Below are 114,256 nucleotides of genomic sequence, written 5' to 3' on the forward strand. Positions count from 1 at the left end.
CTCGCGCGAGCGCATGCCCTCGGGGTCCTTATGGACCACCTTGCGCCAGTCATCCACCCAGCCGATGGCGCCAAAGCCCAGCGTGACGATCAACACGATCCACACAAAGCGGTTGGACAGGTCGAACCACAGCAATGTGGAAATGGCGATCGACAACAGGATCAACACACCGCCCATGGTGGGCGTGCCACTCTTGGACAGGTGCGACTGCATCGCATAGCCCCGGATGGGCTGGCCGATCTTGAGCGAGGTGAGCACGCGGATCACCTTGGGGCCGGCCACCAGTCCGATGAGCAGCGCCGTCATGGCGGCCATCACCGCGCGGAACGTGAGGTACTGGAACACCCGAAAGAAGCCGAACTCGGGCGACAGGCCCTGCAGCCATTGCGACAGCATCAGCAGCATGTGGCACCTCCGGCGTGGGCAGGCACCGCGCGGTCGATTTCAATGCGTTGCGCCATGGTGTCCCTCCCGTGGATTGATCGGCTTTTGTTGTTGTTCTGGGGGCAGTGCGGCGGCCGCAATGGCCTCGACCACCTGTTCCGTCTTCATGAATCGCGATCCCTTGACCAGCACGCTGCCCACCGTGGGCAATGCGCTGCGCACAGCATCCAGCAGCGCTGCCATCTCGTTGAAATGCAGGGCCCCTTCGCCATAGGCCGACGCGGCGTGCACCGACTGCGCTCCGAGCGCAAACAGCCTGGGGATACCGGCAGCACGCGCCAGCGCACCGGCTTCAGCGTGGAACTGAGGCCCTTGATCACCGACCTCGCCCATATCGCCCATGACCAGCAACTGCGGCCCCGGCAACTCGGCCAGAACCTGGATGGCGGCATGCATGGAGTCAGGGTTGGCGTTGTACGTATCGTCCACCACCGTGACCTCGCGGCCTGCCACCGACACGCTGAACGCACGCGAGCGCCCCTTGACCGGCATGAAATCGCGCAGGCCCTGGGCAATGGCGGCCAGAGGCGCACCCGCTGCCAGCGTGCAGGCCGTGGCCGCCAGTGCGTTGGTGACGTTGTGGCGGCCTGCGATGTGCAGGCGGGTCGTGATCTCGCCGCGTGGTGTGGCCAGGGTGACCGCCCAGGCGCCGCGCTCCCACGTGGCCTGCGCACAGCGAACATCGCCGCCATCACCAAAGGTCACCGTGCGGCGGTCGGGCCGCTCCATGGCCCGCGACTGCCACAGGCCCGTATAGGTATCCCCTGCCGGGAACACGGCCACGCCATCGGCGGGCAGGCTGTCAAACACCGAACCGTTTTCGCGGGCAACAGCCTCGACGGTGTGCATGAACTCCAGATGCTCGCGCTGCGCGTTGTTGACCAAGGCCACCGTGGGCTGGGCCATGGCAGCCAGCGTGGCGATCTCGCCGGGGTGATTCATGCCCATCTCGATCACGGCGGCGCGGTGGCTGGCGCGCAGGCGCATCAGCATCAGCGGCACACCGATGTCGTTGTTGAAATTGCCCTGCGTGGCAAACGCAGCCTCGCCCTGCCAGGCACGCAGGATGGACGCGATCATCTGCGTCACCGTGGTCTTGCCATTACTACCCGTCACGCCGATCAGCGGCAGGTGGAACTGCGCGCGCCAGCCGGTGGCCAGTGCGCCCAGCGCAGCCAGACTGTCAGGCACTTCGATGCCGGGCGAACCGGCTGCCTCCAGGCCTCCGTGTGCAATGGCCGCCGCAGCTCCGCCTGCGCGGGCGTCCGCAAGGAAGGCATTGGCGTCAAAACGCTCGCCTTTGAGCGCCACAAACAGATCGCCCGGCTGCAGGGTGCGCGTGTCGGTGTGCACACGCGCCAGCGGGGTGGCGCCATCACCCACCAGGCGGGCGGCGGGAATACGCGGCTGCAGAAGCGCCCAGGCTTGCTGCAGCGTCATGACGGGTGCAATGGTGTTCATGCCCATGTGTGGGCTCCTCGTGCCTGCAGCGCAGCTTGCGCGTGGGCCATGTCGGAGAACGGCACGCGCACGCCTGCCGTCTCCTGGGTGTCTTCGTGGCCCTTGCCCGCAATCAGCACCACGTCGGCGGGCGCTGCTTCGGCAATGGCCTGGGCGATGGCGGCCGCACGGTCGGGCTCGGCGCGCACCGTGCCGCCGGCAATCGTGCCCTGCAGGATCTGGTGCAGGATGGCTGCGGGGTCTTCGCTGCGGGGGTTGTCGCTGGTCACCAGCACTTGGTCGGCCTGCTGCTGGGCCACCGCGCCCATCAGCGGGCGCTTGCCCGCGTCGCGGTCGCCGCCGCAGCCAAACACGCACCACAGCCGCCCGCCGCGCTCGGCAGCCAGGGGGCGCAGGGCTTGCAAGGCCTTGTCCAAAGCGTCGGGGGTGTGGGCGTAGTCCACGGCCACCAGGGGTTGACCCGCCGACACCAACCGCTGCATGCGGCCCGGCACGGGCTGCAGGCTGGCGCAAGCGCGCACGGCGCGGTCCAGCGGCACGCCCAGGCTGCGCAGCGTGGCCAGCACCCCCAGCAGGTTCAGCACGTTGTACTGGCCGATCACGCGGGTTTGCAGCAGATGGCGATCAGCGCCCTCGACCACAGTGAAACGCAGGCCCTGGTCACCCAGGGCGATGTCCTGTGCAGCCAGGCGCGCAGGCCCCCGGGCCGAGACGCTCCACAGATCCAGCGCACCGCCCTTCAGCTCGCCATGCAATTGGGCGCCTGCAGGGTCGTCCACATTGATGATGGCAGCCTGCAGGCCCGGCCAGTCGAACAGCGCCCGCTTGGCTAGCCAGTAATCGGCCATGCTGCCGTGGTAGTCCAGGTGGTCCTGCGTGAAGTTGGTGAAGATGGCCGCGTGGATGTGCGTGCCGTCGAGCCGGGCCTCGGCCAATCCAATCGACGAGGCCTCGATGGCGCAGGCACCGAGGCCCTGCGCCGCAAACTGGGCAAACGCACGCTGCAGGCGCACCGGGTCGGGCGTGGTCATGCCGGTGGAGGCCAGCGCCGGAGGCACTCCCATACCCAAAGTGCCCACCAGCGCACATTGATCTTGCCCTGATGGCTCCTCATTCGATAGCAAATTCAGAGCGCCTGCGAGCCACCATGCCGTGCTGGTCTTGCCGTTGGTTCCCGTCACCGCCAGCACCTTCAGCTGCTGCGTGGGCTGCGCAAACCATTCCGCCGCGATGGGCCCGGTGGCTGCCTTGAGGCCCTGCAGCGCGGCCATGTGGTCGCCCGCAAAAGCGAAGGCCTCGACCCCCGCCTGCTCCACAAGGCAGGCCGTGGCGCCGCGCACCATGGCGTCGGCCACATGTGCGCGGCCGTCAGTGGCAGCACCGGGCCAGGCGATGAAGCCATCGCCGGGCGTGATCTGGCGGCTGTCGGTGTGCAGGGTGCCGGTCACACGCGAGCGCAGCCATTGCACCGCGTCGCTGGCGGACTGCAGGGTGTGGAGGGGCGAATGCGTCACAGCGACTCCTCCACCGCATTGGCCACGATTTGCGGCTTGACGGCCATGTCGGGCTGCACGCCCATCATGCGCAGCGTCTGCTGCACCACCTCGCTGAACACGGGTGCGGCCACGGCACCGCCGTAGAACACGCCGTTGCTGGGCTCGTCGATCATCACGGCCACGATGATGCGGGGCTTGTCGATGGGCGCCATGCCAGTGAACCACGCGCGGTACTTGCCCGAAGCGTAGTTCTTTCCCACCTGCTTGCGCGCCGTGCCCGACTTGCCACCCACCGAGTAACCCACGGTCTGCGCCTTCTGGCCCGTGCCGCCAGGGCCTGCAGCCATCTGCAGCATCTTGCGCACCTGGTCGGCCGTGCGCTCCGAAAACACGGGCACGCCCACGGCGGGCTCGGCCGTCTTGAGCATGGTGGCGGGAATCACCCGGCCGCCATTTGCAAACACCGTGTACGAGCGCGCCATCTGGAACAGGCTGGCCGACAGGCCGTAGCCATACGACATGGTGGCCTGCTCCACCGGGCGCCAGCTCTTGTAGGGGCGCAGGCGGCCCGTCACCACGCCCGGGAAGTGCAATTGGGGCTTCTGACCAAAACCGGCGGCCGAGAAGGTCTCCCACATCTCGCGCGCGGGCATCTGCATGGCCAGCTTGGTGGTGCCCACGTTGCTGGACTTCTGGATCACGCCTTCGACCGTGAGCACGCCGTAGTTGTGCGTGTCCGAGATCGTGGAGCCGGTGATGGTGATGCGTCCGGGGTTGGTATCCACCACGGTCTCGGGGCGCACACGGCCCGTCTCCAGCGCCAGGCCAATGGTGAACGGCTTCATGGTCGAGCCGGGCTCGAAAACGTCGGTGAGCGCGCGGTTGCGCAGTTGCTCGCCAGTCAGGTTCTGGCGCTTGTCGGGCACGTAGCTCGGGTAGTTGGCCAGCGCCAGCAGTTCACCCGTGTGGGCATCGAGCACCACCACGCTGCCTGCCTTGGCCTTGTGCGCGGCGACCTGGTCGCGCAGCTTCTGGTAGGCAAAAAACTGCACCTTGCTGTCGATGGACAACTGCATGTCCTTGCCATCGACCGGGGGCACGGTTTCGCCCACGCTTTCCACCACGCGGCCCAGCCGGTCCTTGATCACGCGGCGCGATCCAGGTTTGCCCGCCAGCTCCTTGTCGAACGCCAGCTCCATGCCTTCCTGGCCATGGTCTTCCACATTGGTAAAGCCCACCACGTGTGCTGCGGCCTCGCCCTCGGGGTACTGGCGCTTGTATTCCTTGCGCTGGTAGATGCCCTTGATGTCCAGGGCCGCAATCTGCTGGCCCACATCCCAGTCCAGCTGGCGCTTGATCCAGACAAAGGTCTTGTCCTCATCCGCCAGCTTCTTCAGCAGGTCGGCCTGCGGCATGTCCAGCAGTTTGGCCAGTTGCTTGAGCTTGGCACGCACTTCGGGCTTGTCCTGGTCCACGTCCTCAGGGATGGCCCAGATGCTCGCAGCCGGCACGCTGGACGCGAGGATCAGTCCGTTGCGGTCCACGATCTTGCCGCGGTTGGCGGGCAGCTCCAGCGTGCGCGCAAACCGCACCTCGCCCTGACGCTGGAAGAACGCATTGCCAAACACCTGCACATAGGCAGCACGCCCGGCCAGCCCCAGGAAGCCCAGCCCAATCACCGCCACGATGAACTTGCTGCGCCAGACCGGCGTCTTGCTGGCCAGCAGAGGGCTGGAGGTGTAGAGCACGCTGCGGCTCATGGCTGCTCCCCTGCCGGTTGAGACGCAGTCGCAGCCGCGGTCGCCGCAGCAGCGACGCCCCGTGGGTCGGACACATACTGCGTGATGGCTGGCGTGGCAGTGCGCATGTTCAGCTGCGCCCGCGCAATCTTCTCCACACGCAGCGGCGTGGCCTGGGCGCGCTTTTCTACCTGCAGTCGCTGGTGCTCCGTTTCCAGGCGGCGGGCCTCGGCTACGGCGCGGTCCAGCTCGGTGAACAGGCGGCGCGATTCGTACTGGGTGTGCACCAGATAGATCGCGCTGGCCAGCACTGCCAGCAACAGGACCACGTTGAGCCGAGTCATGTCAGACGACCGCCGTGCGCTCGGCCACGCGCATGATGGCGCTGCGCGAGCGCGGGTTGGCCTCGACCTCGGCCGCACTGGGCTTGATGCGGTCGAGCGCAACGAGTCTCATGGCCTGCGGCGCGGCAAACGGTGCGCGGCGGTCGTACACCTCCTTGGAGTGTTTGGCGATGAACTGCTTGACGATGCGGTCTTCGAGCGAATGGAAGCTGATGACCACCAGCCGCCCACCGGGCTGCAGCACCGAGAGGCTGGCCTCTAGCGCCTGTTGCAGCTCTTCAAGCTCGGCGTTGATGAAAATCCGAAGAGCTTGAAATGTGCGCGTTGCAGGGTTCTGGCCCGGCTCGCGGGTTTTGACCGCGCCAGCCACGAGGTCGGCCAATTCTGCGGTGGTTGCAAGAGGACCCCGTTCTTCGCGCCGAGCAACAATCGCCTTTGCAATGGGGCCAGCAAACCGTTCTTCACCGTAGTCACGTATCACCTCCGCAATCTGACCGACTTCGGCCGTGGCCAACCAATCGGCCACGCTTTCGCCGCGCGTGGTATCCATGCGCATGTCCAGCGGACCGTCAAAACGGAAACTGAAGCCCCGCTCGGGGCTGTCGATCTGGGGCGAGCTCACGCCCAGGTCCATCAACACGCCCGCAGCGCTGGCGGGCGGCAGCTCGGCCAGATGGCGAAAACCTTCGTGCCGAATGGAAAAACGCGCATCGGTGATGCGCGTTGCTTCGGCGATGGCTTCGGGGTCCTTGTCAAAGGCCACCAGGCGCCCCTGGGGGCCCAGCCGGAGCAGGATGAGGCGGGAGTGCCCACCGCGCCCGAAGGTCGCATCGATCCAGGTGCCGGAAGGCTCCGGGCCTGCGCCGCCGAGGAGAGAGTCCACGGCCTCGTTCAGCAGGACGGTGGTGTGTTGCAAGGGGGATGTCACAGCGCGCCTTAAAAGGAGAAGTCCTTGAAGACATCCGGCATCTCGCCCTGCATGGCCTTGGCTTCCTGCTCGTCGTAGGTGGCCTTGTCCCAGAGTTCGAAATGGTTGCCCATGCCCAGCAGCATGGTGTCTTTGGAAATACCGGCGGCTTCGCGCAGCTCGGGGGAGATCAGCACACGGCCGGTGGCGTCCATGTCCACATCCATGGCATTGCCCAGGAAGATGCGCTTCCACCACTGGGCGGACATGGGCAGCTGGGCAATGCGCTCGCGGAACTTCTCCCATTCAGGACGGGGAAAGACCATGAGGCAGCCGTGCGGGTGCTTGGTGATAGTGAGCTGACCGGATGCCGTGGCCGCGAGGACGTCACGATGCCGGGTCGGCACGGACAGCCGACCCTTCGCATCGAGACTCAGCGACGAGGCACCTTGAAACACGGACAGATTCCCAGTTCGGTTTTGCGCCTCGCAAGCCCAGAAACGGACTTTGAGGGCACTTTTCACCACTTAATTGCACTTTTTTGCACTGTAGCAGGAAAAGCACACCGAACAAGGGGGTTGTCCCACAAACTTTTCAATGAAATCAACGACTTAGATGCGTTTTTTCAGACGCCAGAATGCCAAAAGTCGTTGAAAAAGAAGCACTTAGAGATGCCTATGAAAGTGACCTCTCAAGGCCTGACCGAGTGGTCACAGGATGTAGCGCGACAGGTCCTCGTCCTGGCTCAGGGTCTGCAGGCGGGTATCGACGTAGGCGGCGTCGATGGTGATGGTCTGGCCGGCCAGGCGGGTGGCGTCAAAGCTCACCTCGTCCAGCAGGCGCTCCATCACCGTGGACAGGCGGCGCGCGCCGATGTTCTCGGTGCGTTCGTTCACCTCGAAGGCGATGTGCGCGAGGCGTGTGATGCCGTCAGGCGCGAATTCCAGCGTGACACCCTCAGTCGCCAGTAGCGCCTGGTACTGCTTGACCAGCGACGCATGGGTCTGCGTGAGGATGGCTTCAAAGTCCTTGACCGACAGCGAATCCAGCTCCACCCGGATGGGGAAACGCCCCTGCAGCTCCGGGATCAGGTCGCTGGGCTTGGACAGGTGGAACGCCCCCGAGGCGATGAACAGGATGTGGTCCGTCTTGATCATGCCGTACTTGGTGGACACGGTGGTGCCCTCCACCAGCGGCAGCAGGTCGCGCTGCACGCCTTGGCGCGACACGTCGGCGCCACTGCTTTCCTGCCGCGCGGCCACCTTGTCGATCTCGTCGATGAAGACGATGCCGTTCTGCTCGGCGTTGGCCACTGCGCGGGTCTTGATTTCCTCTTCGTTGACCAGCTTGGCCGCCTCTTCATCGGCGATGAGCTTCAGGGCCTCGGCGATCTTGAGCTTGCGGGTCTTGCGCTTGTCCTGCCCCAGCTGGCTGAACATGCCGCGCAACTGCTCGGTCATTTCCTCCATTCCCTGGGGGCCCATGATTTCGAGCTGAGGGCGGCCTTCAGCCACGTCGATCTCGATCTCCTTGTCATCCAGTGCACCTTCGCGCAGCTTCTTGCGAAAGACCTGGCGGGCCGTGTTGTCAGCGGCGGGTTCGCTGCCTGCCGCTGCGCGGGCCGGGGGGATCAGCACGTCCAGGATGCGTTCCTCGGCGGCATCTTCGGCGCGGGTGCGCACCTTCTTCATCTCGGCCTCGCGCGTCTGCTTCACAGCCATCTCGGCCAGGTCGCGGATGATGGAATCCACGTCCTTGCCCACGTAGCCCACTTCGGTGAACTTGGTGGCCTCGACCTTGATGAAGGGTGCATCGGCCAGCTTGGCCAGACGGCGTGCAATCTCGGTCTTGCCCACGCCGGTGGGGCCGATCATGAGGATGTTCTTGGGCGTGATCTCCTGGCGCAGGCTGCCTTCCACCTGCTGGCGGCGCCAGCGGTTGCGCAGAGCGATGGCCACGGCACGCTTGGCGCTGGCCTGGCCCACGATGTGGTGGTCCAGCTCGGAGACGATTTCCTGGGGGGTCATGGACGACATACAGGTCTTCCTGGTATCAAATGGGGCTGAAGCGCCAGTGCATCATGCACTAGCAGCTATAAAAATCAGAGCATTCAACCCTCCATGCGCTGACCGTGAGGCCAGCGCGGGGCCTGCTCCACCGTCGTACGCTCAGAGCGTCTCGATGGTGTGGTTCATGTTGGTGTAGATGCAGAGTTCGCCCGCAATTTCGAGCGACTTTTTCACGATCTCTTGGGCAGACAACTCGGTGTTCACCAGCAGCGCCTTGGCCGCCGAGTGCGCATAGGCGCCCCCCGAGCCAATCGCCACGATGCCTTGCTCGGGCTCCAGCACGTCACCATTGCCGGTGATGATGAGCGACGCGCTGGCGTCGGCCACGGCCAGCATGGCTTCGAGGCGGCGCAGCACCCGGTCGGTGCGCCAGTCCTTGGTGAGTTCGATGGCGGCGCGGGTCAGGTGGCCCTGGTGCTTTTCCAGCTTGGCCTCGAAGCGCTCGAACAGCGTGAAAGCGTCGGCCGTGGCCCCGGCAAAGCCTGCCAGCACCTTGCCATGGTAGAGCTTGCGCACCTTGCGCGCCGTGCCCTTGACCACGATGTTGCCCAGCGTGACCTGCCCGTCGCCGCCGATGGCGACCTGGATGCCGGAAGGCGTCTGGCGACGCACGCTAAGGATGGTGGTGCCGTGGAACACCGGATGGTTGTCTTGTGATGAGTCCATAGCTGCGGCAGATGGGGATCGTCACCCATTTTGCAAGCCAGCCCTCATGAAGGACAGCACTCGCCCCAAGGTCGCTCTGGGCAATAGAGAGGAGCGGCAGCTTGGCTGGAAAGCCCAGAGGGACCAAGAGAGAGGGCCATACAGCAGCCCATGACGAGGGAAGCCCGCGCTAGTTCTTCCGGGGCACCACCCAGGCGTGCTCGTTGATGCCGATCACGTTGAAGAAGATCGCCACCAGCCGCTGCAGGTTATGGAACTGGATCACATGGCCATGACCCTGCTGCTCGGCCGCCCAGTTCAGCACGGAGCCTGCGGCTGCAAAGTCCACCCGGATCAGCTTGTCGCAGGCAATGGTCAGTGGCACGCCGGGCTTGAAGTGCGCCTGGAACGGCTGCAGCAGGGGCGTGGCATCGCCATCGATATAACCACTCAGTTCTGCCACCGGCCCCATCTCCAAGGGCGCTGGAGCCGACAGCTCACCAAGATCGGAGGCCGCAAAGTCATTGTCAGCCGCCAGAGGCGCAGAGCCTGAAGACACACCCTCGTTGTCCGAGTATCCGCAACGTGGCGACACCCACGAGGGCGGAGAGACTTCGTAGGTCACGCAGTAGTCCAGCGCCACCAGCTCAAACTCGTCAGGCTTGCCCATGAGGCGCATGGCGGCCATGCGCAAACGCCACCACTCGGGGCTGTTCGAGCGGTCGCCCGACTGGGTCTTGGCGTCGAGCAAGGCATGGAGCTTTTCCACGCCCGAAAACACGATCTGGACATCGCGGTCGGCCCACAGGCTGAATTGGTCGGCCAACAGGGGCACTGCAGCCTCATCCATGGAGACAAGGCGCGACCAGGACAGTGTCCAAGGCGATGCAGCACGGGCCAGCGAGGCCTGCAGGGCCGCCACCGAAGAAACGGCCACGGCGGGCGGGGCGTTCCAGCTGAAATCGCGGCGCATGACAGCGGCCGGCTCAGCAGAAGGCGCCACCTCCACAGCCAGGCCCAATTGCGCCGGGATGGAAAACCACAGCGGCGCCGAGCGGCCATATTGCGCGGCAAAGTCGATGGCCAGGGTGTCAAAACGGTCGTGCTGCCCGGTGGCACGGTACAGGTCGAACAGCGTCATCCAGATTTCCAGCTGCTGCGCTGGATCGTCCTGCTGGTGCTGGGCCAGCACCTCCAGCAGGCCGGACTCAGCACCTGCATGGTCACCATTGGCAAACCGGATAGCGGCTTCTTCAAGATCGGGTTCGTGCACGAATTCCTCCGGTTCGAATGCGGGCGCGGGCGCAGCCGTGGGAGCCGCAGGGCTGAAGGATGCTTCGACGGGTGGGGGACTGCCTGGCAGCATGGTGGCATCTGTGCCACCAAAGCGGCCAATGGCCATGCTGTCATCAGCGAACAGGGGCTGAACGGCGGGTTTGGTGTCCAGCGGGGCAGACAGGCTCCCGGGCACCGTGGGCGCATAGGCACGGGCTTGTTCTTCCGCAGACGCCTCCGTGCTGGAGTCAGGCATGACCCCCGGCTGGGTGGGGGCGTCGGCGCCCTGCTTACTCTTCCACCACTGCTGGGACATCTGCGCTTCGATCTCGTCGATCTTCTTGAGCGTGACGGCCCGCTCGTCGGGCGATGCCATGCTGCTCTGGAAGAACGAAGGGCGCCCTGCGGCGTCTTCCACCCGCTGCCCGTGCAAGACCTCGCGCTGGCGCAGCTTGCGCAGCTGATCGAACTCGCGGCGGCGCACAAAATCGTTGCGGCGCTTGCGCTCGATCATCTCCTTGAGCATCTGCTTGCTGTACTGGCTCTCCCGGTCGTCCTGGAGGGAGTCCAGCTCCGTCCAGTTGACGGTCGGATTCTTCACGAACCGCACCACCTTCGATAGCAGGCCGCCGGGGGTGGATTCTTCCTTGCTCATGGCTCAGGGTGCAGAGTGCGCGCGTTGATCAACAGGCCGCTGCCTGCTCAATCCCCAAACATCTTCTGCTTGAGTTCGCGGCGCTGCTGTGCTTCGAGCGACAGCGTGGCGGTGGGACGTGCGATCAGGCGGCCCACGCCAATGGGTTCACCGGTTTCGTCGCAGTAGCCGTAGTCGCCAGCATCGATGCGGGCAATGGATTGTTCGATCTTCTTGAGCAGCTTGCGCTCGCGGTCGCGGGTGCGCAGCTCCAGTGCGTGCTCTTCTTCAATGGTGGCGCGGTCTGCCGGGTCAGGCACCACCACGGTGTCCTCACGCAGGTGTTCGGTGGTTTCGCCGGCACTGTTGTGGATGTCCTGTTTGAGCTGAACGAGCTTGAGGCGGAAGAACGCCATCTGCTTTTCGTTCATGTACTCGCTGTCGGGCATTGCCATGACTTCAGCATCGGTCAGCTCAGCGGCGGACTTGGCTTTCCAGTTGTTCGCCAGCTTGGGGTCTTTTTTGGCAGCCATGTAAGTGGGCTGCGCTTGCGCGGTCGTGGGCATGGTGTGTTGATAACTGGCTTTGGCAGCTGTTGAAGCTACCGTCTGTGCCATGGATGGTACGGTCAATTGAGCCAATCGGGAAGAAGGCCGGGTTGTTCGCACGGGTACCTGCGAGCCCGCTTGCAGTGCGGGCGCCGGAGCGGGTGCCGCCACGGCAGGGGGCGGGGCCACCTTGGGTGCCGCAGCAGCCTTGGCAGTGGCCTTCGCAGCAACTTTGGGTGCCGCTGGGGCGGCGGCGCTTTTCGCCGCGGCAGGGGTTGCCTTGATGGCCCCCTTGGATTTGCTGGTGTCGGCTTTCACTTCCTGGTCTCCTCGCAGTACGGGCGGGCCCTAGCTGCATTCGCAGCCAAGGGCGTGTGGCAAGCCTTCCGGGGTCTAGAACCTGTTCACAGGTTCTTGCCGGGGCGCGATTGTATCGACCTGGGCTGACGCAAACGGAAACGTTGCGGATACAACACAAATCGGGCTCCATCGCCCCTACGGAACCGGCAAACAGGTCAGACCAGGCTCTGCTCCAGCCCCTGCAGGAAGATGTCCTTGGGCAGGTCAATGCCGATAAAGACCATCTTGCTCGTGCGCGGCTCGCCCTCGGCCCACTGGGGGCCCAGGTCGCTGCCCATGAGCTGGTGCACGCCCTGGAATATGACCTTGCGCTCAGTCCCTTTCATATTCAGCACCCCTTTGTAACGCAGCATGCGCGGGCCGTAAATATTGACGATGGCGCCGAGGAAGTCTTCGAGCTTGGCCGGGTCGAACGGGAGGTCCGAGCGGTACACAAAACTCTTTACATCGTCATCGTGGTGATGGTGATGACCATGGCCGTGCTCATGCTGGTGCGAGGGGTGGCTGCAGTGCTCGCCGTGTTCGTGGTCATGATCATGGTGGTCATGCCCATCCCCTTCTTCCTTGAGGAAGTCCGGGTCGATGTCCAGCTTGGCATTGAGGTTGAAGCCCCGCAGGTCCAGCACCTCCTTGAGGGGTACCTCGCCAAAATGCACGGCCTTGATGGGCGCGCGCGGGTTCATGTGCTTCAGGCGATGGATCAGCGCCTCGGTCTCTTCCTCGGATACCAGATCGGTCTTGGACAGGAAGATCTGGTCTGCAAAGCCTACCTGGCGACGCGCCTCCTGGCGGTCATTGAGCTGCTGCGGCGCATGTTTGGCGTCCACCAGCGTGATGATCGAGTCGATGAGGTAGGTCTCGGCAATCTCTTCGTCCATGAAGAAGGTCTGCGCCACCGGGCCCGGGTCGGCCACGCCGGTGGTCTCGATCACGATGCGGTCAAAGTCGAGCAGACCCTTGCGCTTCTTGGCAGCCAGCAATTGCAGGGTTTCGCGCAGGTCTTCGCGGATGGTGCAGCAGATACAGCCATTGCTCATCTGCACGATCTGCTCCTTGGACTCGGTCACGAGGATGTCGTTGTCGATGTTCTCTTCGCCGAACTCGTTCTCGATCACGGCGATCTTCTGGCCATGGGCTTCGGAGAGCAGGCGCTTGAGCAACGTCGTTTTGCCCGAGCCCAGGAAGCCGGTGAGGATGGTGACGGGAATCAGTGCCATAAATCTGTCTTTCAAGGGAATCAATACTTGCGCTGCGGCCCGGCGTCGCTCTACGCAACGTCCCAGCCGAGGGACTCATTTTTCAGTGTACCGAGGCTGTCAAGCCCTTGCAGGGTGCGGATAGCTCACGCCTTGCGCATCACCACCAGTCCCTTGAGGTATTCGCCTTCGGGAAACTCCAAGGTCATCGGGTGGTCGGGCGCGCCGCCCAGGCGTTCCAGGATGTAGCCATCCACGCCCGCATCGGCCCCCGCCGACGCAACGATCTTGTGGAACAGGTCGGCGCTGATGCCACCCGAACACGAAAAGGTGAACAGCACGCCGCCGGGAGTGAGCAACTGCAGCGCGAGGCGGTTGATGTCCTTGTAGGCGCGCGCGGCGCGCTCGGCATGGGCCGCCGTGGGGGCGAATTTCGGTGGATCCAGAATGATGGCGTCAAAGCGCTGGCCCTCCTTGAGGAACTGGCGCAGCGAGGCGTTCACGTCAGCATCGAGGAAGGTCGCCCGGTTGGGATCAAAACCGTTGAGCGCCACATGGGAGCGAGCGCGCTCCAAGGCCGGGCCCGACGAATCGATGGACGTCACATGCCCATCTGCCAAGGCGCCTGCTGCGCGCATGCCCGCCAGCGCCGCCACACTGAAGCCGCCGGTGTAGCAAAAGCAATTGAGCACATGCTTGAAGCCCAGGCGCTGTGTGTAGTCGGCAAAGCGCTTGCGGCTGTCGCGCTGGTCCAGGTAAAAGCCGGTCTTATGGCCCTCGGCGATGTTCAGCGTCAGGCTCCACTGGTGCTCGCGGATAGTGAGTTCGAGCGGTGGCCCTTCGCCATCGCCTGCCGCGCCCGTGGGCCCGCCTCGTAGCCAGCCGGTAGCGGGCTCTAGCCCCTCCAGGGCACGCACGCTGGCGTCCGAGCGCTCATAGAGCTTGGTCAGACCCGTCTCGCGCAGCAGCGCATCGGCAATCACGCCCTTCCAGCGCTCGGTGCCTGCGCTGGTGAACTGGGCCACCAGCGTGTCGCCATAGCGGTCCACGATGAGCCCAGGCAGGCCGTCGGACTCGCCATGCACCAGGCGCACGCCATCGCTTTGCACATCAAAACGGGCTCTAGCGATTATGGAACGTGCGCAAGCAGCTATCAAAAACGGAGCATCAATACGCTGTGCCTCATCAAAGCTCCACACCCGGGCACGAATGCGTGAGCTGGGGCTGTAGGCGGCCCAGGCCAGAAACTGGCCTTCGTGCGATTCCACGCGCACGGTCTCGCCGCTATCGCCGCCGCCCTTGGCAATGGCCGATTCAAAGATCCAGGGGTGGCGGCGCAACAGCGAGCGCTCTTTGCCTGCGCGAAGTCGAAGGGTTTTCATGACCCGGATTGTGCGGGCTTGAGGGGGCTGCCGAACTCCCTGACGACGGAAAAACGCATGTAGCAACACCGCCGCGCCCGGCAATGCCCGCCCCGCGCTCGGTCATCTCCCAACACCGCCAGACCCGTTCGAGCGCCCCAAGCCAGCAGGCGGCATGTCGTCTCAAAATCTCATATTTGACAAATATGATTGTCAATCGATAAAATTACGGAAATTGTCATTTTTATCACAAACATTCCTATGAGCCCCCCCGCCACGCTACCCAGCATCACCCGCCGGGCCCCCGCGCCAGGAACGACCCAGGCCGTGATGACCGACTTGCGCGAATTTCTGACCTTTCAGGTCGGCAACGAAGAATACGGGGTTGACATCCTGCGCGTACAGGAGATCCGGTCGTACGAGAAGCCCACCACCATCGCCAATGCGACGGGCGAGTTGCTGGGTGTGATGAACCTGCGCGGCGTGATCGTGCCCATCCTCGACCTGCGCCTGAAGCTGGGGCAGATCGCCGTGCACTACGACCACCTCAAAGTGGTGATCGTGCTGCACATCGGGCAGCGCACGGTGGGCGTGGTGGTGGACGGCGTGTCCGACGTGCTCACGCTGGAGCGCGAGCAACTGCGCCCCGTGCCCGCTCTGCGCGGCAACGTCAAGCCAGAGCACTTGCTGGCCATCGGTTCGGTCGGCAAACGCATGCTGATCCTGCTCGACATCGAGCAATTTCTTTCCAACGCTGTGACGGGCGAAGCACAGGCCACCAGTCACTGAGCAACCACATACACCACTAAAAAAACTGGCCCCACCATGAACTTCAACGACCTGAAGATTTCGACCCGGCTCACGCTGGGCTTTGGCTTGATGGCCCTGCTCATCGGCATCATGGGCTCACTGTCCATGGTGCTGGCGCACAGCGCCGATACGGCGTTTCACTCCATCATCGACGACCGCTTTCCCAAGGTGCTCAACCTGCATGTCGCAAAGGAAGACGTTACCGCAGTGGAGTTGGCCCTCACCCAGATGCTGCTGGACACCAGCGCTGAAAACATCCAGCGGCACCAAGCCACCATCAACAACAAACGACAACAGATCACACAGCTGTTTGACACCCTCGGGCAAAAGATCACCTCGCCCCAAGGCAAGGCTGCGCTGGCCGAGACACTGCGAGCACGCAGCGAATACGCCGCGCAGCTGTTGCGCTACTCAGAACTGGCCAGCGCCGGCCGGATGGACGAAGCACGGGCCATCCTGACGGGCCCCATGGTGGCGCCGCGCAAGGCGTATTTCGATGCACTGGACGGGCTGATCGCCTACCAGGAATCGCTGGCCAAGACGGCCCAGGCCGATGCTGTAGCTGCTGTGTCTACGATGAATGTGTCTGTGCTGTCGCTCACAGGGCTGGCCTTGGTGGCTGGTGTGGTGATTGGCCGTCGCATCGTGCGCACCACCACCGAGCCCCTGCGCTGCGCTGTAGACGCTGCACGCGCTGTGGCGGCAGGGGACCTTAGCCTGCCCATCACCTACCGTGGCACCAACGAAACCGCACAACTGCTCAAGGCATTGCGCGAGATGCAGCAATCATTGGTGCATCTGGTAGGCCAGGTGCGGACCAACAGCGACAGCGTCTCCTACGCATCGGCTGAAATTGCACAAGGCAACAACGACCTCTCGGCCCGCACCGAACAACAGGCCAGCGCGCTCCAAGAAACCGCAGCGTCGATGGAGCAACTCAACGCCACCGTGCGCCAGAACGCCGAGAACTCCCGCCAAGCCAACCAGCTGGCCCAGACCGCCACATCAATCGCAGTGCAGGGCGGAGAGGTGGTGGCGGATGTGGTGCGCACCATGAAAGACATCAACGACAGCAGCAGCAAGATCTCCGAGATCATCGGCGTGATCGACTCCATTGCGTTCCAGACCAACATCCTGGCGCTGAATGCTGCCGTAGAGGCTGCCCGTGCAGGCGACCAGGGCCGCGGCTTTGCCGTGGTGGCTACCGAGGTGCGTGTACTGGCCAGCCGCTCGGCAGAAGCCTCGCGCGAGATCAAGGGTCTGATCAGCACCAGCGTGGAACGCGTGGAAGCGGGCACTGCACTGGTGGACCGTGCAGGTCAAACCATGAGCGAAGTCGTCACCTCCATTCGACGTGTCACCGACATCATGGGTGAGATCAGTGCAGCCAGCACTGAACAAAGCCAGGGGGTCGACCAGATCAACGATGCCGTGACGCAGATGGACCATGCCACACAGCAAAATGCCGCCCTGGTCGAGGAAATGGCCGCAGCCGCTGCCAGCCTGAACCAGCAGGCGGGCGATCTGGTCCACACGGTATCCACCTTCAAGCTGCCTCAAGCACAGGCCCAGGTCCCATCCCAGGAGCTGCGTGCTGTCGTGCAGCACCAGACAACACACCGCCCCTTGCTCGGGCGCGCCCATCTGCCGATGGCAGCCGCCTGACCCGTCCAACCGGGCGGCTCTGCATTTGCTGGACCAGGCTACAGTGCCTTGCCAAAGCGCTCCAGGCGCGGCGCCCAGTGGCCCAGCACATCGGCAGACAGCAACACACGGTGCGCCTGACCGATGAGCAGATGGCGCGGCACCAGGCCGATGTAGCGCGAATCGGCGCTGTTGTCACGGTTGTCCCCCAGCACCAGGTATTCGCCCTCGGGCACCTGCACAGGATCGAAACTGCTGCGCGCAGTCACGCCCTGCAGCCACTGCACGCGGCGCTCATGCCCCAGCAGGCGCTCCGTCCAGCGGGTGGCGGTGAGCGTCTGGCCCGGCAGCACCAGCTCCTGCACCGAGTCAGGCCTCTCATATTCGGCAGCCTGGCCGTTGATGTAGAGCACCTCGTTGCGCATCTCCACCGTGTCTCCGGGCAAGGCAGCAATGCGCTTGATCAGGCGGGTGCCGTCCAGCGGGGACGAGAAGGTGACCACATCGCCGCGCTGCGGATCATCGATGTGCGCCAGGATCATGTCCGTGAGCGGCAGCTTGAGGTCGTAGGCCAGGCGGTTGACCAGCACCACGTCCCCCTCCAGGAGCGTGGGCCGCATCGAGCCCGAGGGGATGGGATTCCAGTCGGCCACGGCGGTGCGAAAAACGCCAAAACACAACAGCAACACGATGAACCACCGGTTCGATTGGATCCAGTTCAGCAGCATGACAACAGCTCCCAGGCGCTCCACAGCGGGCGCGACGTTGTTCGGAGGCGCCTGGTTGTCACTTGGTTCCGCCAGGCTGACGGAAGGGGCGCAGTCACGGCCATAGCCCCATACGCAGCGGCTCAGGGGGACTTCTTCCTCGCACGCGGATGGGCCGCGTCATAAACCTTCGCCAGGTGCTGGAAATCGAGCCGTGTATAGACCTGCGTGGTGGTGATGTTGGCGTGGCCCAGCAGCTCCTGCACCGCGCGCAGGTCACCGCTGCTTTGCAGCAGGTGGCTGGCAAACGAGTGGCGCAGCATGTGCGGGTGCACCGGTGTGGTCAGCCCCGCTTGCTGGCTGCGCTGGCGCAGGCGCAACCAGATCGACTGGGCCGTGAGCCGCGCGCCGCGTTGGCCCACAAACAAGGCGGTATCGAGCCGCGCAGAACCATCCCCACCGAAAGGCGCGGCCCGCAGCGCCAGCCAGGTCTGCAGCGCTGCGGTGGCGGCACGGCCCACTGGCACGCTGCGGCGCTTGCTGCCCTTGCCGAACACATGGGCTTCGCCCGCTTGCAGGTCCACCCAACCACGGCCCTGGCGCTGCGTATAGGCGTTGGGGATGGCATCGAGCCCCGCCAGTTCGCCCACGCGCAGGCCGCAGCCGTACAGCAGCTCCACCATGGCCGCATCGCGCGCCTCCAGCCAGGGGTCGGCGCCAGTGTTGTCGAATTCGGCCAGCCGCACGGCGTCGTCCACCCCTAGCGCCTTGGGCAAGGGCTTCGGCGCCTTGGGCGCGCGCACGTCCTGCACCGGGTTGTGCGGAATCAGCCCCTGCCGCCCCGCCCAGATGAAAAATCCGCGCCACCCCGACAGGATGAGGGCAATACCCCGCCCGCTGCGGCCGCCGCTGTGCATCTGCGCGACAAAGCGGCGAATGTGAGCGGTCTGCAACTGCAGCATCGGCACATTCACGCTGGCCGCAAACTGCGCCAGTTTTTCGAGGTCGAGGGTGTAGAGCGTGAGCGTGCGCGCGGCCAGCCGCTTTTCGACGCGCACATGTTCCAGATAACGCAGGACGTGGGGGTCGAGCGTGGTGGGTGCCGCGGGCGTTTCAGGCATGGGGGCCGTGGCTGAGACGCCGCTGGGTTGGCAATGGCGGCGGGGCTTGCGACTGCTTACTGCAGCCGCAGAAGGGCGGCGCTGGCCAGCTCTGCCATGCGCGACAAAAAGTCGGTGCCCATCGTGGCATCAAAACGCTGCGGATCGTGCGAGCCCAGCACCAGCAGGCCAAACGCAGGCGTGGCGCTGTCGATGGCGCCTGCGCGCAGCGGCAGCAGGGCCAGCGACTGGGCAGGCTCACCGGCCTCTTGCGCCAGCCAGCCCGCAGGCTCAAAACCCAGGTTGGGCCCGCAGAACGGCATGGTCAGCGACGAGGCAAATGCCCGCGCGTCCTCGCTCGCGCCCTGGGTGAAGTCGGCGTCGATGTAGGGCGCTGCCACCTCCCACACACGCACCGCCGCCTGGGGCACGTCGAAGACGGTGCGCACGCCATCGACCACGGCCTGGGGCAGGTCGAACGGGTCGCGCACCTGCAGCAGGCTGCCCGTCCACTGGTGCACCTTGTGGGCAATGGCGGCGTTTTCGGTGCTGTTGCGCACCATTTCCATGATGCGATGTTCCAGACCCTTGATCTTCTCGCGCAGCATCTCGGCCTGGCGCTCCTGCAGGCTCACCGCACGCGCACCGTGTGGGCTGGTGATCTGCACGCTGGCAAGCACCTCTGCATGGCGCTCGAAGAAACCCGGCGTGTTGGTGAGAAACTGAGCGATGTCGTCTTCGGTGATCGGAGGGATGTGGGTAGTCATACGAGCGTGTCGGGAATGTCGATCTGGCCCTCGAACACCGTGGTGGCGGGGCCGGTCATGAAAACGGAATCGGTGTCGGCGCCGCTCCACGCAATGGTGAGGCGGCCGCCGCGCGTGTCCACATGCACCTCGGGGTCCAGCAGGCCCAGGCGGATGCCGCTGGCTACTGCCGCACAGGCGCCGGTGCCACAGGCCAGGGTTTCGCCTGCGCCGCGCTCGAACACACGCAGGCGCACATGGGAGCGGTCCACGATCTGCAGGTAGCCTGCGTTAACCCGCTGGGGGAAGCGCACATGGCGCTCGATCAGCGACCCCGTCTGCGCGACCGGAGCGGTGTCCACGTTGTCCACCAGCTGCACCGCATGCGGGTTGCCCATGGAGGCAACAGCTATCAAAACAGAAGCACCCTGGGCATATTCTTCTATCGCCAGCGGCCATTTTTGCCCCGAACCCTGCTGCACGGGCGTGAGACCAGTGGCATCAAACGGCACCTTGGCGGGATCGAACTCGGGCCGCCCCATGTCCACCGTGACGCGGCCGTCACCCGTGAGGCGGGGCGCGATCACGCCGCTTTTGGTCTGCACGCGGATGGTGTCCTTGTCCGACAGGCCCCGGTCATGCACAAAGCGCGCAAAGCAGCGCGCGCCGTTGCCACACTGCTCCACCTCGCCGCCATCGGCGTTGTGGATCACGTATTCAAAATCGATGCCGTCACCAGGAGAAGGCCGCACGGTGAGGATCTGGTCGGCCCCGACTCCGAAGTGTCGATCTGCCAGGAAGCGGTATTGGGCCGTGCTCAACCCCAGGCGGCCCTGGGTTTCGTCGAGCACCACAAAATCGTTGCCCGCGCCTTGCATTTTGGTGAAGCGAATCTGCATGGGATGGGATTATGGCCTCGGGCCTGCGCCAACCGGCGAGGCGGCGTAGGCTTGATGCCTTTTCCCTGTCTGCACTACTGCCACCTCCACAACCCCGGCCCCGCGCCACACCCACCAAGCCTCCGCCATGACTGATTTGTCTGCCTTCGCCATCACTCACAAATGGCACGCCCAGCACCCGGACCGCCTGCAGCTGTATTCGCTGCCCACGCCGAATGGCGTGAAGGTGTCGATCGCGCTCGAAGAACTGGGCCTGCCGTACGAGCCACACCTGGTGAGCTTTGAGACCAACGACCAGACCTCGCCCGAGTTCCTGTCGCTCAACCCCAACAACAAGATCCCGGCCATCCTCGACCCCCATGGCCCGGGCGGCCAGCCGCTCGCCCTGTTCGAGTCCGGCGCCATCCTGCTGTACCTTGCCGACAAGACCGGCCAGCTGATCCCGCAGGATGCCGCTGCGCGCTACGAAACCATCCAGTGGGTGATGTGGCAAATGGGCGGCGTGGGCCCCATGTTTGGCCAGCTCGGGTTCTTCCACAAGTTTGCGGGCAAGGACTACGAAGACAAACGCCCGCGCGACCGCTACGTGGCCGAATCCAAGCGCCTGCTGGGCGTGCTGAACCAGCGCCTGGCGGGCCGCCCATGGGTGATGGGCGACCAGTACACCATCGCCGACATTGCCATCCTGCCCTGGGTGCGCAACCTCATCGGCTTCTATGGCGCGGGCGACCTGGTGGAGTTTGGCCAGTTCGCCGAAGTGCAGCGCGTGCTCGATGCGTTTGTGGCGCGCCCGGCGGTGGCCAGGGGTCTGGCGATTCCGGCACGCGGCTGACGGCGGGCGCCAGGGCGCCTGGGTTTCTCATCGGCCGTTGATCTTGATCATGCCGCGCAGCCCGGCACCCGGCCGCCACGCACCTACCATGGGCCTCCTCAAAAAAACAGGGAGTGCCGCATGGGATTGACCGTTGATGTTCTTCAGGATCTGGACCTGCACGACCTCCAGGCTGCCGCCCGTGCAGCGCTGCAGGAAACGAACGCCATCGCCTTGATCGAGTTGCTGGAAATGCTGTGGAGCTGCGATGTGGAGGGCGCCAACGCCGTCATCGACGCCGTGCTGCAGCGCCTGCAGCAACTGCGCGCCCTGCGCTGACGGCGAGCCTGCAAGGCAGGCCTGCTCAGCCCAGACGCTCCTGCAAAAAATCCAGAAAACACGCAATGCGCGCAGCCAGCTGGGTGTTGCGGTAGTACACCGCGCTGATGGGCTGGCGCACGTCCACTGTGTCCTTGGCCAGTAGCTGCACTAGGTCGCCGCGCGCACGGTCACCGGCGGTCATGAAATCGGACAGGCACACGATGCCCACCCCCTGCAGCGCAAGCTGGCGCAACGTTTCGCCGTTCGACGCGGTGAGGCTGGGCACGATGGGCCAGGCATCGCCATGCTCGCCCCGCAGCGGCCACTGGTTCAGCGACTCGGGCTGGTTGAAGCCCAGCAGCGAGTGCCGCGCCAGGTCCGCCACGCTCTTGGGCTTGCCCGTCTGCGCCAGGTAGTCGGGACTGGCCAGCAGCCGCAAGCGGCTGGTGCACAAGGGGCGCGCGTGCAGGGTCGAGTCCTGCAGTTGTCCGATGCGGATGGCCACGTCGGTGCGCCGCTCCAGCAGATCAATGTACGTCTCGTCCGTGTCCAGTTGCAGGGTGATCTGCGGATACGCCTTGCGAAACGCCGGCACCAGCGGCACCACGGCGTGCAGCATGAAGGGCGTGGCCGCATTCACCCGCAGGCGGCCCGCGGGCTGCTGGCGGCGCGCAGCCATGTGCTCCTCGGCGTCGTCGATGGAGGCCAGGATGGCGCGCGTGCGCTGCAAAAAGGCCTGCCCCTCCTCGGTCAGCTCAGTGCGGCGCGTCGTGCGGCGAAGCAGCGTGGTGTCCAGCTTTTTCTCCAGCCGCGCCAGTGCCCGGCTGATGCCAGAGACAGTCTGGCCCAGTGCGTCGGCTGCAGCCGTGATCGAACCGCCATCCACCACAGCCACAAAGGCCTGCAGTTCTTCCAGCGTGGTTTTCATGGGTGCTCCTGGCGCTTTGATTGTTGATTTTCAGTCAATTATCAATGGCACTTCATCCTCTTTTTCTGCAAGACCCAAACACCCACACTCCAGGGCCCGAAAGTTTGAAAACTGGAGTTTGCCCATGCCCATTGCCTTGCTCGCGCTGACGCTCAGCGCTTTTGCCATCGGCACGACCGAGTTCGTGATCGTTGGCCTGCTGCCCACCGTGACGGCAGACCTTTCCATCAGCATCCCCTCGGCGGGCCTGCTGGTCAGCCTGTATGCCCTGGGTGTCGCCGTCGGCGCCCCGGTACTCACCGCACTCACCGGCAAGCTGCCGCGCAAGGCACTGCTGCTGGCGCTGATGGCGCTGTTCACCGCCGGCAACCTGCTGGCCTGGCAGGCACCCAGCTACGAGACACTGGTGGCCGCGCGCATCCTCACCGGGCTGGCGCACGGCGTGTTCTTCTCAATCGGCTCGACCATCGCCACCGGCCTGGTGCCGCGCGAAAAGGCCGCGAGTGCGATTGCCATCATGTTCACCGGCCTTACGGTGGCCCTGGTCACGGGCGTGCCGCTGGGTACCTTCATCGGCCAGCACTTTGGCTGGCGCGAGACCTTCCTGGCCGTGTCAACCCTGAGCGCGGCAGCCTTCATCGGCAGCGCCCTCTTCGTGCCGCGCAATCTGGCGCATACCCCGCCCGCCTCGCTGCTGCAGCAGGCCAAGGTGCTGGCCAAGCCGCGCCTGCTGCTGGTGTATGCCAAGACGGCCATCGGCTACGGCGGCACGTTCATCCCGTTCACCTTTCTCGCGCCCATCCTCACCGACATCTCGGGTTTCAGCGCCAGCGCCGTGGGCTGGGTGATGCTGGTGTACGGCGTGTCGGTGGCCGTGGGCAACCTCTGGGGCGGCAAGCTGGCCGACCGGCTGGGCCCCATCCCGGCGTTGCGCATCATCTTTGCGCTGCTGGCGGCCGTGTTGCTGCTGCTGCAGTTCACCGCGCCCCACCCCTGGCTGGCTGTGGGCACCGTGCTGCTGTGGGGCGCCGTGGCGTTCGGCAATGTGCCGGGGCTGCAGGTGTATGTGGTCAAGCAGGCCGAACGCTTCACGCCGCAGGCGGTGGACGTGGCATCGGGCCTGAACATCGCAGCGTTCAACCTGGGCATCGCTGGCGCCGCGTGGGCCGGAGGCCTGATCGTCACGCACCTGGGCCTGCAGCACACGCCGTGGATCGGTGCGCTGGTGGTGCTGGTGTCGCTGGCCCTCACGCAGTGGAGCGGTGTGCTGGACCGGCGCAGCGGCATCCCCGTGCGTGCCGCTGGTGTGGTGCCTGTGGGGCACTGAGCCCACCTCAGCCCGCCATCACCCGCACGAAAGCCGGCACCACGCCCAGCAGGTCGTCGCGCCGCTGCACCGCATGCACATCGGCGCGCGGCGCTTTGGCGCCCAGGGGCTTGAACACCACGCGCGGCCCGAACAGCATGCCCAGGGACGAAGGCACCAGGGCCACGCCCAGCCCGGCCGCCACCAGGCTCAGCACGGCGGCCAGCTCCACCGTGGTCTGCGCCACCCGGGGCGCAAAGCCGGCCTGCACGCAGCACTGCACCATGTGCTCGGCATGGGCCGACGAGTCGCGGCGCAGCATCACGAAGGCCTCGCTGCGCAGGTCCTTCAAGGCCAGTGCCTTGCGCGCCGCCAGCGGGTGGCCGGGCGGCAAAGCCGCCACCACAGGGTCGGGCCACAGCAGGGTGCTGGCGAGCTGGTCGTCGTTGACGGCCGTGCGCGAGATGCCCACATCGATGCGTTTGTCGCGCAGGGCCGCCTGCTGCAGCGAAGGCTGCATCTCGTGCAGCACCACATCCACGCCCGGATGGCTTTGTCGGTAGCGCGCCAGCGCCGCCGGAAACGGCCCGAGGAAATGCGAGCCCGACAGCCCCACTTCAATGCGCCCGGCCTGCCCCTGGCCGATGGCCGCCACACGCTGGCGCGCCGTGTCCAGCCGCTCCAGCACAGCGCGTGCATCCACCAGATAGGCCTGGCCTGCCAGCGTCAGCTCCACGCGCCGGCTGGTGCGCACGAAGAGCTGGGCGCCCAGTTCTTGCTCCAGCTGGGCGATCTGCAGACTCAGCGGCGGCTGCGAGACATGCAGGCGCTGCGCGGCGCGTGTGAAGCTCAGCTCTTCCGCCAGGGCGACGAAGTAACGCAGATGGCGCAGTTCCATTGATACTTTTCAGGTCTTGATCAAGACCAACAATATATTGGACTGCGGATTCGCTTGTTTCCACAATACCCTGACTACAACATCTGGTGGAGACGAACATGACGATCAAGCACAGCCTGCTGGCTGCCACGCTGGCCCTCTCGGGCCTGGCCATGGCGCAAGACAACTACCCCAGCAAGGCCATCACGCTCACCGTGCCCAACCCGCCCGGCGGCGTGGTGGACACCTCGGCCCGCCTGCTCAACGAGCCGTTGGCGCGCGTGATCGGCCAGCCGGTGGTGATCGACAACAAGGCGGGCGGCAGCGGCAACGTGGCCTACGGCGCCGTGGCCCGCGCAAAACCCGATGGCTACAACCTGCTGATCTCGTACTCGGCCTACCACGTGGGCAACCCGGCCCTCACCCCCAACCTGCCCTGGGAGGCCAAGGACTTCGCCCCCGTCGCGCTGCTCACCGTGGCCACCAACGTGATTGCCGCTCACCCCTCGGTGCCAGCCAACAACCTCAAGGAATTCATCGCCTACCTCAAGGCCAACCCGGGCAAGGTGAACTACGCCTCGCAGGGCAACGGCTCACTGTCGCACATCGGCACCGAGATCTTCAAGCAGCAAAGCGGCACCTTCATGACCCACATCCCCTACCGTGGCTCGGGCCCAGCGGTGGCCGATGTTCTGGCAGGCCAGGTGCAGGTGTTCATCACCACGCCACCGTCGGTCATGCAGCATGTGGTCAGCGGCAAGCTCAAGGCCTTTGCCGTCACCGGCACCAAGCGCCACCCGGGCCTGCCCAACGTGCCCACCGTGGCCGAGGCCGGCATGCCCGACTTCAAGCTCGAAGCCTGGGTGGGCCTGTTCGCCCCGGCCGCCACGCCACCCGCCGTGGTGGCCAAGCTCACGGCCGATGTGAAGAAGGCGCTGGACATGCCCGAGACGCGCCAGCGCGCCGACGCGGCGGGCATCGAACTGCGCTACCTGCCGCCCGACGCCCTCGGTGAGCTGGTGAAGACCGAAACCGCCTACTGGGCCAAGACCATCAAGGCCGCCGGTATCAAGGCCGACTGACAGGCCCACAGACATCCCCTGCGCGATCCCATTTCCGGCGCTCCGCGCGCCGGGCGGGCAGCGCTTTGCCCATTGACTCCTGAAAGACCACCATGCAACGCACCTACCGCATCGGGCAGATCGTGCCCAGCTCCAACACCACCATGGAGACCGAGATCCCGGCCATGTTGCGCGCCCGCGAGCAGATCCTGCCCGAGCGCTTCAGCTTCCACGCCAGCCGCATGCGCATGCAAAAGGTCACCAAGGAAGAGCTGGCCGCGATGGACCGCGACTCCGACCGCTGCGCGCTGGAGCTGTCGGACGGCAAGATGGACGTGATGGGCTATGCCTGCCTCGTGGCCATCATGAGCATGGGCCTGGGCTACCACCGCGCATCCGAAAAGCGGCTGCATGAGGTCACCGTGGCCAATGGCAAGCCCGCGCCCGTGGTGTCCAGCGCAGGCGCGCTGGTCGAAGGGCTCAAGGCCATGGGCGCGAAGAAGGTGTCGGTGCTCACGCCCTATATGAAGCCGCTGACCCAACTGGTGGTGGACTACATCGAGCACGAGGGCATTGCCGTGCACGACAGCCTGTCGCTGGAAATTGCCGACAACCTGCAGGTGGGCGCGCAGGACCCCACCGCCCCGGCCCAGCTGGTGCAACGGCTGGACACGCGCGGCGTGGACGTGGTGGTGATCTCGGCCTGCGTCCAGATGCCCTCGCTGGCGTCCGTGCAGATGGCACAGGACCAGTTGGGCATTCCTGTCGTGTCCGCTGCAGCCTGCACCACCTGGGCGATGCTCAAGCGCCTGGGGCTGGAAACGCGGGTACCCAACGCAGGGGCCCTGCTCTCTGGCGCCTACTGACCTCCCGAGGGGCGCCAGGCCTCCCCGTCGACGAAAGCAGTTGGCCGGCAGGCTGCAGGGCAACGCCGGATAATGGCCCGATGCCCCGCTCCAGCCAACAACTCCATCCCCACCGAGAACCGGTAGCCACCCGCCCCGCTGCCACCGTGCTGCTGCTGCGCGATGTGCCTGACGGCGTCGGGCTCGAAGTCCTCATGACCCGGCGCTCGGCCACGGCCAGTTTTGCGCCTGGCGCGTATGTGTTCCCCGGCGGTGGCATTGATGCGCTGGACGCAGCACCCGCGACGCACGCCGCCGCCGACCGCCGCCCCACCCAAAGCGAGCAGCACCTAACCCAGGCGATTGCCGCCATCCGCGAGAGTTTTGAAGAGCTGGGCGTATTGCTGGCGCGCCATGCAGAAGGCCCCCGCCAAGGGCAGATGGCCGATGCGCAGGACATTGCCGCCATCGACCGCCACCAGCCGTTTGCCGCACAGTGCGCCGCACGCGGACTGCGCCTGGCGGCCGATGGGGTGTACCTGCTGGCCCACTGGACGGCCGACCGTGACCTGGCGCGCCGCTTTGAAGTGCCCTTTCTGGTGGCCCGCATGCCCGAGGGCCAGGAGCCCGTGGCGGACGAGGCGGAGCAGTTCGAGCCCGTGTGGGTGCGCCCTGCCGACGCGCTGGCGCGGCACGAGGCGGGGCAGTTTTTCATGATCTTCCCGACCATTCGCACGCTGCAGCGCCTGGCCCAATTTGCCAGCACCCAGGCGGTGCTGGACGCCGTGGCGCACGAGCAGCCCCTGTGGGTCAGCTGCCCGCGCGCGGGCCTGCTGGGAGGCAAGGAAGCGCGCTACATGGAAGACGAAATGCCGTTTGGCGAGCTGGCGCTGGTGTGCCCCGACGGCCAGATCGTGCACCCGCTGGACTGGCAAACCGAGCGCCCCGTGCCGCTGCTGCGCAATGTCATGCGCCTGACGGCCCCCAACCCCGGCGTGATGACCGGCCCCGGCACCAACAGCTACCTGGTGGGCGACCCGGCCACGGGCTTCATCGCCATCGATCCCGGCCCGGCCGATACCGAGCACCTGGACAAGCTCTGGCGCGCAGCGGGCGGCGACATTCGCATGATTGTGTGCACCCACTCGCACGCCGACCACTCGCCCGGCGCCGCACCGTTGCAGGCGATGTGTGAGCAGGCCGGCAAGGCACGCCCGCCCGTTCTGGGCCTGCCCTCCGCCCCCACGGCGCGTGCCGCCAGCCTGTTCACACCCGATCGATCGCTACAAAATAGTGAGCTACTCGTGCTGGAAGGACTAGCGCCTGAAGGCAAAATCACCCATACCCTGCAGGTCATCCACACCCCGGGCCATGCGGCCAACCATCTGTGCCTGCTGCTGGTGGAAGACGCGCTGCTGTTCAGCGGCGATCACATACTGAACGGCAGCACCACGGTGATCGACCCGCCGGACGGCAACATGGCCGACTACCTGGATTCGCTGGACCGGCTCGATGCGATCTGCGCCGAGCATGGCGTGGACTTCATCCTGCCCGCCCACGGCTACGTGCTGGGAGGCCCGTTCTACGCGGCCCGCAGCGCCATCGCCAGGCTCAAGGCCCACCGCCTGGCACGCGAGGCCAAGGTGCTGGCTGCCATGCAGGCCCTGCCGCAGGGCAGCATGGAAGACTGGGTGCGCCACGCGTACGAAGACGTGCCGCCGCGCATGTGGCCCGTGGCCCAGCGCTCGCTGCTGGCGCACGTGGAGCGCATCCGCTCTCTGCAGCCCGGCAATGACTGAACCACAAGAACACCAAGATCGCTTTGATTCAATGACCGACAAGAACCCTGACCCCACCCACATCCGCCTGGCCAAACGCGTGGCCGAACAGCTGAGTTGCTCGCGCAGCACGGCCGAGCAATTCATCGAGGGCGGCTTTGTGAGCGTGGACGGCCAGATCGAGGAAGCCCCCGGGGCGCGCGTGCGCCCCGATCAGGCAGTGACGGTCGCACCCGATGCCAGCCTGCTGGAGCTGACCCCAGTGACCTTGCTGCTGCACAAGCCAGCGGGGTTTGAAGCGGGTCTGGGCCTGCCGGCCGGGCAGGCGGCCCACGCCAGCCGCAGTCAGGGTGCGCAACAGGCGCTCACGCTGCTCAGCGCCGCGTCCCACCTGCCGGAAGACGCCTCGGGCATCCGCGTGCTGCAGCGCCACTTCAAGCAGCTCGAATGCTTCACCCCGCTGCCCACCGAGGCCAGCGGCCTCGTGGTGTACACGCAAGACAAGCGCATCGCACGCAAGTTGGCCGAAGACATCGAGTCGCTGGAGCAGGAGTGCATCGTCGAGGTCAAGGGCGACATCGCGCCCAATGGCCTGCAGCGCCTGTGCCATGGCCTCACGTTCAATGGCCGCCCCCTGCCCCCCATCAAGGTGAGCTGGCAGAACGAAACCAAGCTGCGCTTTGCGCTCAAGGGCATCCGCCCCGGCCAGATCCCGGCCATGTGCGAAGCGGTGGGCCTGACGGTGGTGGGCATGAAGCGCATCCGCATCGGCCGCGTGCCGCTGGCCAAGGTGCCCGAGGGGCAGTGGCGCTACCTGCAGCCGTGGGAGAAGTTCTGAGGCTCCTTCCACCGCGCAGCGCCCCATACGCCCGTTCAGGGCAGGCGGGGCACATATGCTCCTGAAAACATAGCTGTCAGCGCTTTGAAAACAAGCGCTTCAAGCCTTTTTCATTTGAATTCCTTCGATCCACACCGCTGCTACACTGCGCAGCACTCTGGAGGGAGTTCATGAACACAAACCAATCGTCTGGCGGCGCTGCGGGGCCGATGTCCACCTTCATGCCAATGAACATCGATGCCCACCCGCTCGAGTTCACGGGCAGCGGGGGCGAGTATTTCCGGGTCTGGATCGTCAACGTGCTGCTGTCCATCGTCACGCTGGGCATCTACACCCCCTGGGCGCGCCGCCGCACCGCCCAGTATTTCTACAGCCACACGCTGGTGGCCGGCAGCCCCCTCGAATTCACCGCGCAGCAGCGCAAGATGGTGATGGGCTTTGTGCTGCTGATGCTTCTGACCATTGCCTACAACCTGGCTGCCAACACCGGGCAGGACACGGCGGTGGGCCTGTTCCTGCTGGCGGGCGCGGCGCTGGCGCCCTTCATCTGGGCCAGCGCCATGCGGTTTCGCCTGGGGGCCACCCGGTGGCGCGGGCTGCGACTGCAGTTCACTGCCAGCTGGAAAGAGGTCTACATCGCCAGCTGGCCTGTGTTTGCGCTGGCGCTGGTGTGGTTTGGCGTGTTCTATGGTCTGCAGCTGCTGTCGCCCGACCTGGCCCAGGCGCTGGAGGCCATCGAAGAAGAGGGCAAGAAACAACCCATGCCCCGCTTCACGCCCGCCATGGGCGGCCTGGTACTGCTGGGCCTGGTGCTGTCGGTGCTGTGCGTGATCCGCATGGAGTACAACTTCAAGAGCCTCTTGGTGCTCAAGGCCCAGGTGGGCGCCGAAAAAGGCCGCTGGAAGCCGGTCTACATGGACTTCGTCAAGGTGTGGCTGGCCACCGTGGCCGTATTCATCCTGTGCGTGGTGGGGTTCTCGGCGCTGATCGGCATCCTGGCGGGCAGCTCCATCGCCCTGGTAGCCAGCCAGAGCGACCGCCTGGGTCTGTGGATGTTTGTGGTGATCATCGTGTCCGTCATCGCGGGCATCTTCATGCTGATCCTGGCGTCGGCCCCCGCCCGCGCATACCGCGAGGCGCGCATGTTCCAGCTGATGTGGAACAACATCGGCGTGAGCCACGTGGCACGCTTCAAGTGCCACCTGCCCAGCAGCCGCTACGTGTGGCTGCGCATCAAGAACATGCTGCTCACCCTGCTGACGCTGGGGCTGTACCGCCCGTTTGCGCGGGTCAGCGAATACCGCATGAAAGTCGAGTCCGTCACCCTGCACGTCAAAGGCGGCGTGGAACAGGTGGCGGGCGCCATGGTGCGCCAGCAGCAGGGCGGCCTGGGCGATGCGCTGGCAGATGCTGCCGGTCTGGACCTTATCGGTTGACCATGCCCGCACCCGATCACCCCGCCCTGGTCCCCGGGCGCTGGTTTGACGGCCAGAGCAGCAAGGCCCGGCCCGTGGTAGTGGGCCTGCGGCCCACACCGGAGGGTCCGTCGATGGTGCTGCACCCGCTCTCACAGCCAGGAGCCGAGCCGGTCGTGTTTGCCTGGCGGGATGTAGGCTGGCCCGAGGCCTGGAACGAGCGCAAGCCGCAGCCCCGTGTGGTTGTCGATCTGCGCGACCATGGCAGCGTAGAGATCGACGCCGTGACCGAGTGGCGCGCCGCACTGGCTGCTGCAGGCGAGCGCCCGGGCATCGCACAACGCATGCAGACCCACTGGCCCGTGCTGCTGGGCGTGACGGCCGCCGCCGTCATCGGCCTTACGCTGTTCTACCGCTACGGTACGCCTTGGGCGGCCACGCAGCTCACGCGGTTTGTGCCCATCAGCTGGGAAACCAGCGTGGCCGAGAACGTGCTCCAGCAGATGGACAACGGCACCTTGAAGCCCAGCAAGCTGCCCAAGGAGCGGCAAGACCAGCTCAAGGCGCGTTTTGATGCCCTGGTGCAGCAAACGCCCCCTGGCCTGCAGCGTTACTCCGGCTACCGTCCCCCCTTGTCGCTGGAGTTCCGGTCCGGCATGGGTGCCAACGCCTTTGCACTGCCCGGCGGCAAGATCGTGATGACCGACGGCATCGTGAAGGCAGCGGCCGACAAGGGCCTGGACGACAACGCATTGGTGGGCGTGCTGGCCCACGAGGTTGGCCACGTGGTGCAGCGCCACACCACACGCATGGTGGTTCAGCAGGGGGTGCTCAACATGGGGCTGGGGCTGGCGCTGGGCGATGTGTCTGGCATCGTCTCTACGGGTGCATCCTTGCTGACCGGCCTGGCCTACAGCCGCAGCCACGAGCGCGAGGCTGACTGCTATGCCATCGCCGTCATGCGCCACGCCGCACTGCCCACAGCGCCCATGGGCCAGTTGCTGCTGGCGATTGCGCGCGATGAGGACAACGAAGACACCCAGAAAAAAGACCAGGGCAAGGGCCCGACCGCCGCGGCATCGGCGCCCTCCTCCGAGGCCAGCACACCCGAGGCAGCACGCCAGCGCAAGGTGGCTCAGGAGATCGGCTCGCACCCTGTCTGGTCGCTGCTGAGCAGCCACCCCGACACGGTGGAGCGTGCGACAGAGCTGGAGCGGGGGCAAGCACCCCATTGCGCAAAAAACTGAACACAGCCGCGCCACAGGGGCGGCGTGCTCACAACACGACCCTTGGCGATTCGGGGTGGAAATAAAGTGTGAAGCGCGCCGATAAGCCGGATTCTGTGCACCACGGTTGCCCGCAGTGTGACCGCCATTAATCTGGGCCGGGTGTCGCCACCACGGCTCGGTGCTACCTACCCGCCAGCTCTGCGGAACCACATCAACGCTGGCCTACTTGGTATTGCTGCGCGTAGAGATTGCCCGTTTCACCCCCGGTGGTTTGCCTTGCGGCACTCCCCCGGGACTCGTCTCTGTTGCTCTGATCCTCACCTCACGGTGGGCAGCCGTTAGCTGCTACGCTGTCCTGTGCAGTCCGGACGTTCCTCCAGTGCCTGGTTTCCCAGATTGCACCAGCGGCGGTCTGGCGCGCTTCACAGGGGGGATTATCGCCCAGCGACAGCGACGCGGTCCCAGTCCAGCCCAAACCGCGCCAGGTACTTGCGCAACCGGTCTGCGTCATTAACCACCGTGCGCTGCGTGCGCGAGGCCTGGAACAGCTGGCGCCCCGCGTCCGACAAGGTGCGCGCCTGGCGGCACACCTGCAGCACGGCCGCCAATTGCAGCTGATCGAACAGATCCATGGCTTCCACCGCTTCGTCGCCCAGCAAAGCCGCAAGATCGTCGCGGCTCAGCGCACCGGGTGTGGATGCCAAACCGTTGCGGGCGTCGCTGGCAGGCTGCCACAGCCAGCGCAGGCGTGCGATCTCAGCCTCGACCAGAGGCAAACCGATACGGCCGCTGTCGGCCAGCGTGGCGAGGCGCGTTACGCTGGCGGAAAGGTCACGAAAGTTGCCGGTCCACAGCGCTTGCGGCGACTGGGCGTATCGCAGGTAGGCCACACGCGCCTCGTTGGAAAAGCGCACGTTGCGCCCCAGCTCGGCGCCTGCGCGGGCCAGCTGGTGGTCCACGTTGGGTTCGATGTCTTCGGGCCGCTGCGCCAGGCCGGGCAGCACATAGCTCCAGAGGTTGATGCGCGCAAACAGGTCTTCGCGAAAGCGCCCAGCCGCCACCTCGGTGCGCAGGTCGCGGTTGGTGCCAGCAATCAGCTCGAAGTCGCTGACCACCTCGCGGTCGCTGCCCATGGGGTAGAAGCGCTTTTCTTCCACCGCCTTGAGCAGCATGGCCTGCTCGTCCGGGCCCAGTTCACCGATCTCGTCGAGGAACAGCACGCCCTTGTGCGCCGTGCGCAGCAGGCCCGCACGGTCGGCCGCAGCGCCGGTGAACGCACCTTTCTTGTGGCCGAACAGCGTGGACGCCGCACCGTCGCCATGCAGCGTGGCGCAGTTCACTTCCACGAACTCGCCCTCCACCTGGTGGCGCGATTTTTTCAGCTCGAACATGCGCCTAGCCAAATGCGATTTGCCTGCGCCCGTAGGCCCGGTGAACAGGATGGGCGCACGCGAGCGCACCGCCACCCGCTCCACCTCGTCGATCAGCGCGTTGAAGCGCGCGTTGCGCGTGGCAATGCCGCTCTTGAGGAAGTCCACCGCATCGCGCTGCTCGGCGCCAAAGCGCTGCGCGATCACGTCGTAGCGCGACAGGTCCAGGTCGATCAGCGTGTAGCTACCCGGGTCGCCCGCCCGCTGGCGCTTGGGCGGCGAGGTCTGCGCCAGCACACCCGGAATGCGGCGCGACTCCACCAGCAAGAACAGGCAAATCTGCGCCACATGCGTGCCGGTGGTGATGTGGGTCCAGTATTCCTCGCGCTCGGTGTCAAAGCGGTAGGTCTGGGTCCAGTCAAACAGCTTGGCATACACCTCGCCAAAGTCCCAGGGGTCGGCAATGGGCAGGAGCACCAGGTTCACCATGGTCTCGGGGGACGCGATCACCATATCCGCGCGCACCTGTTGGGCCAAGTCCTGGTGGGGCGGCGTGTAGAGCAGCTCCAGCCGCTCGATCACCACGTCCTCATGCTGCACCAGCGATACGGTGGGGCGCCACTTCTCCCACCGTCCTGCGCCTCGGCCGGAGTCGAGCTGGGTGCCGAGGAAACCGATCACAACCTTGTTTTTGCGCATGCATTCCATCTATTTAACTAGCCTTCATTCTAGTTAGTTTCAACACCAAAGCAGAGCCTCATTCAATGCCTCAGAGAATTTTTCTATACAAATCAACGACTTGAAAAATTTCTAGCCGCAAACCACGAGCTGGCACGCATCTGGCAATAGATAAGGCGTCCAGCGCAAGCGGTGACCGCTCACAGGCCGGGGTTAGGACCAACGTCCGCCCCGCCGGTGCAGGAAATCCGGGCTTTAAAAGCCTTGTCGATTCCCCGCATGCCGCACACCGCAAACGCTGGGTAACGGCAAGGTCGTGGTGACGCCTCGCAAGAGGACGTGCCGGGTTCGACTCCCGGCTTGCCACCACTGGTAGCTCAGTCTGGTAGAGCCCCCCGAAAGGGGTTGTCGCAGGTTCGATTCCTGCCCATGGCCGCAAGACCAGCACTTGGAAGTAACGGTCGAAAGACCACCCGCCGAACGCGGGGAGTCGCCCCAGGGTTGTGTTGTCAGAACGCACTCAGAAGGCAAGGCCCCGTCAGCCGGTGACGGTTTGTGCCAGCACCCGGCACAGCCTGCGCCCGCAGCCAGCCACGCTGCCGCTCTGCTTGCAGGGCAGCAACCACGGCGCACTGCAGTGCCCTAGCTGTGCCCGCTGGCACCCTGCCATCGCTGTAACGGCACCCTGATTGCCATGACGACAACGACAAAGCAACGACAACGAAAGAACGAGGAGAAGAAAAATGATGAAGTTGATCCAACGCACCACCGTCAAGAAGAATGAACGCGCCCTGCTGCTGCGCAACGGCAGCTTTGACCGCGTGCTGCAAAGCGGCACCTACTGGCTGTTTGCGGGCTTGGACCAGCTGCGCGTGGAGACCTTCGCCCTCGAACAACCTGCGTTCACCCACGGCCTGGCCGACTACCTGATGGCACAGGAACCTGCCGTGGTGGCCGCTGAATTCGTGCAGGTGAACCTGTCGGAGCAGCAAGTGGGCCTGCGCAGCGAAAACGGCGTGCTGGTCGAGATCCTGCCGCCCGGCACCCGCCGCCTTTATTGGAAAGGCTTGGTGGAGGTGAGCGTGCAAGTGGTGGACCTGCAAGCGGGCGCCGAGTTACCTGCCGCACTGGTGGCGCGATTGACGCAGACCCAGCTGCGCCAGCGCAGCGTGACCGGATTGGCCGGTGTGCTGCAGGTGCAGGTGCCCGAGGGCCAGTGCGCGCTGTTGACGGTGGACGGCAAGGTCGAGCGCCTGCTCACGGCTGGCACCTACGCCTTCTGGAAGTACGGCCGCACCGTGGCCGTGGAGATGGTGGATTTGCGCCTGCAAGCCGTGGAAGTATCGGGCCAGGACATCATGACCCGCGACAAGGTAAGCCTGCGCCTGAACCTGTGCGCCACCTACCGCTACACCGATGTGCTGCGCGCTTTTGCCCAATTGCAAAAGCCTGCCGACCACCTGTACCGCGAGCTGCAGTTTGCGCTGCGCGCCGCCGTGGGCACCCGCACGCTCGATGAGCTGCTGGAGAACAAGACGGTGATCGACGACGTGGTAACCGCACACATGGTCACCAAGCTCATGCCTTTTGGCATGTTGGTGGAAAGCGTGGGCGTGAAGGACATCGTGCTGCCCGGCGAGATGAAAACCATCCTGACCCAGGTGGTGCAGGCCCAGAAGCAGGCCGAGGCCAACGTGATCCGCCGCCGCGAGGAAACCGCCGCCACGCGCTCGCTGCTCAACACGGCGAAAGTGATGGAGGACAACCCTGTCGCCCTGCGCATGAAGGAGCTGGAGACGCTGGAGCGCGTGGCTGAACGCATCGACAAGATCTCCGTCTTTGGCGGTCTGGACCAGGTGTTGAATGGATTGGTGAAGATGCGCTGAAGTGAGCAAAGCGCGACGAGGAATGCGATGAAGAACAAAAAACTGACGCCCCGCGAAAAGCGCCAGCGGCGGGACAACGCTGCGGTCACCTGCGAATCCATTGGCCTCGACCCAGTGGTCTACAACGCGGCCCTGCGTTACCTGTTCGATCGCCCCGTACCCGACAAGAGCGGTCAGGAGTGGTACTGGGACATCGAAGAGCCCGCGTTCGAAGCCACGCCGCTGCAATGGACGCACATCCAGACCGTGTTGTTCGCCAACGTAGGAACCGACCTGGCGCCCTACAGCGACGATCAGGTCGGCATGGGGCTGAACCACGTGATGAGCAACAACGCGGGTGACATCCCGCACATGGTAAACGACCCGTCCGTGCCGCTGGCCGACGCGATGCGCATGATGCGGGCCTTGTCCACCCTGTGGCGCGATTGCCTGGGGCCGCGCCTGAGCACCGAGCAGAGCGCGATTGGCAGCCGAAGCGACCGCCTCTACTTCGTGAGCTACATGTGGTTTGACGTATGGCCTACGTTCTGGAACGCCAAGGACATTCCTGAATGGCGCGACGCCATGTGGCATGTGTTCTGCGAGATGCTGGCAATGCCGTGGCGCGAAGCGCAGGTGTCGGCACTGCACGGGATCGGGCACGAAGGGTCACGCCTGAACAGACCCAAGGAATTGAAGGCGCACATGGATGCCTTCATACGCAACGTGAAGAACGACGACGAACTCAAGAACTACGCGCAGGCTGCGGCACGCGGAATGGTTCAATGAACGACAAAGAAGAAAGAAAGTATGAGCAACTATGAACAACTCGAAGTCCCCAACGGCGTCGCCGTGAAAATGTGGACGAACGGCGTGCCCGTGGAAGAAGAAGCCCGTAACCAACTGCGCAACATCGCGCGCCTGCCCATCGTGTTCAAACACGTGGCGGTGATGCCCGACGTGCACCTGGGGATCGGCGCCACCATCGGCTCCGTCGTGCCCACCCTCAAGGCCATCATCCCCGCCGCAGTGGGTGTGGACCTGGGGTGCGGAATGATGGCGTGCAAGACCACGCTCACGGCCAGCGACCTACCCGACAACCTGTCTGGCGTGCGCGCCGCCATCGAACGCGCGGTGCCTGTGGGTATGACGCCCAAACGCATGGGCCGCGACAAAGGCAGCTGGGACACCCCGCCCGCCGAGACCGACCGCGCCTGGGCCGGTCTGGTGGATGAGTTCGAGGAAATTTGCGAGGCGCACCCGCGCATCAAGAACACCAACAACTACAAGCACCTGGGGACGCTGGGAACGGGTAACCACTTCATCGAGATCTGCCTGGACGAACACCAGTCCGTGTGGGTGATGCTGCACTCGGGCTCGCGTGGGGTAGGTAACGCCATCGGCACCCACTTCATCGAGCTGGCCAAGAAGGACGCCGAGATGAACCAACGCAACCTGCCGGACAAGGACCTGGCGTACTTCGAGGAAGGCGCACAGTACTTTGGCGACTACGTGAAGGCCGTGGGGTGGGCGCAAAAATTCGCCGCCGCCAACCGCGAGGTGATGATGGGCCGCGTGATTGCCGCGCTGCGAAAAGTCATCACCAAGCCGTTCGAGACCCACGTGGAAGCGGTGAACTGTCACCACAACTACGTGCAGCGCGAGACGCACTTCGGGCAAGAGGTCTTCGTGACACGCAAGGGCGCGGTGAGTGCCGAGCAAGGCAAGCTGGGGATCATCCCGGGGAGCATGGGGGCCAAGAGTTTCATCGTGCGCGGAAAAGGCAACCCCGAGAGCTTCAACAGCTGCAGCCACGGCGCAGGCCGCACCATGAGCCGCACCAAGGCCAAGAAGATGTACACCGTCGAAGACCAGATCAAGGCGACCGAGGGCGTGGAATGCCGCAAGGACGCCGACGTGATCGACGAGATTCCGATGGCGTACAAGGACATCGATGCGGTGATGGCGGCGCAGCAGGACCTGGTGGAGGTTGTCTACACGCTGAAGCAAGTGGTTTGCGTAAAGGGATGAATGTGGAGCAACTGGACTTAGACGGCTCCACCGGAGAAGGAGGTGGCCAGATCCTGCGCACCGGCCTGGCCCTCTCCATGGTCACCGGCCGGCCGCTGCACATCACGCGCATCCGCGCAGGTCGGCCCAAGCCGGGGCTGATGCGGCAGCACTTGGCCTGCGTGCAGGCGGCCGTGGCCGTATGCAACGGTCAGGCCGAGGGAGCGGAGCTGAACTCGCAAACGCTGCTTTTCACGCCCGGTGCGGTTTGCTCGGGCGACTACCGTTTTCACATCGCCACCGCAGGCAGCTGCCTGCTGGTACTGCAGACGGTGCTGCCCGCCCTGATGTTGGCCGATGGGCCGAGCAAGGTCGAGCTGGCGGGCGGCACGCACAACCCCATGGCACCGCCGTCTGACTTTCTGGAGCGGGCGTTTGCGCCCCTGGTGCGGCGGCTGGGCGTGGGGCTGGAGCTGCAACTGCAGCGGCGCGGCTTTTACCCCGCCGGGGGTGGCGAGCTGGTGGCGCACATCAGGCCCGCAACCGCCTCCACGCAGTCACTGGCGCCGGTGGATGTGCTGGAGCGAGGCACATTGCAAAACGGCTGGGCGGAGGCACTGGCACCAGGCCTGGCGCGCCACATTGCCACGCGGGAGCTGGAGACGCTGGGCCAGCGCATGGGCTGGACTTATGAAGCCAGCCAGCTACGCCATCCACCCACGCGCCAGAACGAGGGTCCGGGCAATGCGCTGATCGCCACGCTGGAGTACGAGCACATCACCGAAGTGTTCTGCCAACTGGGCGAGCGCAGTCTGTCGGCCGAGCAGGTGGCCAGGCGGCTGGTGGACGAGGTGCGCGCCTACCAGCGCAGCGCAGGCGCGTTGGGCCCGCACCTGGCCGACCAGTGGATGCTGCCCCTGGCCCTGGCGGTGTGGCGCAGCGGGCAGGCCGCGCGCTACACCTGCACCAAGGTAACGCAGCACACGGCCACCAATGCGCAGACCATTGCGCTGGGTTTGCCTGTTCGGGTACAGATCACATCCGCAGAGGGTGCGATGCGGGTAGAGATATCGCCCGCGCCCTGAAAGGACTGCAGCGGCATGGCCCCGTACCCTGGGTATATCCATATGGCCAAGGCCGTAGAACAACTGGTTCAGAATGCGCACCAAACCCCTTCCCCTTTGACCCATCCGACACTTCACAGGAGACGCCATGAAAGTTGACAACATTCTGCAGACCATTGGCAACACGCCCCACGTGCGCATCAACCGCCTGTTCGGCCCTGGCGCGAACGTGTGGGTGAAGTCGGAGCGCAGCAACCCCGGCGGCTCCATCAAGGACCGCATTGCGCTGGCCATGGTGGAGGACGCTGAAAAGTCCGGTGCACTCAAGCCCGGCGGCACCATCATCGAGCCCACCTCGGGCAACACCGGCATTGGCCTGGCGCTGGTGGCGGCCGTCAAGGGCTACAAGCTCGTACTCGTGATGCCCGACAGCATGAGCATCGAACGCCGCCGCCTGATGCTGGCCTATGGCGCGCAGTTTGACCTGACGCCGCGTGAAAAGGGCATGAAGGGCGCGATTGCCCGCGCCCAGGAGCTGCAGGCGCAGACGCCCGGATCGTGGATTCCGCAGCAGTTTGAAAACCCCGCCAACATCGACATCCATGTGCGCACCACCGCACAAGAAATCCTGGCCGACTTCCCTGACGGGCTGGACGCCATCATCACCGGTGTGGGCACCGGGGGGCACCTCACGGGCACGGCGCGCGTGCTCAAAGCAAAATTCCCGCAGCTCAAGGTGTTTGCCGTGGAGCCCACGGCATCGCCTGTGATCTCGGGCGGCGCACCGTCGCCCCACCCCATCCAGGGCATCGGTGCGGGCTTCATCCCCAAGAACCTAGACACCAGCGTGCTCGACGGCGTGATCCAGGTCGATGCCGAACCGGCCCGTGAATACGCACGCCGCTCTGCGCGCGAAGAGGGCTTGCTGGTGGGTATCTCGTCGGGCGCCACGCTGGCCGCCATTGCGCAAAAGCTGCCAGAGCTGCCCGCAGGCGCCAAAGTGCTGGGCTTCAACTACGACACGGGCGAGCGTTACCTGTCGGTGGAAGGCTTTCTGCCGGCCTGATGGCCACGGCCACACGCACCACGCAAGTTCCAGGGGCCCTTCGGGGCCCCTTTTTTTGGCCCACGCAGCACAAAGCCACGGCCAGCCGTCCTACAGCGGCAACGCTTACGGGCCAGAACAATCGGGATTCGCCCCGGCCCACCTTTGCAGTGACTTCGCCGGAGCCCCTTCCAACGATTGCAACTGCCCATGGCCCCGAACTCCGCGACAGACCCCCAGCCTATTGCGTTCAAGGTGCTCACCGTGAACGTGCACAAGGGCTTTACCACCTTCAACCGGCGCTTCATGCTGCACGAGCTGCGCGAGGCCGTGCGCGACGTGGCGGCCGACCTGGTGTTCTTGCAGGAAGTGCTGGGCACGCACCACCGGCACGCCAGCCGGTTCGCCAACTTTCCGCAGGTGCCGCACTACGAGTTTCTGGCCGACACCATCTGGTCGCAATACGCCTATGGCCGCAATGCGGTGTATGACAACGGCGACCACGGCAATGCGCTGTTGTCCAAGTTTCCGATCACGCATTACGAGAACCACGACATCTCGGTGAGCGGGCCCGAACGGCGCGGCATGCTGCACTGCGTGCTGCAGCCTCCCGGGCACCACCTGCCGGTGCATGCCGTGTGTGTGCACCTGGGCCTGCAGGAGTCGCACCGGCAGCACCAGCTGCGCCGCGTGTGCGATCTGGTCAACAGTTTTCCCGCCCACGAGCCCGTGGTGCTGGCGGGCGACTTCAACGACTGGCGCCACCGCGCCCACCGGGTGCTACAGCACGAGGCGGGATTGCAGGAAGTGTTTGTGCAGGCCTTTGGCCGGGCGGTGCGCACGTTTCCGGCGGCGATGCCGCTGCTGGCGCTGGACCGCATCTACGTGCGCAACGCAACCGTGCACTCGCCACTGGCACTGCCCAAGAAACCCTGGGACAAGCTCTCGGACCATGCGCCCCTGGCTGCGGAGATCCTGCTATGAAACGCCCTACCTTCCGCGCGCCACGCTCGTCCCGCTGGGTGCCCGGCAACCATTTCGAGTTGCTCGAAAACGGCGAGGAGTTCTTTCCCCGCGTGTTCCAGGCCATTGCCGAAGCCCGGCGCGAGGTCATGCTGGAAACCTTCATCCTGTTCGAGGACAAGATCGGCCAACAGCTGCACGCCGCGCTGCTGGCGGCCGCCCGGCGGGGCGTGGAGGTGCATGTGCTGGTGGACGGCTTTGGCTCGCCCGACCTGTCGGACCAGTTTGTGGGCAGCTTGGTGGAGGCAGGCGTGCACTTTCGCATCTTTGACCCGGGCCGCCGTTTCCTGGGCCAGCGGCTGAACCTGCTGCGCCGTATGCACCGCAAGATCGTGGTGGTGGACGGGCACCTGGGGTTCATCGGAGGCATCAACTATTCGGCCGACCATGTGGCCGACTTTGGCCCCGAAGCCAAGCAGGACTATGCCGTGCAGGTGCGCGGCCCCATCGTGGCGCAGATGCACCATTTCGCGCGCGAAGCGGTGCTGAGCCCCCATGACCGCAAGCGAAGTCAGATCGCAGGCGTTACCGGGCGCCCCCATGCGGGCACGGCCCATGCCATGTTTGTGACACGCGACAACCAGCAGCACACCAACGACATCGAGCGCCACTACCGCGTAGCCCTGCGCGCAGCCCGTAGCCGGGTGGTGATTGCCAACGCCTACTTCTTCCCGGGCTACCGGTTCATCCGCGAGATGCGACGTGCCGCCAAGCGCGGGGTGGATGTACGCATCATCCTGCAGGGCCAGCCCGACATGCCCATCGTGAAGACAGCGGCCAGCCTGCTGTACGACCATCTGCAACGCGCGGGCGTACGGGTGTACGAATACTGCGACCGCCCGCTGCACGGCAAGGTGGCTCTGGTGGACGAAGACTGGTCCACCGTGGGCTCCAGCAACCTCGACCCACTGAGCCTGTCGCTCAACCTGGAGGCCAACGTGATCATCCAGGACCGCGCCTTCAATGCCAACCTGCACCGCCGCCTGTCGCACCTGATGGAGCACAGCTGCAAGCAAGTGCAAGCCGTGCCCCCCAGCCGCGGGGAAGGCCTGCGCCTGCTGCGCAGCTACGCGGTGTTCCACCTGATGCGCTGGTTCCCAGCATGGGCGGGCTGGCTGCCCAGGCACGAGCCCACGATCACGCTGGCCAACCCGGGCACAGCTCCCGCAGAGGCTGCCAGCAGCCCGGCCACCTGACCCTTCAGGCGCCCCACCATGGCCACATCCACGTTGCGCGCGGACACCCAGGCGGGCACTGCCAACGCCGCAGAGACACCAGGGCGCGGCGGCAGCAGTCGCAGTCCAGCCAGCGGCTGGCGCCTCTGGCCGCAGCAGGCCTGGTGGCCGTGGGTCACCCGGGGGGGCGTCACTGCTTTTTTTGTGGTGGTGGCCGGGCTGATCTTTCGGCAGGCGCGCACGGTGGACTGGCCCGCCGTGCTGCAGGCGCTGCGCGACCTGCCCACCACCGCACTGGCGCTGGGCGGCGCGCTGGCGCTGCTGAGCCACTTCACCTATGGCAGCTTTGACTGGGTGGGGCGCCATTGCAGCGGCCACCGCCTGACGCGCGGCACCACACTGGCGATTGCCATGACGAGCTATCCGTTCACGCTCAACCTGGGCTCGCTGATTGGCGGCCTGGGCGTGCGCTACCGCTTGTATGCGCGGCGCGGCGTGGACCCGGGCACCATCGGCCAGGTGGTGGGCACCAGCATCGTCACCAACTGGGTGGGTTACCTGTTGCTTGCGGCGGTGCTGGCCTGGCTGTGGCAGCCGCCTGAAGTGGCCGGGTGGGCAGTGACGCCCTGGCAGTGGCACCTGGGCGGCACAGTGCTCGGCTGCCTGCCGCTGGCCTACCTGGCACTGTGCGCGGTGCGCAGGGGCCGCGCGCTCACGCTGCGGGGCCACGCTTTCCCGATGCCCCACTGGCTCGTGGCGCTGTGGCAAGTGGCCGTGTCGGCCGCCAACTGGATGCTGATGGGCGCCGCGCTGTGGACAGTGCTGCAACACCAGGTGAGCTACCCCGCCGCGCTGGGCACCGTGTTGCTGGGGGCGGTGGCTGGGCTGGTGCTGCGCGTGCCCGCAGGCCTGGGCGTGCTGGAGGCCGTGGGCGTGGCGCTGCTGGCCACCGACGCATTGGGGCAAGAACAGGTGCTGGCGGCACTGCTGGCCTACCGGGCGCTGTACTACTTTGGGCCGTTGGTTTTTGCGGCCGTGGCGCTGGGTGTGGCCGAGCTGCGTTGGCGCCAGGGGCCTGCGCAAGGCATGCAGCGCACTCCGTAGTCAGAATTTCAGCCAAAAATACCAGATGCGCTAGTGCATATTGGCTTTATTGCTATCATTTTTACATTGCCTTGCCGCCCGATACCCCGGTAACTCGGTCCGACAGGGGTTCCGCCCGCTGCGCGGACCCCGTATCATCCCGGCCCCACGCCATTGCTTTTCGCCCGATCGACACGGGCCCGCAAGACCATGATCCGACTCTCCGAAATCCGGCTGCCCTTCACCGTGGCCGAAGCCCCCGAGGCGCCCCTGCGCGCCGCTGCCGCCCAAATCCTGGGCCTGGCTGACGCCGACATTGCCCACCTGCACGTCTTCAAGCGCAGCTTTGACGCGCGCAAGGCCGACCTGCTGGCGGTCTACATCGTGGACATCACGCTGGCCCAGCCTGAGCGCGAAGCCGCGCTGCTCGCAAAGTTTGCTGGCAACCCACACATCCAGCCCACGCCCGACATGGCCTGGCACCCCGTGGGCCAGGCGCCTGCCGAGCTGCCCTTGCGCCCGGTGGTGGTGGGCTTTGGCCCCTGCGGCATCTTTGCTGCGCTGGTGCTGGCGCAGATGGGTTTCAAGCCCATCGTGCTGGAGCGCGGCAAGACCGTGCGCGAGCGCACCAAAGACACCTGGGGCCTGTGGCGCAAGCGCGAGCTGCATGCCGAAAGCAACGTGCAGTTTGGCGAAGGTGGCGCCGGCACCTTCAGTGACGGCAAGCTCTACAGCCAGATCAAGGACCCGCGCCACCTGGGCCGCAAGGTGATGAACGAGTTCGTCAAAGCCGGGGCACCCGAAGAAATCCTGTATGTCGCCCACCCGCACATCGGTACCTTCAAGCTGGTGAAGGTGGTGGAAAACCTGCGCGAGCAGATCATTGCACTGGGTGGCGAGATCCGCTTTGAGCAACGTGTGACGGACGTGATCATCGAAGGCCAGGGCGAGCAGCGCCACCTGCGCGGCCTGAAGGTGCTGAACCAGGCCACGGGCGAGACCACCGAGCTGCGCGCAGACCATGTGGTGATGGCGCTGGGCCACAGCTCGCGCGACACCTTTGCCATGCTGTACCAGCGTGGCGTGGCCATGGAGGCCAAGCCGTTTTCCATCGGTTTCCGCATCGAGCACCCGCAGGGCGTGATCGACCGCGCCCGCTGGGGCCGCCATGCGGGCCACCCGCTGCTGGGCGCGGCCGACTACAAGCTGGTGCACCACGCACAAAACGGGCGTGCGGTGTACAGCTTTTGCATGTGCCCCGGCGGCACCGTGGTGGCCGCCACCAGCGAGCCCCACCGCGTGGTGACCAACGGCATGAGCCAGTACTCGCGCAATGAGCGCAATGCCAACGCGGGCATGGTGGTGGGCATCGACCCACGCGACTACCCGCAGGATGCGCAGGCGTTTGAAACCCACCTGGGCCAAACCTACGGCGTCGAGGCCCTGCCCGCCGGGCAGTTCCACCCCCTGTCGGGCAGCGTGCTGCAGCGCCAGCTGGAATCGAATGCCTTTGTGCTGGGCGGGCGCGACTACAGCGCACCGGGCCAACTGGTGGGCGAGTTCATTGCGGGCAAGCCTTCGACCCAACTGGGCAGCGTGGAGCCCTCGTACAAGCCCGGCGTGGCCCTGGGCGACCTGCACGCAGCCCTGCCCGGCTACGCCATCGAGGCGCTGCGCGAGGCACTGCCCGTGTTCGGCCGCAAGATCAAGGGCTTTGACATGCACGACGCGGTGCTGACCGGCGTGGAGACACGCACCTCATCACCGCTCAAGATCGGGCGCGGCGACAACTTGCAAAGCCTGAACACGCCGGGCCTGTACCCGGCGGGCGAAGGCGCCAGCTACGCGGGCGGCATTCTGTCCGCCGGCGTGGATGGCATCAAGGTCGGCGAGGCCGTCGCCCGAAGCCTGCTGGGCGCAGCGGGCTGACCTGCCTCCTGGCGGTGCCGGCCCGGGGCACCGCTTACTTGCGCTGCAAAAAGTCCACGGCCAGCGCCGCCAGCGAGCGGGCACCCACGGGCAACTGGTCTTCGTCGATGTCGAACAGCGCAGAGTGGTTGGGCGGGGCCTTGGCAAAATCCTTGCCCTTGGGTGGCGCACCCAGGAAGTAGAAGAAGCCCGGCACGACCTTCTGGAACTCCGAGAAGTCCTCCGACCCTGCCACCTTCGGGATCACCATGGTCTTGCCGCCCATGGCCAGGTTCAGCGCGGGCAGCGAGGCCTGCGTGAGCGGCGCGGGGTTGGTGGTCACGGGGTAGGCCACGGGGCCAAAACGCACGCTGGCCTTGGCACCGCTGGCGGCGGCAATCGACTCGGCCGTGGTGGTGATGCGCTTGAGCGCTTCCTGGCGCATGTCTTCGTCAAAGGTGCGCAGCGTGCCCATCATCTCCACCTTGTCGGGGATGATGTTGTAGCGGGTGCCGCCCTGGATCTGGCCGATGGTGACCACGGCGGGCTCTTGGCTGATGTTGAGCTGGCGGCTCACCACGGTCTGCAGGCCCATCACCACCTGGCTGGCGGCCACGATGGGGTCGATGGTGGCCCAGGGCGACGAGCCATGGCCGCCACGCCCTTCCACATGGATGGTGATGTTGTCAGACCCGGCCATCAGCGGGCCGCTGCGGTAGCCCACCACGCCGCCGGGCAGGTTGGAGGTGATGTGCAGGCCGTAGATGGCCTGCACGTCCTTGAGCGCACCGGCCTCGATCATGGCCTTGGCGCCAAAGCTGGGCACCTTGCCGTTGGCATCGGCCTCCACGGGCGCGCCCTCTTCGGCGGGCTGGAAGATGAACTTGATCGTGCCGGGCAACTGGGCTTTCATGCCCGCCAACACTTCGGCCGCGCCCATCAGCATGGCGGTGTGGGCGTCATGGCCACAGGCATGCATCACGGGCACTTCCTTGCCCAGGTAGTTGGCCTTGGCCTTGCTGGCAAACGGCAGGCCGGTATTCTCCTGCACAGGCAGGGCGTCCATGTCGGCGCGCAGGGCCACCACCTTGCCGGGCAGGCCACCCTTGAGCGTGCCCACCACGCCGGTGCCGCCCACGCCGGTCTGCACGTCCATGCCCAGCTTCTTGAGATGCTCGGCCACCAGCTTGGCGGTGCGCACCTCCTGGCCCGAGAGTTCAGGGTGGGCATGGATGTCGCGGCGCCAGTTGACCATCTTGGGCGCCACGGCGCTCACAGCGGCATCGATGGCCTGCAGGCCGGTGGCGTCCAGGGCCTGGGCCTGGGCGGACGGTGCGAACGTCAGCCCGCTGAGAAGCAGGCCGGTGGCCAGCGAGATGGCAGAGAGGGGTTTGTGCATGAGACAGATCCGTGCAGGAAGTGAAAACAAAAAGGAAGGCAGCAAACAACGCACGTTCATGCTAAGAGCCCACCCCATGCTGCAGACAAGCGAAAATGGCCATCCACAGAGCCAATATCGCCATGCCCCGTTCTTCTGTCCCGTCTGCGACGGCGCCAGTTTTTCGCATCGACATCCCGCTGCTGCCCGAATCGGCGGTGGGCAATGCACTGCAGTTCATTGATCTCTTGCGCAGCGCCAATCTGCTGGCCGGCTTACGGGGCGGAGCTGGCTCACCCCGTTTGGCCTGGCGGCTGCTGGACGCCCAAGGCCAGCCGCTGGCGCACCAGCCGGGCCCGCTGGCGACCTACACGCAGCCCACGGCGGCACCTGCCGAGGGGCCGGCATTCGCTTGGTTCATCCCCTCGTTCCACGCGGCCGATATCCCGGCCATCCGCGATGTGGCGGCGCGCCACCGCGCCCTCTCGCGCCAGATCGGCATTGCGCTGGATGCCGGGCACAAGGTGCTCACCGTCGGCAACGGTGCCTGGCTGGTGGCGCAGAGCGGGCGCCTGCAGGGCCGCCGCTGCTGCCTGCCGTGGTTCTACCTGGCCGGGTTTGAGCGCGACTTTCCCGACATCGACCTCGATGCAGGTCACGACCTGACCGATGACGGCCCCTGGCTCAGCTGTGCGCTGCCCCACAGCCTGGGAGAAATGGCCATCGCCCTGGTGCGCCACGCACTGGGCGACGCACTGGCCCAGACCTGCGCCAGCGTGCTGCGGCCCGACCACGAACGCGCCCGGGCTGCGCTGCAGGCCAACGCGCAGCAACACATCCCCGCCACGCGCGACAGCACCCTGGCCCGCGCCATGGCCTGGATGGAGACCCATCTGGACGAGCCCTACTCGCTGGCCCGGCTGGCCGAGGCGGCGGCGGTGAGCCCGCGCACTTTGCTGAGGCACTTTCAGCTGGAGCTGTCGCAGTCGCCGCTGGACCACCTGCACGGCCTGCGCTGCGCACGCGCCAAGGTGCTGCTGGAGGTGACGCTGGAGAGCGTGCCCAGCATTGCGGTGGCCTGTGGCTATGCCGACCCGGCTGCGTTCCGGCGCATCTTTGTACGCTACACCGGCATGGCGCCGGGGGAGTACCGCAAGCGCCACGCCTTGCGCGCGCCGCGCAGGCGCTGGCGGGTGGATCTGACGTGAAAGCCCGGCGTACTCTCGCCTAGCGAGGCAGCGCGTTGCCCGACGGCAGGCGGAACGCCTCCACCAGCTCGGCCAGCTGCTGCGCCTGGACCCGCAGGCCCTGCGCGGCGGCAGAGGACTCCTCCACCAGCGCGGCGTTCTGCTGGGTCATCTGGTCGAGCTGCGAAACGGCCTCGCCCACCTGGCTCAGGCCCGTGGTTTGCTCGCGCGCGGCGGTGCTGATCTCGCCAATGATGGTGGCCACCTGCTGCACGGACTGGACGATCTCGCCCATGGTGCCGCCCGCTGCGTGGACCAGCTGTGTACCCTCGTCCACCTGCCTCACGCTGTCGCTGATCAGGCCCCCAATCTCCTTGGCCGCCGTGGCCGAGCGCTGCGCCAGGCTGCGCACCTCGCTGGCCACCACGGCAAAGCCCCTCCCTTGCTCACCGGCACGGGCCGCTTCCACGGCCGCGTTCAGCGCCAGGATGTTGGTCTGGAAGGCAATGCCATCGATCACGCTGGTGATGTCGGCAATGCGACGCGACGACAGCGCGATGCCGTCCATGGTGCCCACCACACGGTCCACCGCCTCGCGCCCGCGCTGGGCGACGCTGCTGGCGCCAGTGGCCAGGGTGCTGGCCTGCGCTGCCGCGTCGGCGCTGTGGCGCACGGTGGCCAGCAGCTCCTCCATGCTGGCGGCGATCTCTTCGAGGTTGGAGGCCGTCTGTTCGGTGCGTGCCGACAGGTCGCTGTTGCCCGCCGCGATCTCGCTGCTGGCACCGGCCACCGAAGTGCTGGCCTGGCGCATGCCCACCACCAGTTCCGCCAGCCGCGCCTGCATACCCCCCAGGCGCGCCAGCAGGGCCTGCAGTTCGTCACGGCTGCCTGCCTTTGGCTGCGGCACGGGGGATGTGAGGTCGCCTTCGGCAATGCGGTCGGTCACCTCCGACGCATGGGCAAGGGGCTGCAGGATGGAGCGCGACAGCAGCCAGGCGCAGGCCAGGCTCAGCAGCAAGCCCACCAGCGAGCCCGCTGCCAGCAGCGTGATGCCCTGGCTTTCGCTGCGGGCGGCGGCCTCGCGGGCCTCGGCCACGCGCTGGCGCTGGTACTCCGCCAGCTTGTTCACCGATGCAGCATAGGCGTCGGCCGCAGGCCGCAGCTGGTTGGCAATGGCGTCGGGTGGCAGGGCCTCGCCCGCCTTGCGGCGCTTGACAAGGTCGTCCCGCACCGTGCGAAAACCGTTGCCCGACTTGTCGATGGCATCGAACAAGGCCTGGGATTCGGGGTCTGCCGCCAGTTCGTCCAGGCGCTTGCGCACTTCGGACGAGCGGGCCGAGGTGGTCTTGCGGTCGGCATCGATGCGCGCCGCGTAGGTAGGGTTGTTGTCGATTTCCAGCAGCGTTTCGGCGCGGGCGGAGCTGAGCACCACGATGGCGTGCAGCTCGCGCGCCAGCAGCGCGCGCTCGGACGACGCACCGCCCAGGTCGTCCGCAATGTCCTGCAGCCCGGCCAGCCGCCAGATGCCCACCGCCGCCGACAGGGACATGACGAGGCAGACCACACCAAAGGCCAGGGCCAGGCGGACGGCAACACGTGCGTGGGAGATGGACATGGGGAGACTCTCGTGAGGGTGAATGGGGTAGCGCGGGGCGCCGTTGGGGGTGGCGGCTGTTGGAAATGTATCGACAAAAGGTTACAAGTCCTTGAGCCCACCCACAACAGGCCACACCCTGCCGGAGCGCCAAAGCAACAGCCGCCACGCACCCACAAAATAGGCCGCCACAGTGCAAGACTGTGGCGGCCATCGGGGCCCATCAGGCGTTGCGCCTGATGCGGTTCGGGTTATTGCTGCTGTGCGTTCTGCAGCGCAGCAATGCGCTCTTCGATGGGCGGGTGGGTGCTGAACAGCTTGCCAATGCCACCGGCGATGCCCATGGCCGCCATGCTCTTGGGCAGCTCGGCCGGGTGCATGCCACCCAGGCGGGCCAGCGCATTGATCATGGGCTGGCGGCGGCCCATCAGCTGGGCAGCGCCCGCGTCGGCACGGAACTCGCGCTGGCGGCTGAACCAGGCCACGATCATCGCGGCCACAAAGCCCAGCAGGATGTCGAGCACGATGGTGGTCACGTAGTAGCCGATGCCAGGGCCCGAGCTGTTCTCGTCGTTCTTGCGAAGGAAGCTGTCCACCGCGTAGCCGATGACGCGCGACAGGAACACCACAAAGGTGTTCATCACGCCCTGGATCAGCGTCATGGTGACCATGTCACCGTTGGCGATGTGGGCTACCTCGTGGCCGATCACGGCCTCGACCTCGTCGCGGGTCATGCCTTGCAGCAGGCCCGTGGACACCGCCACCAGGGCCGAGTTCTTGAACGCGCCCGTGGCAAACGCATTGGGGTCGCCCTCGAAGATGCCGACTTCAGGCATGCCGATCTTGGCTTCGGTGGCGAACTTGCGCACGGTCTCGACGATCCAGCGCTCGTCGGGCGAGCCGGAGCCGTCGATCACGCGCACACCCGAGGTCCACTTGGCCATGGGCTTGCTGATGAGCAGCGAGATGATCGCGCCGCCAAAGCCCATGACAAGCGCAAAGCCCAGCAGCGCGCCCAGGTTGAGCCCGTTGGCCGTGAGGTAGCGGTTGACGCCCAGCAGGCTGGCCACCACCCCCAGCACGACAACGACGGCCAGGTTGGTCATCACAAACAAAAGGATCCGCTTCATGGAATGGTTTCTCCGTGGGGTAAACAACAACGAGTGTTTGCAGGCTCAGATGGGGGCCGGGGGCGCCGCTTCAAGCGCCAGTCTCCAGGCGGCGAGGCCGTGGCAGCCCCCCATGGCCGCGATTTCATCGCGCTATGGTAGGTGCAAACCCCGGCCGGGGCCTTATCACACAAGCCTTGGCGGGAATTACGAAACGGACGCAGCCCGCAAGGGCCGGAACACCTGCGCATCGGCATAGAAGCCCGGCGCTGCATTGGCCGGCCACCAGCCGGGCACGCCCAGCACCGGCAGCGGCGTGAAGGGCTTGGTGGACCATGTCGAGGCTTCCACCTGATCGGCCAGCCAGCCATCCACACCCGCTATTGAATTGATAGCTTCCGGCGTATGAAATACGTGCGCCACCATGGGTTTTCGCGGAAAAACCAGCTTTTCGAGCAGTGCGTGCCCGAACAGCACCAGCCGGGCCTGGGCCCATAGCGGGCGCAGGTCGACAAACAGGCGCTGCCAGTCCCTCGCCCGGAGCGCATCCCACAGGGCATCCGGCGCCTGCAGCAGTGCGCCGTTTTCATCAAACACCGTGAGTGCATCGCGCAGCGGTCCGCGCACGGCCTGCACGCCATCGGCGGCGATGGCCTGGGCCTGCAGCTGGTTCAGGCGCCGCTTGGTGTGCGGAAACCGCAACCACACCAGGCCGTTGAAAAAGTCGTGCAGGTTGTCGCGCGTGGGCACGCGGCGGGTGTCCCAGATGTACTGCTCGTAGGCGGTGCCTTCGGGCAGCGCGGACTGGTGCACAAAGACCACGGGAGCACCCTGCAGCGCTGCGGTCTGCAATGCCTGGTGCACCGATGGGTCATCCTGCAGCAGTTGCTGGGCCAGGGGTTGGCCCAGGCCGCGCCACGGCGCCAGCCAGGGAGCGCTCCAGTCGATGGCGTCGAAGGGCGGACTTACACCAGCCGCCACGGCAGGGCTTCACCCGCGCGCAGGGGCTTGAGTTCGGCTTCGCCAAACGCAAAGCTGTCGGGCGGTGTCCACGACTCGCGGCGCAGGGTGATGGTGGTGGTATTGCGCGGCAGGCTGTAGAAGTCCGGGCCGTGAAAGCTGGCGAAGCCTTCGAGCTGGTCGAGCGCACCCGCGTTGTCGAACGCCTCGGCATACATCTCGATGGCCGCGTGGGCGGTGTAGCAGCCCGCGCAGCCGGTGGCGTGCTCCTTGAGGTGCGCCGGGTGCGGTGCACTGTCGGTGCCCAAAAAGAACTTGCTGCTGCCACTGGTGGCGGCCTGCACCAGGGCCACGCGATGGGTCTCGCGCTTGAGCACCGGCAGGCAGTAGTAATGGGGGCGCACACCGCCGATGAAGATGGCGTTGCGGTTGTACAGCAGGTGGTGCGCGGTGATGGTGGCGGCGGTGAAGCGGTCGGCGCTGGCCACGTAGTCGGCCGCGTCTTTGGTGGTGATGTGCTCGAAGACGATTTTGAGCTCGGGGAAGTCGCGGCGCAGCGGGATGAGCTGCTGCTCAATGAACACGGCCTCGCGGTCGAACAGGTCAATGTCGCTGCTGGTCACCTCGCCGTGCACCAGCAGCAGCATGCCGGCCTTCTGCATGGCTTCCAGCGTTTTATAGGTCTTGCGCAGGTCGGTCACGCCCGCGTCGCTGTTGGTGGTGGCGCCTGCGGGGTAGAGCTTGCAGGCCACCACGCCTGAGGCCTTGGCACGCACGATTTCTTCGGGCGGCAGGTTGTCGGTGAGGTAGAGCGTCATCAGCGGCTCAAAGCGCATGCCCGCGGGCACCGCGGCCAGGATGCGCTGCTTGTAGGCCAGGGCCTGCTCGGCCGTGGTGACCGGCGGGCGCAGGTTGGGCATGATGATCGCGCGCCCGAACTGGGCGGCGGTGTGCGGCACGACGGTGTGCAGGGGCTCGCCGTCGCGCACATGCAGGTGCCAGTCGTCGGGGCGGGTGATGGTGAGGGTTTGGGGGACTGCAGTCATGGGCGTCATTGTCCCATTGCGGGCGAGCCGCCCCAAAACGCTCTCATTTTCATAGCAATCCAGGCATAAGGCAGTAGCGCTACCGGGCGAAATGATTCACAGCGGGTGCGCTACGGGCGGGTGCACGGGCTTATTCGGCAGTAATCCCTGCGCGTTTGACGACCGCCCCAAACTTCACCATCCGGTCCGACATCATCTTTTCGAACGCAGCGGGCGGCATCTCTTCGGGCACGATCACGCCGCGCTCCTTGAGGTTGGCCACCATGGCAGGCGATGTGGCCACCTGGCGCACGGCCTTGTATAGCGTCTGCACCACTGCTTCAGGCGTGCCCGCTGGCGCGGCCAGGCCCGTCCAGGAGGTGAGGTTGAGCTCGGGGTGGCCCACCTCGGCCATGGTGGGCACATCGGGCAGCTGCGGCAGGCGCTGGTCGGCCGCCACGGCCAGGGCGCGCACCTTGCCCGCCTGGATGTGCGGCAGCATGATGACCAGGTTGTCGAGGATGAACTGCACCTCGTTGCCCAGCACGCCCGTGATCAGCGGCGTGCCCCCACGGTAGGGAATGTGCGTGGTGAACACGCCCGTGGACACCTTGAGCATTTCCACATTGAGCTGCCCCATGCTGCCCACGCCGCCGCTGCCGTAGTTGAGCTTGCCCGGGTTCTTCTTGGCGTAGTCGATGAACTCCTTGAAGGTCTTGAACGGCAGGCTGCTGTGCACCACCAGTGCGTTGGGCTGGCGGCCCAGGATGGCGATGTTCTCAAAATCCTTGACCGGGTCATAGCCGATCTTGGGCTGGGTGAGCGGGTTGGCCAGGTGGCTGCTTTGCGACGACACGACCAGGGTGTAGCCATCGGCCTTGGAGCGCGCCACATACTGCGCCCCCACCGAGCCCCCCGCGCCGGCGCGGTTTTCCACCACGATAGGCACGCCCAGCACGCGCGACAGCGGCTCGGAATACTGGCGCGCCATGATGTCCACCGACCCACCCGGCGGGAAGGGCACCACCAGCGTGATCGGGCGCGAAGGGAACTTGTCTTGCGCCATGGCGGGCAGCGCGGCGAGGCCGGCAAGGCCCAGGCCTGTGGTCAGAAGGTGGCGACGGGAAGGTGTGGTGTGCATGACGGTCAAAGAACTCAAAAATGGGGGGGAGGAGGTACAAAAATCAGGGGTGCGCCAGCACGGCCAGCGCCACGGCCTGCGCGCGTGGCACAAAGGTGGACAGCTCGCAGTACTCGCGTTCGGTGTGTGCGTGGCCGCCCACCGGGCCCGTGGCGCACAGCGTGGGCACGCCCACCGATGCGGTCAGGCCACTGTCGGCAGCGCCGCCAGTGAACTCGCCTTGCACCTTAAAGCCCAGTGACCGCGCGCCCTGCTGATACAGCGCCAGCAGGTTGTCCGGGGTGGGCTTCATGGGCAGGGTGCGGCGCGTGGTGGTGATGCGGCCCTGGGTGCGGGGCACGGACTCTTCTTCGACGATGGCACGCACGCGCTCCAGCAGTTCGTCGGGGTTGGTGTCGGAGGTAAAGCGCAGGTCCACCTCAGCGCGGGCGTGGGGGGCCACCATGTTGGGCACGATGCCCCCTTGCACCACGCCCACGTTGCAGGTGACGCCCGTGGCGGGGTCGGTCAGCGCATGCAGCGCAAGGGTCTTGCGGGCCAGGGCTTCGATGGCGCTGGCGCCAGCGGCGTGGTTGATGCCTGCATGCGCGGCCACGCCCTGCACCTCGAACTCCACCACCATCGAGCCCTTGCGGCTGGTGACCACGTTGCCGCTGACACGGCCCGGCTCGGCGTTGAACACCACACGCGCCCCCCGCACGCGGGCCATGATGAGGTCACGCGTGGCGGGCGAACCGATCTCTTCATCGCACGAGAAGAACAGGTGCAGCGGCGCCTGCAGGCCGCCGCAGCGCGCAAAGGCCTCGGCCACAAACACGTTGAGCACCAAGCCGGACTTCATGTCTGCCACGCCGGGGCCGTAGGCGCGCCCCGCTTCTTCGCGGTAGGGGCGCTTGGCCACGGTGCCATCGGGAAACACCGTGTCCATGTGCCCCATGAGGATGATGGGCGCGCCACCGGCTGCAGCGCCCTCTGCCGGGTTGACCTGCGCATGCAGCAGCACGCCATAGCCGGGCACGGGCTCAAACTGCACCGGCACACCGGCCGCCTGCAGGCGCTCGGCCAGGGCATGGGCCACGGCCGTCACGCCCGCCTCATTGCGGCTGCCGCTCTCGATATTGACCACTTTTTGCAACAGGTCTTGCATGGACTGCTGCTGTCTGGCCAGCCAGTCCAGGACCTGCGCACGCACCGGCAGCAGACCTTCGTTCAGGGTATTGAGCATCGTTGTCCTTGGGCAAGCCCCAGGTAGGGGCAAAATTTGGGCCGCAGTGTTGCACGCGACCCGGGCTTCTGCAACGTATTTTGCACGAATGAGAATTTTATGAAATCATCATTGCACGAATCCAGCGCCTTGCTGACCGAGCGGCTAGCCCGCCAGGACGCCGACCTGACCGCCAGCGAACGGGCGCTGGCCGAGGCCCTGGGGCGCGACTACCCCCACGCCCTGCTGGAGTCCGCCACCGCCCTTGCTGCGCGCACTGGCACCAGTGCATCGACCGTGGTCCGGCTGTTTGCCAAGCTCGGCTACGGCAGCTATGCCGAGGCCCAGCGCGAGGCGCGGGCCGAGGTCACCGCCCTGCTGCAAACGGCGGGGCAGCGCGCGCCGGTCACCATCGGCACCCGGCGCAGCCTGCAGCAGTGCGTGGACGACGCACTGCTGCACGACCAGCACAACCTCACCACCACGCGCGACGGGCTGGACATGGCGGCGTTCGAGGCCATGGTGGCGCGCATCGCGCAGAACAAGGGACGGATCTTTGTGCTGGCGCAGATCAACAGCGCCCCGGTGGCCGCCTGGCTGGCACTGCACCTGAACATGTGCCGACCCGGCGTGCACGAACTGGGAGCCGGCGCCGTGGACGCGACCGACCAGCTGCTGTGGATCCAGCCCGAGGATGCCTTGCTGGTCTTCAGCATCCGCCGCTACGCCAGCGGGCCGGTGAAAGTGGCGCAGCGTTTTCGCGACGCGGGCGCCCAGGTGCTGGCCATCACCGACAGCGCTGCGGCTCCACTGGCCGCGCTGTCCCACCACCGGCTGCAGGTGCGCACGTCCAACGCATCGCCGTTCGACTCGTACACCGCCGCGTTCTTCCTGTGCAATGCGCTGGTGTCGGCCGTGGCCCAGCAGCGGCACAAGGCGGTGTCCGAGGCACTGAAGCGGCGCGACGATCTCTGGACTGATTTCGAGTCGCAACTGATCGTGGAAGGCCACCCGCCAGCCGGTCGGCGGAGTAAGCGCTAGCCTGTGCGCAGCAGACGTTCAGCACTGGGTGGCCCCATGAAAAAAGCGCTCCGGAGAGCGCTTTTTTTGTAGCCCCAAACCCTTGCGGCACGGGGGGTGCAAGCACCGTTCAGTGCTGAAGGATCTTGTTGAGGAAGTCCTTCGTGCGGGGCTGGCGAGCGTCGGGGTTGTTGAAGAAGTCGTCCTTGGAGCAGTCTTCCAGGATCTTGCCGCCCACGTCCATGAAGATCACGCGGTTGCTCACCTTGCGGGCAAAACCCATTTCGTGGGTCACGCACATCATGGTCATGCCTTCGTTGGCCAGGCCCACCATCACGTCCAGCACTTCGCCGACCATTTCGGGGTCGAGTGCAGACGTGGGCTCGTCGAACAGCATCACGATGGGGTCCATGCTCAGCGCGCGCGCGATGGCCACACGCTGCTGCTGGCCGCCCGAGAGCTGGCCGGGGAACTTGTCCTTGTGGGCGATCAGGCCCACACGCTCCAGCATCTTGAGGCCCCGCTTCTTGGCGTCGTCCGCGCTGCGGCCCAGCACCTTGATCTGCGCGATGGTCAGGTTGTCCGTCACCGACAGGTGGGGGAACAGCTCGAAGTGCTGGAACACCATGCCCACGCGGCTGCGCAGCTTGGGCAGGTTGGTGCTGGGGTCGTGCAGCTTCACGCCATCGACCGTGATCTCGCCCTTCTGGAAGGGTTCGAGCGCGTTGATGGTCTTGATGAGCGTGGACTTGCCGGAGCCCGAGGGGCCGCAGACCACCACCACTTCACCCTTGTTGATGGTGGCCGAGCACTCGTTGAGCACCTGCACCGGGCCATACCACTTGGATACGTTTTTGAGTTCGATCATTTCTTTTTCCTCAATCCAATCTCTTTAGCACCAGCATCGATCAGCGGATGATCGCGATCTTCTGGTGCAGGCGCTTGACCGCCCAGGACAGCGCGTAGCACATGATGAAGTACAGAACCGCAGCGGCCAGGTACGCCTCGATCGGACGACCAAAGTTCTTGCCTGCCACTTCAAAGCCCTTGAGCATGTCGTAGGCACCAATGGCGTAGACCAGCGACGTGTCCTGGAACAGGATGATGGTCTGCGTGAGCAGCACGGGCAGCATGTTGCGGAACGCCTGTGGCAGCACCACCAGCTTCATGTTCTGGCCATACGTCATGCCCAGTGCCTGGCCGGCATACACCTGGCCGCGTGGGATGGACTGGATGCCAGCGCGCATGATTTCGCTGAAGTACGCCGCCTCAAAGGCGATGAAGGTGATGACCGCCGACACTTCCGCGCCAATGGGGCGGCCGATGATGGCTGGCACCAGCAGGAAGAACCAAAGGATCACCATCACCAGCGGAATGGAGCGCATGCCGTTGACGTAGATGGTGGCGGGCACATCCAGCCACTTCTTGCCCGACAGGCGCATGAGCGCCAGCACGGTGCCAAACAGCACGCCCCCGACGGTGGCCACCAGCGTGAGGATCAGGCTGAAGTACAGCCCCTTGAGCACGAAGTTGGAGATCAGGTCCCAGTTGTAGAAGGAGAAATCGAGATTCATATCAATGCCCCCCTCCGGCCGCGCCACTCACGACCATGCCAGGGATGCGTGCGCGCTTTTCAATGGAGGCCATGATGCGGTTGATCGCAAACGCCGAGATGATGTACAGCGTGGTCACCGCCAGATAGACCTCGATGCCGCGCGAGGTTTCTTCCTGCGCCTGCATGGCGAACATGGTGAGTTCGGCCACCGACACGGCAAACGCCACGGACGAGTTCTTGAAGATGTTCATCGTCTCGCTGGTCAGCGGCGGAATGATGATGCGGAAAGCCATGGGCAGCAGCACATAGCGGTAGGTCTGGAAGGTGGTGAAACCCATGGCCATGCCGGCATATCGCTGGCCGCGTGGCAGGGCCTGAATGCCCGAGCGCACCTGCTCGGCAATACGTGCCGAGGTGAAAAAGCCCAGCGCCAGTACCACCAGCGCAAAACCGGGCACGCCCCGCAGCACAGGGAACAGGCTGGGCAGCACGTGGTACCACAGGAAAATCTGGACCAGCAGCGGAATATTGCGAAACAGCTCGACCCAGGCATTGCCCAGGCGAACGATCATCGGGCGGTCCTGCAAGGTGCGCAGCGTACCGATGAATGAACCCAACACAAGCGCCAGCAGCAAGGCCAGCAGCGAAACGGACACCGTCCAGCCCCAGGCCGACAGCATCCAGTCCAGGTAGGTGATCTCGCCGCCTTTGCCAAAGCAGCTCTGCACAACTTCCCGGTCCATGGTGTCCTGGCAGAACACCTGCCAATCCCAACTCATAGGAGCACCCCTTTAATTTTTTGGTTTTGCGCTGGGGGCCACCCTTGGCCGACCCAACAAAAAAGCCCCTTCAAACCAGCTGGCCGAAGGGGCACAAGCGTTGCAGAGCTTACTTCTTGGCGTAGTCTTCCATGGGCTTGTCGTTAGGCGATGCCCAAGCTGCCTTGGTAGCGTCGGACATCGGCAGGCCGATCTTGGTGTTGGTCGGTGGCACGGGTTGCATGAACCACTTGTCGTACAGCTTGGCCAGCGAGCCGTCGGCGATCTGGCGCTTGATGGATTCGTCCACGGCCTTCTTGAACGCAGGGTCGTCCTTGCGCAACATGCAGGCGATGGGTTCCACCGACAGCACTTCGCCCACGATCTTGTAATCGGCAGGGTTCTTGGACTTGGAGACGTTGGCAGCCAGGATGGAGCCGTCCATCACGAACGCGTCAGCACGGCCGGTTTCCAGCATCAGGAAGCTGTCGGCGTGGTCCTTGCCAAACACTTCCTTGAAGTCGATCCCGCCAGCACGTTCGTGCTTGCGCAGGGTCTGCACGGAGGTCGTGCCGGTGGTGGTGGCCACGGTCTTGCCGTTCAGGTCCTTGATCGAGGTGATGCCCGAGTTGGCCTTCACCACGGTGCGCACTTCTTCCACATAGGTAGTCACGGCAAACGCCACGTCCTTCTGGCGGGCGGCGTTGTTGGTGGTGGAGCCGCACTCCAGGTCCACGGTGCCGTTGGTCACCAGCGGAATACGGTTTTGCGATGTCACGGGCTGGTACTTGATATCCAGCTTGGGCAAGCCCAGTTGCTTCTGGATGTCGTGCAAAACGATCTCGCCCATTTCGGTGTGGAAACCCACGTACTTGCCGTTGCCCAGCGTGTACGAAAGACCCGAAGACTCGCGCACGCCCAGCGTCACGCTGCCGGAGGCCTTGATCTTGGCCAGAGTGTCATTGGCTTGGGCAAATACGCTGCCTGCAGCCAAGGCGGTCACGGCAACCGCGAGCAAATGTTTCTTCATAGGGATCTCCTTGTGTTGAAAACGAAAAAGGGGGGGATTTTAGAGACAGGGGCCTGCCGGGGGTAACCGGTCAGAACCGCACTCCAAAAAGGGGTAGCACGCAACCAGGGATATTAGTCAGAACGGGACCTGGTCGGTAGGGTATTTCCAGAAGTCGCGCAACAAGTAACTGACCGGCAGGTTCAGCACGGTATTGTTTGGCGGAATGGCCCTGTTGAACCACTTGTCGTAAATCGGGTAAATCTCGCGGCTGGTAATCAGGCGGCGCATTTCCTCGTCCACCAGCTTTTTGAACTCGGGGTCGTTCTTGGGCAGCATGATGGCCAGTGGCTCGGTGGTCATGAAGCGGCCCACCACCTTGAGCGCCTTGGGGTCGGGCCGCCCGGCAGCCAGGCCGTACAGCAGCACGTCGTCCATCACAAATGCATCGGCCTCGCCTTTTTCGACCATCTCGACCGCCTTGGCATGGTCGGGTGCCTCCACGATGGTGATGCCCATCAGGCGCTCGCGGTTGGCTTGGTCGGCGGCCTTCAGGGGCGTAGTGCCCTTGGTGGACACCAGCTTCTTGCCATTGAGGTCTTCCACGCGGTCGATGGCGCTGGAGGATTTGACCAGCAGCCGGGCACCGGTGATGAAATGGGGAATGGTGAAGGCCACCTTCTGGCGCCGCTCGGCGTTGTTGGTGGTGGAGCCACACTCCATATCAGCCTTGCCCTGCTCGATCATGGCGATGCGATTGGCCGGCGTGACAGGCACCAGCTCGATCTCCATGTCCTTCTTGCCAGTCTTCTTGCGCACCAGCTCGGCCATGCGCAGGCACAGGTCCAGCGCGTAGCCCACGGGCTTGCCTGACTGGCTGTCGATGTACGAGAAAGGCACCGAGGATTCGCGGTAAGCGATGACCAGCTTGCCGCCGCCAGCCACGCGCTCCAGCACGCTGGCCTGCGCAGATGCACCGACCGCACAGCACAGTGCTGCGAGGCCCCAGGCCAATCCCCAATGCTGAACTTTCATACGATGCCTCTGTGACGGAATGAACCGGGTTTGCAATCTTCGTGCCACCGTGGGGCCCTGCCAAGGCACACGCTGCGTTCCACCGATCCGGCGATGGGGCAGACTGTACGTGTCGTTACGGTGAAATTCCAATGCCGTTTGCGCGCACAACTATGCAAAGTGTTTATGTCCGTATTTACCCTTAGCATGAGGCCGCTTGGGCCTGCAGGTAGGCCCACAGCGCTTGTGCCGTGCCCTTGGGGGTGTCCTTGCCGTTGGGTTTTTCGCGATAGGCACGCACGTCCATGGTCATTTGCAGGCCTTCGGCATCCGGGGGCGCGGCGCTGACCAGGCGGCGCGAGCGCAGCTCCTTCTTCACGGCACTGTGCGGCAAAAAGGCCACCCCGTGCCCCTCCAACGCCATGGCCTTGAGGCCCTCGGCCATGTCGGTTTCGTACACGCGCTCCAGGTGAATGGGCGTTTGCGACTGCTTGAGGATGAGTTCGGTCACCCGTCCCAGGTAGGCGCCGGGCGCGTAGCCCAGGTAGGGCAACGGCTGCCCCGCGCGGCCGGGCAGGCGGTGCACGGGCTGACCATCGGCGTCGGCCTTGCTATAGGGCGACAGCACCTCCTGCCCCAGGCTGACCATTTCATAGCGGTCGGCATCGAGCTGGAACGGTTGCGAAGGGTGATGGTAGGCAATCAGCAGGTCACACCCGCCTTCGACAAGGCGCATCACGGCGTCGTGCACGTTCAGCGCGATCAGGCGGCTTTTGAACGGGCCAAACTTGTCGTGCAGGCTGGAGACCCAGGCCGGAAAGAACGTGAACGCCAGCGTGTGGGGCACGGCAAACTCGATCATGTCTTTGCCCGCGCTGGTGTGCGCGCGCAGCATGGCACGCGTGTTCTGCAGCGACTGGAGCATTTCCAGGGCCTGGTCGTACAGGGTCTTGCCGGCCGGGGTCAGCCGGGTGGGGTAGGAGCTGCGGTCCACCAGGTCGGTACCGGCCCAGGCCTCCAGCGCCTGGATGCGCCGCGAGAACGCTGGCTGGGTCACATGCCGCAGCTGCGCTGACCGGCTGAAGCTGCGGGTTTCCGCGAGACTGACGAAATCTTCAAGCCACTTGGTTTCCATCGGCGCATTATCCGCGCGGCACCCGAAGCGTGCCGCACAGGGGCATGAGGGTTTACACAGTGCTGGCACGGCGCACCAATGGTGTGCATGCATAGCAACCCATCGCATAATAGAAAGTAGCGCCTACAGCGCTCCGCGTCGAGGCCCCTGGTGCACAACACTGCCGGGCAGGGCGACCCGCATGCCCCCGTGTTTGTTCTCCTCCTTCCCCCTGCCCCATGTCCTCCTCCTCCCCCCAAGGGCCTGCGACCGACGCACTGCCCGGCGCCGCGAGTCCCGAGGCCGAGCCCCGCTCGCTGCGCCTTGAAGACTGGCTCACCGTCATCGTCATGGCGGCCCTCGCCCTCATCACCTTTGCCAACGTGCTGGTGCGCTACTTCACCAACTCCTCGTTCGCCTGGACCGAAGAAATCTCCGTGTTCCTGATGATCGCGCTGGCACTCATCGCAGGCTCTGCCGCCGTGGCGCGCGACCAGCACATCCGCATCGAGTACTTTGCCGAAGGCGGCTCCGCCCTGCGCAGCAAGCGCCTGTCGATGCTGGGCGCGGCCACCGTGGCCCTGCTGTTTGGCGTGATCGCCATACTGAGTGTTCGCGTGGTGTGGGACGACTACAGTTTCGGCGAGACCTCGCCCGGCATTGGCGTGCCGCAGTGGTGGTATTCGATCTGGCTGCCCGTGTTCTCGGCGCTCATCACGGCACGCGCCATCGGACTGTTCGTCCGCCGCAGCCGCGGCACGGGCAGCGATGCCGCCCCGGCGCACGAGGATGCGCAACCATGATCGCCACGCTGCTGTTTGTGGCCTTTCTGGGCCTGATGTTTGTGGGCGTGCCCATTGGCGCTGCGCTGGGCCTGGCCGGTGCCGCCGCCATCGCGCTGGCCAATGCCGACAGCCAGTGGTTTGGCCTGCTGGCCGTGCCGCAGAACTTCTACGCAGGGCTGGGCAAGTACCCGCTGCTGGCCATCCCGATGTTCGTGTTGGTTGGCTCCATCTTCGACCGCTCGGGCGTGGCGCTGCGGCTCGTCAACTTTGCCGTTGCCATCGTCGGGCGTGGCCCGGGCATGCTGCCGCTGGTGGCCATTGCGGTGGCCATGTTCCTGGGCGGCATCTCGGGCTCGGGCCCGGCCAATGCGGCTGCTGTGGGCGGGGTGATGATCGCGGCCATGTCGCGCGCGGGCTACCCGCCCTCGTTCTCGGCCAGCGTGGTGGGGGCAGCCGCCGCCACGGACATCCTGATCCCGCCATCGGTCGCGTTCATCATCTACTCGGTGCTGGTGCCCGGCGCCTCGGTGCCCGCGCTGTTTGCGGCCGGCATGATCCCGGGCATCCTGGCAGGTGTGGCGCTCATCGCGCCCGCCGTGTGGATGGCGCGCAAGCACAAGATGGGCGCGCTCGAAGCCACCATGCCCCGCCCCCCATTCTGGAAGAGCCTGCGTGAGGCCACCTGGGGCCTGGCCGCGCCAGTGCTGATCCTGGGCGGCATGCGGGCCGGTTGGTTCACGCCGACTGAAGCCGCCGTGGTGGCGGTGTTCTACGGCCTCTTTGTGGGCATGGTGATCCACCGCACGATTGGTGTGCGCGACCTGTTCCCCATCTTGCGCGAATCGGGCGAGCTGTCCGCCGTAATCCTCATCGTGGTGTCGCTCGCGGGCATCTTTGCGTATTCGCTGTCCACGCTGGGCGTGATCGACCCGGTGGCCAACGCCATCGTGAACTCGGGCCTGGGCGAGTACGGCGTGCTGGCGCTGCTCATCGTACTGCTGATCACGGTGGGCATGTTCCTTGACGGTATTTCGATCTTCCTGATCTTTGTGCCGCTGCTCTTGCCCATCATGCAGCACTACAAGTGGGACCCGGTGTGGTTTGGCGTCATCCTCACGCTCAAGGTGGCCCTGGGTCAGTTCACGCCCCCGCTGGCCGTGAACCTGATGGTGTCTTGCCGCATTGCCGGTGTGCGCATGGAATCGACCGTGCGCTGGGTGGGCTGGATGCTGTTCGCCATGTTCCTCGTGATGGTGGCCGTGATCGCCTTCCCGCAACTGGCCCTGTGGCTGCCCGCCAAGCTGGGCTACTGACCCCTTGCCGATGATTTTCTAACCAGGAGACTGAAACAATGAAACTGCGCACCTTCCTCACTTCTGCCGTGGCCGCTGCCGCCGCCCTGGCTTTTACCGCCCCAGCCGCCATCGCGCAGACTGCGTACAAGAGCGAGTACCGCATGTCGCTGGTGCTGGGCACGGCCTTCCCCTGGGGCAAGGGCGGCGAGCTGTGGGCCAACAAGGTGCGCGAGCGCACCCAGGGCCGCATCAACATCAAGCTCTACCCCGGGGTGTCGCTGATCCAGGGCGACCAGACGCGCGAGTTCAGCGCCCTGCGCCAGGGCGTGATCGACATGGCCGTGGGCTCCACCATCAACTGGTCGCCCCAGGTCAAGCAGCTCAACCTGTTCTCGCTGCCCTTCCTGTTCCCCGACTACGCTGCCGTCGATGCAGTGACGCAAGGCGACGTGGGCAAGCAGATCTTCACCACGCTGGAGAAGGCAGGTGTCGTGCCGCTGGCCTGGGGTGAAAACGGCTACCGCGAAATCTCCAACTCCAAGCTGGCCATCAAGAGCCCCGCCGACCTCAAGGGGCTGAAGATCCGCGTGGTGGGCTCACCCCTGTTCCTCGACACCTTCACCGCCCTGGGCGCCAACCCCACACAAATGAGCTGGGCCGACGCGCAGCCCGCCTTTGCCAGCGGCGCCGTGGACGGCCAGGAGAACCCCATCGCCGTGTACCAGGCCGCCAAGCTGCATACCGTGGCGCAGAAGCACATCACCATGTGGGGCTACGTGAACGACCCGCTGGTGTTCGTGGTGAACAAGGACATCTGGGCTTCGTGGACCCCTGCGGACCGAGAGATCGTGAAGCAGGCCGCCATCGACGCCGGCAAGGAAGAAATCGCCATCGCCCGCAAGGGCATGGTCGAGGCTGACAAGCCCCTGCTCAAGGAAATCGCCGCCAACGGCGTGACCGTCACGCAGCTGTCGGCCGCCGAGCGCGACGCGTTCGTGAAGGCCACGCGCCCCGTGTACGAAAAGTGGAAGGGCCAGATCGGTGCCGACCTCGTGGGCTCTGCCGAGAAGGCCATTGCTGCACGCAAGAAATGACCCTTTTGGGTGGACTCGGCACCGGTGCGTGGCAGTCGCCCGGTGTTTGCCAAAGCCCCGCCATGGCGGGGCTTTTTGCTGGGTAGACCTGAAGACGGGCCCTGGTGCTGCATCCGCCATTTAACTATCAATTTGATAGCATCACAAGCATATTGCACTGGCGCCACCGACCACTTTCACTTCAAATCATCGGGAACTGGGTGCTTGACCGCGTTTTTGCGCAGCTTGTGCTCCACTGCCTCCGCCAGGTCCACGCCCGCGTGGTCCGCGAGCTGCAGCAGGTACAGCAGCACGTCGGCCACCTCATCGGCAATGGGCTCCTTCAGCGCCGGGTCCTCACGCACGGCGAGCGACTGTTCCGGCGTCATCCACTGAAAGATCTCCGCCAGTTCGGCCGCCTCGACCATCAGCGCCATCGCCAGGTTCTTGGGGGTGTGGAACGGCTGCCACTGCCGCTCCGCCGCAAACGCGCGCAACCGGGTCTGCAGCGCCGTCAGATCGACAGACATTCCATTGCTCCTGATTCAATAGCTAGCAGCGCATATTCCACTATCGCTACCGACCTGCACAGCCTCAAATCCGGTCACACCGGGGTGACCGGCGCCTCACCCGCCAGATGGCGCCGGGCGTTCTCCATGAACCGGTCCACCGAGGCCTGCACCGCTTCGGGCGACCAGCCCGCCACGTGGGGCGTGAGCACCACGTTGTCCAGGTCCAGCAGCTCGGCAGGGGGCGTAGGCTCGCTCTCGTACACATCCAGGCCCGCCGCAGCAATGCGGCCTTCGCGCAGCGCAGCCGCCAGGGCGGCGGTGTCGATCACGCTGCCGCGCGCAATGTTGACCACCACGCCGCGCGCGCCCAGCGCATTCAGCACGTCTGCGTTGACCAGGTGCCTGGTGCCCGCGCCGCCCGGCGTGGCGACCACGAGGAAGTCCGCCCATTCGGCCAGCGCCGTGACATCGGCAAAGTAGCGGTAAGGCACATCGGTGCGTGCACTGCGGTTGTGGTAACCCACCTCGATCTCGAAGCCCAGCGCGCGCTGGGCAATCTTCTTGCCGATGGTGCCCAGGCCGATGATGCCCAGCCGCTTGTGCGACACATTGGGCGGCAACGGCAAGGCCGTGCGCCAGATGCCGGCACGGGTGGCCTTGTCCAGCGGCAGGATGCGGCGCTGCGCCGCGATCAGCAGGCCCCAGGTGTGGTCGGCCACGCAGTCGTCGTTGGTGCCCGCGCCCGTGGCCACCACAATGCCGCGCGCCTTGGCATGGGCTACGGCCACGTTCTCATACCCTGCGCCCAGCGCGCAAATCAGCGTGAGCGCGGGCAGCGCATCGATCTGCGCCGGGCTCAGGCCCACCGCACCGATGGTGAGCACCACACGCACTTGGCTGCCGTGCTGCGCGATGGCGGTGGCGGCCTGCGATGCATCGGGGGCGTAGATCACTTCAAAGGTCTGGGCCATCTGGGCGATGTGCTCTTCAGACAAAAACATGAGGGCAAGAAGGACGGGCTTCATGGATTACAAATCGCGAAACAAATGAAAGAGAGAGGGGTGCCGCTCAGGCGGCAGCATCGCTTTGCTGGAGCGACCACATGCTGGCGTAGCGACCGCCGAGGGCCAGCAGCTGTGCATGGGTACCGCGTTCGATGATGCGGCCAGCGTCCATGACCAGGATCTCGTGGGCGTCCACCACGGTGGAGAGGCGGTGCGCAATTACCAGCGTGGTCTTGTTCTGCGCCACGCCCTGCAGCTCGGCCTGGATGGCGCGTTCGTTGGCGGAGTCCAGCGCACTGGTGGCTTCATCAAAGATCAGGATGGGTGGGTTCTTGAGCAGGGTGCGCGCAATGGCCACGCGCTGCTTTTCACCGCCCGAGAGCTTGAGCCCGCGCTCGCCCACCATGGTGGCGTAGCCCTTGGGCGTGCTGGCGATGAAGTCATGGATGCGGGCGGCGCGGGCGGCAGCCTCAATCTCATCCTGGCTGGCGCCAGTGCGGCCATAGGCGATGTTGTAGGCCACGGTGTCGTTGAACAGCACCGTGTCCTGCGGGACGATGCCAATCGCCTGGCGCACGCTCGCCTGCGTCACGCTACGGATCTCCTGCCCCGCAATGGTGATGCGCCCCTGCTGGATGTCGTAGAAGCGAAACAGCAGCCGGGCCAGTGTGGACTTGCCCGAACCCGAAGGCCCCACCACCGCCACCGTCTTGCCCGCCGGGATCTCGAAGCTGATGCCCTGCAGGATGGGTCGGCCGCTGCTGAGGTCGCTGCCTTGGCGCACGTCGTAGGAAAAGTGCACGTCCTCAAAGCGCACGGTGGGCTGGTTAAGCCCCGCCAGCGGCTGGGCGCCGGGTCCGTCGGCCACTTCGCGCTCTTTGTCCATGAGCGTGAACATCTTGTCCAGGTCGGTGAGGCTCTGCTTGATCTCGCGGTAGATCACGCCCAGAAAGTTGAGCGGGATGTACAGCTGGATCATGAAAGCATTGACCATGACGAGGTCGCCCAGCGTCATGCGACCATCGACCACGCCCTGAGTGGCCCGCCACAGCATGGCCACCAGGCCCAAGGCAATGATGAGCTGCTGGCCGGTGTTGAGCATCGACAGCGTGGTCTGGCTTTTTAGGCGGGCCAGGCGCAACCGCTCCAGGCTTTCGTCGTAGCGGCGGGCCTCGAAGCCTTCGTTGTTGAAGTACTTGACCGTCTCGTAGTTGAGCAGCGAATCCACGGCCTTGGAGTGTGCTGCCGAGTCGAACTCGTTGGCCTCGCGGCGGAACTTGGTGCGCCACTCGGTCACCAGCACCGTGTAGGCGATGTACAGCACCAGCGCGGCCAGCGTGATCCAGGCAAACCAGGCATCGAACTTGACGGCCAGGACACTCAACACCAGGATCACCTCGATCAAGGTGGCAAACACGTTGAACAGCGAAAACGAGATCAGTGACTCGATGCCGCGCACACCGCGTTCGATGTCGCGCGTCATGCCGCCGGTCTGGCGCTCCAGGTGAAAGCGCAGGCTCAGCGCGTGCAGGTGCTCGAACGTCTGCAGCGCAATGGAGCGCGCTGCACCCTGCGTAGCCTTGGCAAACACCAGCTCGCGCAGCTCGGTGAACAACGAGGTGGACAGGCGCAGCGCCCCGTACGCCACCAGCAAGCCCACCGGCACCACCAGCAGCGCGGCGGGGTCGCCAGGCTTGAAGGCCATCGCGTCCACCAGTGTCTTGAGCAGCAGCGGCACGCTGACGTTGGCCAGCTTGGCGCCCACCATGAACACAATGGCCGCCACCACGCGCCACTTGTATTGCCACAGGTAAGGGAGGAGCCGCCTCAGCGTGACCCAGTCGGACTTGGGGGGCGCGGGCGTGCCAGGGGTGGGGGGGGCGGTTTCGCCAAGGTGGCGCATGGGGGACAATTCCGGTTGTTGTTGTTTTTACCGACCCGGCTGATGCCAAGGTGGTTTTTTTGCGGGCCAGCCGCCTTGCAAAACCCCAGGTTCCGACAAGGATTGGCTCAGCCCCAACCGAGATTGTGCCCATGTCTGCCGTTTTCAGCCCACCACCCGCCGCATTGCCCACCGACAAGGAACTGGTGCTCAAGGTCATCCCCATGCCCGCCGACACCAATGGCAATGGCGACATCTTTGGCGGCTGGGTGATGGCGCAGGTGGATTTGGCGGGCTCTGTGCTGCCGGCCCGCTACATCCAGGGCCGCATGGCCACAGTGGCGGTCAATGAATTCATCTTCAAGCAGCCCGTGCGCGTGGGCGACATCCTGTCGTTCTTCTCGGCCATCACACGGGTGGGCAACACCTCGGTCACCGTGGAGGTGGAGGTGTATGCCGAACGATTTACCGACCAGGGCCGGTATGTGAAGGTGACGGAGGCGCGCCTGACCTATGTGGCCATCGACGACCAAGGCAGGCCGCGCCCAGTGCCCAAGCACAACGCGCCGGCGTGAGCCACCGAACGGACTGACCGCGCCTATCGGGGCGCGGTTGTTAGTGCCGATCAGGCTGCCAGCGCGGCTGGCTCAGCCCTCAAGGGGGCTGCTGCCCGCTGTGTACTGCTGGACGACGATGCGGAAAAACCGGCCTCAATCTCACCCGCCAGCTGACCGCCCTCTTCCACCACCAGTTTGCCGTAGCGGATCTTGCCGTTGACCTTGCCGGTGCTGTAGATCACCAGCTTCTGGCGCACGGTGAGTGTGCCGTTGAACTCGCCATGGATCTCGGCAATGTCGATCTCGGCAGAGCCCTTGAAGGCGCCATGCTCAGCAATCTGGATCACGCGTGAATCCATCGTTGCCTCGACCGTGCCTTCGACCACGAGCGTGTCGCAGTCGGTGATCTCTACGCCCTTGAGCTTGATATTCGGGCCCACGGTGAGCTTGCTGCCCGAGCTGTCAGTGGCGCTGCCCGATTTGGGAGCAGCCGGAGCAGGCACCGGCTGCGCAGGTACGGCGCTGCTGGCCGCAGTGCCGCCCAATACGGAGCCTGAGGTGGTGCTGTTACGGGGTTGGAACGACTCGGGTTCACGCTTGCCAAAGAAAGGGTTTTGCACGGCCATCAGATCTCCTTGAAAAGAGAGTCATCGTAGGTTTCGTGCCCCGTGAAAGATGCCTTGGTTACGCAAGAACGGTAACCAAACGGTTCTCTCGTAGCATGCGCTTGCAAGGCTTGCGGGATCACACATCCGGCGCATGGCAACGCCCCTTGGCGAGGCGGCTCAGGAGCGCGTCCCAATCAAGAGACGATGTAAGCCGCAGCTCCGGCCGACATGATCTGCCCATCCGGCCCCAGAAACTCCATGCGCGTGGTTGCGACACGCGAACCCAGGCGCAGCACCTGTGCGCGCAATTCGAAGTGGCTGCCAATGCCGGGGCGCAGGTAGTCGATGCGCAGATCGATGGTGCCCAGCTTGGCAAAGCGGTGCAGGCGCTGCTCGGGTGCTTCGTCCAGGTGTTTGGCGCCAATCGCGGCCATCACCGCCAGCCCGCCCATGGCGTCGAGCCCTGCGCTGATCACGCCGCCGTGGATGCGGTTGTAGGCATAGTGGCCCACCAGGTCCGGTTTCATGTCGATGCGACCCACCACACCATCGGGTGCCAGTGACGTGATCTTCAGGCCCAGCACCTGGTTGAACACGATTTTTTCTTCAAAGATGGATTTGAGCCCGGCGATGAACTCGGGCTCAAAAGCCTGTGGCTGGGGGGAAATGGTTTTGCTCATGGTGTGCTGTGTGCGGACCTGCAGCGCACTGCGCCCACCGGTCCGATGACTCCTGTTTTTATAGCTGCTGGCGCTTGATGCACCAGCACCTGAAGGCATTTTGGCTTAAAACCTACCGTGGCGCCCTTGTCCAGCGGCAAAACGCGAGGCGCCACGCAGCGCATCGGCCAGGCATTCGCGGCCACCCGCCCACTCCTGCAGCAAGGCCTGCTGCAAAGGCAAGCCCTCTGCCGCCAGCGCGCTGGCGCGGTCTGCACGCAGGGTGGCCTGCGGGAAGGCGGCCAACTGATGGGCCAGCGCCAGGGCGGCCTCCAGCGCCTGCCCGGCAGGCACCACGCGGTTGCACAGCCCCATGCGCAGGGCTTCGTCAGATTCCACCTTGCGCCCGGTCAGGATCAGGTCGAGCGCGTGCGACAGCCCGACAAGGCGCGGCAGGCGCACGGTGCCGCCATCGATCAGCGGCACGCCAAAACGGCGGCAGAACACGCCCATGTAGGCGTCCTCCGCCATCACGCGCAGGTCGCACCACAGCGCCAGCTCCATGCCGCCGGCCACAGCGGCGCCTTCGATCGCCGCGACCACCGGCTTGGACAGATGCAGGCGGCTCGGCCCCATGGGCCCTGGAGGGTGGACCTTATCGGCCGTGAAGTCCAGCGTCTCTGCGAGCGCCTCGGGCGCGACGCCGTCTGCCAGCAGACGCGCGCCCGACTGCAGATCCCAGCCCGCACAAAAATGCCCGCCAGCGCCCTGGAACACCGCCACATTGGCGCTGTCGTCTTGCTCAAAGGCCACAAAGGCTGCGTGCAGCGCGTGGGCGGTCGCGGCATCCACCGCGTTGCGCACACCAGGCCGGCGCAATGTCACCAGCGTGACACCACCTTGCGTTTCCACCTCTACGGACATGCGGCTCTCCTGTGGTCTGGTGCTCAGAACCTGCTCGCGCACCCGACGTTACTCCTATTGCGCAGGGTGCAGCGCTGCGTCAATATCCGCCGCTACCCGCCCCCACCCCATCAGGGTTAGCCCCGAGTGCGATATGCACAGCGCGCGTGCACCATTATTTATGCAAAGCAATCGCTTTGTAAAAATATTCTGCAGGACCTGCGCGAGCAACGATGCACCTGGCACATGCCCACAAGGCATACGCCCCGCTCTTACCCGCTTTGCGTATCACTTATTCTGGAGAGCCAGTGTGCAATTTGTGCAACTGTTGATCAGCGGTGTCTCCCAGGGGTGCATCTACGGCCTGATTGCGCTGGGCTTCGTGCTCATCTACAAGGCCACGGAGACCGTGAGTTTTGCCCAGGGCGAACTCATGATGCTCGGCGCGTTTTGCGGGCTGGCACTCATGACGGTGCTGGGCTTTCCCTTCTGGGTGGCAGTGCTCGCCAGCATCCTGGCCATGGGCTGCTTTGGCGTCGTGCTGGAGCGTGCAGTGATCCGCCCTATCCTGGGCCAGCCAGCGTTCTCCATCGTCATGCTCACCATCGGCATCGGCTACGTGCTGCGTGGGCTGGTGACCATGATCCCCAACATCGGCACCGAAACGCACACGCTGCCCGTTCCCTACAAGGACCTGTCGTTCCGCCTAGGCGCGCTGGTGCTCAACGCCGAACAGCTGGTGGTGATCGGCGCCACGGGCGTGTTGTGTGTGCTGCTGTTTGCCATGTTCCGCTACAGCAAGCTGGGCATTGCCATGCAGGCCTCGTCGCAGAACCAGCTGGCCGCCTACTACATGGGTATTCCGGTGCAGCGCCTCAACGGCCTGGCCTGGGGCCTGGCCGCTGCCGTGGCGGCGGTGGCAGGCCTGCTGCTGGCGCCCATCACCTTTGTGCACGCAAACATGGGGCTGATCGGGCTCAAGGCCTTCCCGGCCGCCGTGGTGGGCGGCTTTGGCAGCCTGCCTGGTGCCATCGTGGGCGGGCTGGTGATTGGCATTGTCGAATCGCTCTCAGGTTTTTATCTGCCCGACGGCTTCAAGGACACGGCTGCGTACATCGTGGTACTGGTCATGTTGATGGTCAAACCGAATGGGCTGTTCGGCGAAAAGCTGCGCAAGAAGGTGTGACCCCATGAGATTCATCTTCAAGACCAGCTACGAACAAGACCTGCGCCTCGCCAAACATGGCGGGCATGTGTTCTGGTACAGCCTGTTGTGCCTGGCGCTGCTGGCCGCGCCGTGGGTGGCGCCCGAGTATTGGCTGGCCCAGCTCACCTTTGTGCTGATCTACGCCATCGTGGGCTTAGGCCTCATGCTGCTGGCCGGGTTCACGGGGTTGTTCTCACTCGGACATGCGGCCTTCCTCGGCGTGGGGGCGTACACGCAGGCGGTGCTCACCGGCATGGGCTGGCCGTTTGCGCTGTCGCTGGCCTGCGCGGCGGGGTTGTCGGCCGCCGTGGGTGTGGTGGTAGGGCTGCCCGCGCTGCGGGTAAAGGGCATCTACCTGGGCATGGCCACACTGTCGTTCGGCTTTATCGTGGAAGAAGTGTTTGCGCGGTGGGAGTCGGTCACAGGCGGCAACTCCGGCAAGCATCTGGTGCCGCCCGAAATCTGGGGATTCAAGTTCGAGTCCACCGAGTCGTTCTACTTTTTGTGCCTGGTGATCGCCGTGGTCAGCACGCTGGCCATTCTGAACCTGCTGCGATCGCCCACCGGCCGGGCCTTTGTCGCTATTCGTGACTCAGAGATCTCGGCGCAGAGCATGGGTATTCACCTCGCCCGCTACAAGACGTTGTCGTTCTCGATCTCGGCGGCCCTGGCTGGCGTGGGCGGGGCTTTGTATGCGCACAAGCTGCAGTTCATCTCACCGGACCAGTTCAACATCCTGCAGTCCATCGACCTGCTGCTGATGATCGTGATCGGCGGCCTGGGATCGGTGCATGGTGCGTTCCTGGGGGCCATCTTCCTCATCACCATGCCCCAGATGATTTCGCTCTCCAAGGACTGGCTGCCCGCCGCCATCGGCCAGGCGCCCGGCCTGCAGGCAGTGGTCTATGGCGCGGTGCTGATCGCCTTTGTGCTGTTCGAACCCATGGGCCTGTATGGACGCTGGCTCAAGGTGCGCACCTGGCTGCAGATGTTCCCGTTCTACCGCAAGGGGCTGTTCAAGCGGCAGAAATCGTTCCAGAAATCGGATCGCTTGAAATGAAGCCCCCCCTGAGTCGCTTCGCGCCTTCCCCCTCTCTCGATTCGCTGCGCGATTCGGGAGGGGAACGCCCCCAGCGCGGCGGGGCGGCCCTTGCGCGGGGGCACTGGCCTCGGTCACGCCAGTCGCAAAGGCTGCGGACGGCATTCAGCACACTGGACCTGTGAAATGACCCAAATTGCTGTACCCATGACTGACGAAATCCTGCTCAGCGCCCAGAACCTCAGTGTGCGCTTTGGCGGCGTGCTCGCTGTCAACAACGTGAGCTTTGACGTGCGCCGTGGCGAGGTGTTCACCCTCATCGGCCCCAACGGCGCGGGCAAGACGACGGTGTTCAATCTCATCAGCCGCATCTACACGCCCACCACCGGCACCATCGCCTATGCGGGCCCGGGTGGCGCCCTGCTGCCACTGACCGACCAGCCTCCGCACAAGGTGGCAGGCCTGGGCATTGCACGCACCTTCCAGAACATCGAACTCTTCGAGCATGCGAGCGTGCTGCACAACCTGTTGATCGGCCGCCACACGCAGCAGCACAGCAGCCTGTGGGCCGAGATGTTCTTCACGCGCAAGGTGCGCGAAGGGGAAATTCAGGCCCGCGAGAAGGCCGAGCAGATCATCGACTTTCTCGATCTGCAGCACTATCGCGACACCATGGTCGCCGGCCTGCCCTACGGCGTGCGCAAGGTGGTGGAGCTGGCCCGTGCACTGTGCACCGAGCCGCAGTTGCTGCTGCTCGACGAGCCCTCGTCGGGCCTGAACGTGGAGGAGACCGACGACATGGCCTTCTGGATCCAGGACATCCAGCACGAGCTGGGCATCACCGTGCTGATGGTGGAGCACGACATGTCGCTGGTCTCCAAGGTGTCCGACCGCGTGCTGGCCATGAACCAGGGCGAGGTCGTGGCCATGGGCACGCCGCGCGAGGTGCAGTCGCACCCCGGGGTGATCGAAGCGTACCTGGGCACCATCGACGATGTGAGCAACCTGCGCCGCCCGGCGGGTTCCAACCTGGGGGTTCGGGCATGAGCACCGTACTTGCCGCCGTCCAACCACCGGTCGCAGCAGGAGTTGACCAACCCCTGCTGCGCCTGCAGAACGTGGAAAGTGCCTACGGCCCCATCAAGGCCATCCGGGGCGTCAGCCTGCAGGTGCGGCGCGGCGAGATCGCCGCCGTACTGGGCAGCAACGGCGCAGGCAAGACCACCATCCTGAAGACCATCAGCGGCATCATCGACCCCCGCAAGGGCTCCATCGAATTCCAGGGTGCCGACATCACCGCCAACGATCCAGCGGCCATCGTGCGCCAGGGCCTGATGCACGTGCCCGAGGGGCGCGAGGTGTTTGCGCTGCTTTCGGTGCGCGACAACCTGCTCATGGGCGCCTACACCCGCAGTGATGCCGACGCCGTGGCCCGCGACATCGAAACGGTGTATGGCTACTTCCCCATCCTGAAGGAGCGCGCAGCGCAGGACGCCGGCCTGCTATCAGGCGGGCAACAGCAGATGCTGGCCATCTCGCGTGCGTTGATGGCCAACCCAGCACTCATCCTGCTGGACGAGCCCAGCCTGGGCCTGTCCCCCAAGCTCACCAAGGAGATCTTCGAGATCGTGGTGCGCATCAACCGTGAGCGCGGCACCACCATCCTGCTGGTGGAGCAGAACGCCAACATGGCGCTCAACGCATCGGACTACGGCTACGTGCTGGAGAACGGCCGCATCGTGATGGAAGACAGCTGCGAGCGCCTGCGCGAGAAGGACGACATCAAGGAGTTCTACCTTGGGATGAAAGATGTCGGCGTGCGCGGAGAGCGGCGCTGGAAGAAAAAGAAGACCTGGAGATAAGCGCAAATGTCTAACCTCTGGGACCTCGATCACATCCAGCCCGCAGGCACCGACGTGCTCGCAGGCGACACCATCGCCGCCATGTTCTGGAACGCCGTGGCCGAGCGCGGCCCGCGCGTGTGGATGCGCCAGAAGGAGCTGGGCATCTGGAAGAGCTGGACCTGGGACCAGACGGCCGAAGCCGTGCGGGAGATTGCGGGCGGCCTGATGTCGCTGGGTTTTGCGCCCGGCGAATGTGCATCCATCCTGTCCAACACCAATATCGAATGGGTGCTGGCCGATCTGGCCGTGCTGAGCTGCGGCGGCGTGGCCAACGGCATCTACCCCACTGACGCGGCGGCGCAGGTGCACTACCTGAGCGAAGACTCTCGCACCACCGTGCTGTTTGTGGAAGACGATGAACAGCTCGACAAGGCGCTGGAAGTGCGCGACGGGCTGCCCCTGCTGCGCAAGGTGGTGGTGTTCGACATGGAAGGCCTGCGCAGCCTGAACGACCCCGATGTGCTGAGCCTTGCAGGCCTGCGCGAGCTGGGCAGGGCCTGGAATACACAACACCCCGACGCGCTGATGCAGCGCGTCAAGGCCTGCCGACCCGAAGACCTGGCCATCCTGGTCTACACCTCGGGCACCACCGGCAAGCCCAAGGGCGCCATGCACACGCACGCCGCGCTCACCTACACCGTGCGCGGCTACAACACGCTGATCTCGCGCAGTGAGGCCGACGAGACCATGTGTTTTCTGCCCCTGTGTCACATCGCAGAGCGCATGGGGGGCGAATACTTCTCGCTCTACACCGGCGCGCGCCTGAACTTTGTCGAGAACCCCGACACCGTGCCCGAGAACGTGCGCGAGATCGCACCCACGGTGTTCACCGCCGTGCCGCGGGTATGGGAGAAGTTCTATTCGGGCGTGATGATCGCGCTCAAGGAATCCACGCGCATGCAGCAGGCGGCCTATGCCTGGTCGATTGGCGTGGGCACCCGCATCGCAGATCGGGTGCTGGCCGGACAGCCGGTGGGCGGTTTGCTGAAGGCGCAGTTCATGCTGGCGCGCTTTCTGGCGCTCAACAATGTGCGCAAGCTCATCGGCATCCACCGTGCGCGCTTTCTGGTCACAGGCGCAGCGCCCATTTCGCCCGATCTGGTGAAGTGGTACCTGGCGCTGGGCGTGCCCATGCTGGAGGTGTGGGGCATGACCGAGACCTGCGGCGCCTCCACTGGCGTACCCGCCAGCCGCATCAAACCCGGCTCCATCGGCCCGGCGGCCAGCTACAACGAGGTGCGCATCGACCCCGCCACGGGCGAGATCCTGGTGCGTGGCCCCAATGTGTTCAAGGGCTATCTCAACCAGCCCGAGAAAACCGCTGAAACCATCGACCCCGAAGGCTGGCTGCACACGGGCGATGTGGGCCTGATCGACGCCGATGGCTACCTGCGCATCACCGACCGCATGAAGGACATCATCATCACGGCGGGCGGCAAGAACATCACGCCCAGCGAGCTGGAGAACGAACTCAAGTTCAGCCCGTACGTCACCGATGCGGTGGTCATTGGCGACAAGCTGCCCTACCTCACGGTGATCATCATGATCGACCAGGAGAACGTGGAGAAGTACGCACAGGACAACGACGTGCCGTTCTCCAACTACGCCAGCCTGACCCGCACGCGCGAGGTGCAGGAGCTGATCCAGGGCGAAATCGACCGCGTGAACGCCAAGTTCGCCCGCGTGGAGCAGATCAAGAAGTTCTTCCTGCTCGATACGCAACTCACGGCCGAGGACGAAGAACTGACACCCACCATGAAGCTCAAGCGCAAGCTGGTGCAGCAGAAGTACGCACCGCAGATTGAGGCGATGTACCGGTAGGTGCGCACGTCACGCAACCACAGGCCACGCCCATCAGGATAGGGAAAGTGCTGGTGCCCCACCCCGGGCATCGTTCTATAACGAGCAACCGAGTTCGATCCAACCAAAGGAGACGTGCCATGAAACTTCATCACATTGCCGCGCTGGCCATCGTGGCCATGGCCGGAGGTGCTGCACAGGCGCAGCCCAGCCAGGGCGTGAGCAAGGACACCATCACGCTGGGTTCCATCCAGGATCTGTCCGGCCCGCTGGCGGGCTTTGGCAAACAGGTGCGGCTGGGCATGATGCTGCGCGTGGACGAGGCCAACGAGCAAGGCGGCGTCAATGGCCGCAAGCTGGACCTGAAGGTGGAAGACTCGGGCTACGACCCCAAGAAAGCCGTGCTGGCCGCGCAAAAGCTCGTGAACCAGGACAAGATCTTCATGATGGTGGCGCACATCGGCACGGCGCAAAACCTGGCCGCCATGCCCGTGCAGTTCAGCAAGAATGTGATCAACTTCTTCCCGGTGACGGCCGCGCGGGAAATGTACGAGCCCTTCCACAAGCTCAAGTATTCGTTTGCCGCCACTTACTACGACCAGATCCGCCTGGCAGCCCCCAAGCTCATCAAGGAAAAGGGCGCCAAGAAGATCTGCACCATCTACCAGGACGATGAATTTGGCCTGGAGGTGATGCGCGGGGGCGAGGCGGCACTCAAGTCCATGGGCATGGACTTCACCGAGAAGACCTCGTACAAGCGCGGCGCCACCGACTTCTCTTCACAGGTCGCCAAGATGAAGTCGTCCGAATGCGACTTCGTGATCCTGGGCACCATCATCCGCGAAACCATCGGCACGATTGGCGAGGCGCGCAAGACGGGCTTTAACCCCACTTTCCTGGGCTCCAGCGCCGCCTACACCGACCTCATCCACAAGCTGGGCGGCAAGCCCATGGACGGGCTGTACGCCACCATGACGGTGCAACACCCCTACCTGGATGAAGCCAGCCAGCCCATCCGCTTCTGGGCCAACAAGTACAAGACCAAGTTCAACGAAGACCCCACCGTGTTCTCGGTCTACGGCTACAACGCGGTCGATGCATTCATCAAGGCGGCCCAGAAGGCAGGCCCCAACCTGAGCACCGACAGCTTCATCAAGGCCATGGACACCATGGTGATTCCGCCCGACATGTTCGGCAGCGCCGAGGGCACCTTTGGCCCACAAAAGCGCCTGGGCAGCGATCTTTCTCGCCTGTCGCAGATCACCGATGGCAAGTGGAAGGTGGTCTCCGACTACGTCAAGCCATGAGCGTCTGACCCGCCTCCTTCAAGCCGCCTTCGGGCGGCTTTTGCGTTTCAGGGGGTGCATCCCGGCTCAGTCGGTGGCAGAATTTAACCAAGCAGTAACTTTGCATAAATAACCTGGTTGCCCACCATGATCGAACGCACCCTCTTCCAGCCCGACCACCAGGCCTTTGCCAACAGCTTTCGCCGCTTTATCGAGAAAGAAGTGACGCCCCACCACGCCGCCTGGGAAGACCAGGGCTATGTGGCGCGCGAGGTGTGGAGCCAGGCGGGCGCCAACGGCTTTCTGTGCATGAGCCTGCCCGAGGAGTACGGCGGCGCCGGGGCCGACAAGCTGTATTCGGTGGCGCAGATGGAAGAGCTGGCGCGTGCAGGCACCACCGGCATCGGCTTTGGTCTGCACAGCGAGATCGTGGCGCCGTACATCCTGCACTACGGCACCGAGGAACAAAAGCGCAAGTACCTGCCGCAAATGGCCAGCGGCGCCGTGGTGGGCGCCATCGCCATGAGCGAGCCGGCCGCGGGCAGCGACCTACAAGGCATCAAGACCACCGCCATCAAAAGTGCGGACGGGTCGCACTACGTGCTGAACGGCAGCAAAACCTTCATCACCAACGGCTGGCATGCCGACCTGGTGATTGTGGTCGCCAAGACCGACCCGGCGGCCGGGGCCAAGGGCACCAGCCTGTTGCTGGTGGAGCGCGGCATGCCCGGTTTTGAAAAAGGCCAGCGCCTCAAGAAGATGGGCATGAAGGCGCAGGACACATCCGAGCTGTTCTTCAACGACGTGCAGGTGCCGGTGGACAACCTGCTGGGCGGCCCCGCAATGGAAGGGCGCGGCTTCATCTGCTTGATGGAGCAGCTGCCCTGGGAGCGCCTGCAGATCGCCATCACCGCCGTGGCCGCCGCCCAGGCTGCGATTGACTGGACGCTGGACTACGTCAAGCAGCGCAAGGTCTTTGGCCAGAGCGTGGCGTCATTTCAAAACACCCGCCACACCCTGGCCGAGCTGCAAACGCAGGTGCAGGTGGCCCGCGTGTTCGTGGACAAATGCTGCGAGCTGATCGTGCAGGACGAGCTCGACACCGAAACCGCTAGCATGGCCAAGTACTGGACGACCGACCTGCAGTGCAAGGTGATGGACGAATGCGTGCAGCTGTTTGGCGGCTACGGCTACATGTGGGAATACCCCATCACCCGCGCCTACGCCGATGCACGCGTGCAGCGCATTTATGGCGGCACCAACGAGATCATGAAAGAAGTGATTGCACGGGCCATGGGCCTGGGCAAATAACGGAATGCACCGCGCCGTGAATAACGCAGTGCCCGACTCCCGGCACCACGTCGCAGTGGACGCCGAATGCCGCTACAGGTACCAGGCGGCGCGCGCTTCCTCGGGGCTCAGCGGCGCACCGGGGCGGCGGTCGGTGACATTCAGCCAGGAGCGCACACCCTGGCTGCCGCTCAGCGCGCGCATCAGCAGCAAGCCTGCGCCAATGCCGCGTATGGCCGCCGAGCTGCGGCTGGGCGCCATGAAGGCCGCCACCGCCAGCGCACTGGATGCCGCCAGCACGACATGGTGCTCCAGCGCAAATCCTTCGCGCGTGTCGTCGTATTCGATGGCGCTGCGAGCGATGCGCTCCAATGCAGGGGATGTATTTCGTTCCATAGCCAGAAATGTAGATAGCAACCGCCGAAAGATAGTGCAAAAACCACTGCACCCGCGTCAGAAAGCACCTTGTAGTGGCGTGAGCCAGCCCAGCTGCTTTATCGCCGCACTGCTTGAAGTTTAGAGAAACCACCGGAGACCATTCATGACCGAAGCCTATGTATTCGATGCGCTGCGCACCCCGCGCGGCAAGGGCAAGAAGGACGGCACCCTGCACGAGGTCAAGCCCATCGACCTGCTGGCAGGCCTGCTGGCCGAGCTACAAACGCGCCACCGCTTTGATACGGCGGCGGTGGACGACGTGGTCATGGGCATCGTCTCGCCCGTGGGCGAGCAGGGCTCGGTGTTGCCCAAGGTCGCAGCACTCAAGGCCGGGTGGGACTTTCGCTGTGCGGGCGTGCAGGTCAACCGCTTCTGCGCATCGGGCCTGGAGGCCGTGAACCTGGCCGCACAAAAAGTGCGCAGCGGCTGGGAAGACCTGGTGGTGGCGGGCGGAGTGGAGAGCATGAGCCGCGTGCCCATCGGCTCCGACGGCGGCGCCTGGGCGCAAGACCCCGCCACCAACTCCGCCACGCTGTTCGTGCCCCAGGGCATCGGCGCCGACCTGATCGCCACGCTGGACGGCTACACCCGCGCCGATGTGGACGCCTTCGCGCTCGAATCGCAGCGCCGCGCCACCGCCGCGCGCGCCGCCGGCTACTTCAAGAATTCGGTCGTGCCCGTGCGCGACTTCATCGGCCAGACCATCCTGGCCGAAGACGAATTCATCAAGCCCAAGACCACGCTCGAAGGCCTGGGTGCGCTCAAGGCCTCGTTCGAGCAACTGGGCGGCATGGGCTTTGACGCCGTGGCGCTGCAGCGCTACCCGCAGGTGGAGCGCATCCACCACGTGCACCACGCGGGCAACTCTTCCGGCATCGTGGACGGTGCCGCCGCCGTGCTCATCGGCAACGAGGCTGCCGCCAAGGCCCATGGCCTCACGCCCCGCGCGCGCATCGTGGCCACAGCGCTCAGCGGTGCAGACCCCACCATCATGCTCACCGGCCCTGTGCCCGCTGCCAAGAAGGCGCTGGCCCGTGCGGGCATGACCATCGACCAGATCGACCTGTTTGAAGTGAACGAGGCCTTTGCCGCCGTGCCCATGCGCTTCATGCGCGAGCTGGGCGTGCCCCACGACAAGGTCAACGTGAACGGCGGCGCCATCGCCATGGGCCACCCGCTGGGCGCCACGGGCGCCATGATCCTCGGCACCCTGATCGACGAGCTGCACCGCCGGGGCCAGCGCTATGGCCTGGCCACGCTGTGTGTGGGCGGCGGCATGGGCATTGCCACCATCGTCGAGCGAATCTGATTGACTGGGAAGGAGACAACAACATGCAAACCATCCGCTACGAACTCATCCCCGCCCAGGGCACCGAAGACCAGGTCGCCGTCATCACGTTTGACGAAACCAATTCCCCCGTCAACACCATGTGCCGCCAGTGGCAGCAAGAGCTGGGCGAGGTCACGGCCCAGGTGCTGGGCGACCGCGAACGCCTGGGCGCTGCCCTCAAGGGCATCGTGCTTGCATCGGCCAAGACCAGCTTCTTTGCCGGCGCCGACCTCAAGGCCACCATGCGCCTCACACCCGCCGATGCGCCCAACGCGTTTGGCGAAATCGAGCGCATGAAGAAGCACTTCCGCACGCTCGAAACGCTGGGTATCCCCGTGGTGGCCTGCCTCAATGGCGCAGCGCTGGGCGGTGGGTGGGAGGTGGCGCTGGTCGCCCACTACCGCATCGCCGTGGCCGACCCCAAGATCCAGTTCGGCCTGCCCGAGGTCACGCTGGGCCTGATGCCCGGCGCCACTGGCGTGACCAAGATGACGCGCCTGCTGGGCCTGATGGGCGCACAGCCCTACATCCTGAAAGGCAAGCTCTTCAACCCCGCCGAAGCGCTGGAGCTGCAACTGGTGCACGAACTGGTGGCCACGCGCGATCAGCTGCTGCCCGCCGCCCTGGCCCACATCGCCACCCACCCGCACGCGGTGCAGCCGTGGGACGACAAGAACTACAAGATGCCCGGCGGCACGCCCGCCAACCCCAAGATTGCAGGCGCCCTCACCGTTGCGCCCGCCATGCTCAAGAAGACCACGCGCGGCCGCTACCCTGCGCCCGAGGCGGCCCTCGCCGCCATGGTCGAAGGCGCAATGGTGGACTACGACACCGCCCTGCGCATCGAAAGCCGCTACCTCGCCCGCCTGATGACCGGCCCCGTGGCGCGCAACATGATCAACACGTTCTTCTTCGACATGAACGCAATCAAGAGCGGCAAGTCGCGCCCAGGCACGGCCCCACGCTACAAGCCGCAAAAGGTCGGCATCCTGGGCGCCGGCATGATGGGCGCGGGCATCGCCTGGGCCCAGGCCAGCCGGGGCATCGCCACCGTGCTCAAGGACGTGAGCACCGAGAAAGCCGAGGCGGGCAAGGCCTACAGCGCCAAGCTCACCCAGGCCCGCGTGGACAAGGGCCGCATGACGGCCGAGGCGCAGCAAACGCTGCTCTCGCGCATCACGCCCACCGCCAGCGCGGCCGACCTGGCGGGCTGCGACCTCATCATCGAAGCCGTGTTTGAAAGCCGCGACCTCAAGGCCAAAGTCACACAAGAGGCCGAGCCGCAGCTGGCGCCCGGCGGCTTCTTTGCCAGCAACACCTCCACACTGCCCATCAGCGGCCTGGCTACGGCCAGCAGCCAGCCCGAGAAGTTTGTCGGCATCCACTTCTTCAGCCCCGTGGACAAGATGAAGCTGGTGGAGATCATCCGCGGCAAGCAGACCGATGACGAAACCGTGGCCCGAGCGTTCGACTACGTGCAGGCCCTGGGCAAGGTGCCCATCGTGGTCAACGACTCCCGCGGCTTCTACACCAGCCGCACCTTCGGCACCTTTGTGATGGAAGGCGCCGCCATGCTGGGCGAAGGCATCCCCGCTGCCGCCATTGAAAACGCCGCCATGCAGGCCGGCCTGCCCGTGGGCCCGCTGGCCGTGCTGGACGAAACCGCGCTGACCCTGAGCGTGCACGTGCTGGACCAGACCCGCGCCGACTACGCCGCTGAAGGCAAGACCTACACCGCCACCCCTGGCGAGCTGCTGGTAGAGCGCATGGTCAAGGAATTGAAGCGCCCAGGCCGCGCCGGTGGCGGCGGCTTTTACGACTACCCCGCAGGCGCCAAGAAGCACCTGTGGCCGGAGCTGAAACCTCTGTTCGAAAAGCCCGGCGTGGAGTGGAGCGTGCACGAGATCCAGGACCGGCTGCTCTACCGCCAAGCCATCGAAACTGCGCGTTGCCTGGCCGAGGGTGTGCTAACCAGCGTGCATGACGCGAATATCGGGTCGATCTTTGGGATTGGGTTTCCAGCGTGGACTGGGGGGGCGATGCAGTTTATCTATGGCGCTGACATCGGTGCGTTCTTCAAGCGCGTGGATGAGCTGGCGCAGAAGTATGGGCAAGGGTTTGCGCTGGACGAGAAGGTTAAAGACACAGTTAAAAATTTCCGGCCTGCGTACTGAACTACGAGGAATGGATCTGAAGCATCACTATCATCGCCATCCTTTATACGACTCATTTGAAGGATGAACGCACTTACGCAAGAGCGAGCAGAGCAGCTCGCGAACGATATCTACCGCAAAGCGACGCCAGTCATTCACATTCACAACCTTGGAGGGAAACGCTGGCGACGGAATGTCCCTCCGACCGATGGTCGCTATGGTCCATGGCTCCAAGCGAAGTACACAGTTCTAGATTCCGGGCTTTGGGGGGACCGTGTCCCATGCCTCTATTTAGTAGCAGGCCGGCATGATGGCGTCATTCGCTATGTTGGAATTTCTCGCAATCGCATGCGCGATCGCTGGCGTGAGTCACCGGCTGTAGATCACGAGACTGGATTGAAAATCGAAAACCAACTCTTTCATAGCCAATGTTGGCGACACTTGGAAATCGAACTGCGCAATGCGAGCGTGACTGACTACGAAGTCCGGTGCATCAACGGACATGATCTGCGCGTCGCTATCGAACGCCTGGGGCCTCCGCTCTCTGGCTTTGCTGCATTGGGCGACGATCCGGAAGGTATTGCAGCAAGTGTTGAGCGCTGGATGTGTAACAACAAGAGCCCCCGACTGGTCTCGTGGAACACAGCAATGACCGGGAAAAGGAAATAGTGCTGCCTCAGAAGCCCTGAACATGAGCCTAGCTACTTCACTCCGTGCAAATTGGTCATTCCTAACTTGATTTGCCGAACTACTGAATCAGCGCCGCGTTGAAAGTACTACAGGCGTGCACTTTGGTCGCATCTATCGAGCCACGGGTTAATCGACGCCGCTCGTCGCCTCCCGCGCAGCGGCCGATCTTGATACTGCCTCCCCAGCGCGGCAGCCTCTTCCTATAAGCCCGCCTCTTTCAACCCCAACATCCCCCGCGCCTCCTGCGGCGACGCCACCTCCCGCCCCGCATTCCGTGCGTACTCCGCCAGTTTCTCAATCAACGGCCCATTCGAATCCGCCTTGGTCCCGTCCGGCAGATAGAAAGTGTCCTCCAGCCCGGTGCGCAAATGCCCGCCCAGCTCGGCCACGCGCTGGTGCACGGGCCAGATCTCGCTGCGGCCGATGACGGTGGCTTGCCAGGGGGCGTCCTTGATCTTGAGCTTGAGCAAGATGGGCAGCAGGTCGGGGTCCGCAGGCATGCCGGATTCGACGCCCATCACAAAGTTGTATTCGGGCAGGCGCTCGGTGTACATGCCGGTCTGCACATACATCTCCACGCAGCGCACGATGCCCACGTCGAAGCACTCAAACTCGGGCAACGTACCGGTCTCCAGCATTACGTCGATGAAGTCCTTGACCTTGGCGGGCTGGTTGTCGAACAGCATGGGCGGCCAGGCCCAGGTGCCGTTGCTGCGCACCTTCAGGTAGTTGAGCGAGCCGGCGTTGCACGCTGCCATCTCGGGGCGGGTGGCGCGCAGGCAGTCGAGCGGGCCCTGGTAGTTGGGGCCGACCACGCCGGTGGTCTGATTGATGATCAAACGCGGGCAGGCTTCGCGCATGGCTTGCACGCAGTCGCGCGCCACCTGCGGGTCCCAGCTGGGCAGGTGGCCCTTGCCGGGCTCCTGGTTGCGAAAGTGCACGTGGACCACGGCGGCGCCTGCGTCGCAGGCACGGCGGGCCTCTTGGGCCAACTGCTCGGGCGTGACGGGCACGTGGTGCTGGCCGGGGTCGGTCAGCACGCCGGTGATGGCGCAGGTGATGATGGCTTTGTTGCTGTGGTCGGTGCTATGCATGGTGCCTGTCTCCTTCATTCAAATGCCCAGCTGGCGTGCAGCCAGGTCTTTCATGATTTCTTCCGCACCGCCGCCGATCATCATGACCTTGACCTCGCGGTAGATACGCTCGCTGACGGTGCCGCGCATAAAGCCCATGCCGCCCAGGATCTGCACAGCCTGGTCGGCGCAGAACTGCATGGTTTGGGTGGCGTGGTTCTTGAGCAGGCACACCTGCGCTACCCACTCGGGGCCGGTGCGGCCCGCGTCGGCCTGTGCGGCCACGGACTCGCACCACGCGGCGGTGGACTGGATGCGCATCTGCATGTCCACCAGCTTGTGGCGGATGACCTGGTGCTCCACCAGCGCGGTGCCAAAGGTCTTGCGCTGGCGGGCCCAGGCCAGGGCCTCGTCGTAGCAGGCCTCGGCAAAGCCCAGGGCCGATGCGGCCAGGCCAAAACGCTCGCCGTTGAAGTTGGCCATGATGATGCGAAAGCCCGCACCCTCTTCGCCCAGCAGGTAGCGGGCGGGCACGCGCACGTTGTCGAAGCGCAGGTGGGCGGTGTCGGAGCAGAGCCAGCCCATCTTGTCGAGGCGCGTGCGCGACAGGCCCGCGCTGTGGCCGGGGATGAGGAGCATGGAGATGCCTGAGCTGCCCTTGCTTCCCGCATCCCCAGTGCGCACGGCCACGGTTATCCAGTCCGCACGCATGCCGGAGGTGATGAACACCTTTTCTCCATCGACGATGTAGTCATCCCCCTCACGCCGCGCAGTGGTCTTGAGCTGGGCCACGTCTGACCCGCCGCCGGGTTCGGTAATGGCCAGCGCGGCAATCTGCTCGCCCGCCAGCACGGGCGGGATGACCTCGGCGCGCACCGCGTCGCTGCCATGCGCCAGCACCGGCGGCAGGCCGATGTTGTGCGACAGCAGGCTGGCCAGCACGCCGCCGCTGGCACCGTGGCGGCTGAGCGCGCGCCACAGCGGCAGGCGCAAGGCGTAGCTGGCAGGCGTGCCGCCGTACTGCTCGGGGTAGCCCAAGCCCAGCAGGCCCAGGTCGGCCGCGCGGCGGTACAGGCTGCGGGGGAATTCACCGGCCGCGTCCCAGGCGCCCACATGCGGGGCGATCTCGGCGCGGGCGAAGCGGGTGACGGTGTCGGTGAGTGCGTTGCGGTCTTCGTCGCTCACAGAACTTGCATCGGACGTGACGGTCATGCGGGCGCTCCTTGCGTGGCGGGTGCAAAGCGGACCAGCACCTGGCCGGGCGACACCTGCTGGCCGGGGGCCACCAGCAGCTCCGCCACGGTGGCGGCTGCGGGGCTGGCCAGGCTGTGTTCGAGCTTCATGGATTCGATGACCACCACCGTATCGCCCGCCGCCAGCGCCTGGCCTGCGGCCACGGGCAGTGCGACCACCTTGCCGTTGAAGGGCGCGCGCAACTCCGTCGCACCGCCCGCCGCACCCGCGCGCGCAGCGGGCTCCCACGATGCGTCCTCCACCCAGCCATCCACACCACCGGTTTGCCAGTGCCAGCGCCGGGGGCCCACCGCCACGCAGTGCACACCACGCTGGGGCAGTTGCAAAGTCACGGGCTCTGCCCCGGCCTGCTCTACCTGCAGCCGCCCACCGCCCAGCTCGCGCACGGCGATGGAGTGCACCTCGCCCTGGTGGCGCAGCCGCAGGGGCCGGGCCATGGCACAAGGCAGGTCCGACGGCGTATTTGAAGCAAAAATGGCCGATAGCGCCGAAGGAATATGCACTGATAGCTCATTATTTGATAGCAACCGCTGCAGCTCGTGGGCATGCTCCGCCAGGAACGGCACCAGCGCCTGGCCGCTGGCAAACACGGGGTGCTGCAGGCAGGCCGCCAGAAACGCGCGGTTGGTGGGCAGGCCCAGCACGCGGGTGCCCTGCAGCGCACGCACCAGCGCGGCAATGGCCTCGGGCCGCGTGGGCGCGTGCACGATGAGCTTGCCCAGCATGGCGTCGTAGTGAGGCGTGACCTCTGCCCCCTCTTCCAGCGCATGGTCAAAGCGCAGCGCGCCCGGCGCAGCCCGCTCAAACGCGGTGGCCGGTGGTGCGCTGAACTGCAGCACGCGGCCGGTGTGGGGACGGAAGTGCGCGTCTTCGGCACACAGGCGCACTTCGATGGCGTGGCCTTGCAGATGCACCTGGTCTTGCGTGAGCGGCAGCGGCTCGCCTCGCGCCACGCGGATTTGCCACTCCACCAGGTCCAGCCCGGTGAGGGCTTCAGTCACCGGGTGCTCCACCTGCAGGCGGGTGTTCATCTCCATCAAGAAGAATTCAGCCCCGTCCAGAAGGAATTCCACCGTGCCCGCACCCACATAGCCAGCGGCCTGTGCCAGCGCCACGGCGCAAGCGCCCATGCGCTCGCGCAGCGCTGCGTCCACCGCCGGGCTGGGGGACTCTTCGATGATCTTCTGGTGGCGGCGCTGTACCGAACAATCGCGCTCGCCCAGGTGGATGCATGCGCCATAGGAGTCGGCAAAGACTTGCACCTCCACATGGCGCGGCTGCAGCAGTGCGCGTTCGATGAGCAAGTCGCCACAGCCAAAGCCGGCCAGCGCTTCGGATCGGGCACTCGCCAACGCCGCAGGCAACTGCGCCAGGTCGGTGACCAGGCGCATGCCGCGCCCTCCCCCACCCGCCACCGCCTTGACCATGAGGGGTGTACCGATGCGCGCAGCCTCGGCGGCAAAGCGTTCGTCGCTCTGGTCGTCGCCGGAGTACCCGGGCAAGCAGGGCACGCCGTGCGCATGGGCCAGGGCCTTGGCCCCCGACTTGTTGCCCAATGCGCGGATGGCGGCTGGCAAGGGGCCGATCCAGGTCAGGCCCGCATCGACCACGGCCTGGGCGAAGTCGGCGTTCTCGCTGAGGAAGCCATAGCCGGGGTGCACGGCATCGGCGCCGGTGGCACGGGCGGCGGCCAGCAGCTTGTCGGTGCGCAGGTAGGTGTCGGCGCTGGCCGCTCCGCCCAACGCCACCGCCTGAGTGGCCTCGCGCACATGCAGGGCGTTGGTATCGGGGTCGGAATAGACCGCCACCGTTTCGATGCCCATGCGGTGGGCGGTGTGAATCACCCGGCGGGCGATTTCGCCGCGATTGGCGATGAGGATCTTTTTCATAGGCTGTGCCCTCGCGGCTCCATCGCCCGCCTGCACGCTGCACGTGCACGGGCAATCTGCTTCGCCATGCCTGCGGCATGAACACCACGATTGGCGATGAGGATCTTTTTCATGGCTTCGCACTCCAGGGCGGCGCCTTGCGCGCAGCAAACGCCGCCAGCCCTTGCGGAGCCTCGGGGCCACGCAGCGCTTGCGAAAAAGCCATCGCCGCTTCGTCCAGCAGCGCGGGTAACGGCGTTTCGGCTTGGGCCAGCAACAAACGTTTGGTGGCGGCTACGGCTTGGGGTGCGGCGGCGGCGTGGCGTGCGATGGCAGCCCGTACAGCAGCATCCATGTCGCCCTCCACCACGTCATCGACCAGCCCCAAGCGCTGGGCAGCAGCGGCATCCCAGCGCTCGCCGGTCAGCAAACACCGCCGCGCAGCAGACGGGCCCAGGCGCCGCACCACAAAGGGCGCGATCTGCGCGGGCACGATGCCCAGCGTGACCTCGGGCGTAGCAAACTGCGCGCTGGTATGGGCCAGCACCTGATCAGCGCAGCACACCAGACCAAAGCCGCCGCCCATGGCCGCCCCCTCCACCGCCACGACGAGCCACTGCGGCAGCGCGCACAGGGCCTGCAGCAGCGCACCAAAGCGACGGTTCAGTGGCACCAGCGGGTCGGCCTCACCGGCGGCCAGGGGCTGGCCAATGGTCTTGGCAAAGCCGCCCAGGCTGCCCCCCGCGCAAAAGTGGCCACCCGCGCCGCGCAGCACCACGCCTCGCAGGTCGGCATCGGTTGCAGCCCGCTCACACGCGGCTATCAAACCGTCAACCACCGCCTCGGACAGCGCATTGCGGCTGGCCGGGTCGTTGAGCGTCCAGGTTTCCACACAGCCGCTGGCCAGCGGCGCGCGGGTTATCTGTAAAGGCATGTCAGGTCTCCACCGTGCTGCGCGCTACGCACGACATACGAAACTGGCGCGGCCCAGTGCCAGGGCAGCCGAGCAAGGGCCGCCCCGCAGCGAGGGCTGCGTCCCCCTGCCCGCATTGCGCAGCAATGCGAGAGCGGGGGGAAGCGACGAAGTCGCTCAGGGGGGTGTTCATCTCTTCGCGATGCCCATGAGCTTGGCGAGGATGCCCAGCATCACTTCGTCCGCACCGCCGCCGATGGACGCCAGCCGCCCGTCGCGGTACATGCGCGAGACCTTATTCTCCAGCGTGAAGCCCATGCCGCCCCAGAATTGCAGGCAGGTGTCGGGCACCTCGCGGTTCAGGCGGCCGGCCTTGAGCTTGGCCATGCTGGCCAGCTCCAGCACGTCCTGCCCGTTCACGTACAGATCGCAGGCGCGATAGGTGAGTGCGCGCAAAGCCTCGACCTCGGTCTTGAGTTCGGCCAGCTTGAACTGAACCCATTGCTGGTCGGCCAGCGTGCTGCCAAACAGCTTGCGCTCTTGCGCGTAGTCGATGGTCCACTGGATGCAGTGGTTCAGCGATTCGAGCGTGCTGGCGGCGCACCACAGGCGCTCTTCCTGGAACTGCTGCATCTGGTAGATGAAGCCCTGCCCTTCGGCGCCGATGCGGTAGCGCTGCGGGACGCGCACCTCGTCGAAGTAGATCAGCCCCGTGTCGCTGCTGTGCATGCCAATCTTGCGGATCTTCTGCGCCACCTCGATGCCCTTGGTGAGCTTGCCGCCGGGGCCATCGCGCATGGGCACCATCACCAGGCTCTTGTTCTTGTGCACGGGGCCTTCGCCGGTGTTGACCAGCATGCACATCCAGTCGGCCTGCAGGCTGTTGGTGATCCACATCTTCTGGCCGGTGATCACGTAGTCGTCGCCGTCCTTGCGCGCCACGCTCTTGATGCCCGACACATCGCTGCCCGCCTCAGGCTCGCTCACGCCGATGCAGCCCACCATGTCGCCTGCAATCGCGGGGGCCAGAAAGTTGCGCTTGAGTTCTTCGCTGCCGTAGCGCGCGAGCGCCGGGGTGCACATGTCGGTCTGCACGCCGATGGCCATGGGCACGCCGCCGCAGTGGATGTGGCCCAGCGCCTCGGCCATGGCCAGGCTGTACGAATAATCCAGACCTGCGCCGCCATACTCTTCGGGCTTGCACAGGCCCAGCAGGCCCAGGTTGCCCATCTTCTTGAAGACCTCGTGCGCGGGGAAGATCTCGGCCGCCTCCCACTCGTCCACATGGGGGTTGATCTCCTCGTCGATGAAGCGCTTGAGGGTCTTCTGGATCTCGCGGTGCTCGTGCGTGAACTGCATGGTGCTTGTCTCCTGCTGTTGTGTTGGTGTGCCTGCAAACCTCGATCACGAAAGCTGAAACTGCCCCAGCGGCTGGGGCCGCCCGTTGAGCACCAGCTCCACCTGGTGCGCGCCGGGGTAGTGGGTGCGTGTGGTCATCTGCTGCAGCGACAGCGTCTTGCCCACCGCCACGGTGGCGCCGGGTGCGATGTCCAGCGTCTGCAGCTTGAACACCTTGGGCGCCGCACCGCCGTGGGCCTTGACGTAGTGCACCTTGAGGTCGGCCAGCACGCGCTGTGGCTGCGGCGTGGGGTTGTGCAGTTCGGCCTCGATGCGCACCTTGTCGCCAATGCGTGCGCGGGCGGGCAGCACGCGCGCGGCCCGCACGTCCAGCGCCACGGCATGGCCCACGCCCAGGGCATCGAGCGCGCCAGCGTCGCCGCGTTTGATGAGAAAACGCAGGCCGTGGCGCACCAGGGCTTCGCGCGGGGCGGGCGCGCCCTGCAGCCAGGTGCGCGCGGTGCCCACGGCCAGGTCGGGGTGGTCCTTGGCGATGTCGCCCAGGTGGTTGGCCACGGAGCGGCGCACGTAAGACGATGGGTCATCCTTGAGCGCATCGAGCAAGGGCAGGGCCAGCTGCGGGTTGTTCTGGAATGCAGGCAAACGCGGTGCCCAGGGCAGGCGGGGCCGCGTGCCTTCGCTCACCAGGCGGCGCACATGGGCGTTGTCGTCGTGCGCCCAGTCGCGCAGCCGCGCAAGCGTGGCGCCCTGGTGGTGCAGCACGTAGGGGCGGATGCAGAACTCGGCGGTAAAGCGCTGGGTGAGTGCATGCTGCGCAGCCATCGCTGCCTCGAAATGCTGCAGGCCGTGTGCGCCGATGTACATGCTGTGCGGCAGGTACAGAAAGGCGCTGTACGGGCGGTCACCCGCATCGGGCTCACCCGCCGCATCGAGGCCCATGGGTGGGTCCATCGAATCGACCAGCACACCCAGCGCGCGGGGAACGTCTTGCGGCAGGTGGGTCTGCAGGGCCTGCGCAATGCGCTGACCGCGCGCCATCAACTCCAGCGATTCGTAGCCGGGCTCGATCTGGCGCAAGAAGGCTTTTGAGTCGAAGGACCGCCACGCGCGCCGCACCATGGCCGCAATGCGCGGCGGCACGGTGTCGTTCAGCAGGTGTTTGAGAGGCTCGGCCATTGTGGAAGTTGCGCGCGAAGCGCTTACATCCGCGCCACGCCAAAGCTCAAGGGCCGCAGCGTGCGGGCCTGTGCCTCGGCGCAGGTGTCCAGGCAAAACGCCAGAACGGCGCGCGTGTCGCGCGGGTCGATCACACCGTCGTCCAGCAGCAGGCCGCTGGTGTAGAACGCATCGGCCTGGGCCTCGAACATGGCGACGATCTTGTCGAACTGGGCTTGCGACTCGGCCGGGTCGGGCGTGATGCCTTTGCGCGCCAGCGCCGCCTCGGTCACGATCTGCATGGTGCGCGCGGCCTGCTCGCCGCCCATCACCGCCGTCTTGGCACCCGGCCAGCTGAACAGGAAGCGCGGCGCATAACCCCGCCCGCACATGCCGTAGTTGCCCGCGCCAAAGCTGGCGCCGCACTGGATGGTGATCTGCGGCACGGTGGCGTTGGTCACGGCCTGGATCATCTTGCTGCCGTGTTTGATCATGCCGCCCTGCTCGCTGTCCTTGCCCACCATGTAGCCCGTGGTGTTCTGCAGGTAGATGATGGGGTGGCCCAGCTGGCACATCCACTGGATGAAGTGCGTGGCCTTGTTGGCGCCCGCCACGTCGATGGGGCCGTTGTTGCTAATGAAGCCCACGGCATGGCCGCCGATGTGGCCCTGCGCGCACAAAGTGGCCATGCCGTAGCGGGCCTTGAATTCGAGCAGCTCAGAGCCGTCCACCAACCGCGCCATCACCTCGCGCATGTCCACGGGCTGGCGCAGGTCGGAAGACATCAGGGCCAGCAGGTCGTCGGCAGGCAAGAGAGGTGCGGGCGCGCTGGGTCGCCGGGGCATGTTCCACCCCAGCTGCGCCACCACATCGCGTGCCAGACCAATCGCTTCGCGGTCGTCCTGGGCTAGGTACTCGCCCAGGCCCGAGACGGCGGTGTGCATCTCGGCACCGCCCAGTTCTTCTTCGGTCGCAATCTCCCCCGTCGCGGCCATGAGCAGCGGCGGCCCTGCCAGAAAGGCGCGCGAGCGGCCCTGCACCATGATGACCACATCCGACAAGCCGGGCATGTAGGCGCCGCCTGCGGTGCCCGAGCCGTGCTGCACAGTGATCACCGGAATGCCCGCCGCCGACAGCCGCGCGAGGTTGCGGAACAGTGTGCCGCCGTGCACGAAGCCTTCGACGCGGTAGCGCATGAGGTTGGCACCCGCGCTCTCCACCAGGTGGATGAACGGCAAGCGGTTTTGCAGCGCGATCTCCTGCACGCGCAATATCTTTTCCAGGCCCATGGGCTGGATGGCCCCCGCCTCGATGCCCGAATCGCTGGCCACCACCATGCAGCGCACGCCGCTGACAAAGCCGATGCCCGCCACCATGCCACCACCGGGCACGGACTTCTGGGGGTCTTTCACGTCCTGCAGGTAGCCCGCCAGTGTGCACAGCGGCAGCCAGGGCGCACCGGTATCCAGCAGCAGCGCCACGCGCTGGCGCGGCAGCAGCTGACCGCGTTTTTCAAACTGGGGCAGCGACCGGGCCGAGGCGGCGGCGGCACGCTCTTCCAGCGCGCGCAGAGCATGAAGGCGGGCCTGCAGCGCCGTACGGCGCTGCGTGGCCTCGGCGCTGCCTGGGTTGAATCGGGAGGTGAAGACGGCGGTCATGCGGCCTCGGTCTTGGGGGTGTGGGAAGGTGCAAACACCTGCGGCACCTGCGCGCGGTGAAAGCCGTCAAATGGCCGCACGGCCGGGTGTGCAGCGGCGGTGGCACCAGGCGGGCGCTGCGGCCAGCCCATGCGCACCTGGGGCCGTGCGCCGTCCACCCGCAGCGTGGTGCCACTGATGAAGCTGGCTGCCGGACTGAGCAAAAAGGTGATGGCCGCCGACACCTCGGCCTCGTTGCCAAAGCGCCCGAGCGGCACCGTGCGCGGCATGGCACGCAGCATGTCTGCCGCCTCGGGCGGGTAGTTGTCCATGCCGCTGGAGGCGATGTAACCCGGCGCCACGGCGTTCACGCGCACACCGCTGTGTGCCCATTCCAGCGCTGCCGTTTCCGTCAAGCTGACCATGCCCGCACGGGCAGCGCCACTGTGCCCCATGCCCGGCATGGAGCCCCACATGTCGGCCACGATGTTGACGATGGAGCCGCCGTGCTGCGCCATCCACTGCCGGTAGCACTCGCGCGCCATCAAAAAGCCGCCGGTGAGGTTGGTGTTCAGCACCGCCTCCCAGCCCTTGGCGCTGATGGATTCAAGCGGCGACATGAACTGCCCGCCCGCGTTGTTGACCAGCGCATCGATGTGGCCCTGCGCAGCGACGATCTGCTGCACCAGCGCCACCACACCTTCTTCAGATCGGATGTCGCACACCTCACAGGAAACACGGCCGCCATCGGCAGTGATCTCTTCGGCCACGGCCAGCAGCTTTTCAGGCTTGCGCCCCACCAGCACCACATGCGCCCCCAGGTGCGCCAGCTCATGTGCCGTGCACCGGCCAATGCCCGAGCCACCGCCGGTGACCACCACCACCTGGCCCTGGAACAGGCCCGGAGCAAACACAGACTGGTAGGCGTTGCGCGCAGTGGGGGCCATGTTGAGTCTGCCTTGATGGAGTTGTTATGAACGGATGAACAAGGCCAGCGCCTCGTCGGTGAGCGCGTCGAGCGACTTGCCCTTCTTGGGCGAGAACCACTGCACCGCCCAGTTGAGCGCCCCAAAGATGAACAGCCGCGCCACACCGGGCTCGGCCTGCAGCGCACCCTGCTTTGCCAGCGCTTCCAGCACGGGCATCCAGGTGGCCTCGTAGCTGTCCTTGATGCGGGCAATGCCCTTGCGCTGCGCAGGCGTGAGCGAGCGCCACTCGTACAGCATCACCGGGATGAAGCTGCTGCGCGGCCCGAGCAGGATCTCGAAATGGTGGCGAATGAGCGTGTGCAACTGCTCGCGCGGTGTGGCCGCGGCGGGCAGTGCATTGAGTGCCTGCTGCTGGCTTTGCGTGGCCATGGTCATGCCCTCGCTCATTACGGCGTAGAGCAGCGCGCTTTTGCTTTCGAAGTGGTAGAAGGGCGAGCCACTGTGCATGCCCGCCGCCGCAGCAATGTCGCGCGTGCTGGTGGCGGCAAAGCCCTGGGTGCGAAAGAGCTTGGCCGCGCCGTCCATAAGCTTGCGGCGGCGGTTGCCGTCGTCGAGTTCTTCGGCGGTTTTGCGGGGGCGGCCGCGGGGGCGGCGGGTGGGGGTTGCCTCTGCAGTGGCTGCGGTGGGAGTGGAGTTGGCGCCAGGGGAGGCTACGGCCTTGCTGCGGGGGCGGGCCGGGCGGTTCTTGGGAGCGGGGGCGATGGCGCTGTGGCGCGGCACGGGTGAATCCATGCAGGCACGATAGCAAAACTGTTTATTTTTAGCAAGCAAGTGCTTTGTAAAAATAGATAGCTTGCCTCATCATGATTGCCATCGGGTGTTATTTGATTTGCAGCGCTGTTATCTATCGCTTGATTTGCTATCTATTTGGAAGCGGATGGCATGCCCGTGTGGAGTGCGGGAGCCGGGAGTCGCCCGGCGTGCGAGGTACTTTTCTTTGCTTCGCCAAAGAAAAGTACCCAAAAGAAAGGCGACCCCACTGTCTGCGTCCCCTGCGCTTCGCTACGGGGCAACCTGCGGTGCTCAGGTTTGGCGGGGTCTCGCTCAACTCGCGCCGCTGCGCGTCGCTCAGACACACGCGAGCCCTGATCCGCCAAACCCTGCGCTCCTCGGCGCATCCAGAGGGGCACGGGGGGCAGAACATCCACACGGGCCATCGCTGCGCTCGGCCCCACATCGCGGGCGCAAGCGCTTTGCGCCGCGCAGGCGCGGCCGAGCGCAGCAATGGCCCGAATGGATGTCCGGCTGTTCGGTTGTTTGGATGTTCGGCTGTCCCACCCCTGCTGGCTGCGCCTGCGGCGGGGCGGTTGCGGGGTGAGCATGGGCGTCGGAGCGCCCATGCCTCGTGCTCTGACTCGCCGTGGATGTCTGAACGAAGCTGCACCGCAGCGCAGTGAGTTCCACGGCGCACCCCGCAACCGCCCCGCCGCAGGTCTGCCCCTTCGCACCGCGAAGGGGCCGCAGACTGGGGGTCGCCTTTTCTTTGGTGACTTTCTTTTGGCGAAGCAAAAGAAAGTTACTCGCACGCCGGGCGACTCCCGGCTCCCGCACTTCACACGGGCATGCAGTAGCCACCGCCAAAACAAGCTTCGGTAGGCCAACCCGAACGGGAGGGGCGCGAACGAGCTATAAAAACAATAGCTGCCAGCGCTTTATTTACAAGCGCCAGCAGCCAAAATACCTCAGAACTAGCGAATCAAACCGCGCTGAAATCAGGCTTTCTCTTCTCCATAAAAGCCGAGAACGCCTCCCGCGCCGCAGGCTCGCGCAACATGCGCCCAAAGCTCTCGCCCTCTTCCGCCATCACCTCCAGCACCTTCGCCGTCTGCCCACCCTTCATCAACCGCTTGGTTTCGATGAGCGACGACAACGGCTTGGCCGCCAGCTTCTTCGCCTGCGCCTGCGCCACCCCATTGCACTCGGTGGGCGGCACCACACGATTCACAAGCCCCACTTCCAACGCGGCCTCGGCCATGAACGGCTCGCCCAGCAGCAGCGCTTCCGCAGCGCGGTGGTACCCCAACATCTGCGGCACCAGCAAACTGGATGCAGCCTCGGGGCACAGGCCCAGGTTGACGAACGGCATGGAGAACGCCGCGTTGTCGCCAGCGTAAACGAGGTCGCAATGGAACAGCATCGTCGTGCCGATGCCCACAGCCGGGCCACACACCGAGGCGATCACAGGCTTGGGGAAGGTGGCGATGCCACGCAGAAAACGGAACACAGGCGAGTCCTGCGTGGCGGGCGGCTGCTGCAGAAAGTCGCCAATGTCATTGCCCGCGCTGAAGATGGCCACATCGCCCTGGAACACCACCACGCGCACGCTGGCGTCCGCCTTGGCGGCTTCCAGCGCATTGGCCATTGCCGAGTACATGTCGCGCGTGATGGAGTTTTTCTTGTCCACACGGTTGAAAGTGATGGTGGTCACGCCGGCTTCGGAGTGGACGAGGATGTCTTGGTTGGCTTCGGTCATGGTGGTGAAGGTTCCGGGTCGGATGGATTGGGACGAGAGGAATGGTGCACGGCGCAGGGCAACGGGCCGGCTTCCTACTCCTTGTAGTAAACGATCTGGTGGCTGGTGGCCAGCATGGTGCCAGCCTCGTTCCACAGCTGCACGGTCTGGTCAAAGAATCCGTTGCGAAACTCCTGCCCGCGCGCCTGACCGAGCAGGAAGCCGGTGCCCGTGGCCTGCAGCTGCTCTGCCGTGGCGTGAAAGTACACGGTGATGGACACCGTGCCCGCAGGCACCTGGCGCGCACGGCGCAGCCACACGCGGGGGAAGAACACATCGGCCAATGCGGACAGCGCCACAAAGTCGAGCGGCCGCGGTGGTGTGTCGCGCATCCACAGCTGCGTCAGGCTGTGGTCGCCACTGCCGTCCCAGGTGCGCGGGATGAAGCCAGCGATGGGACGCATCTCGTAGCGGTTGAGCCATTCCACCGCACCCAAGGGGGCAACGATGGCTTTTTGCTCTGCAGGTGGGGGCACCTGCGGCATGGGCACATCGCCCACGCTCCAGGTCTCGCGGCGCACGGCCGTGACGGCGGTGGCCGTGGTAGTGACCACCTGCGCGCCGTCAGCACCGGCCTGCAGGATCGACAGCGTCCAGTGCTGGGTGGAGCGATTGGTGCGAACAGGAGTTGCCTGCACCGTGAACGCACCAGCGGTCAAAGCGCCCGCGTAGTTGACAGTGAGCGACAGCGGGTCGCCCAGCCGGGCGGGGTGCTGCAAGATGGCCTGTAGCAGCGTGGCAGCGGTGATGCCGCCAAACGGGCCCACCATGTTCCAGTAGCCGGGGTGGGTCTGCCCTTCGTACTGGCCGCTCGCAGCGGACGAAGCCGTCAGTTGCAGCGCCTCGTCCAGCGGGTGGGCAGCGGAGGACGAAGACGAAGAAGTGGATGAAGAGGAAGTCATGCTGCGAGTGTGCCGCGAAACGACCGCTCAGGCCGTCGTACCGGAGACTTCGCCGTGGGGCATTCCGCCGCCACCCAGGGCGGCCAGCGCAGCCGCTGCGCGCGGCCACAGGCTCTGGCGAAACTGGTCGCGAAAGAAACCGAAGTGCCCAATGCGCCGCACCTTCAAATCGGCTGGCGTGATGCTCTCCACCCGGCGCTCGGTGTTGGCGTACAGGTTCACCAGGTTGTGCGTGCCACGCAAGGTCATCAGCTCGTCGTCCGCCATCGACAGCGCCAGCACCGGGAACCGCACCGCGCCATAACTCTGCGCCACCGCAGGCCCCTCAGCCCCCACGCTGTAAGCGGGGTCCAGACACCAGCGCCGCCACTGCAGGATCACCCCCGCAGGCAGGTCGCCCACCTTCTTGAGCGTGCGCCCCGGAAAGTACCCGCACAGCCGCGTGGCCAGCGGCACCAGCACCCACCAGAAATACGGAACGATGCGCTTGAGCTGCGGCGCGTTATCACGCCAGTAGCCGCTGCCTGCGGCCACGCTCAGCAGGCCCGCCACCTGCTCGGGCTTTTTCAGCAAGCCCGGCAACTGCGCGCCCAGGCTGTGGCCCAGCAAATACAGCGGCTGCGACGGCAGCGCAGCCTTGGCGACTGTGATCACCGCCTCGTAGTCCTGCGCCCAGTCAAACAGATCCGCCTTCACATCGCGCATGGCGCCCTGCAGAGAGTCGCCATGGCCTCGGTAGTCGAACGTGGTGACCCGAAACCCCTGCTGCGCCATCCACAGCGCAAAGGCCTCGTAATACGACTGCCGCACCCCCATCGCGCCGCCGATGACAACGCTGGCGCGCGGTGCGCCCTCGGGTTCGTAGACACGCAGTGCCAAAGACACCGCCCCGTTGACCTGCAAGGTTTGCTTGTTCATGTCTGTCTCCTTGTGTCGAAACCGATCTGCGCCGGCTTGAAAAGAAAACTATCGCTGAGGGCAGAACCCTGGCTTCGACAAGCTCAGCCCGAGCGGTTTGAGTGGGAGCAATCAAGTCTTGCCCCGTCCATTCCCCCGTCTTCACACCCCGCCCTCAAGGGCGTAGCGAGCGACTTTCAGGCGAGGCGGACGGAGCGCAGCAACCGGAACGTACTTGCGGTACGTGAGGATTGCGAGCACCGCCCAACGACGCCTGAAAGCCGCGCAGTAGCCAGTTACAGCGCCTCGATGATGCCGGCGGCGCCTTGGCCGGTACCTACACACATCGTGACCATCCCGTACTTCAGCTTGTGCCGACGCAGCGCATGCACCACCGTCGCCGCACGGATGGCACCGGTAGCCCCCAGCGGGTGCCCCAATGCAATCGCGCCACCCATGGGGTTCACGTTCGCAGGGTTCAGCCCCAGCGTATTGATCACCGCCAGCGACTGGGCCGCAAACGCCTCGTTCAGCTCATACCAGCCAATGTCATCGCTCTTGAGACCCGCATAACGCAGGGCCGCAGGAATCGCTTCGATCGGTCCAATGCCCATGATCTCTGGCGGCACGCCGCGCGCGGCGTAGCTCACAAAACGCGCCAGGGGCGTCAGGCCAAACTGCTTCACGGCCTTCTCGCTGGCCACGATGAGCGCACCCGCGCCATCGCTGGTCTGCGAGCTGTTGCCCGCCGTGACGCTGCCGCGTGCCGCAAACACGGGCTTGAGCTTGGCCAGGCCTTCCAGGGATGTATCAGGACGAGGGCCTTCGTCCAGGCTCACGGTGCGGCGCTTTTCCACCACTTCGCCGGTAGCGAGGTTGGGCGAACGCTCCACGATTTCGAAGGGCGTGATTTCGTCGCTGAACTCACCGGCCTTTTGCGCCTTGATGGCGCGCAGGTGGGATTCGAGGGCGAACGCGTCTTGCGCCTCGCGGCTTATCTTCCACTGCTGGGCCACCTTCTCGGCCGTGAGGCCCATGCCGTAGGCAATGCCCACGTTCTCATCACGCGCAAAGATTTCTGCGTTGAACGAGGGCTTGTTACCGCCCATGGGCACCAGGCTCATGGACTCGGCGCCGCCAGCGATCAGCACATCGGCCTCGCCCACGCGGATGCGGTCAGCAGCCATCTGCAGTGCGGTGATGCCGGACGCGCAAAAGCGGTTCACGGTCACGCCGCCCACCGGGTGGTCGAACGCCAGTCCCACGGCAATGCGGGCCATGTTCATGCCTTGCTCGCCTTCGGGGAACGAGCAGCCAATGATGGCGTCTTCAATCGCCTTGGGGTCCAGCGTGGGCACCTGCAGCATCGCGCTCTTGATGGCGGCGACCAGCAGGTCGTCAGGCCGGGTGTTCTTGAAATAGCCGCGGCCCGAGCGCCCGATGGGCGTGCGCGTGGCGGCAACGATGTAGGCGTCCTGGACTTGTTTTTGAGCCATGGTGAAACTCCTTCAATTCTTGGGGGGGCGGCTGGAAGGAACCCAGGCCCACGTAAATACACATTCGACCGGCTCCACACCGGCTTCGTCGGTCACGGAGACCTTCACCTGCACCTCGCCCTTGTCGCTGGCCCGCATGGCGGCGCGCTGCTCGGCGGTGAGCGTGGCCACGGCTTTGAGTCCGCCCGTGGCGCGCCTCTTGAAAGCCATGGACAACTCCTTGGCCAGCGGCAGGCAGTCGTCGCGCACGTTCATGCCCACGGCCATGCCGGTGGCCGTTTCGGCCAGCAGGTTCATGGCCGAGGCGTGCACGCCACCGATGTGGTTTTGCACGCGGTGCTCGTTGGCAAGATGCACTTCGACACGCTCAGGCGTGAGCGATACAAACTTCACCCCGGCCGTGCCGGTAAAGGGCACGGCCCGGCGCAGGATGATGTTCTGAACGAAGCCGCGCATGAAGGCGGGGGCCTCGTCCAGGCGCATCAGCGAGCGCTGCAGTTTGTTGGGGGCGTGTTCGCTCATGTCGGTCAACCGGTGATCCATCGACGCGCGGATCAGTTGCGCACCGGCTTGCCGGTGGACAACATGCCCAGGATGCGCTCGTGCGTCTTGGGCTGGGCGATCAGGTGGCAGAACACCTTGCGCTCCAGCGTGAGCAGGTATTCCTCGCTAACCAGCGCACCTGCGTCCACATCGCCCCCACAGACCACCTCGGCGATCATGGCGCCGATCTTGAAGTCGTAGGCGCTGATGAAGCCGCCGTCGCGCATGTTCACCAGCTGGGCCTTGATGGTGGCCAGACCGCTGCGGCCGGCCACGGGGAAGAGGCGCTTGTGCGGTGCACGCCAGCCGCTGGCGGCCATGGACTTGGCTTCGTTGATGGCCACGAACAGCAGCTCATCCTTGTGGGGCACGATCACGTCGCTGTCCAGCAGGTAACCCAGCTTGCGCGACTCCAGAGCGCTGGTGCCCACCTTGGCCATGGCGGCGGCGGTGAAGCCTTCGGTCAGGAAAGGCAGGATGTCCTTGGATGTGGAAGCTGCCATGTTCTCGGCCGCGCGGCGAGCGATGTAGGTCAGGCCGCCGGCGCCGGGCACCAGGCCCACGCCCACTTCGACCAGGCCGATGTAGCTTTCCATGTGGGCCACGCGCTTGGCCGAATACACGGCCAGCTCACAGCCACCGCCCAGCGCCATGCCATGGATGGCTGCGACGACAGGCACCTGCGCATAGCGGATGCGCATCATCAGGTTCTGCAGTTCCTGCTCGATGCTTTCCACCGCATCGGCACCGCCGACCATGAACGCAGGCATGGTGGCTTCCAGGTCAGCGCCCACGCTGAACGGCGCGTCACCAGACCAGATCACCATGCCCTGGTATTCGGACTCGGCCAGCTCCAGGCCCTCCATCAGCGCTTCCATCACCTCGGGACTGATGGCGTGCATCTTGTTCTTGATGCTGGCGATGAGGATTTGACCGTCCAGCGTCCAGGTGCGCAGCGCCTTGGACTCGGCAATGGTCGTACCGGCGGTACGCCAATCGGGCAAAGCGGTCTCGCCCAGCAGGGCCTCGGGGAAGATCTGGCGCTCGTACACAGGCAGCTGGCGGCGCGGGACAAACTTGTTCTGCGATGCGCTCCATGAACCTTGCGCGGTGTGCACGCCACCGGCTTCGGCCACGGGGCCTTTGAAGACCCACTCAGGCAGCGGCGCCTTGCACAGCGCCTTGCCGGCGTCGATGTCTTCCTGGATCATCTTGGCGACTTCGAGCCAGCCCGCTTCTTGCCACAGCTCGAAGGGGCCCTGCTTCATGCCAAAGCCCCAGCGCATGGCCTGGTCCACGTCGCGGGCATTGTCGGCAATGGTGCCCAGGTGCACGGCAGCGTAGTGAAAGCTGTTGCGCAGGATGGCCCAGAGGAACTGGCCGGGCGCGCCTTCGGCGTTGCGCAGCAGGCGCAGGCGTTCGGCGGCGGGCTTCTTGAGCATGCGGGCGTATACCTCGTCGGCCTTCTGGCCAGCGGGCACGTACTCTTCGCTTTCCAGCTCGAAGCGCATCACGTCGCGGCCGACCTTCTTGAAAAAGCCGGCCTTGGTCTTCTGGCCCAGATTGCCCAGTTCCAGCAACTTTTTCAGCACGGCGGGCGTGCCAAAGCTTTCGTAGAAGGGGTCGTACTGTGCAGCCCCTTTGGTAGCGTCGCCGCTCAGGTTGTCCTGCAGCGTCTTGATGACGTGGGCCATGGTGTCCAGGCCCACCACATCGGCGGTGCGGAAGGTGCCGCTCGATGCGCGGCCGAGCTTCTTGCCGGTGAGGTCGTCCACCACATCGTAGGTCAGGCCGAAGTTCTCGACCTCCTTCATGGTCGCCAGCATGCCGGCAATGCCCACGCGGTTGGCCACGAAGTTGGGCGTGTCGTGCGCGCGCACCACGCCCTTGCCCAGGCCGCTGGTCACAAAGGCTTCAAGCTGGTCCAGCACTTCAGGCTGGGTGGTGGGGGTGTTGATCAACTCCACCAGCGTCATGTAGCGCGGGGGGTTGAAGAAGTGGATGCCGCAGAAACGGGGCTTGATGCTCTCGGGCAGCACTTCGCTCAATTTGGTGATCGACAGGCCCGAGGTATTGGACGCCAGGATGGCGTGCTTGGCCACGTGGGGAGCGATCTTGGTGTAGAGGTCGAGCTTCCAGTCCATGCGCTCGGCAATGGCCTCGATCACGAGGTCGCATTCCTTGAGCAGGTGCATGTGCTCTTCGTAGTTGGCCTGCTGGATCAGCGCTGCGTCGTCGGCCACGCCCAGGGGCGAGGGCTTGAGCTTCTTCAGGCCTTCCACGGCCTTGGTGACGATGCCGTTCTTCGGGCCTTCCTTGGCAGGCAGGTCGAACAGCACCACGGGCACCTTCACGTTGACGAGGTGGGCGGCAATCTGCGCGCCCATCACGCCTGCGCCGAGCACGGCGACTTTTTTCACTTGGAATCGGGACATGGGTTGAGTTCCTTGTTGGGGCGCGGCGCAGCGCCTCTGGCGGTGCGCGCGGCCACGGGAATGGGGTTTACTGGACGCGGATCCAGGTTTGCGTGCGGCCGAACGGGCCGATCGAGCCGCGCACTTCGAGCTTCTTGCCGCCCTCGATGGGGGTCATGCGCAGGGTGTAGTTGCGGCCATTCTCGGGGTCGAGAATCTTGCCGCCCTCCCACACCTCTTTGCCTTCTGCCTTTTTGGCGCCACGGATGATCTCCAGCCCCAGGATGGGCTTGCCCTTGCGGTCGTCCGAGCATTCGTCGCAGACATCGTCAGGCTTGGCATCCTTGGTCAGGCGCTTTTCCAGCGCTCCGTGCAGCATGCCACTGCCGATGTCGCGGATGCGGATCTCGGCCTTGGCCTCACCGGTCTTGTCGTCGATGTTGCGCCACAGGCCTTCGGGCGTCATCTGCGCCCAGGCCGGAAGCGTACCCGCTACCAAAACAATAGCTGTTACCGCTTTGAACATGTGCGCTCCCTGGCAAAAAGGCTTGAAATCCGCATCCGGCACCAATCAGGCCAAGGCCAGATCGGTGTCCATCAGCACCTTGCTGCCAGCACGTGCGGTACGCATCAGCGTGGCGGTTTCGGGGAACAGCTTGGCAAAGTAGAAGCGAGCGGTCTGCAGCTTGGCGCCGTAGAACGGATCGGTGTTGCCAGCGGCGATTTCGCGCAAGGCCACCTGGGCCATGCGGGCAAACAGGTAGCCGAACACCAGGTGGCCGGCCACGCGCAGGTAGTCCACGGCGGCAGCGCCCACTTCATCGGGGTTTTGCATGCCCTTGAAGCCGATCTCGGTGGTGAACTTGGTCATCTGGTCGCCCAGCATGGCCACGGGGTTGATGAACTCGGCCATCCGTTCGTTCACGCCCTCTTCTTCCACCAGCTGGCCGATCAGCTTGCCCAGCTTCTTGAGCGTGGCGCCGTTATTGCCCAGCACCTTGCGGCCCAGCAGGTCCAGCGACTGGATGGTGTTGGTGCCTTCGTAGATCATGTTGATGCGGTTGTCCCGCACGTACTGCTCCATGCCCCATTCCTTGATGAAGCCGTGGCCGCCGAAGACCTGCATGCACGCGTTGGTGCTGATGTGGCCGTTGTCGGTGATGAAGGCCTTGACGATGGGCGTGAGCAGAGCGACGAGTTCTTCGGAGTCCTTGCGCACCTTTTCATCGGGGTGGCTGTGCACCTTGTCGAGCAGCAGCGTGCAATAGATCTGCAGCGCGCGGCCGCCTTCGGCGTAGGCCTTGGCCGTGAGCAGCATCTTGCGCACATCAGGGTGCACGATGATGGGGTCGGCGTCCTTATCCTTGGCCTTGGTGCCCGACAGGCTGCGCGACTGGATGCGGTCCTTGGCATAGGCCAGTGCGTTCTGGTAGGCCACTTCGGTCAGGCCCAGCGACTGGTTGCCCACGCCCAGGCGGGCAGCGTTCATCATCACGAACATGGCAGCCAAGCCCTTGTTGGGCTGGCCCACCATGGTGCCGATGGCGCCGTCCAGTGCGATCTGCGCGGTGGCGTTGCCGTGGATGCCCATCTTGTGCTCCAGGCCCGTGCAGAAGATCGGGTTGCGCTCGCCCAGCGAGCCGTCGGCATTCACGTTGAACTTGGGCACCACAAACAGGCTGATGCCCTTGCTACCCTTGGGCGCATCGGGCAGGCGGGCCAGCACCAGGTGAACGATGTTGGCGGCCATGTCGTGCTCGCCGGCGCTGATGAAGATCTTGTTGCCGGTGATCTTGTAAGTGCCGTCAGGCAGAGGCTCGGCCTTGGTGCGCATCAGGCCCAGGTCGGTACCGCAATGGGGTTCGGTCAGGCACATGGTGCCGGTCCATTCGCCGCTGGTCAGCTTGGGCAGGTACAGGGCCTTCTGGGCGTCGGTGCCATGGGCGTGCAGGGCCTCGTAGGCGCCGTGCGACAGGCCGGGGTACATCGTCCAGGCCTGGTTGGCCGAGTTCAGCATCTCGTACAGGCACTGGTTCAGCACAAAGGGCAGACCCTGGCCGCCGTAGGTGGGGTCGCAGCTCAGCGCCGCCCAGCCGCCTTCGACGTACTTGGCATAGGCGTCCTTGAAGCCCGTGGGGGTCTTCACTTCGTGCGTGGTCTTGTTGAGCACGCAGCCTTCGGTGTCGCCGCTGATGTTGAGCGGGAACGCGACTTCGGCGGCGAACTTGCCGGCTTCTTCGATCACGGCGTTGATGGTGTCCACATCCACTTCGGCGTGGGGTGGCATCGCCTTGAATTCATCACTGACCTTGAGCACTTCGTGCATGACGAATTGCATGTCGCGCAGGGGCGGCGTATAGGTAGGCATGGGTTTACTCCTTGGATGTGGTGGTTTGGTTGGAAACTTTGCGGCGCGCCACTGTGGGTGCCTTGGCGGCCACTGTTGGCGCGCTGTAACGCGCCAGAATGTTGTGAAAGCCCACGACGGCCCGGTCGATGGAGCCCGGGGTCTGCAGGAACCGCGCCTCGTAGTGCAGCGCGAGGATCAGGCCGTGGATCTCGAAGAGCATCTGCTCTTCCTTGGTGTCGGCACGCAGCTCGCCCAGTTCCTTGCACTGCTCGATGGCGCGGCGCATGGCGGCATGCCATGTCAGCACCGAGCTGGCGAGTGCATCGCGTACTGGGCCGGTGCGGTCATCAAACTCGACCGCGCCGCTGATGTAAATGCAGCCCGAGTCGATTTCGATGGAGGTGCGCTTCATCCAGTTGTCGAACAATGCCGACAAACGCGCCACGCCGCGTGGGGCAGACATAGCGGGATAGAACACCTCTTGCTCAAAACGGGTGTGGTACTCGCGGATGACGGAGATCTGCAGCTCTTCGCGGGAGCCAAAGTGGGCGAACACGCCCGACTTGCTCATACCCGTGACGTCGGCCAGCGCCCCGATGGACAGGCCTTCCAGCCCGATGTGGGTGGCCAGGCCCAACGCCGCCTCGACGATGGCCGCCTTGGTCTGCTGGCCTTTTTGCAGGGCGCGGCCGGTACCGCTGCGAGCGCGCGGGATGCGGGTGACCTGACGGGATTCGGGGGTGGAAGACATGGACACGAATAAAAACGAACGTTCGTTCTATTCTGCAGCAAATTCCCCGCAGCCCCCAAGCCCCCGGAAAAAATAGGGAGACCCACCCAAACCGGCCGTTGCAGCCGCGCAACCCCCTCCATGACGCCCTGCCTCAAGGGCTCGAGCCGCTACAGCATCAACGCCAGGCTGGCTTCCAGATGCTCAGTGGGCAGGCGCCGGAACCCCGAGCGCGCATAGCCCTGCAGGCGCCCGACCACAAAGGCCGTCAGCACACTGGCTGCCACCTGGGCATCGACCGTGGGTGTGCTGGATGCTGCCGTGGTCGCCCGCAGGCACTGGCGCAAGGTGGATTCGATGCGGTCAAAAAACTGGTTCATGCGCTGCTGCAGGCGTTCGTGCTCAAACACCAACGCGTCACCCACCATCACCCGCACCATTCCGGGGTTGCGTTCGCCAAACTGCAGCACCAGCGCCACAATGCGCGCCGCCTGGCGAGCGCCCGCATCGGCAGGCTGTGCGGGGTCGGGCACGTCGCGCCCGGTGATCTGCTGCACCAGCGTGAACACCGATTGCTCGATGAAATCGATCAAGCCCTCGAACATCTGCGCCTTGCTAGCGAAGTGGCGGTACAACGCCGCCTCGCTGACCGACAGGCGTGCGGCCAGCGCGGCGGTGGTGATGCGCTCGACCCCCGGCTGCTCCAGCATGGCCGCCAGGGCTTGCAGGATCTGGATGCGCCGCTCTCCGGGCTTGGGCCGCTTGCGGGCAGCTACAACATCACCCGCTTCGGCGGTACTGGCAGGCTCGGGGAGGGGCGAGATTTCAGACATGCAGGACAAGGGGCTCCGGTGGGGCCCTGCTCCCGGAGCGCATGCCACGGGGCATGGTCGGATCACGGCAGGGCGTGGATCACGATGTCACATCTTGCCGCAGCCAGGAGGGGCCGGGGCGCCACCTGTTTGCACAAGTCAATCGTGTGTGGAAATGATTCTCGCACAGGCCCCAGGCCGATCCGGACAGCCTGCGGGCCACGCACGGCTAGAGAGGAAACACCACCGTCACGAGCAGCCCGCGCCCCTGTGGGCCCGTGCCCAGCGTCAGTGCGGCGCGGTGCACCCGGGCAATCTCGTCCGCAATGGCCAGGCCCAGACCCGTGCCCTCGCCTCCCGCGCCGGGTACGCGGTAGAACCGCTGCAATACGCGGGTGCGCTCGGCCTCGGGCACGCCAGGGCCGTCGTCCTCCACCTCCACGTAGGGCCGGGGCGGGCCCGCGCGCCCCTGGCGCAGTCCGCAGCGGATGGTGACCACTCCACCGGGCGGTGTGTATTTGATGGCGTTGTCCACCAGATTGGACAGCAACTCGCGCAGCAGCCAGCCATGGCCTGTCACGTGAACCAGCTGCACATCAAGCCCCAGGTCCAGGCCCTTGCCGGTGGCGGCGTCCAAAAAGGTTTCCAGCAGCGATTCGCACAGGTCCTTGAGGTCCACCCGCTGCGGTGGCTGCGCGTCCAGGCTGCGGGCGTCAGCCCGGGACAGCGCCAGCAGCTGGTGCGCCAGCTGCGAGGTGCGGCGCGTGGCGTTGCGCAGCTTCTCGATCTGATCAACTCCTAAAACAATAGCACCCTGAGCACGATCTTCATGCGCTAGCGGCATTTTTCTATCGAAGTCCGGGAAAGACGTGCGTGGCGGCGCTGCCGCCTTGGCCATCATGGCCCAGGCCTCCACCTGGGCCTGCAAGCCCGCCAGCGGCGTGCGCAACTGGTGCGCCGCGTCGGCCACAAAACGCCGCTGCCCTTCGGCCTGTGCGTTGACCAGCGCAAACAGGCGGTTGAGCGAGTGCACCAGAGGCCGCACCTCGTCGGGCGAAGCGGCCTCGTCGATGGGGCTGAGATCGCGCGGCGAGCGGCGCTCCACCGCCTCGGCCAGCCCCACCAGCGGCTTGAACGCCTGCCGCACCGCCCAATGGATGGCAAAACCGGCCGCAATCAGCAGTACGAGGTTGGGCAGCAGCACCCTCAGGAGCAGTTGCTGCGCCCATTTCTGGCGGGGGTCCGACCCATCGGCCAGGGCCACCACCAGTTCGCCCGCCCCCGTGCGCCCGCGTTGCGCCGCCACCCGGTAGGTCACCCCGCCGAACTCCACGCTGTGGAACTCCGGGGCCTGCGTGGAGGGCACTGCGCCGTGTACCCAGCCCTCTCCGAGCAACAGGCGTCCCGATGTGTCACGCACGCTGTAGGCCGCAAAGCCCGCGTTCTGGCGCAAAAACTCTTCGATGGGCGGTGCAAGCAGCAGCAGCGGCGGGTCGTTGTCGTGGATGGGCGGCGCCAGCACCGAATCGGCCAGCGCGGGAAGCAGCCGCACCAGACGCTGGTCGTGCTGGCCAGCCGCCTCATCGGCCGACCGGTAATCCAGCCAGACCCCCGCCAGCACCAATACGCACAGGGGCAGCACCAGCATCAGCAGCAGCCGGGTGCGCAGGTCCGACGTCATGGCGCGCAGGCCGGGCCGCCGGGAGGGGTTTTTCCAAAGCATGGCGAGGCGGCGAAGTGGGGCGGAAAATTCCCGCTCAGGCTACCTGCAGTTCAAGCCGGTAGCCAAAGCCCCGTATGGACCGCAGCGCCACACCATGGGGTTCCAGCTTGCCCCGCAGGCGCGAGACATAGACCTCCACCGCGTTGGGCGTGATCTCCTTGTCCCACCCAGTCAGCGCCTGCAGGAGCTTGTCTTTGCTGGCAGGCTTGGGGGCGTTGATGAGCAGGTATTCGAGTACCGTCCACTCGCGCGGGCCCAGTTCGATGACCTGCTCGCCCGACGGCGTGCGCATGCTGGCACGGCGCCCGGCCGTGTCCAGCTCCAGGGGGCCAAAACTCAGCACAGCGGTGGTGGCGGCCTGAGAACGGCGCAACAGCGCCCGCAGGCGCGCCAGCAGCTCAGGCAACTCAAACGGCTTGACCATGTAGTCATCCGCGCCCAGGTCCAGCCCCTGCACCCGGTCGTGCAGCGCATCGCGCGCGGTCAGGATCAACACCGGCATGGCCGGACTCGCCATGTCAGGGCGGCGCAGGCGGCGCGTCAGCTCCAGGCCATCCATGGCGGGCAGCCCGATGTCGATGATGGCTGCGTCAAACGACTCAGCGCGCAGCACCTCTTCGGCCCGCTCACCACTGCCCACCCAATCCACCGCATACCCCGCATCGGTGAGCCCCAGCTTGATGCCGCTGGCCACCATCACATCGTCTTCGACCAACAGCAGGCGCATTTTTCAGTGACCTTGTGCAACGGATACCACCCATGTGGCCTGCAACTAGCGCGATCCAGGGCAGCGGGGGCCACGCAAGGGCCACCCCGCCGCGCCGGCTGCGTCTCCCTCCCTCGCAGCGTGAGGGGGGGAGAACGCCAAGCGGCTCAGGGGAAGCATCTCAATGACTACGAATCATGGTGCCGTAGGCCTGCTCGGTCAGGATCTCCAGCAGCATGGCATGGGGCACACGGCCATCGATGATGTGCACGGCGTTGACCCCCGCCTTGGCTGCATCCAGCGCGCCCGCGATCTTGGGCAGCATGCCGCCCGAGATGGTGCCGTCGGCAAACAGCTCGTCAATGCGGCGGGCCGTCAGGTCCGTCAACAGGTTGCCCGCCTTGTCCAGCACGCCCGGTGTGTTGGTCAGCAGCATCAACTTTTCGGCCCGCAGCACCGTTGCCAATTTGCTGGCCACCACGTCGGCATTGATGTTGTAGCTCTCGTTGTTCTCGCCAAAGCCGATGGGGCTGATGACGGGGATGAAGGCATCGTCCTGCAACGCCTTCACCACGCTGGGGTCGATGGAGACAATGTCGCCCACCTGGCCCACGTCGTGTTCGATGCTGGGGTCCTTGCTGTCCACCATTTTGAGCTTCTGAGCGCGGATCATGCCGCCATCACGGCCCGTCAAACCCACAGCCTTGCCGCCGGCCTGGTTGATCAGACCCACGATGTCCTGCTGCACCTCACCGGCCAGCACCCATTCGACCACTTCCATGGTCTCGGCATCGGTCACACGCATGCCCTGGATGAACTCGCCCTTCTTGCCCAGACGGTTGAGCGCAGTCTCGATCTGCGGGCCACCACCGTGCACCACCACCGGGTTCATGCCCACGAGCTTGAGCAACACCACGTCTTCGGCAAAGTCGGCCTGCAGGGCCGGGTCCGTCATGGCGTTGCCGCCGTACTTGATCACCATGGTCTTGCCATGGAACTTGCGGATGTAGGGCAGCGCCTGGGCCAGGATTTCAGCCTTGTCGCGCGGGGCAATCGAAAGAAGGTCGGTCATGGAGGCGTGCCATCCGGAGAAAACTGTGAGGCGCAAATTGTGCCGCATTCGCCGGGCTCGCGAACACAAGAAGTGGTCAGTGGCGCAGCCAGTTAGGCACTTTGAACCGCACGATGGCCAGGTAGGCCATGACATAGCTGACCACAAAAAGCCCACAAAACGCCATGAGCAGGGGCGTGTTGTTCCAGAACAGCACTGCAGGCACCACCGTCAGCAGCGTGAAACCCCACAGATAAGGCGACGTACGGTTGTTGCGCATGAGCACCCGGCGGGACTCATCATCGTGAAACACTCCGCGCACAATGCGGCGGTAGATGAGCTGGTGGAAATGCAGCGCATCGGCCACACCAGGAGAAACACCCCGTACCGCCTTGCGGTAAATGGAAAAGATCGTCTCCCACACCGGGTAGATCAGCAGCAGCATAGGAAACCAGGGTGATACGTCCGCATTGCGCTGCACCAGCGAGATGCTGGCCATGGCGATCACCACGCCCCACACATAGGCCCCCCCATCTCCGGCAAACAACATGCCGCGCGGGTAGTTCCAGACCAAAAAACCGCCTGTGGCTGCGGCAGTGGACACCAGCAGCGCAGCCAGCGCCCGGTCCCCCACCTGCAGTGCCACGTGCGCCAAGGCCAGGCACACGATCAAGGCAACCATTCCCGCCAGCCCGTTGTAGCCGTCGATGATATTGAAGGCATGGGGCAGGCCTGCGACTGCCAGCACAACAATGGCGATGCCAAGCCAGGGAGCGGCAACCAGGACAGCGTCGAGCCAGGGCCAGCCGATGCGGGGTAGGGTCAGATTCAACAAAACCACAGCCAAGACACCTGATGCGCCGGTCAGGATCAGCCTGTACCGGACGGAAAGACGCTGGGTCATGTCCTCTGCAATGCCTCCTATGGCGGCAGGCAGCAACACCACCAGCCAGCCGCCCACCCATGCCCCGAGCTTGAGTGAGCCCGGATCTCCCCACTGAAGAGACTGCAGTACCCCCAGTCCCCAGCTGCAACCAATTCCCACGAGGAGGGCAGCCCCTCCCAAGCGAGGAACATCCCCCAGATGAAACCGCTGAGGCATGCCATTGCCGTACACGGAAGCGTGGCTGCGCATCCATCGCACGATGTACCCTGCAGCCAACGCTGCGACGATAAATGCCACCACAGACAACCAGATCATGAGCAGCTGATCGTACCCGCACTCAGCGCATATACCTGCGACAAAGCACTAGCCAAGGCACGGCGTGACCATCTATTGACGCGCGATGCGCAAAATGAGGCGCTCATTGCGAAAGGAAGTGACGAGCAACTACTCACAAGCTATCGCACAGGAGCTTTGAACAGGAAATGCAAGAGTGAACGCGGATCCGGCCCACTCGCTACCGAAGCAGCGCACGATATAAACGCATTACTTTTGCGACATATTGCTGCGTTTCCGGGTAAGGGGGAATCTGCCGCCCATACTTCATTACGGCCCCCTCGCCCGCGTTGTAGGCGGCCAAAGCCAGCTCCTTGTCGCCGTCAAACATGCGCAACAGATCTGCTAGGTAACGGCTTCCAATCTGCGCATTCACCTTAGGCTCCATGGCTACATGCTCCCCTTCTGATGCAGGACGGGCCGCAACGCCATAGCGCTCGGCGGTGGCAGGCATCACCTGCATCAGGCCCAGAGCACCTTTGCGCGAAACGGCCTTCTCGTTAAACGCTGACTCCGCAGCCGCAACGGCGATCACCAATGCGGGGTCCAGCGACTGCGCCAGGGCAGCAGCTTCTAGGTGAGGCTTAGCAGCGTCATAGCCAGGAAACTGCAGCGCAGAGGGGTCTCGCCCCTTACCCTTGACAACCGTATCGGCCTTGACGGATGGGATCCGGCCGAGCCATTTAACGCCTCTGGAGGCAGACGGAGGGGACCCATTGCCCATGTGCACCACCCCATCTCCATCCACAAACTCCCATACGGCGTCTGCCTTGGCTGCGGGATGCAAGGCGCCCCACAATACAACGGACAGCGCTGCACAACGCAGACGAAGTATCACCCGCAGCCAACTACCCGCCTCCACCTGCAGCCAATCCACTTTACTCATCATCGTCCTCGATGCAGCACGCCGTGCCCCACGCTTTTCAGGCGAGACCAGACCCGCAGAAACCCGACCGAGTGCGCCTGGGGCTCGGGCCAGGCGTCTCCACGCCGTGACCGGATCAGCCGAGCAGGCATTCCGGCGGCTACCATCCCGGCGGGGACATCCTGCCGAACCAGCGCCCCCGCAGCCACCACAGCACCACGGCCAATGGTCACACCTTCCAAAACTATAGCGCCAGCCCCTATCCAAGCCCCATCTTCCACCGTGATTTTTGCGCGGGTGATCCGATTGCGCGCAATGATCGCATCTCCCTCGTCAATAGCGTGCCCCGCAGACAGGAGCTTGGCATGGGGACCAATCAACACATCTTCACCAATATCAAGCCCCCCTTCCCCTGAGAGGTAGCACCCCACATTCACAATGGTACGAGCACCAATACGGATTCCCACGAGGGGATCAGCCACTACGTCGCCCAGTACCAGGCGCGTGTGCGAATACAGACTGACTCCGTCGGCTAGACACAACACCCCTGAACGCTGGCCAAAGCGCATTACAGACACGGAGGGATCGATTCGACAATCTGCGCCGAGAACATCCACACCGGCATGCGCAAGCGTGAAATCAGGAACCCCTAGCAACATATTTGCCCCACCATGACATTCGGCTCAGGCTCGGCCCACGAGCCGACGCAAACGTCCGAACCACACACTCTCGCGAGACTCTGCCTCGACCATTTTGGCCGCCAAGTCCGCCTCCACCACCTTCTTTTGCGCGCGCAAGATCTCCATCTCGGTGCGCAACTCATTAATTTCGAGCTGCATCTGACCGATGATTTCTTTGGCTTCAGAAAAGGCTTTCTGGTGCTCAAGTAGTGACGCGCGCTCGCGCTGATGAACCACCGTCAGAGCCTGCAAATCATCACGCAGCTTGTCTGCGATACCACGGGTCTCAATCAACTCCCAGGCCGATGCATCCACTGACGGGGTCACCACCACCATCCACTGGTACACGTCGAAGTCCTGCCAGCCAGCGAGCAGCGCCTGGCGCTGATCACCTGACAGCGAACTCCAGTACCAAGCGAACTCACTGCACTCCACCGGCACCCGGTTGGCCTCCCAGACCCTGGGCGCCCACCCGCAGTCCAGCAGCGCCTTTTCGATGCTGCGCTTGGTAAAGAACCGAACATGGGTTCTGTCCAGTTGCCCTTTGTCTGAATAATCGAAAATACCATTGCGCATCGCCGCCACCACACCTGCATAAGCAATGTTGGGGACAGAAATCACCAAGCGCCCCATGGGGGTGACAAACTCGCTCAAACGATGCAGCACATCCTCGGGTTTTCTGAGATGCTCCAACACATCGCAGGCCAGCACCGCATCGAAACGCCGACCAGCGAGCGCTTCCAACCAGTCCGCGCTGTCCAGATTCCCGGGGATGACTTCCACCCCTAGCGTCTTGAGGACCTCCAAAGCCTCGGGGTCGTTTTCCACCACAGTCACCCGATGCCCGCGCGCCAACAAGACACGGGTCATGGCGCCAGGACCCGGGCCCAACTCCAAGACCGAGCCGCCATCCGGCGGAACACGACGTAAGATCCGTGCCGCCCACTCCTGCCCGTCTGGCTCGAAAGCGTAGTCGTAGCGCTCAACGTTGGTCATAGATTCCCCTCCGCTCCTGATGTCGGCTGCCACATCTGATCCCATAATCCCCAATGCCACCATGCCCAGGGCCTGGCTATTACGTCCTGTTCCAGGCGTTGAACGACGGTATCAATAGCCTTCCCAGGATTGTCCGGCAGCCGCTCGACAACCACCTCCAGGTGGGCCGGGCTTCGCGAATATGTCACCGCATGCAGCAATGGAACACCCGTGGACTGAGCCAGGCGCTCTATGCCGGTGGGCAGATTCAGCGCCCCCCCTAAAAAAGGATGACCACGCAAACGACCAAACTCGGGTCGCCATGCGTCGGCCAAAATCACCCACCCCTGGCCCGCCCGCAGGCTCTCGTGCACCGGGCGCAGGCCGTCACTCGTGGTGTGCCATCTTCCCCCAGTGACCTGGGTATAGCCGCGTATCTTTCGCAGCAGAAATCGACGCTGCGCCGACTGAAGCTCTGCATTGTCAAGCACTGGCATCGTCAGGACATTGGTGGCGACCCCCACTCGGGCGAGCGCTACCGGCGCGGTCAGTATCCGATCGAAGTGATTGAGCACCAAGATGAACCCCTTGCCCTGGCGGGTCAGGCTTTTCGCATACTCAGCCCCTTGCAGATC

Annotated in this window: 103 protein-coding genes and 1 other RNA gene (2 of these 104 only partly in view); 36 read left to right on the forward strand and 68 right to left on the reverse strand. The window is 65.1% G+C overall.

The window, feature by feature from the left end:
* From mraY to AC1Q64_RS09740, 13 genes are all read right to left on the reverse strand, one after another.
* Positions 1–405, reverse strand: the 5' portion of a protein-coding gene (mraY, locus tag AC1Q64_RS09680; protein WP_291436333.1) for a phospho-N-acetylmuramoyl-pentapeptide-transferase. Its footprint begins 774 nt before the window's first position; the window shows 405 of its 1,179 coding nt (coding positions 1–405); its start codon is at positions 403–405; the stop codon falls past the left edge of the window.
* 39 nt (positions 406–444) lie between these two features.
* Entirely contained in the window at positions 445–1,911 is a 1,467-nt protein-coding gene (locus AC1Q64_RS09685) for a UDP-N-acetylmuramoyl-tripeptide--D-alanyl-D-alanine ligase (protein WP_492251173.1), read from the reverse strand.
* Entirely contained in the window at positions 1,902–3,419 is a 1,518-nt protein-coding gene (locus AC1Q64_RS09690; RefSeq protein ID WP_492251174.1) for a UDP-N-acetylmuramoyl-L-alanyl-D-glutamate--2,6-diaminopimelate ligase, read from the reverse strand. Before AC1Q64_RS09690 ends, AC1Q64_RS09685 begins: the two co-directional genes overlap by 10 nt.
* The gene (locus tag AC1Q64_RS09695) at positions 3,416–5,161 is read right to left on the reverse strand and encodes a peptidoglycan D,D-transpeptidase FtsI family protein (protein ID WP_116748936.1); all 1,746 of its coding nucleotides are present in this window, start codon (positions 5,159–5,161) and stop codon (positions 3,416–3,418) included. Before AC1Q64_RS09695 ends, AC1Q64_RS09690 begins: the two co-directional genes overlap by 4 nt.
* Complete coding sequence (ftsL, locus tag AC1Q64_RS09700; protein WP_291436325.1) at positions 5,158–5,484, reverse strand: cell division protein FtsL; 327 nt, start codon at positions 5,482–5,484, stop codon at positions 5,158–5,160. The genes AC1Q64_RS09695 and ftsL overlap by 4 nt, the downstream gene beginning before the upstream one ends.
* Before the next feature lies 1 nt (position 5,485).
* On the reverse strand, positions 5,486–6,412 hold the full coding sequence (rsmH, locus tag AC1Q64_RS09705; protein ID WP_291436323.1) for a 16S rRNA (cytosine(1402)-N(4))-methyltransferase RsmH: 927 nt from the start codon (positions 6,410–6,412) through the stop codon (positions 5,486–5,488).
* Positions 6,413–6,420: 8 nt separating this feature from the next.
* Complete coding sequence (gene mraZ / locus AC1Q64_RS09710; RefSeq protein ID WP_015012546.1) at positions 6,421–6,849, reverse strand: division/cell wall cluster transcriptional repressor MraZ; 429 nt, start codon at positions 6,847–6,849, stop codon at positions 6,421–6,423.
* A gap of 252 nt (positions 6,850–7,101) precedes the next feature.
* A complete protein-coding gene (hslU, locus tag AC1Q64_RS09715) occupies positions 7,102–8,427 on the reverse strand; it encodes an ATP-dependent protease ATPase subunit HslU (protein WP_492251175.1) in 1,326 nt (441 codons plus the stop codon).
* Between the two features lie 132 nt (positions 8,428–8,559).
* Positions 8,560–9,126 carry an ATP-dependent protease subunit HslV gene (gene hslV / locus AC1Q64_RS09720; RefSeq protein WP_056059237.1) on the reverse strand — a complete coding sequence of 189 codons (567 nt, stop codon included), beginning with the start codon at positions 9,124–9,126 and terminating at the stop codon, positions 8,560–8,562.
* 169 nt (positions 9,127–9,295) lie between these two features.
* Complete coding sequence (locus tag AC1Q64_RS09725) at positions 9,296–11,035, reverse strand: STAS domain-containing protein (protein WP_492251176.1); 1,740 nt, start codon at positions 11,033–11,035, stop codon at positions 9,296–9,298.
* A gap of 47 nt (positions 11,036–11,082) precedes the next feature.
* Complete coding sequence (gene dksA, locus AC1Q64_RS09730; protein WP_492251177.1) at positions 11,083–11,880, reverse strand: RNA polymerase-binding protein DksA; 798 nt, start codon at positions 11,878–11,880, stop codon at positions 11,083–11,085.
* Between the two features lie 197 nt (positions 11,881–12,077).
* Positions 12,078–13,139: a CobW family GTP-binding protein gene (locus AC1Q64_RS09735; protein ID WP_492251178.1), complete on the reverse strand. Its 1,062-nt coding sequence runs from the start codon at positions 13,137–13,139 to the stop codon at positions 12,078–12,080.
* Positions 13,140–13,264: 125 nt separating this feature from the next.
* The gene (locus AC1Q64_RS09740) at positions 13,265–14,500 is read right to left on the reverse strand and encodes a class I SAM-dependent rRNA methyltransferase (RefSeq protein WP_492251179.1); all 1,236 of its coding nucleotides are present in this window, start codon (positions 14,498–14,500) and stop codon (positions 13,265–13,267) included.
* 240 nt (positions 14,501–14,740) lie between these two features.
* Between AC1Q64_RS09740 and AC1Q64_RS09745 the strand changes: the two genes are divergently transcribed.
* Positions 14,741–15,268, forward strand: coding sequence for a chemotaxis protein CheW (locus AC1Q64_RS09745; protein ID WP_291437199.1), 528 nt, complete (start codon positions 14,741–14,743; stop codon positions 15,266–15,268).
* 36 nt (positions 15,269–15,304) lie between these two features.
* On the forward strand, positions 15,305–16,954 hold the full coding sequence (locus AC1Q64_RS09750; protein ID WP_291437201.1) for a methyl-accepting chemotaxis protein: 1,650 nt from the start codon (positions 15,305–15,307) through the stop codon (positions 16,952–16,954).
* Between the two features lie 38 nt (positions 16,955–16,992).
* On the opposite strand, the gene lepB is transcribed toward AC1Q64_RS09750, so the two are convergent.
* The 4 genes from lepB to dapF form a co-directional block, all read right to left on the reverse strand.
* Positions 16,993–17,661: a signal peptidase I gene (gene lepB, locus AC1Q64_RS09755; protein WP_291437203.1), complete on the reverse strand. Its 669-nt coding sequence runs from the start codon at positions 17,659–17,661 to the stop codon at positions 16,993–16,995.
* A gap of 122 nt (positions 17,662–17,783) precedes the next feature.
* Positions 17,784–18,761 carry a tyrosine recombinase XerC gene (locus AC1Q64_RS09760; protein WP_492251180.1) on the reverse strand — a complete coding sequence of 326 codons (978 nt, stop codon included), beginning with the start codon at positions 18,759–18,761 and terminating at the stop codon, positions 17,784–17,786.
* A 56-nt stretch (positions 18,762–18,817) separates the two neighbouring features.
* Positions 18,818–19,507, reverse strand: coding sequence for a DUF484 family protein (locus tag AC1Q64_RS09765; RefSeq protein WP_291437207.1), 690 nt, complete (start codon positions 19,505–19,507; stop codon positions 18,818–18,820).
* The gene (gene dapF / locus AC1Q64_RS09770; RefSeq protein ID WP_492251181.1) at positions 19,504–20,385 is read right to left on the reverse strand and encodes a diaminopimelate epimerase; all 882 of its coding nucleotides are present in this window, start codon (positions 20,383–20,385) and stop codon (positions 19,504–19,506) included. The genes AC1Q64_RS09765 and dapF overlap by 4 nt, the downstream gene beginning before the upstream one ends.
* A gap of 127 nt (positions 20,386–20,512) precedes the next feature.
* On the opposite strand from dapF, the gene AC1Q64_RS09775 reads away from it, so the two are divergent.
* A complete protein-coding gene (locus tag AC1Q64_RS09775) occupies positions 20,513–21,217 on the forward strand; it encodes a glutathione S-transferase N-terminal domain-containing protein (RefSeq protein WP_492251182.1) in 705 nt (234 codons plus the stop codon).
* 120 nt (positions 21,218–21,337) lie between these two features.
* The gene (locus tag AC1Q64_RS09780; RefSeq protein WP_291437212.1) at positions 21,338–21,535 is read left to right on the forward strand and encodes a hypothetical protein; all 198 of its coding nucleotides are present in this window, start codon (positions 21,338–21,340) and stop codon (positions 21,533–21,535) included.
* Between the two features lie 25 nt (positions 21,536–21,560).
* On the opposite strand, the gene AC1Q64_RS09785 is transcribed toward AC1Q64_RS09780, so the two are convergent.
* Positions 21,561–22,445: a LysR substrate-binding domain-containing protein gene (locus AC1Q64_RS09785; protein WP_492251183.1), complete on the reverse strand. Its 885-nt coding sequence runs from the start codon at positions 22,443–22,445 to the stop codon at positions 21,561–21,563.
* Between the two features lie 124 nt (positions 22,446–22,569).
* On the opposite strand from AC1Q64_RS09785, the gene AC1Q64_RS09790 reads away from it, so the two are divergent.
* Positions 22,570–23,772, forward strand: coding sequence for an MFS transporter (locus AC1Q64_RS09790; protein ID WP_492251184.1), 1,203 nt, complete (start codon positions 22,570–22,572; stop codon positions 23,770–23,772).
* Positions 23,773–23,779: 7 nt separating this feature from the next.
* On the opposite strand, the gene AC1Q64_RS09795 is transcribed toward AC1Q64_RS09790, so the two are convergent.
* Positions 23,780–24,649, reverse strand: coding sequence for a LysR substrate-binding domain-containing protein (locus AC1Q64_RS09795; protein WP_056059282.1), 870 nt, complete (start codon positions 24,647–24,649; stop codon positions 23,780–23,782).
* A 98-nt stretch (positions 24,650–24,747) separates the two neighbouring features.
* On the opposite strand from AC1Q64_RS09795, the gene AC1Q64_RS09800 reads away from it, so the two are divergent.
* From AC1Q64_RS09800 to AC1Q64_RS09825, 6 genes are all read left to right on the forward strand, one after another.
* Positions 24,748–25,710, forward strand: a complete 963-nt coding sequence (locus AC1Q64_RS09800; protein WP_291437217.1) for a Bug family tripartite tricarboxylate transporter substrate binding protein — start codon at positions 24,748–24,750, stop codon at positions 25,708–25,710.
* A gap of 92 nt (positions 25,711–25,802) precedes the next feature.
* Positions 25,803–26,555, forward strand: coding sequence for a maleate cis-trans isomerase family protein (locus AC1Q64_RS09805; protein ID WP_492251185.1), 753 nt, complete (start codon positions 25,803–25,805; stop codon positions 26,553–26,555).
* Between the two features lie 80 nt (positions 26,556–26,635).
* A complete protein-coding gene (locus AC1Q64_RS09810; RefSeq protein ID WP_492251186.1) occupies positions 26,636–28,333 on the forward strand; it encodes an MBL fold metallo-hydrolase in 1,698 nt (565 codons plus the stop codon).
* A 31-nt stretch (positions 28,334–28,364) separates the two neighbouring features.
* Entirely contained in the window at positions 28,365–29,150 is a 786-nt protein-coding gene (locus AC1Q64_RS09815) for an rRNA pseudouridine synthase (RefSeq protein ID WP_492251187.1), read from the forward strand.
* Positions 29,151–29,320: 170 nt separating this feature from the next.
* Positions 29,321–30,586 (forward strand): YjgN family protein, encoded by a 1,266-nt coding sequence (locus AC1Q64_RS09820; RefSeq protein WP_492251188.1) that lies wholly within the window; start codon positions 29,321–29,323, stop codon positions 30,584–30,586.
* 2 nt (positions 30,587–30,588) lie between these two features.
* Positions 30,589–31,812: a M48 family metallopeptidase gene (locus AC1Q64_RS09825; protein ID WP_492251189.1), complete on the forward strand. Its 1,224-nt coding sequence runs from the start codon at positions 30,589–30,591 to the stop codon at positions 31,810–31,812.
* Between the two features lie 66 nt (positions 31,813–31,878).
* On the opposite strand, the gene rnpB is transcribed toward AC1Q64_RS09825, so the two are convergent.
* Positions 31,879–32,218: RNase P RNA component class A (rnpB, locus tag AC1Q64_RS09830), an RNA gene on the reverse strand.
* Between the two features lie 10 nt (positions 32,219–32,228).
* Positions 32,229–33,863, reverse strand: a complete 1,635-nt coding sequence (gene rtcR / locus AC1Q64_RS09835; protein WP_492251190.1) for an RNA repair transcriptional activator RtcR — start codon at positions 33,861–33,863, stop codon at positions 32,229–32,231.
* A gap of 725 nt (positions 33,864–34,588) precedes the next feature.
* Here rtcR and AC1Q64_RS09840 point away from each other — a divergent pair.
* The 9 genes from AC1Q64_RS09840 (at position 34,589) to AC1Q64_RS09880 (ending at position 45,036) form a co-directional block, all read left to right on the forward strand.
* Complete coding sequence (locus tag AC1Q64_RS09840) at positions 34,589–35,728, forward strand: slipin family protein (protein WP_492251417.1); 1,140 nt, start codon at positions 34,589–34,591, stop codon at positions 35,726–35,728.
* A gap of 27 nt (positions 35,729–35,755) precedes the next feature.
* Entirely contained in the window at positions 35,756–36,496 is a 741-nt protein-coding gene (locus AC1Q64_RS09845) for a hypothetical protein (RefSeq protein WP_492251191.1), read from the forward strand.
* A gap of 21 nt (positions 36,497–36,517) precedes the next feature.
* Positions 36,518–37,738, forward strand: a complete 1,221-nt coding sequence (locus AC1Q64_RS09850) for an RtcB family protein (protein ID WP_492251192.1) — start codon at positions 36,518–36,520, stop codon at positions 37,736–37,738.
* The gene (gene rtcA / locus AC1Q64_RS09855; protein ID WP_492251193.1) at positions 37,735–38,802 is read left to right on the forward strand and encodes an RNA 3'-terminal phosphate cyclase; all 1,068 of its coding nucleotides are present in this window, start codon (positions 37,735–37,737) and stop codon (positions 38,800–38,802) included. Before AC1Q64_RS09850 ends, rtcA begins: the two co-directional genes overlap by 4 nt.
* Before the next feature lie 127 nt (positions 38,803–38,929).
* Positions 38,930–39,847, forward strand: coding sequence for a cysteine synthase A (cysK, locus tag AC1Q64_RS09860; RefSeq protein ID WP_492251194.1), 918 nt, complete (start codon positions 38,930–38,932; stop codon positions 39,845–39,847).
* 189 nt (positions 39,848–40,036) lie between these two features.
* Complete coding sequence (locus tag AC1Q64_RS09865) at positions 40,037–40,810, forward strand: endonuclease/exonuclease/phosphatase family protein (protein WP_492251195.1); 774 nt, start codon at positions 40,037–40,039, stop codon at positions 40,808–40,810.
* Positions 40,807–42,045 (forward strand): cardiolipin synthase ClsB, encoded by a 1,239-nt coding sequence (gene clsB / locus AC1Q64_RS09870; RefSeq protein WP_492251196.1) that lies wholly within the window; start codon positions 40,807–40,809, stop codon positions 42,043–42,045. Before AC1Q64_RS09865 ends, clsB begins: the two co-directional genes overlap by 4 nt.
* Positions 42,046–42,063: 18 nt before the next feature.
* A complete protein-coding gene (locus tag AC1Q64_RS09875; protein ID WP_492251197.1) occupies positions 42,064–43,128 on the forward strand; it encodes a lysylphosphatidylglycerol synthase transmembrane domain-containing protein in 1,065 nt (354 codons plus the stop codon).
* A 189-nt stretch (positions 43,129–43,317) separates the two neighbouring features.
* Complete coding sequence (locus AC1Q64_RS09880; RefSeq protein WP_492251198.1) at positions 43,318–45,036, forward strand: NAD(P)/FAD-dependent oxidoreductase; 1,719 nt, start codon at positions 43,318–43,320, stop codon at positions 45,034–45,036.
* A gap of 34 nt (positions 45,037–45,070) precedes the next feature.
* Here the strand turns inward: AC1Q64_RS09880 and AC1Q64_RS09885 are convergent, their stop codons facing one another.
* A complete protein-coding gene (locus AC1Q64_RS09885) occupies positions 45,071–46,414 on the reverse strand; it encodes an amidohydrolase (RefSeq protein ID WP_492251199.1) in 1,344 nt (447 codons plus the stop codon).
* 122 nt (positions 46,415–46,536) lie between these two features.
* Here AC1Q64_RS09885 and AC1Q64_RS09890 point away from each other — a divergent pair, with 122 nt between their 5' ends.
* Complete coding sequence (locus tag AC1Q64_RS09890) at positions 46,537–47,601, forward strand: GlxA family transcriptional regulator (protein ID WP_492251200.1); 1,065 nt, start codon at positions 46,537–46,539, stop codon at positions 47,599–47,601.
* A 19-nt stretch (positions 47,602–47,620) separates the two neighbouring features.
* Here AC1Q64_RS09890 and AC1Q64_RS09895 read toward each other — a convergent pair whose 3' ends face one another.
* The 6 genes from AC1Q64_RS09895 to AC1Q64_RS09920 all read right to left on the reverse strand — a co-directional run bounded on the left by AC1Q64_RS09895 (position 47,621) and on the right by AC1Q64_RS09920 (position 54,634).
* Complete coding sequence (locus AC1Q64_RS09895) at positions 47,621–49,195, reverse strand: methyl-accepting chemotaxis protein (RefSeq protein WP_492251201.1); 1,575 nt, start codon at positions 49,193–49,195, stop codon at positions 47,621–47,623.
* Positions 49,196–49,425: 230 nt separating this feature from the next.
* Positions 49,426–50,304 carry a protease HtpX gene (gene htpX / locus AC1Q64_RS09900; protein WP_492251202.1) on the reverse strand — a complete coding sequence of 293 codons (879 nt, stop codon included), beginning with the start codon at positions 50,302–50,304 and terminating at the stop codon, positions 49,426–49,428.
* 186 nt (positions 50,305–50,490) lie between these two features.
* Complete coding sequence (locus AC1Q64_RS09905; protein WP_492251203.1) at positions 50,491–51,264, reverse strand: DUF3025 domain-containing protein; 774 nt, start codon at positions 51,262–51,264, stop codon at positions 50,491–50,493.
* Positions 51,249–52,289 (reverse strand): dihydroorotase, encoded by a 1,041-nt coding sequence (pyrC, locus tag AC1Q64_RS09910; RefSeq protein ID WP_492251204.1) that lies wholly within the window; start codon positions 52,287–52,289, stop codon positions 51,249–51,251. The genes AC1Q64_RS09905 and pyrC overlap by 16 nt, the downstream gene beginning before the upstream one ends.
* A 130-nt stretch (positions 52,290–52,419) precedes the next feature.
* Positions 52,420–53,409 (reverse strand): Bug family tripartite tricarboxylate transporter substrate binding protein, encoded by a 990-nt coding sequence (locus AC1Q64_RS09915; RefSeq protein ID WP_492251205.1) that lies wholly within the window; start codon positions 53,407–53,409, stop codon positions 52,420–52,422.
* 43 nt (positions 53,410–53,452) lie between these two features.
* Positions 53,453–54,634, reverse strand: coding sequence for a M20 family metallopeptidase (locus AC1Q64_RS09920; RefSeq protein WP_492251206.1), 1,182 nt, complete (start codon positions 54,632–54,634; stop codon positions 53,453–53,455).
* Positions 54,635–54,733: 99 nt separating this feature from the next.
* On the opposite strand from AC1Q64_RS09920, the gene AC1Q64_RS09925 reads away from it, so the two are divergent.
* Entirely contained in the window at positions 54,734–55,654 is a 921-nt protein-coding gene (locus AC1Q64_RS09925) for a MurR/RpiR family transcriptional regulator (protein ID WP_492251207.1), read from the forward strand.
* A 109-nt stretch (positions 55,655–55,763) separates the two neighbouring features.
* Here AC1Q64_RS09925 and AC1Q64_RS09930 read toward each other — a convergent pair whose 3' ends face one another.
* From AC1Q64_RS09930 to AC1Q64_RS09955, 6 genes are all read right to left on the reverse strand, one after another.
* A complete protein-coding gene (locus tag AC1Q64_RS09930) occupies positions 55,764–56,501 on the reverse strand; it encodes an amino acid ABC transporter ATP-binding protein (protein ID WP_056059339.1) in 738 nt (245 codons plus the stop codon).
* A gap of 40 nt (positions 56,502–56,541) precedes the next feature.
* The gene (locus AC1Q64_RS09935) at positions 56,542–57,207 is read right to left on the reverse strand and encodes an amino acid ABC transporter permease (RefSeq protein ID WP_492251208.1); all 666 of its coding nucleotides are present in this window, start codon (positions 57,205–57,207) and stop codon (positions 56,542–56,544) included.
* Position 57,208: 1 nt separating this feature from the next.
* Entirely contained in the window at positions 57,209–57,967 is a 759-nt protein-coding gene (locus AC1Q64_RS09940) for an amino acid ABC transporter permease (protein WP_492251209.1), read from the reverse strand.
* Between the two features lie 109 nt (positions 57,968–58,076).
* Complete coding sequence (locus AC1Q64_RS09945) at positions 58,077–58,976, reverse strand: amino acid ABC transporter substrate-binding protein (RefSeq protein ID WP_492251210.1); 900 nt, start codon at positions 58,974–58,976, stop codon at positions 58,077–58,079.
* 117 nt (positions 58,977–59,093) lie between these two features.
* Positions 59,094–59,990 (reverse strand): amino acid ABC transporter substrate-binding protein, encoded by an 897-nt coding sequence (locus AC1Q64_RS09950; protein ID WP_492251211.1) that lies wholly within the window; start codon positions 59,988–59,990, stop codon positions 59,094–59,096.
* 181 nt (positions 59,991–60,171) lie between these two features.
* Complete coding sequence (locus AC1Q64_RS09955) at positions 60,172–61,104, reverse strand: LysR family transcriptional regulator (protein WP_492251212.1); 933 nt, start codon at positions 61,102–61,104, stop codon at positions 60,172–60,174.
* A 218-nt stretch (positions 61,105–61,322) separates the two neighbouring features.
* Between AC1Q64_RS09955 and AC1Q64_RS09960 the strand changes: the two genes are divergently transcribed.
* The 3 genes from AC1Q64_RS09960 to AC1Q64_RS09970 are packed head-to-tail and all read left to right on the forward strand — an operon-like array spanning position 61,323 to position 64,257.
* The gene (locus AC1Q64_RS09960; RefSeq protein WP_492251213.1) at positions 61,323–61,886 is read left to right on the forward strand and encodes a TRAP transporter small permease; all 564 of its coding nucleotides are present in this window, start codon (positions 61,323–61,325) and stop codon (positions 61,884–61,886) included.
* The gene (locus tag AC1Q64_RS09965) at positions 61,883–63,181 is read left to right on the forward strand and encodes a TRAP transporter large permease (protein WP_492251214.1); all 1,299 of its coding nucleotides are present in this window, start codon (positions 61,883–61,885) and stop codon (positions 63,179–63,181) included. Before AC1Q64_RS09960 ends, AC1Q64_RS09965 begins: the two co-directional genes overlap by 4 nt.
* Before the next feature lie 38 nt (positions 63,182–63,219).
* Positions 63,220–64,257 carry a DctP family TRAP transporter solute-binding subunit gene (locus AC1Q64_RS09970; protein ID WP_099731254.1) on the forward strand — a complete coding sequence of 346 codons (1,038 nt, stop codon included), beginning with the start codon at positions 63,220–63,222 and terminating at the stop codon, positions 64,255–64,257.
* Between the two features lie 176 nt (positions 64,258–64,433).
* Here the strand turns inward: AC1Q64_RS09970 and AC1Q64_RS09975 are convergent, their stop codons facing one another.
* From AC1Q64_RS09975 to AC1Q64_RS09985, 3 genes are all read right to left on the reverse strand, one after another.
* Positions 64,434–64,766 (reverse strand): nucleotide pyrophosphohydrolase, encoded by a 333-nt coding sequence (locus AC1Q64_RS09975; RefSeq protein WP_056745322.1) that lies wholly within the window; start codon positions 64,764–64,766, stop codon positions 64,434–64,436.
* A gap of 74 nt (positions 64,767–64,840) precedes the next feature.
* Positions 64,841–65,773 (reverse strand): 2-hydroxyacid dehydrogenase, encoded by a 933-nt coding sequence (locus AC1Q64_RS09980; RefSeq protein WP_492251215.1) that lies wholly within the window; start codon positions 65,771–65,773, stop codon positions 64,841–64,843.
* Between the two features lie 43 nt (positions 65,774–65,816).
* Positions 65,817–67,655, reverse strand: a complete 1,839-nt coding sequence (locus tag AC1Q64_RS09985) for an ABCB family ABC transporter ATP-binding protein/permease (RefSeq protein WP_492251216.1) — start codon at positions 67,653–67,655, stop codon at positions 65,817–65,819.
* 131 nt (positions 67,656–67,786) lie between these two features.
* On the opposite strand from AC1Q64_RS09985, the gene AC1Q64_RS09990 reads away from it, so the two are divergent.
* Positions 67,787–68,209, forward strand: coding sequence for an acyl-CoA thioesterase (locus tag AC1Q64_RS09990; protein WP_291434610.1), 423 nt, complete (start codon positions 67,787–67,789; stop codon positions 68,207–68,209).
* A gap of 50 nt (positions 68,210–68,259) precedes the next feature.
* Here the strand turns inward: AC1Q64_RS09990 and AC1Q64_RS09995 are convergent, their stop codons facing one another.
* The 3 genes from AC1Q64_RS09995 to AC1Q64_RS10005 form a co-directional block, all read right to left on the reverse strand.
* The gene (locus AC1Q64_RS09995; protein ID WP_492251217.1) at positions 68,260–68,817 is read right to left on the reverse strand and encodes a bactofilin family protein; all 558 of its coding nucleotides are present in this window, start codon (positions 68,815–68,817) and stop codon (positions 68,260–68,262) included.
* A gap of 176 nt (positions 68,818–68,993) precedes the next feature.
* Positions 68,994–69,479, reverse strand: coding sequence for a thioesterase family protein (locus tag AC1Q64_RS10000; RefSeq protein WP_291434614.1), 486 nt, complete (start codon positions 69,477–69,479; stop codon positions 68,994–68,996).
* Positions 69,480–69,584: 105 nt separating this feature from the next.
* Positions 69,585–70,382, reverse strand: coding sequence for a crotonase/enoyl-CoA hydratase family protein (locus AC1Q64_RS10005; RefSeq protein ID WP_492251218.1), 798 nt, complete (start codon positions 70,380–70,382; stop codon positions 69,585–69,587).
* 289 nt (positions 70,383–70,671) lie between these two features.
* On the opposite strand from AC1Q64_RS10005, the gene AC1Q64_RS10010 reads away from it, so the two are divergent.
* The 7 genes from AC1Q64_RS10010 (at position 70,672) to AC1Q64_RS10040 (ending at position 78,908) form a co-directional block, all read left to right on the forward strand.
* Positions 70,672–71,547 carry a branched-chain amino acid ABC transporter permease gene (locus AC1Q64_RS10010; protein WP_291434618.1) on the forward strand — a complete coding sequence of 292 codons (876 nt, stop codon included), beginning with the start codon at positions 70,672–70,674 and terminating at the stop codon, positions 71,545–71,547.
* A 4-nt stretch (positions 71,548–71,551) separates the two neighbouring features.
* Complete coding sequence (locus AC1Q64_RS10015) at positions 71,552–72,628, forward strand: branched-chain amino acid ABC transporter permease (protein WP_291434620.1); 1,077 nt, start codon at positions 71,552–71,554, stop codon at positions 72,626–72,628.
* 186 nt (positions 72,629–72,814) lie between these two features.
* On the forward strand, positions 72,815–73,654 hold the full coding sequence (locus AC1Q64_RS10020; RefSeq protein WP_492251418.1) for an ABC transporter ATP-binding protein: 840 nt from the start codon (positions 72,815–72,817) through the stop codon (positions 73,652–73,654).
* On the forward strand, positions 73,651–74,469 hold the full coding sequence (locus tag AC1Q64_RS10025) for an ABC transporter ATP-binding protein (RefSeq protein ID WP_492251219.1): 819 nt from the start codon (positions 73,651–73,653) through the stop codon (positions 74,467–74,469). The genes AC1Q64_RS10020 and AC1Q64_RS10025 overlap by 4 nt, the downstream gene beginning before the upstream one ends.
* Positions 74,470–74,475: 6 nt before the next feature.
* The gene (locus AC1Q64_RS10030; RefSeq protein WP_492251220.1) at positions 74,476–76,332 is read left to right on the forward strand and encodes an AMP-dependent synthetase/ligase; all 1,857 of its coding nucleotides are present in this window, start codon (positions 74,476–74,478) and stop codon (positions 76,330–76,332) included.
* A gap of 119 nt (positions 76,333–76,451) precedes the next feature.
* The gene (locus AC1Q64_RS10035; RefSeq protein WP_492251221.1) at positions 76,452–77,618 is read left to right on the forward strand and encodes an ABC transporter substrate-binding protein; all 1,167 of its coding nucleotides are present in this window, start codon (positions 76,452–76,454) and stop codon (positions 77,616–77,618) included.
* A gap of 126 nt (positions 77,619–77,744) precedes the next feature.
* Positions 77,745–78,908, forward strand: coding sequence for an acyl-CoA dehydrogenase family protein (locus AC1Q64_RS10040; RefSeq protein WP_492251222.1), 1,164 nt, complete (start codon positions 77,745–77,747; stop codon positions 78,906–78,908).
* Positions 78,909–78,980: 72 nt separating this feature from the next.
* Here the strand turns inward: AC1Q64_RS10040 and AC1Q64_RS10045 are convergent, their stop codons facing one another.
* Complete coding sequence (locus AC1Q64_RS10045; RefSeq protein WP_492251223.1) at positions 78,981–79,283, reverse strand: hypothetical protein; 303 nt, start codon at positions 79,281–79,283, stop codon at positions 78,981–78,983.
* A gap of 145 nt (positions 79,284–79,428) precedes the next feature.
* Here AC1Q64_RS10045 and AC1Q64_RS10050 point away from each other — a divergent pair, with 145 nt between their 5' ends.
* From AC1Q64_RS10050 to AC1Q64_RS10060, 3 genes are all read left to right on the forward strand, one after another.
* A complete protein-coding gene (locus AC1Q64_RS10050; RefSeq protein ID WP_492251224.1) occupies positions 79,429–80,634 on the forward strand; it encodes an acetyl-CoA C-acetyltransferase in 1,206 nt (401 codons plus the stop codon).
* Between the two features lie 23 nt (positions 80,635–80,657).
* A complete protein-coding gene (locus AC1Q64_RS10055) occupies positions 80,658–82,829 on the forward strand; it encodes a 3-hydroxyacyl-CoA dehydrogenase NAD-binding domain-containing protein (protein WP_492251225.1) in 2,172 nt (723 codons plus the stop codon).
* Between the two features lie 375 nt (positions 82,830–83,204).
* The gene (locus AC1Q64_RS10060; RefSeq protein ID WP_492251226.1) at positions 83,205–83,477 is read left to right on the forward strand and encodes a hypothetical protein; all 273 of its coding nucleotides are present in this window, start codon (positions 83,205–83,207) and stop codon (positions 83,475–83,477) included.
* Positions 83,478–83,698: 221 nt separating this feature from the next.
* On the opposite strand, the gene AC1Q64_RS10065 is transcribed toward AC1Q64_RS10060, so the two are convergent.
* The 27 genes from AC1Q64_RS10065 to AC1Q64_RS10195 form a co-directional block, all read right to left on the reverse strand.
* Positions 83,699–84,592: a beta-keto acid cleavage family enzyme gene (locus AC1Q64_RS10065; RefSeq protein WP_492251227.1), complete on the reverse strand. Its 894-nt coding sequence runs from the start codon at positions 84,590–84,592 to the stop codon at positions 83,699–83,701.
* An 18-nt stretch (positions 84,593–84,610) separates the two neighbouring features.
* Entirely contained in the window at positions 84,611–85,783 is a 1,173-nt protein-coding gene (locus AC1Q64_RS10070) for an acyl-CoA dehydrogenase family protein (protein ID WP_492251228.1), read from the reverse strand.
* Positions 85,780–87,714, reverse strand: coding sequence for an acetyl/propionyl/methylcrotonyl-CoA carboxylase subunit alpha (locus tag AC1Q64_RS10075; RefSeq protein ID WP_492251229.1), 1,935 nt, complete (start codon positions 87,712–87,714; stop codon positions 85,780–85,782). The genes AC1Q64_RS10070 and AC1Q64_RS10075 overlap by 4 nt, the downstream gene beginning before the upstream one ends.
* Before the next feature lie 109 nt (positions 87,715–87,823).
* On the reverse strand, positions 87,824–88,627 hold the full coding sequence (locus AC1Q64_RS10080; RefSeq protein WP_492251230.1) for an enoyl-CoA hydratase/isomerase family protein: 804 nt from the start codon (positions 88,625–88,627) through the stop codon (positions 87,824–87,826).
* Positions 88,628–88,795: 168 nt separating this feature from the next.
* The gene (locus AC1Q64_RS10085; protein WP_492251231.1) at positions 88,796–89,965 is read right to left on the reverse strand and encodes an acyl-CoA dehydrogenase family protein; all 1,170 of its coding nucleotides are present in this window, start codon (positions 89,963–89,965) and stop codon (positions 88,796–88,798) included.
* A gap of 45 nt (positions 89,966–90,010) precedes the next feature.
* Positions 90,011–91,141, reverse strand: coding sequence for a DNA alkylation repair protein (locus AC1Q64_RS10090; protein ID WP_492251232.1), 1,131 nt, complete (start codon positions 91,139–91,141; stop codon positions 90,011–90,013).
* 23 nt (positions 91,142–91,164) lie between these two features.
* Complete coding sequence (locus tag AC1Q64_RS10095) at positions 91,165–92,778, reverse strand: acyl-CoA carboxylase subunit beta (RefSeq protein ID WP_492251233.1); 1,614 nt, start codon at positions 92,776–92,778, stop codon at positions 91,165–91,167.
* Entirely contained in the window at positions 92,775–93,704 is a 930-nt protein-coding gene (locus tag AC1Q64_RS10100; protein WP_492251234.1) for an SDR family oxidoreductase, read from the reverse strand. The genes AC1Q64_RS10095 and AC1Q64_RS10100 overlap by 4 nt, the downstream gene beginning before the upstream one ends.
* Before the next feature lie 24 nt (positions 93,705–93,728).
* Entirely contained in the window at positions 93,729–94,478 is a 750-nt protein-coding gene (locus AC1Q64_RS10105; protein ID WP_492251235.1) for a TetR/AcrR family transcriptional regulator, read from the reverse strand.
* A 964-nt stretch (positions 94,479–95,442) separates the two neighbouring features.
* A complete protein-coding gene (locus AC1Q64_RS10110) occupies positions 95,443–96,219 on the reverse strand; it encodes an enoyl-CoA hydratase (RefSeq protein ID WP_492251236.1) in 777 nt (258 codons plus the stop codon).
* Between the two features lie 74 nt (positions 96,220–96,293).
* Complete coding sequence (locus AC1Q64_RS10115) at positions 96,294–97,160, reverse strand: acyl-CoA thioesterase (RefSeq protein ID WP_492251237.1); 867 nt, start codon at positions 97,158–97,160, stop codon at positions 96,294–96,296.
* Between the two features lie 27 nt (positions 97,161–97,187).
* On the reverse strand, positions 97,188–98,078 hold the full coding sequence (locus AC1Q64_RS10120; protein ID WP_492251238.1) for an alpha/beta hydrolase family protein: 891 nt from the start codon (positions 98,076–98,078) through the stop codon (positions 97,188–97,190).
* Between the two features lie 275 nt (positions 98,079–98,353).
* On the reverse strand, positions 98,354–99,553 hold the full coding sequence (locus AC1Q64_RS10125; protein ID WP_492251239.1) for an acetyl-CoA C-acyltransferase: 1,200 nt from the start codon (positions 99,551–99,553) through the stop codon (positions 98,354–98,356).
* Between the two features lie 12 nt (positions 99,554–99,565).
* Complete coding sequence (locus tag AC1Q64_RS10130; RefSeq protein ID WP_492251240.1) at positions 99,566–100,075, reverse strand: DUF4442 domain-containing protein; 510 nt, start codon at positions 100,073–100,075, stop codon at positions 99,566–99,568.
* Positions 100,076–100,107: 32 nt separating this feature from the next.
* Positions 100,108–102,531 carry a 3-hydroxyacyl-CoA dehydrogenase/enoyl-CoA hydratase family protein gene (locus tag AC1Q64_RS10135; RefSeq protein WP_492251241.1) on the reverse strand — a complete coding sequence of 808 codons (2,424 nt, stop codon included), beginning with the start codon at positions 102,529–102,531 and terminating at the stop codon, positions 100,108–100,110.
* Positions 102,532–102,598: 67 nt separating this feature from the next.
* Positions 102,599–103,036, reverse strand: a complete 438-nt coding sequence (locus tag AC1Q64_RS10140) for a DUF2147 domain-containing protein (protein ID WP_492251242.1) — start codon at positions 103,034–103,036, stop codon at positions 102,599–102,601.
* Between the two features lie 45 nt (positions 103,037–103,081).
* Positions 103,082–104,878 (reverse strand): acyl-CoA dehydrogenase C-terminal domain-containing protein, encoded by a 1,797-nt coding sequence (locus AC1Q64_RS10145; RefSeq protein ID WP_492251243.1) that lies wholly within the window; start codon positions 104,876–104,878, stop codon positions 103,082–103,084.
* Positions 104,879–104,882: 4 nt separating this feature from the next.
* A complete protein-coding gene (locus tag AC1Q64_RS10150; RefSeq protein ID WP_056059414.1) occupies positions 104,883–105,611 on the reverse strand; it encodes a TetR/AcrR family transcriptional regulator in 729 nt (242 codons plus the stop codon).
* A gap of 149 nt (positions 105,612–105,760) precedes the next feature.
* A complete protein-coding gene (slmA, locus tag AC1Q64_RS10155; protein ID WP_492251244.1) occupies positions 105,761–106,423 on the reverse strand; it encodes a nucleoid occlusion factor SlmA in 663 nt (220 codons plus the stop codon).
* A gap of 208 nt (positions 106,424–106,631) precedes the next feature.
* Positions 106,632–108,083: a sensor histidine kinase gene (locus AC1Q64_RS10160; RefSeq protein WP_492251419.1), complete on the reverse strand. Its 1,452-nt coding sequence runs from the start codon at positions 108,081–108,083 to the stop codon at positions 106,632–106,634.
* A 76-nt stretch (positions 108,084–108,159) separates the two neighbouring features.
* Positions 108,160–108,852, reverse strand: a complete 693-nt coding sequence (locus AC1Q64_RS10165; RefSeq protein WP_492251245.1) for a response regulator transcription factor — start codon at positions 108,850–108,852, stop codon at positions 108,160–108,162.
* A gap of 160 nt (positions 108,853–109,012) precedes the next feature.
* Positions 109,013–109,903 carry an acetylglutamate kinase gene (gene argB / locus AC1Q64_RS10170; RefSeq protein ID WP_291433995.1) on the reverse strand — a complete coding sequence of 297 codons (891 nt, stop codon included), beginning with the start codon at positions 109,901–109,903 and terminating at the stop codon, positions 109,013–109,015.
* 76 nt (positions 109,904–109,979) lie between these two features.
* The gene (locus AC1Q64_RS10175; protein WP_492251246.1) at positions 109,980–111,083 is read right to left on the reverse strand and encodes a glycosyltransferase family 4 protein; all 1,104 of its coding nucleotides are present in this window, start codon (positions 111,081–111,083) and stop codon (positions 109,980–109,982) included.
* Between the two features lie 199 nt (positions 111,084–111,282).
* On the reverse strand, positions 111,283–111,987 hold the full coding sequence (locus AC1Q64_RS10180) for a lytic transglycosylase domain-containing protein (protein ID WP_492251247.1): 705 nt from the start codon (positions 111,985–111,987) through the stop codon (positions 111,283–111,285).
* Positions 111,987–112,625, reverse strand: coding sequence for an acyltransferase (locus AC1Q64_RS10185; RefSeq protein WP_366827604.1), 639 nt, complete (start codon positions 112,623–112,625; stop codon positions 111,987–111,989). The genes AC1Q64_RS10180 and AC1Q64_RS10185 overlap by 1 nt, the downstream gene beginning before the upstream one ends.
* A 24-nt stretch (positions 112,626–112,649) precedes the next feature.
* Positions 112,650–113,642 carry a methyltransferase domain-containing protein gene (locus AC1Q64_RS10190; protein ID WP_492251248.1) on the reverse strand — a complete coding sequence of 331 codons (993 nt, stop codon included), beginning with the start codon at positions 113,640–113,642 and terminating at the stop codon, positions 112,650–112,652.
* Positions 113,639–114,256, reverse strand: the 3' portion of a protein-coding gene (locus tag AC1Q64_RS10195) for a lysophospholipid acyltransferase family protein (RefSeq protein ID WP_291434002.1). It continues 291 nt past the right edge of the window; 618 of the gene's 909 nt are visible here — the last part of the coding sequence; its start codon lies off the right edge, out of view — the gene reads right to left on this strand; its stop codon occupies positions 113,639–113,641. Before AC1Q64_RS10195 ends, AC1Q64_RS10190 begins: the two co-directional genes overlap by 4 nt.

This window comes from Acidovorax sp. GW835-FHT14G06, assembly GCF_058793595.1.

Bases quoted from the DNA above. Each gene is read 5' to 3' on its own strand.
- AC1Q64_RS09685 (WP_492251173.1), bottom strand. From the start codon at position 1,911: ATGGGCATGAACACCATTGCACCCGTCATGACGCTGCAGCAAGCCTGG.
- AC1Q64_RS09695 (WP_116748936.1), bottom strand. From the start codon at position 5,161: ATGAGCCGCAGCGTGCTCTACACCTCCAGCCCTCTGCTGGCCAGCAAG.
- ftsL (WP_291436325.1), bottom strand. From the start codon at position 5,484: ATGACTCGGCTCAACGTGGTCCTGTTGCTGGCAGTGCTGGCCAGCGCG.
- hslU (WP_492251175.1), bottom strand. From the start codon at position 8,427: ATGTCGTCCATGACCCCCCAGGAAATCGTCTCCGAGCTGGACCACCAC.
- hslV (WP_056059237.1), bottom strand. From the start codon at position 9,126: ATGGACTCATCACAAGACAACCATCCGGTGTTCCACGGCACCACCATC.
- AC1Q64_RS09725 (WP_492251176.1), bottom strand. From the start codon at position 11,035: ATGAGCAAGGAAGAATCCACCCCCGGCGGCCTGCTATCGAAGGTGGTG.
- AC1Q64_RS09735 (WP_492251178.1), bottom strand. From the start codon at position 13,139: ATGGCACTGATTCCCGTCACCATCCTCACCGGCTTCCTGGGCTCGGGC.
- AC1Q64_RS09740 (WP_492251179.1), bottom strand. From the start codon at position 14,500: ATGAAAACCCTTCGACTTCGCGCAGGCAAAGAGCGCTCGCTGTTGCGC.
- AC1Q64_RS09745 (WP_291437199.1), top strand. From the start codon at position 14,741: ATGAGCCCCCCCGCCACGCTACCCAGCATCACCCGCCGGGCCCCCGCG.
- AC1Q64_RS09750 (WP_291437201.1), top strand. From the start codon at position 15,305: ATGAACTTCAACGACCTGAAGATTTCGACCCGGCTCACGCTGGGCTTT.
- lepB (WP_291437203.1), bottom strand. From the start codon at position 17,661: ATGCTGCTGAACTGGATCCAATCGAACCGGTGGTTCATCGTGTTGCTG.
- AC1Q64_RS09760 (WP_492251180.1), bottom strand. From the start codon at position 18,761: ATGCCTGAAACGCCCGCGGCACCCACCACGCTCGACCCCCACGTCCTG.
- AC1Q64_RS09765 (WP_291437207.1), bottom strand. From the start codon at position 19,507: ATGACTACCCACATCCCTCCGATCACCGAAGACGACATCGCTCAGTTT.
- dapF (WP_492251181.1), bottom strand. From the start codon at position 20,385: ATGCAGATTCGCTTCACCAAAATGCAAGGCGCGGGCAACGATTTTGTG.
- AC1Q64_RS09775 (WP_492251182.1), top strand. From the start codon at position 20,513: ATGACTGATTTGTCTGCCTTCGCCATCACTCACAAATGGCACGCCCAG.
- AC1Q64_RS09780 (WP_291437212.1), top strand. From the start codon at position 21,338: ATGGGATTGACCGTTGATGTTCTTCAGGATCTGGACCTGCACGACCTC.
- AC1Q64_RS09785 (WP_492251183.1), bottom strand. From the start codon at position 22,445: ATGAAAACCACGCTGGAAGAACTGCAGGCCTTTGTGGCTGTGGTGGAT.
- AC1Q64_RS09790 (WP_492251184.1), top strand. From the start codon at position 22,570: ATGCCCATTGCCTTGCTCGCGCTGACGCTCAGCGCTTTTGCCATCGGC.
- AC1Q64_RS09795 (WP_056059282.1), bottom strand. From the start codon at position 24,649: ATGGAACTGCGCCATCTGCGTTACTTCGTCGCCCTGGCGGAAGAGCTG.
- AC1Q64_RS09800 (WP_291437217.1), top strand. From the start codon at position 24,748: ATGACGATCAAGCACAGCCTGCTGGCTGCCACGCTGGCCCTCTCGGGC.
- AC1Q64_RS09805 (WP_492251185.1), top strand. From the start codon at position 25,803: ATGCAACGCACCTACCGCATCGGGCAGATCGTGCCCAGCTCCAACACC.
- AC1Q64_RS09810 (WP_492251186.1), top strand. From the start codon at position 26,636: ATGCCCCGCTCCAGCCAACAACTCCATCCCCACCGAGAACCGGTAGCC.
- AC1Q64_RS09815 (WP_492251187.1), top strand. From the start codon at position 28,365: ATGACCGACAAGAACCCTGACCCCACCCACATCCGCCTGGCCAAACGC.
- AC1Q64_RS09820 (WP_492251188.1), top strand. From the start codon at position 29,321: ATGAACACAAACCAATCGTCTGGCGGCGCTGCGGGGCCGATGTCCACC.
- AC1Q64_RS09825 (WP_492251189.1), top strand. From the start codon at position 30,589: ATGCCCGCACCCGATCACCCCGCCCTGGTCCCCGGGCGCTGGTTTGAC.
- rtcR (WP_492251190.1), bottom strand. From the start codon at position 33,863: ATGCGCAAAAACAAGGTTGTGATCGGTTTCCTCGGCACCCAGCTCGAC.
- AC1Q64_RS09840 (WP_492251417.1), top strand. From the start codon at position 34,589: ATGAAGTTGATCCAACGCACCACCGTCAAGAAGAATGAACGCGCCCTG.
- AC1Q64_RS09845 (WP_492251191.1), top strand. From the start codon at position 35,756: ATGAAGAACAAAAAACTGACGCCCCGCGAAAAGCGCCAGCGGCGGGAC.
- AC1Q64_RS09850 (WP_492251192.1), top strand. From the start codon at position 36,518: ATGAGCAACTATGAACAACTCGAAGTCCCCAACGGCGTCGCCGTGAAA.
- rtcA (WP_492251193.1), top strand. From the start codon at position 37,735: ATGAATGTGGAGCAACTGGACTTAGACGGCTCCACCGGAGAAGGAGGT.
- cysK (WP_492251194.1), top strand. From the start codon at position 38,930: ATGAAAGTTGACAACATTCTGCAGACCATTGGCAACACGCCCCACGTG.
- AC1Q64_RS09865 (WP_492251195.1), top strand. From the start codon at position 40,037: ATGGCCCCGAACTCCGCGACAGACCCCCAGCCTATTGCGTTCAAGGTG.
- clsB (WP_492251196.1), top strand. From the start codon at position 40,807: ATGAAACGCCCTACCTTCCGCGCGCCACGCTCGTCCCGCTGGGTGCCC.
- AC1Q64_RS09875 (WP_492251197.1), top strand. From the start codon at position 42,064: ATGGCCACATCCACGTTGCGCGCGGACACCCAGGCGGGCACTGCCAAC.
- AC1Q64_RS09880 (WP_492251198.1), top strand. From the start codon at position 43,318: ATGATCCGACTCTCCGAAATCCGGCTGCCCTTCACCGTGGCCGAAGCC.
- AC1Q64_RS09885 (WP_492251199.1), bottom strand. From the start codon at position 46,414: ATGCACAAACCCCTCTCTGCCATCTCGCTGGCCACCGGCCTGCTTCTC.
- AC1Q64_RS09890 (WP_492251200.1), top strand. From the start codon at position 46,537: ATGCCCCGTTCTTCTGTCCCGTCTGCGACGGCGCCAGTTTTTCGCATC.
- AC1Q64_RS09895 (WP_492251201.1), bottom strand. From the start codon at position 49,195: ATGTCCATCTCCCACGCACGTGTTGCCGTCCGCCTGGCCCTGGCCTTT.
- htpX (WP_492251202.1), bottom strand. From the start codon at position 50,304: ATGAAGCGGATCCTTTTGTTTGTGATGACCAACCTGGCCGTCGTTGTC.
- pyrC (WP_492251204.1), bottom strand. From the start codon at position 52,289: ATGACTGCAGTCCCCCAAACCCTCACCATCACCCGCCCCGACGACTGG.
- AC1Q64_RS09915 (WP_492251205.1), bottom strand. From the start codon at position 53,409: ATGCACACCACACCTTCCCGTCGCCACCTTCTGACCACAGGCCTGGGC.
- AC1Q64_RS09920 (WP_492251206.1), bottom strand. From the start codon at position 54,634: ATGCTCAATACCCTGAACGAAGGTCTGCTGCCGGTGCGTGCGCAGGTC.
- AC1Q64_RS09925 (WP_492251207.1), top strand. From the start codon at position 54,734: ATGAAATCATCATTGCACGAATCCAGCGCCTTGCTGACCGAGCGGCTA.
- AC1Q64_RS09930 (WP_056059339.1), bottom strand. From the start codon at position 56,501: ATGATCGAACTCAAAAACGTATCCAAGTGGTATGGCCCGGTGCAGGTG.
- AC1Q64_RS09935 (WP_492251208.1), bottom strand. From the start codon at position 57,207: ATGAATCTCGATTTCTCCTTCTACAACTGGGACCTGATCTCCAACTTC.
- AC1Q64_RS09940 (WP_492251209.1), bottom strand. From the start codon at position 57,967: ATGAGTTGGGATTGGCAGGTGTTCTGCCAGGACACCATGGACCGGGAA.
- AC1Q64_RS09945 (WP_492251210.1), bottom strand. From the start codon at position 58,976: ATGAAGAAACATTTGCTCGCGGTTGCCGTGACCGCCTTGGCTGCAGGC.
- AC1Q64_RS09950 (WP_492251211.1), bottom strand. From the start codon at position 59,990: ATGAAAGTTCAGCATTGGGGATTGGCCTGGGGCCTCGCAGCACTGTGC.
- AC1Q64_RS09955 (WP_492251212.1), bottom strand. From the start codon at position 61,104: ATGGAAACCAAGTGGCTTGAAGATTTCGTCAGTCTCGCGGAAACCCGC.
- AC1Q64_RS09960 (WP_492251213.1), top strand. From the start codon at position 61,323: ATGTCCTCCTCCTCCCCCCAAGGGCCTGCGACCGACGCACTGCCCGGC.
- AC1Q64_RS09965 (WP_492251214.1), top strand. From the start codon at position 61,883: ATGATCGCCACGCTGCTGTTTGTGGCCTTTCTGGGCCTGATGTTTGTG.
- AC1Q64_RS09970 (WP_099731254.1), top strand. From the start codon at position 63,220: ATGAAACTGCGCACCTTCCTCACTTCTGCCGTGGCCGCTGCCGCCGCC.
- AC1Q64_RS09975 (WP_056745322.1), bottom strand. From the start codon at position 64,766: ATGTCTGTCGATCTGACGGCGCTGCAGACCCGGTTGCGCGCGTTTGCG.
- AC1Q64_RS09980 (WP_492251215.1), bottom strand. From the start codon at position 65,773: ATGAAGCCCGTCCTTCTTGCCCTCATGTTTTTGTCTGAAGAGCACATC.
- AC1Q64_RS09985 (WP_492251216.1), bottom strand. From the start codon at position 67,655: ATGCGCCACCTTGGCGAAACCGCCCCCCCCACCCCTGGCACGCCCGCG.
- AC1Q64_RS09990 (WP_291434610.1), top strand. From the start codon at position 67,787: ATGTCTGCCGTTTTCAGCCCACCACCCGCCGCATTGCCCACCGACAAG.
- AC1Q64_RS09995 (WP_492251217.1), bottom strand. From the start codon at position 68,817: ATGGCCGTGCAAAACCCTTTCTTTGGCAAGCGTGAACCCGAGTCGTTC.
- AC1Q64_RS10000 (WP_291434614.1), bottom strand. From the start codon at position 69,479: ATGAGCAAAACCATTTCCCCCCAGCCACAGGCTTTTGAGCCCGAGTTC.
- AC1Q64_RS10005 (WP_492251218.1), bottom strand. From the start codon at position 70,382: ATGTCCGTAGAGGTGGAAACGCAAGGTGGTGTCACGCTGGTGACATTG.
- AC1Q64_RS10015 (WP_291434620.1), top strand. From the start codon at position 71,552: ATGAGATTCATCTTCAAGACCAGCTACGAACAAGACCTGCGCCTCGCC.
- AC1Q64_RS10020 (WP_492251418.1), top strand. From the start codon at position 72,815: ATGACTGACGAAATCCTGCTCAGCGCCCAGAACCTCAGTGTGCGCTTT.
- AC1Q64_RS10025 (WP_492251219.1), top strand. From the start codon at position 73,651: ATGAGCACCGTACTTGCCGCCGTCCAACCACCGGTCGCAGCAGGAGTT.
- AC1Q64_RS10030 (WP_492251220.1), top strand. From the start codon at position 74,476: ATGTCTAACCTCTGGGACCTCGATCACATCCAGCCCGCAGGCACCGAC.
- AC1Q64_RS10035 (WP_492251221.1), top strand. From the start codon at position 76,452: ATGAAACTTCATCACATTGCCGCGCTGGCCATCGTGGCCATGGCCGGA.
- AC1Q64_RS10040 (WP_492251222.1), top strand. From the start codon at position 77,745: ATGATCGAACGCACCCTCTTCCAGCCCGACCACCAGGCCTTTGCCAAC.
- AC1Q64_RS10045 (WP_492251223.1), bottom strand. From the start codon at position 79,283: ATGGAACGAAATACATCCCCTGCATTGGAGCGCATCGCTCGCAGCGCC.
- AC1Q64_RS10050 (WP_492251224.1), top strand. From the start codon at position 79,429: ATGACCGAAGCCTATGTATTCGATGCGCTGCGCACCCCGCGCGGCAAG.
- AC1Q64_RS10055 (WP_492251225.1), top strand. From the start codon at position 80,658: ATGCAAACCATCCGCTACGAACTCATCCCCGCCCAGGGCACCGAAGAC.
- AC1Q64_RS10065 (WP_492251227.1), bottom strand. From the start codon at position 84,592: ATGCATAGCACCGACCACAGCAACAAAGCCATCATCACCTGCGCCATC.
- AC1Q64_RS10070 (WP_492251228.1), bottom strand. From the start codon at position 85,783: ATGACCGTCACGTCCGATGCAAGTTCTGTGAGCGACGAAGACCGCAAC.
- AC1Q64_RS10075 (WP_492251229.1), bottom strand. From the start codon at position 87,714: ATGAAAAAGATCCTCATCGCCAATCGCGGCGAAATCGCCCGCCGGGTG.
- AC1Q64_RS10080 (WP_492251230.1), bottom strand. From the start codon at position 88,627: ATGCCTTTACAGATAACCCGCGCGCCGCTGGCCAGCGGCTGTGTGGAA.
- AC1Q64_RS10085 (WP_492251231.1), bottom strand. From the start codon at position 89,965: ATGCAGTTCACGCACGAGCACCGCGAGATCCAGAAGACCCTCAAGCGC.
- AC1Q64_RS10090 (WP_492251232.1), bottom strand. From the start codon at position 91,141: ATGGCCGAGCCTCTCAAACACCTGCTGAACGACACCGTGCCGCCGCGC.
- AC1Q64_RS10095 (WP_492251233.1), bottom strand. From the start codon at position 92,778: ATGACCGCCGTCTTCACCTCCCGATTCAACCCAGGCAGCGCCGAGGCC.
- AC1Q64_RS10100 (WP_492251234.1), bottom strand. From the start codon at position 93,704: ATGGCCCCCACTGCGCGCAACGCCTACCAGTCTGTGTTTGCTCCGGGC.
- AC1Q64_RS10105 (WP_492251235.1), bottom strand. From the start codon at position 94,478: ATGGATTCACCCGTGCCGCGCCACAGCGCCATCGCCCCCGCTCCCAAG.
- AC1Q64_RS10110 (WP_492251236.1), bottom strand. From the start codon at position 96,219: ATGACCGAAGCCAACCAAGACATCCTCGTCCACTCCGAAGCCGGCGTG.
- AC1Q64_RS10115 (WP_492251237.1), bottom strand. From the start codon at position 97,160: ATGACTTCCTCTTCATCCACTTCTTCGTCTTCGTCCTCCGCTGCCCAC.
- AC1Q64_RS10120 (WP_492251238.1), bottom strand. From the start codon at position 98,078: ATGAACAAGCAAACCTTGCAGGTCAACGGGGCGGTGTCTTTGGCACTG.
- AC1Q64_RS10125 (WP_492251239.1), bottom strand. From the start codon at position 99,553: ATGGCTCAAAAACAAGTCCAGGACGCCTACATCGTTGCCGCCACGCGC.
- AC1Q64_RS10130 (WP_492251240.1), bottom strand. From the start codon at position 100,075: ATGAGCGAACACGCCCCCAACAAACTGCAGCGCTCGCTGATGCGCCTG.
- AC1Q64_RS10135 (WP_492251241.1), bottom strand. From the start codon at position 102,531: ATGTCCCGATTCCAAGTGAAAAAAGTCGCCGTGCTCGGCGCAGGCGTG.
- AC1Q64_RS10140 (WP_492251242.1), bottom strand. From the start codon at position 103,036: ATGTTCAAAGCGGTAACAGCTATTGTTTTGGTAGCGGGTACGCTTCCG.
- AC1Q64_RS10145 (WP_492251243.1), bottom strand. From the start codon at position 104,878: ATGCCTACCTATACGCCGCCCCTGCGCGACATGCAATTCGTCATGCAC.
- AC1Q64_RS10150 (WP_056059414.1), bottom strand. From the start codon at position 105,611: ATGTCTTCCACCCCCGAATCCCGTCAGGTCACCCGCATCCCGCGCGCT.
- slmA (WP_492251244.1), bottom strand. From the start codon at position 106,423: ATGTCTGAAATCTCGCCCCTCCCCGAGCCTGCCAGTACCGCCGAAGCG.
- AC1Q64_RS10160 (WP_492251419.1), bottom strand. From the start codon at position 108,083: ATGACGTCGGACCTGCGCACCCGGCTGCTGCTGATGCTGGTGCTGCCC.
- AC1Q64_RS10165 (WP_492251245.1), bottom strand. From the start codon at position 108,852: ATGCGCCTGCTGTTGGTCGAAGACGATGTGATGGTGGCCAGCGGCATC.
- argB (WP_291433995.1), bottom strand. From the start codon at position 109,903: ATGACCGACCTTCTTTCGATTGCCCCGCGCGACAAGGCTGAAATCCTG.
- AC1Q64_RS10175 (WP_492251246.1), bottom strand. From the start codon at position 111,083: ATGATCTGGTTGTCTGTGGTGGCATTTATCGTCGCAGCGTTGGCTGCA.
- AC1Q64_RS10180 (WP_492251247.1), bottom strand. From the start codon at position 111,987: ATGAGTAAAGTGGATTGGCTGCAGGTGGAGGCGGGTAGTTGGCTGCGG.
- AC1Q64_RS10185 (WP_366827604.1), bottom strand. From the start codon at position 112,625: ATGTTGCTAGGGGTTCCTGATTTCACGCTTGCGCATGCCGGTGTGGAT.
- AC1Q64_RS10190 (WP_492251248.1), bottom strand. From the start codon at position 113,642: ATGACCAACGTTGAGCGCTACGACTACGCTTTCGAGCCAGACGGGCAG.